A 115,343-nucleotide genomic window follows, 5' to 3' on the forward strand; every position below is an offset into this window, starting at 1 on the left:
GATATCCGGTAAGACCATTATCAGCGTGATCCACTACGAACCCTGCCTCTGTAAGCCCTTTGCTGAGATATTCACCTGTTTTAATTTCGTCTTCGACGATCAATATTTTCATCTTGCTCCCCGTCTGGCTGCTAATGTCATTCTATTGCGCACACGATCGTAATCAACGAATTACCGTAAAAATGACAACATTGTCATTATTCTGTCACCCGACAAACAGAGTGCATTCTGTAAAGTAACCCTGGTAATACTCTGAACTTCATTTGAACCATTTACCAGGTCTGCCTGGACGAGAAGCAATATGTTCAAATTAAAACTACTCAGCATCAGCACAATCTTCATTCTGGCTGGTTGTGTCTCTCTGGCGCCTGAATATCAGCGTCCGGCAGCACCGGTACCCCAGCAGTTTTCACTGTCCCGTAACAGCCTGACGCCAGCGGTGAATGGCTATCAGGATACGGGCTGGCGTAACTTTTTTGTCGATCCCCAGGTCACCCGGCTGATTACTGAAGCCCTGACTAATAACCGTGATTTGAGAATGGCTGCACTGAAGGTTGAAGAGGCCCGGGCCCAGTTCAACGTCACGGATGCAGATCGTTATCCCCAGCTGAATGCCTCATCCGGGATCACATACAGCGGTGGTCTGAAAGGTGACAAGCCGACCACACAGGAGTACGACGCAGGTCTGGAGTTCAGTTATGAGCTCGATTTTTTCGGCAAACTTAAGAACATGAGTGATGCTGATCGCCAGAACTACTTTGCCAGCGAAGAAGCCCGTCGGGCCGTACACATCCTGCTGGTATCCAACGTTTCACAAAGCTATTTCAGCCAGCAACTGGCGTACGAACAACTTCGTATTGCGCGGGAAACGCTGAAAAATTATCAACAGTCCTATGCTTTCGTTGAGCAGCAGCTCGTGACCGGGAGTACGAACGTTCTGGCACTTGAACAGGCGCGAGGACAAATCGAAAGTACCCGCGCCGAAATAGCCAAACGAGAAGGCGATCTGGCTCAGGCAAACAATGCCCTGCAACTGGTGCTGGGAACGTACCGCGCACTTCCGTCAGAAAAAGGGATGAAAGGCGGGGAGATAGCCCCAGTAAAATTGCCACCAAATCTGTCTTCACAAATTTTGCTGCAGCGACCGGATATTATGGAAGCGGAATATCAGCTGAAAGCGGCTGATGCCAATATTGGCGCAGCGCGAGCGGCCTTTTTCCCCTCAATTACCCTGACCAGTGGTCTTTCCGCAAGCAGTACGGAGCTGTCCAGCCTGTTTACGTCAGGAAGTGGAATGTGGAATTTTATCCCTAAAATTGAAATTCCTATATTTAATGCTGGCAGGAATAAAGCCAATCTGAAGCTGGCTGAAATTCGCCAGCAACAGTCGGTGGTTAATTACGAACAAAAAATTCAGTCAGCCTTTAAGGATGTTTCCGACACGCTTGCGCTGCGCGACAGCCTTAGCCAGCAACTTGAGTCACAGCAGCGTTATCTTGATTCACTTCAGATAACTCTCCAGCGTGCCAGAGGATTATATTCCAGTGGTGCTGTCAGTTACATTGAAGTGCTGGATGCAGAGCGTTCTCTCTTCGCTACGCAGCAAACCATTCTCGATCTTACCTATTCCCGGCAGGTTAACGAAATTAATCTGTTTACCGCACTGGGTGGCGGTTGGGTAGAGTAAATTTATTTCATTAATCAGGAAATTTAAAATGCGTAATTCACTTAAAGCCGTTTTATTTGGTGCCTTCTCTGTCATGTTTTCTGCCGGTCTTCATGCTGAAACACATCAGCATGGCGATATGAATACTGCCAGTGATGCTTCGGTACAGCAAGTTATCAAGGGCACCGGTGTCGTTAAAGACATTGATATGAATACTAAGAAAATCACCATTTCGCATGAAGCAATTCCAGCGGTGGGCTGGCCTGCAATGACCATGCGCTTTACTTTTGTTAATGCAGACGATGCTATTAATGCCCTGAAAACAGGCAACCATGTCGATTTCTCGTTTATTCAGCAGGGCAATATCTCCTTACTCAAAAGCATTAACGTGACGCAGTCCTGATTGGCTGTCCGGAGCGATTACATCCTGTGCGCCTGTACATTCACATAGGTATATGTGTGAGTTAACCGTCAGGCGCATATGCCAGGTGTTTTGATTTTTTAGCGGAAAATTGTATGGCTTCTTTAAAGATAAAATATGCTGCAATAATTATCAGCAGCCTCATAGCAGGGGGGCTGATATCGGTTACTGCCTGGCAGTATGTAAACTCAGCACAAAAGACAGAAAAAACAGAACAAAAGGCACCGGAACGAAAGGTGCTTTTCTGGTATGACCCAATGAAACCGGATACCAAATTTGATAAACCCGGAAAATCGCCCTTTATGGATATGGACCTGGTGCCAAAATATGCTGATGACAGTGGCGATAAAAGCAGTGGCGGGATCCGTATCGACCCAACCCAGGTTCAGAATCTGGGATTAAAAACGCAAAAAGTCACGCGAGGAATGCTGAATTATTCTCAGACAATCCCGGCTAATGTCAGCTATAACGAGTATCAGTTTGTTATTGTGCAGGCGCGTTCTGACGGGTTTGTCGAAAAAGTCTACCCCATGACGATTGGCGATCATGTGAAGAAGGGGACGCCACTTATCGATATTACCATTCCGGACTGGGTGGAAGCACAGAGTGAATTCCTTCTGTTATCCAGCACCGGTGGTACGTCAACCCAGATAAAAGGGGTTCTGGAGCGACTTCGTCTGGCTGGTATGCCGGAAGAGGATATTCAAAGGCTGCGTTCAACCCGCACAATCCAGACCCGTTTTACCATTAAAGCACCTATTGATGGTGTCATTACTGCGTTTGACCTGCGCACCGGCATGAATATTTCGAAAGATAAAGTAGTGGCTCAGATTCAGGGGATGGACCCGGTCTGGATCAGCGCTGCAGTGCCAGAATCTATCGCATATCTGCTGAAAGATACGTCGCAGTTTGAAATTTCGGTACCGGCTTATCCGGATAAAACATTCCATGTCGAAAAATGGAACATTCTTCCCAGCGTGGATCAGACAACCCGTACGCTTCAGGTCCGTCTCCAGGTTTCTAATAAGGATGAGTTTCTCAAGCCGGGCATGAATGCCTATCTGAAACTGAATACCAAGAGCCAGGAGATGCTGCTGATACCAAGCCAGGCCGTTATCGATACCGGCAAAGAACAGCGCGTGATTACTGTTGATGATGAAGGCAAGTTTGTGCCGAAACAGATCCACGTTCTGCATGAATCACAGCAACAGTCCGGCATCGGTTCCGGCCTGAATGAAGGCGATACCGTGGTGGTCAGTGGCCTGTTCCTCATTGACTCCGAAGCCAATATTACGGGCGCGCTGGAACGTATGCGCCACCCTGAAAAAACAGAAAGCAGTATGCCAGCAATGTCTGACCAGCCTGTAAATATGCATTCAGGGCACTGAGGAGACGACGATGATTGAATGGATTATCCGGCGCTCTGTCGCCAACCGTTTCCTGGTCATGATGGGGGCCCTGTTTCTCAGCATCTGGGGTACATGGACGATTATTAACACGCCGGTCGATGCCTTGCCTGACCTGTCAGATGTGCAGGTCATTATCAAAACCAGCTATCCCGGCCAGGCCCCGCAGATTGTAGAAAACCAGGTCACCTATCCACTTACCACCACCATGCTGTCCGTACCTGGCGCAAAAACCGTGCGTGGTTTTTCACAGTTCGGGGATTCGTATGTGTATGTCATTTTTGAAGACGGCACCGATCTGTACTGGGCCCGTTCCCGCGTGCTGGAATATCTGAATCAGGTTCAGGGAAAACTGCCTGCCGGTGTGAGTTCTGAAATCGGTCCTGATGCCACGGGTGTGGGCTGGATTTTTGAATATGCCCTTGTCGATCGCAACGGAAAACACGACCTTTCAGAACTGCGCTCTCTGCAGGACTGGTTCCTGAAATTTGAGCTGAAAACCATCCCGAACGTGGCTGAGGTCGCTTCGGTTGGCGGCGTGGTGAAACAGTACCAGATTCAGGTCAATCCGGTAAAACTGTCCCAGTACGGTATCAGCCTGCCCGAAGTGAAACAGGCACTTGAATCGTCTAACCAGGAGGCCGGTGGCTCATCCGTTGAAATGGCCGAAGCGGAGTATATGGTCCGTGCCAGCGGTTATCTTCAGAGCATTGATGATTTTAATAACATCGTCCTGAAAACAGGTGAGAACGGCGTGCCGGTTTATCTGCGGGATGTTGCCCGCGTGCAGACCGGGCCCGAAATGAGGCGTGGTATTGCCGAGCTGAACGGCCAGGGAGAAGTCGCTGGCGGCGTGGTGATCCTGCGGTCGGGTAAAAATGCGCGCGACGTTATCACGGCAGTGAGGGATAAACTGGAGACGCTGAAGGCCAGCCTGCCGGAAGGCGTTGAAATCGTGACCACCTACGATCGCAGCCAGTTAATCGACCGGGCGATTGATAACCTCAGTTACAAGCTTCTTGAAGAGTTTATCGTTGTTGCTGTCGTTTGCGCACTGTTCCTCTGGCATGTCCGTTCTGCCCTGGTGGCGATTATTTCTCTGCCACTTGGCCTGTGTATCGCCTTTATCGTCATGCACTTCCAGGGACTGAACGCCAATATCATGTCGCTGGGAGGGATAGCGATTGCCGTCGGTGCGATGGTGGATGCCGCCATTGTGATGATTGAAAATGCGCACAAACGGCTTGAGGAGTGGGATCATCAGCATCCGGGTGAGCAGATTGACAACGCCACCCGCTGGAAGGTGATTACCGACGCCTCCGTGGAAGTGGGACCCGCGTTGTTCATTAGCCTGCTGATCATCACCCTGTCCTTTATTCCTATCTTTACCCTGGAAGGGCAGGAAGGTCGTCTGTTTGGCCCGCTGGCATTCACGAAAACGTACTCCATGGCGGGAGCGGCCGCACTGGCCATCATCGTCATTCCTATTCTGATGGGATTCTGGATCCGGGGGAAAATTCCTGCCGAGACAAGTAACCCCCTGAACCGGGTGCTGATCAAAGCGTATCATCCTTTGCTGCTGCGGGTCCTCCACTGGCCAAAAACAACCCTGCTGGTTGCGGCCTTGTCCATTTTCACGGTTATCTGGCCACTGAGTCAGGTGGGCGGTGAGTTTCTGCCGAAGATTAACGAGGGCGATCTGCTGTATATGCCGTCGACCCTGCCGGGTGTCTCTCCGGCAGAAGCTGCAGCGCTCCTGCAGACAACAGACAAGTTAATCAAAAGCGTTCCTGAAGTGGCTTCTGTATTTGGCAAGACCGGTAAAGCAGAGACCGCAACGGATTCCGCGCCGCTCGAAATGGTGGAAACCACGATCCAGCTCAAACCTGAGGATCAGTGGCGTCCCGGCATGACAATTGACAAGATTATTGATGAACTCGACAGGACCGTCCGTTTACCGGGTCTGGCAAACCTCTGGGTGCCGCCTATCCGTAACCGTATTGATATGCTCTCAACCGGGATCAAAAGCCCGATAGGTATCAAAGTGTCCGGGACTGTTCTGTCCGATATCGACGCGACGGCGCAGAGTATCGAGGCGGTCGCCAAAACCGTGCCTGGCGTGGTGTCTGTCCTGGCTGAGCGACTTGAGGGCGGGCGCTACATCGATATCGATATCAACCGGGAGAAAGCTTCCCGGTACGGGATGACTGTGGGCGACGTCCAGCTGTTCGTCTCTTCAGCAATCGGTGGGGCTATGGTGGGTGAGACGGTTGAAGGCGTGGCCCGGTACCCTATTAACATTCGCTATCCGCAGGATTACCGTAACAGTCCGCAGGCGTTGAGAGAGATGCCAATCCTGACCCCAATGAAGCAGCAAATTACGCTGGGCGATGTTGCCGATATTAAGGTCGTTTCCGGACCAACCATGCTGAAAACCGAAAATGCCCGGCCAGCCAGCTGGATTTATGTTGATGCCCGCGGCAGGGACATGGTGTCGGTGGTGAACGATATTAAGACGGCCATCAGTGAGAAAGTGAAACTGAGACCGGGGACCAGTGTGGCATTCTCAGGACAGTTTGAATTACTCGAGCACGCCAATAAGAAATTAAAACTGATGGTACCGATGACGGTGATGATCATCTTCATCCTGTTATATCTGGCATTCCGCCGGGCTGATGAGGCCTTACTTATTCTGATGAGCCTGCCGTTTGCCCTGGTTGGCGGGATATGGTTCCTGTACTGGCAGGGCTTCCATATGTCAGTGGCGACCGGAACCGGGTTTATCGCCCTGGCCGGGGTGGCAGCAGAGTTTGGCGTGGTCATGCTGATGTATCTGCGTCATGCCATTGAAGCGCACCCGGAATTGTCCCGTAAAGAGACGTTCACACCGGAAGGCCTTGATGAAGCCCTCTATCATGGTGCCGTACTGCGTGTCCGGCCGAAAGCCATGACCGTGGCGGTGATCATTGCGGGTCTGCTGCCAATACTCTGGGGAACCGGTGCAGGTTCAGAAGTCATGAGCCGTATCGCGGCACCCATGATTGGTGGGATGATCACGGCTCCGCTGCTGTCCCTGTTCATTATTCCTGCCGCCTACAAATTAATCTGGCTGCGCAGACATAAAAAAAGCGTGTCCTGAACCTGAAAGGGCACCCCCTGTGGGTGTCCTTCTTTACTGATTCACCCTGACGTCAGGGTTTATATCGATAATATACAGAGGTGAGTATGAAAAAAGTGGTTCTGATGGCGCTGGCTCTCGGCCTTTCACTGCCCGCGATGGCGAGTGAAAAAGTGATTGATATGTACAAATCTGAAAACTGTGGCTGTTGTTCCCTGTGGGGCAAAGCGATGGAAAAAGACGGGTTTGAAGTACGAACTCACGTCATGAATGATCAGGCGCTGTCAGCCCTGAAAGAAAAGCATGCTATTCCTGCAGGACTACGAAGTTGTCATACCGCGGTTGCCGGTAATTTGATCATTGAAGGCCATGTGCCTGCGACAACGATACATAAGGCAATGCAGTCTGGTTCGGGTATATACGGTCTCGCCACCCCCGGTATGCCAGCAGGAAGTCCTGGAATGGAGATGGGAGCCCGAAAAGAGGCTTACGATGTTATCGCATTCTCACCGGATGGAAGTAAAAAAGTCTTCCAGCGAATCGAATAGTCAGCGGAACGGCTGATAACGGGACGCCGGTAGCAGGCACTCCTGTGCCGGCGATATTCGTGGTAATCGCATCCATGACATACCCTGAAGACAGAAGATGCTTCGGTATGCATAAGGAGAGTTACTGTGAAAAATGACAATGCAGTGCAACACAACAACCAGACTGCTTCTGAGCAGACATTATCCCCGGACGAGGGCCACGTATTGCATAAGGTGAGAGATCCCGTGTGCGGGATGGCCATCCTGCCCGACAGGGCGCACAGCAGCATTCGATACCAGGACCACCAACTTTATTTCTGCTCCGCCAGCTGTGAGAGTAAATTTAAAGCCCATCCCGATCGTTATCTTACCGAAGATGCCAGTGAACATTCCCATCACCATCACCACGATCATCACGAAGTCAGCCCTGATCAGATAAAACAGCCTCACAACCAGGCGGAAAAAGAGAATTCTGAAGGTGTGTGGACATGTCCGATGCACCCGGAGATACGCCGCAGTGGTCCCGGAAGCTGTCCTGTCTGTGGAATGGCACTGGAGCCGCTCGTAGCTACGGCATCCACGGGGCCGAGTGATGAACTTCACGACATGACAAGACGCTTCTGGCTGGGGTTGTTGCTGGCGTTTCCGGTTCTGGTACTCGAAATGGGATCTCATCTGTTTCCCGACTTGAGGAATACAGTACCGCCACAGTACAACACATGGCTGCAGTTGCTTCTGGCCTCCCCTGTCGTGTTGTGGTGTGGCTGGCCATTCTTCGCCCGGGCCGGAATGTCGTTACGTAACCGCTCCCTGAATATGTTTACCCTTGTTGCAATGGGGACCGGCGTAGCCTGGGTTTACAGCGTCATTGCAACCGTCTTCCCCTCCTGGTTTCCTGCATCGTTCAGAAACATGGATGGCCTGGTGGCCGTTTATTTTGAAGCCGCAGCAGTTATTACGGTGCTTGTTCTGCTGGGACAGGTTCTTGAGCTGCGGGCACGGGAACAAACCTCAGGCGCCATTACTGCGCTTCTGAACCTTGCCCCCAAAACCGCCAGACGGCTGGATCATGACGGTCATGAAACGGATATTAATGCGGAAGATGTCCTGCCTGGCGATAAGCTCCGCATCAGACCTGGAGAGAGTATTCCGGTCGACGGTATCGTGATCGAAGGCAAAACAACCGTTGATGAATCGATGGTGACCGGGGAGTCTATGCCGGTTACCAAAACGAAGGGTGACCCTGTCATTGGGGGGACGATTAATCAGACAGGTAGTCTTATCATCCGTGCAGAGAAAGTCGGTGATGAAACGATGCTCTCACGAATTGTTCAGATGGTCGCTGATGCACAGCGTTCGCGTGCCCCCATCCAGAGAATGGCAGACAGCGTTTCAGGCTGGTTTGTTCCTCTGGTGATACTTATCGCGGTTGTTGCTTTCTTGATCTGGTCTGTCTGGGGGCCCGAGCCCAGGATGGCGCACGGTCTCATTGCGGCTGTGTCGGTCCTGATTATTGCCTGTCCCTGCGCGCTGGGACTGGCCACGCCGATGTCGATAATGGTGGGGGTGGGCAAAGGCGCCCAGGCCGGGGTGTTAATCAGGAATGCCGAAGCCCTTGAGCGTCTTGAAAAAGTGGACACGCTGGTTGTCGACAAAACAGGCACGCTCACGGAAGGTTCGCCTACGGTGACAGGGATTATCAGTCTCAGTCCGGGTGGGGAAATATCTCTTTTACGTGTAACAGCTGCAGTGGAAAAAGGTTCGCAGCATCCGTTGGGTATGGCTGTTGTCAGAGCCGCGCATGAAAAGGGGATCGTGATACCTGCCGTCAGTAATTTCAATGCCCCGTCGGGGAAAGGTGTCTCAGGCGATGTCGAAGGTCAACGGGTTGTTATTGGTAATGAACTGGCTATGCAGGAAAACAGTATCGTTATTGATAATCAAAAGGCCGTTGCGGATACGTTGCGGATGGAAGGCGCTACCGTTATCTATGTGGCCACAGACGGGGACCTTGCAGGCCTGATAGCTATCTCGGATCCCGTGAAAACAACCACGCCGGATGCGCTTAAAGCTTTGCGTCAGGCGGGGATCCGCATCGTTATGCTCACCGGGGATAACCAGCTTACTGCTGAAGCAGTCGCACGGAAACTGGGAATAGATGAGGTTGAAGCCGGAATTCTGCCGGATGGCAAAAAAGCAGTGATAACCCGACTGAAAGAGTCTGGCCATGTGGTTGCGATGGCCGGAGACGGTGTGAATGATGCCCCGGCGCTGGCAGCGGCTGACGTGGGTATAGCCATGGGAACGGGTACAGATGTGGCAATTGAAAGTGCCGGAGTCACCCTTCTCAAAGGCGACTTGATGATACTGAACAGGGCCCGTCATCTGTCAGAGATCACCATGAAAAATATCCGTCAGAATCTGTTTTTTGCATTTATCTACAACGCACTTGGCGTGCCTGTGGCTGCAGGTCTGCTTTATCCTGTGTATGGAATACTGCTGTCGCCAGTTATTGCGGCGGCGGCCATGGCTCTTTCCTCCGTCAGCGTCATTGTGAATGCGTTGCGTCTGAAAAGTGTCAGGCTCGGGAAATAACACTGAGTGAAGGGGCTGTTACGAACAGAAGGAGTCCAGTATGAAAAGTACCACCTATGCGCTTATTGCTGTCGCCGCGATCGCGGCATTTGCCCTCCTGCGCGAACACTGGTCACATGTGGCAGGTTACTGGCCATATCTGTTATTGCTGGTCTGCCCGCTAATGCATCTTTTCCACGGCCACGGAGGGCATGGAGATCATCAACATCAAGGAAGTGAAAACGATAAAAAAAATTAATCCGGCAGACGGGGCCGCGTCGCGGCCCCGTTATCAGTCCAGGTATCGTTCGTAGTCTCTGGCATGCGCAAAGGCATGCTGTTCAAGTTTGTTATCAGCGGGTGCCGCTGCCCGGAACGCCAGTGAGTTAACAGGATTGTTATTGATGACCAGCTCGTAATGCAGATGAGGACCGGATGAACGTCCGCTGTTACCGGATAACGCAATAGCGTCTCCCCGGGTAACCCTGGCCCCTTTAGTAACGAGTATTTTATTGAGGTGGAGATAGCGAGTTTTAACACCGGCTTTTCCCGTTACTTCAACAAAATATCCCATGGTACTGTTGTATTCGGCCCGGGTGATTTTTCCGTCGATGACGCTGACTATTTTCGTGTTCATGGGCATGGAATAATCAATGCCATTATGGGGACTCACTTTTCCCGATACCGGGTTAAGTCTTGCAGGATTGAAAGGCGAACTGAGTCTTGCTGTGGCCGGTAACGGATAATCGAGACTGCCTTTCCCGGAAGTATCGGAAAGGTTATAGAACTTTTTATCTGATATACGATACGCCGTGTAATTAAATGAACCGGACGTAAATTTATAGGCCACGACACGTGATTTTCCCGCTTTCTTTTGCAGTACGAGTTTTAATGATTCATTTTTTTTCAAATGCCGCAGATTAAACCGGGAAGGCAAGGAGCGCTGAAGAGTAGCGATCTCGTTCGATTCCAGCCCCGAGCGGGTGGCTGAAAGGTAGGCATTTTCTTTTACGACATCGGTAGAATACATTTACTGGAATTCGCCGTTAGCATGAACACTGCGGCGTATGCTAGGGGTTTTCAGGAGGCGTGTCATCTGTCAGTTAATCGGGAGCACCGTTGATGGTCGTCATTTTTGTAACATATCTTGTTTCCCGTTTGCTCCTGAAGCTCTGGGAACTGTATGACCAGCCCGACGGTGATGATTAACGGGACTGAAACAGGTTACGGCAGAGCAATATGGGGTCCGCTTGGAAAACGGAATCTATGGTCACTCCCGTTTTTGCAACACCGATTTTGACGACAAGTTGGCTTGCTTGAATCTATCCGGCGTCTGAATGGGATTTTATTCCCGCGCCTTGATGAGTTCCGCGCCTGATGAACCTCCAGAAAATATACGGCTTCAATGAGCCTTTCCGTTTTACAGGTTCCTCAACAGGCCGGTGGGCCGTTAGTATCATCAATATCAGTATTCGCAAAACCAGATCAGTAATTCTTTAAACCGGTGTATTTCTGCCGTTATGCTACATAAGTTTGCTGTCGTGCCGTTAGGGCCCAGGCTATTCTGGCCAGCTTGTTTGCCAGAGCACAAGTGACGACAAAGTTGCTTTTCCGGCACAGTAAATCCCTGACCCAATCGGCCAATTTGCCAGACTGGTGTTCCAGTTTTTGTATGAATACCCTGGCACATTGAACCAACAAAGTTCGGATCTTTTTATTACCTCGCTTACTAATTCCCAGCAATGTCGTCCTACCTCCCGTGCTGTACTGCCGAGGTACAAGCCCTGTTGCCGCCGCAAAGTCACGGCTGCTGGCGTACTGCTTCCCGTCGCCAATCTCAGTTGAAATAGTACTCGCTGTCAGTGTTCCGACGCAGGGAATGCTCAGCAAGCGCTGTCCAACCTCATCTTCGTCCAACTTTCGTTTCAACTGGGATTCCAAATCTTTAATCTGCTCAACAAGATAGTGATAATGCTGTTGTAATTTCAGCAATAACTGGCTGAGGTAAAGAGGCAAACTATTATCCTCAAGAATGGTACTCAGTCGGCTAATAACGGCAGCTCCTCGGGGAACGCTAATGCCAAATTCCAGCAGAAAAGCATGCATTTGATTGGTTGTTTTTACCTTATCCTGAACCAGGGATTCACGGACACGATGCAGAGCCCGCATTGCCTGCTGAGATTCCGTTCTGGGCTGCACAAAACGCATAGACGGACGCGATGCAGCTTCACAAATAGCTTCGGCGTCGACAAAGTCGTTTTTATTGCTTTTAACGAACGGGCGGACAAATTGTGGTGATATCAGCTTTGGGGAATGCCCCAACTCTTCCAACTTGCGTGCCATAAAGTGAGAACCGCCACAGGCTTCCATTGCGATGGTTGTAGCGGGGCATGTCGCCAAAAATTCGATCAACTTTGGCCGGGTAAATTTTTTACGGTAAACAGCCTTCCCGCGACGATCCTGGCAATGAATATGGAAAGAGTTTTTACCCAGATCGATACCAATGAGCGCAATGTTTTCCATGATAGTTCTCCGAATGAAAGCCTGTCCTCAGCATAGTACCGGGAAGGAGGGAGTGACCATCTCATTAAATATCCTACGCTAAGCCTGTTTTTTGTACAGACTACTATCCACTGAGCGTAATGAGCGGTATTTACCCTGTCCCAGCTTGAGATTTGTTCGCCAGACGTAATCCCCACTCAGATTTATGTGCTCCCATCCCAACGGGGACAGATGAGCAATAAGCTGTTCATTTAGTGGGAGTCCTTTTCGCTTCAGAGCATCAATAGCTCTTTCTATATATACCGTATTCCACAGCGAGATCGCCGAAGTCAGCAATGTCAGACCGCTGGCTCGGTAGCTTTGATTTTCCAGTCCCCGATCTCTGATTTCCCCCAGTCGGTGCATAAAGACAGCCCGCGCCAGGGCATTGCGGGCCTCACCTTTATTCAACCCTGCCTGTACTCGGCGACGTAGGGAAGGATCCCGGAACCAGTCCAGCATAAACAATGATCTTTCGATGCGGCCAATCTCCCTAAGCGCCTTTGCCAGACCATTCTGTTTCGGGTAGCTGGCCAGCTTTTTCATCATCAGTGAGGCTTTGTTGAATAAATCGAACTTTTGCTGAGTTGAAGGATCAGATCACGTATCTTCCCGACAACGCAGACCGTTCCGTGGCAAAGCAAAAGTTCAAAATCACCAACTGGCCCACCTACAATAAAGCCCTCATCAACCGTGGCTCCATAACTTTCTGGCTGGATGATGAAGCTATTCAGGCCTGGTATGAGTCAGCAACACCTTCTTCACGAGGCAGACCTCAGCGCTATTCTGACCTTGCCATCACGACTGTGCTGGTCATTAAACGCGTATTCAGGCTGACCCTGCGGGCTGCGCAGGGCTTTATTGATTCCATTTTTTCTCTGATGAACGTTCCGCTACGCTGCCCGGATTACAGCTGTGTCAGCAGGCGGGCAAAGTCGGTTAATGTCAGTTTCAAAACGCCCACCCGGGGTGAAATCGCACACCTGGTAATTGATTCCACCGGGCTGAAGGTCTTCGGTGAAGGCGAGTGGAAAGTCAAAAAGCATGGCCAGGAACGCCGCCGTATCTGGCGTAAGCTGCATCTCGCCGTTGACAGTAAAACACATGAAATCATCTGCGCTGACCTGTCGCTGAACAACGTTACGGACTCAGAGGCCTTCCCCGGGTTAATCCGGCAAACCCACCGGAAAATCAGGTCAGCCGCCGCCGATGGCGCTTACGATACCCGGCTATGTCACGATGAACTGCGGCGTAAGAAAATCAGCGCGCTTATCCCTCCCCGAAAAGGTGCGGGTTACTGGCCCGGTGAATATGCAGACCGTAACCGTGCAGTGGCTAATCAGCGAATGACCGGGAGTAATGCGCGGTGGAAATGGACAACAGATTACAATCGTCGCTCGATAGCGGAAACGGCGATGTACCGGGTAAAACAGCTGTTCGGGGGTTCACTGACGCTGCGTGACTACGATGGTCAGGTTGCGGAGGCTATGGCCCTGGTACGAGCGCTGAACAAAATGACGAAAGCAGGTATGCCTGAAAGCGTGCGTATTGCCTGAAAACACAACCCGCTACGGGGGAGACTTACCCGAAATCTGATTTATTCAACAAAGCCGTGGTCAAGTCATTTTGGCCACATAGTTATAGCTATTCCAGTAACGTTTCTCCGATTCATTTGGCGTTAAACCACCATTGTACGAATGCGGCCTCAGTCGGCTGTAATAGCCATGAATATAATCACCTATCTTCTGCTTTGCTTCCGGTAATGCTGTCAACCTGTTGATGACTATTTTAATCTGTAGTCATTCAATCCTTGTAACATCAGGATGATCCTGGTGTCAGTGAAAATACGAAATCAACACGTTGGTATCATTACCCACCTGTGAACTGACGTCGGCATTTTGAATCTCACTTCGGCGTGCCCCCTCCGAATGGCGCAAAACATTTCGTGGTATGGCATGATAGCACCCGAAGAGAGTCAATTCAGGGTGGTAAATGTGAAACCAGTAACGCTATACGATGTCGCAGAGTATGCCGGTGTCTCTTATCAGACCGTTTCCCGCGTGGTGAACCAGGCCAGCCACGTCTCTGCGAAAACGCGGGAAAAGGTGGAAGCGGCGATGGCGCAGCTGAACTACATTCCCAACCGCGTGGCACAACAACTGGCGGGGAAACAGTCGTTGCTGATTGGCGTTGCCACCTCCAGTCTGGCCCTGCACGCGCCGTCGCAAATTGTCGCGGCGATTAAATCTCGCGCCGATCAACTGGGTGCCAGCGTGGTGGTGTCGATGATAGAACGAAGCGGCGTCGAAGCCTGTAAAGCGGCGGTGCACAATCTTCTCGCGCAACGCGTCAGTGGGCTGATCATTAACTATCCGCTGGATGACCAGGATGCCATTGCTGTGGAAGCTGCCTGCGCTAATGTTCCGGCGTTATTTCTTGATGTCTCTGACCAGACTCCCATCAACAGTATTATTTTCTCCCATGAAGACGGTACGCGACTGGGCGTGGAGCATCTGGTCGCATTGGGTCACCCGCAAATCGCGCTGTTAGCGGGCCCATTAAGTTCTGTCTCGGCGCGTCTGCGTCTGGCGGGCTGGCATAAATATCTCACTCGCAATCAAATTCAGCCGATAGCGGAACGGGAAGGCGACTGGAGTGCCATGTCCGGTTTTCAACAAACCATGCAAATGCTAAATGAGGGCATCGTTCCCACTGCGATGCTGGTTGCCAACGATCAGATGGCGCTGGGCGCAATGCGCGCCATTACCGAGTCCGGGTTGCGCGTTGGTGCGGATATCTCGGTAGTGGGATACGACGATACCGAAGACAGCTCGTGTTATATCCCGCCGTTAACCACCATCAAACAGGATTTTCGCCTGCTGGGGCAAACCAGCGTGGACCGCTTGCTGCAACTCTCTCAGGGCCAGGCGGTGAAGGGCAATCAGCTTTTGCCCGTCTCTCTGGTGAAAAGAAAAACCACCCTGGCGCCCAAGACGCAAACCGCCTCTCCCCGCGCGTTGGCCGATTCATTAATGCAGCTGGCACGACAAGTTTCCCGACTGGAAAGCGGGCAGTGAGCGCAACGCAATTAATGTGAGTCAGCTCACTCATTAGGCACCCCAGGCTTTACACTTTATGCGTCCGACTCGTATGTTGTGTGAAATTGTTAGCGGATAACAATTTCACACAGGATACAGCTATGACTATGATTACGGATTCACTGGCCGTCGTATTACAACGTCGTGACTGGGAAAACCCTGGCGTTACCCAACTTAATCGCCTTGCAGCACATCCCCCTTTCGCCAGCTGGCGTAATAGCGAAGAGGCCCGCACCAATCTCCCTTCCCAACAGTTGCGCAGCCTGAATGGTGAGTGGCAATTTGTCTGGTTTCCGGCACCAGAAGCGGTTCCGGAAAGCTGGCTGGAGTGCGATCTTCCTGTCGCCGATACTGTCGTCGTCCCCTCAAACTGGCAGATGCACGGTTACGACGCGCCCATCTACACCAACGTGACCTATCCCATTACGGTCAATCCGCCATTTGTTCCCACGGAGAATCCGACTGGTTGTTACTCGCTCACATTTAATGTTGATGAAAGCTGGCTACAGGAAGGCCAGACGCGAATTATTTTTGATGGCGTTAACTCGGCGTTTCATCTGTGGTGCAACGGGCGCTGGGTCGGTTACGGCCAGGACAGCCGTTTGCCGTCTGAATTTGACCTGAGCACATTTTTACGCGCCGGAGAAAACCGCCTCGCGGTGATGGTGCTGCGCTGGAGTGACGGCAGTTATCTGGAAGATCAGGATATGTGGCGGATGAGCGGCATTTTCCGTGACGTCTCGTTGCTGCATAAACCGAGCACGCAAATCAGCGATTTCCATGTAGCCACTCACTTTAATGATGATTTCAGCCGCGCTGTACTGGAGGCAGACGTTCAGATGTACGGCGAGCTGCGCGATGAGCTGCGGGTGACGGTTTCTTTGTGGCAGGGTGAAACGCAGGTCGCCAGCGGCACCGCGCCTTTCGGCGGTGAAATTATCGATGAGCGTGGTGGTTATGCCGATCACGTCACCCTACGTCTGAACGTCGAAAACCCGAAACTGTGGAGCGCCGAAATCCCGAATCTCTATCGTGCGGTGGTTGAACTGCACACCGCCGACGGCACGCTGATTGAAGCAGAAGCCTGCGATGTCGGTTTCCGCGAGGTGCGGATTGAAAATGGTCTGCTGCTGCTGAACGGCAAGCTGTTGCTGATTCGCGGCGTTAACCGTCACGAGCATCATCCTCTGCATGGTCAGGTCATGGATGAGCAGACGATGGTGCAGGATATCCTGCTGATGAAGCAGAACAACTTTAACGCCGTGCGCTGTTCGCATTATCCGAACCATCCGCTGTGGTACACGCTGTGCGACCACTACGGCCTGTATGTGGTGGATGAAGCCAACATTGAAACCCACGGCATGGTGCCAATGAATCGTCTGACCGATGATCCGCGCTGGCTACCCGCGATGAGCGAACGCGTAACGCGAATGGTGCAGCGCGATCGTAATCACCCGAGTGTGATCATCTGGTCGCTGGGGAATGAATCAGGCCACGGCGCTAATCACGACGCACTCTATCGCTGGATCAAATCTGTCGATCCTTCCCGCCCGGTACAGTATGAAGGCGGCGGAGCCGACACCTTCGCAACCGATATTATTTGCCCGATGTACGCGCGCGTGGATGAAGACCAGCCCTTCCCGGCTGTGCCGAAATGGTCCATCAAAAAATGGCTTTCGTTGCCTGGAGAGACGCGCCCGCTGATCCTTTGCGAATACGCCCACGCGATGGGTAACAGTCTTGGCGGCTTCGCTAAATACTGGCAGGCGTTTCGTCAGTACCCCCGTTTACAGGGCGGCTTCGTCTGGGACTGGGTGGATCAGTCGCTGATTAAATATGATGAAAATGGCAATCCGTGGTCGGCTTACGGCGGTGATTTTGGCGATACGCCGAATGATCGCCAGTTCTGCATGAACGGTCTGGTCTTTGCCGACCGCACGCCGCATCCGGCGCTGACGGAAGCAAAACACCAGCAGCAGTTTTTCCAGTTCAGTTTACCCGGGCGAACCATCGAAGTGACCAGCGAATACCTGTTCCGTCATAGCGATAACGAGCTCCTGCACTGGATGGTGGCGCTGGATGGCAAGCCGCTGGCAAGCGGTGAAGTGCCTCTGGATGTCGCTCCACAAGGTAAACAGTTGATTGAACTGCCTGGACTACCGCAGCCGAAGAGCGCCGGACAACTCTGGCTAACGGTTCACGTAGTGCAACCGAACGCGACCACATGGTCAGCAGCCGGACACATCAGCGCCTGGCAGCAGTGGCGTCTGGCGGAAAACCTCAGCGTGACACTCCCCTCCGCGCCCCACGCCATCCCGCAACTGACCACCAGCGAAACGGATTTTTGCATCGAGCTGGATAATAAGCGTTGGCAATTTAACCGCCAGTCAGGCTTTCTTTCACAGATGTGGATTGGCGATAAAAAACAACTGCTGACGCCGCTGCGCGATCAGTTCACCCGCGCACCGCTGGATAACGACGGCGTAAGTGAAGCGACCCGCATTGACCCTAACGCCTGGGTCGAACGCTGGAAGGCGGCGGGCCATTACCAGGCCGAAGCAGCGTTGTTGCAGTGCACGGCAGATACGCTTGCCGACGCGGTGCTGATTACCACGGTCCACGCGTGGCAGCATCAGGGGAAAACCTTATTTATCAGCCGGAAAACCTACCGGATTGATGGAAGTGGTCAAATGGCGATTACCGTTGATGTTGAAGTGGCGAGCAATACGCCACATCCGGCGCGGATTGGCCTGACCTGCCAGCTGGCGCAGGTAGCAGAGCGGGTAAACTGGCTCGGATTAGGGCCGCAAGAAAACTATCCCGACCGCCTTACTGCGGCCTGTTTTGACCGCTGGGATCTGCCATTGTCAGACATGTATACCCCGTACGTCTTCCCGAGCGAAAACGGTCTGCGCTGCGGGACGCGCGAATTGAATTATGGCCCACACCAGTGGCGCGGCGACTTCCAGTTCAACATCAGCCGCTACAGTCAACAGCAACTGATGGAAACCAGCCATCGCCATCTGCTGCACGCGGAAGAAGGCACATGGCTGAATATCGACGGTTTCCATATGGGGATTGGTGGCGACGACTCCTGGAGCCCGTCAGTGTCGGCGGAATTCCAGCTTAGCGCCGGTAGCTACCATTACCAGTTGCTCTGGTGTCAAAAATAATAATAACCGGGCAGGCCATGTCTGCCCGTATTTCGCGTAAGGAAATCCATTATGTACTATTTAAAAAACACAAACTTTTGGATGTTCGGTTTATTCTTTTTCTTTTACTTTTTTATCATGGGAGCCTACTTCCCGTTTTTCCCGATTTGGCTACATGACATCAACCATATCAGCAAAAGTGATACGGGTATTATTTTTGCCGCTATTTCTCTGTTCTCGCTATTATTCCAACCGCTGTTTGGTCTGCTTTCTGACAAACTCGGGCTGCGCAAATACCTGCTGTGGATTATTACCGGCATGTTAGTGATGTTTGCGCCGTTCTTTATTTTTATCTTCGGGCCACTGTTACAATACAACATTTTAGTAGGATCGATTGTTGGTGGTATTTATCTAGGCTTTTGTTTTAACGCCGGTGCGCCAGCAGTAGAGGCATTTATCGAGAAAGTCAGCCGTCGCAGTAATTTCGAATTTGGTCGCGCGCGGATGTTTGGCTGTGTTGGCTGGGCGCTGTGTGCCTCGATTGTCGGCATCATGTTCACCATCAATAATCAGTTTGTTTTCTGGCTGGGTTCTGGCTGTGCACTCCTCCTCGCCGTTTTACTCTTTTTCGCCAAAACGGATGCGCCCTCTTCTGCCACGGTTGCCAATGCGGTAGGTGCCAACCATTCGGCATTTAGCCTTAAGCTGGCGCTGGAACTGTTCAGACAGCCAAAACTGTGGTTTTTGTCACTGTATGTTATTGGCGTTTCCTGCACCTACGATGTTTTTGACCAACAGTTTGCTAATTTCTTTACTTCGTTCTTTGCTACCGGTGAACAGGGTACGCGGGTATTTGGCTACGTAACGACAATGGGCGAATTACTTAACGCCTCGATTATGTTTTTTGCGCCACTGATCATTAATCGCATCGGTGGGAAAAACGCCCTGCTGCTGGCTGGCACTATTATGTCAGTACGTATTATTGGCTCATCGTTCGCTACCTCAGCACTGGAAGTGGTTATTCTGAAAACGCTGCATATGTTTGAAGTACCGTTCCTGCTGGTGGGCAGCTTTAAATATATTACCAGCCAGTTTGAAGTGCGTTTTTCAGCGACGATTTATCTGGTCTGTTTCTGCTTCTTTAAGCAACTGGCGATGATTTTTATGTCTATTCTGGCGGGCAATATGTATGAAAGCATCGGTTTCCAGGGCGCTTACCTGGTGCTGGGTCTGGTGGCGCTGGGCTTCACCTTAATTTCCGTGTTCACGCTTAGCGGCCCCGGCCCACTTTCCCTGCTGCGTCGCCAGGTGAATGAAGTCTCTTAAGAAATTAATGTCGGATACGGCGCGAGCGCCTTATCCGACCAACTTATCAGGACGGAATGTTAAAAATGAACATGTCGATGACAGAAAAAATAAAAGCAGGCAAGCTATTTACCGATATGTGCGAAGGCTTACCTGAAAAAAGACTTCGTGGGAAAACATTAATGTATGAGTTCAATCACTCGCATCCATCAGAAGTTGAAAAAAGGGTAATGACTCCAACTTATTGATAGTGTTTTATGTTCAGATAATGCCCGATGACTTTGTCATGCAGCTCCACCGATTTTGAGAGCGACAGCGACTTCCGTCCCAGCCGTGCCAGGTGCTGCCTCAGATTCAGGTTATGCCGCTCAATTCGCTGCGTATATCGCTTGCTGATTACGTGCAGCTTTCCCTTCAGGCGGGATTCATACAGCGGCCAGCCATCCGTCATCCATATCACCACGTCAAAGGGTGACAGCAGGCTCATAAGACGCCCCAGCGTCGCCATAGTGCGTTCACCGAATACGTGCGCAAACCGTATTCCGGAGCCTGTCATACGCGTAAAACAGCCAGCGCTGGCGCGATTTAGCCCCGACATAGCCCCACTGTTCGTCCATTTCCGCGCAGACGATGACGTCACTGCCCGGCTGTATGCGCGAGGTTACCGACTGCGGCCTGAGTTTTTTAAGTGACGTAAAATCGTGTTGAGGCCAACGCCCATAATGCGGGCGGTTGCCCGGCATCCAACACCATTCATGGCCATATCAATGATTTTCTGGTGCGTACCGGGTTGAGAAGCGGTGTAAGTGAACTGCAGTTGCCATGTTTTACGGCAGTGAGAGCAGAGATAGCGCTGATGTCCGGCGGTGCTTTTGCCGTTACGCACCACCCCGTCAGTAGCTGAACAGGAGGGACAGCTGATAGAAACAGAAGCCACTGGAGCACCTCAAAAACACCATCATACACTAAATCAGTAAGTTGGCAGCATCACCCATTTTTGTGCATTACGTCGCATGTATATTCCTCGTTAAAATACAGTCGGGGCTGAATAAAGGTGAGGCTCGCAATGCCCTTGCGCGAGCGGTCTTTATGCATCGGCTGGGTGAAATCAGAGATCGGGGGCTGGAGAATCAGAGCTATCGAGCCAGCGGTCTGACGTTGCTGACTGCGGCGATCTCACTGTGGAATACGGTATATATAGAAAGAGCGATAGATTCTTTGAGACGAAAAGGGATCCCGATTAATGAGCAACTGATTACCCATCTGTCACCACTGGGATGGGAACATATCAACCTGAGCGGGGATTACGTCTGGAGAACGAACCTCAAACTGGGACAGGGTAAATACCGCGCATTACGCTCAGTGAATAGTAATATGTACAAAAAACAGGCTTAGCGTAGGATAATTAATGAGATGGTCACTCCCTCCTTCCCGGTACTATGCTGAGGACAGGCTTTCATTCGGAGAACTATCATGGAAAACATTGCGCTCATTGGTATCGATCTGGGTAAAAACTCTTTCCATATTCATTGCCAGGATCGTCGCGGGAAGGCTGTTTACCGTAAAAAATTTACCCGGCCAAAGTTGATCGAATTTTTGGCGACATGCCCCGCTACAACCATCGCAATGGAAGCCTGTGGCGGTTCTCACTTTATGGCACGCAAGTTGGAAGAGTTGGGGCATTCCCCAAAGCTGATATCACCACAATTTGTCCGCCCGTTCGTTAAAAGCAATAAAAACGACTTTGTCGACGCCGAAGCTATTTGTGAAGCTGCATCGCGTCCGTCTATGCGTTTTGTGCAGCCCAGAACGGAATCTCAGCAGGCAATGCGGGCTCTGCATCGTGTCCGTGAATCCCTGGTTCAGGATAAGGTAAAAACAACCAATCAAATGCATGCTTTTCTGCTGGAATTTGGCATTAGCGTTCCCCGAGGAGCTGCCGTTATTAGCCGACTGAGTACCATTCTTGAGGATAATAGTTTGCCTCTTTACCTCAGCCAGTTATTGCTGAAATTACAACAGCATTATCACTATCTTGTTGAGCAGATTAAAGATTTGGAATCCCAGTTGAAACGAAAGTTGGACGAAGATGAGGTTGGACAGCGCTTGCTGAGCATTCCCTGCGTCGGAACACTGACAGCGAGTACTATTTCAACTGAGATTGGCGACGGGAAGCAGTACGCCAGCAGCCGTGACTTTGCGGCGGCAACAGGGCTTGTACCTCGGCAGTACAGCACGGGAGGTAGGACGACATTGCTGGGAATTAGTAAGCGAGGTAATAAAAAGATCCGAACTTTGTTGGTTCAATGTGCCAGGGTATTCATACAAAAACTGGAACACCAGTCTGGCAAATTGGCCGATTGGGTCAGGGATTTACTGTGCCGGAAAAGCAACTTTGTCGTCACTTGTGCTCTGGCAAACAAGCTGGCCAGAATAGCCTGGGCCCTAACGGCACGACAGCAAACTTATGTAGCATAACGGCAGAAATACACCGGTTTAAAGAATTACTGATCTGGTTTTGCGAATACTGATATTGATGATACTAACGGCCCACCGGCCTGTTGAGGAACCTGTAAAACGGAAAGGCTCATTGAAGCCGTATATTTTCTGGAGGTTCATCAGGCGCGGAACTCATCAAGGCGCGGGAATAAAATCCCATTCAGACGCCGGATAGATTCAAGCAAGCCAACTTGTCGTCAAAATCGGTGTTGCAAAAACGGGAGTGACCATAGATTCGTTTTCCAAGCGGACCCCAATATGGGGCTCATGTCCTGCTACGTAACCCGTCAGTAAAGCCCTGCTGCGCACCTGACGCTAAGCACTAACCCGCCTGCAGTTACCTGGAGGAATACAGGCCGCGAAGCTTTCTTGCCTGCGTCTGATGTGCTTCCGCACCGGCATTATTGACCTGCTCATGCACGAGAGCGGCTTTTTCTCCGGCATTCAGTTCGTTAAAAGAAGAAGACGAGGTCTTTGAATTTGCATCACTGCCGGACAGCATTTTTTTATGTTCCTCAATCATTTTCTGATGCGCATAGGACGCGCTGTTGTTCATAAATGAATGAGCAACAATGGCCCTTTCATGTTCATTCATTTCAGAGAATGAGGGCGTGTTGTTTTTATTAACCCTGTCCGGTAAGTTTTCATGCGTCGAGTAATTCACATGACTGACGGCTGAGGCATTATTAACAAATCGATGTGCTTCATGGGCAATATCACTGGACTGAGCAAAAGCTGCCCCACAAAATAAAGCTGTAAACGCAGTGGTCGTGATTAATATATTCATGTGTAATTACCTTCTGAGGTACATAAAAGATGTCCTTATGATCATATATAAAAATAATCAACCTGTGGGGAAGATGACGTAAATGTAATACAGCTATGTACATTACACGATTGTAATGAATTTGTTTCTTAAGGTGTGCTAGATTCATTTCATTGTAAGTGGATGAACCAGTAATTTAATTTAAATCGGTTCTCGAATTCTGTCAGTAACCATACTTTAAATAAGGGAATGCGCATGCTGTTGAAAACGTCTCGACGAACTTTCCTGAAGGGGTTAACCCTCTCTGGCGTAGCCGGAAGTCTTGGCGTATGGAGTTTCAATGCGCGTTCCAGTCTGAGCCTGCCAGTTGCCGCATCCCTGCAGGGTACTCAGTTTGACCTGACCATTGGTGAAACGGCCGTCAATATCACGGGCAGTGAGCGTCAGGCCAAAACAATCAATGGAGGCCTGCCGGGGCCCGTTCTTCGCTGGAAAGAAGGTGACACCATTACCCTGAAGGTCAAAAACCGTCTTAATGAACAGACGTCCATTCACTGGCACGGCATTATTCTTCCGGCCAATATGGATGGTGTTCCGGGGCTGAGTTTTATGGGCATAGAGCCTGATGATACCTACGTTTACACCTTTAAGGTTAAGCAGAACGGGACTTACTGGTACCACAGCCATTCCGGTCTGCAGGAACAGGAGGGGGTATACGGTGCCATTATCATCGATGCCAGGGAGCCAGAACCGTTTGCTTACGATCGTGAGCATGTGGTCATGTTGTCTGACTGGACCGATGAAAATCCTCACAGCCTGCTGAAAAAATTAAAAAAACAGTCGGATTACTACAATTTCAATAAACCAACCGTTGGCTCTTTTTTCCGCGACGTGAATACCAGGGGGCTGTCAGCCACCATTGCCGATCGGAAAATGTGGGCTGAAATGAAAATGAATCCGACTGACCTCGCGGATGTCAGTGGCTACACCTACACCTATCTCATGAACGGGCAGGCCCCGCTGAAAAACTGGACCGGACTGTTCCGTCCCGGTGAAAAGATACGCTTACGGTTTATCAACGGATCGGCAATGACCTATTTCGATATCCGTATCCCCGGGCTGAAAATGACGGTCGTGGCTGCAGATGGCCAGTATGTAAACCCGGTTACCGTTGACGAATTCAGGATTGCCGTTGCCGAAACCTATGATGTCATTGTGGAGCCTCAGGGTGAGGCCTATACCATCTTCGCACAATCCATGGACAGGACCGGTTACGCTCGAGGGACACTGGCCACGAGAGAGGGGTTAAGTGCTGCCGTTCCCCCCCTCGATCCCCGTCCTCTGTTGACCATGGAAGATATGGGTATGGGGGGAATGGGACATGATATGGCAGGAATGGACCACAGCCAGATGGGAGGCATGGATAACAGCGGAGAGATGATGTCTATGGACGGTGCTGACCTTCCGGATAGCGGGACATCCTCCGCGCCCATGGATCACAGCAGCATGGCCGGTATGGATCATTCCCGGATGGCCGGAATGCCGGGTATGCAAAGTCATCCTGCGTCAGAAACGGATAACCCACTGGTTGATATGCAGGCGATGAGCGTCTCTCCGAAATTAAATGATCCGGGTATTGGTCTTCGAAATAACGGAAGAAAGGTTCTCACGTACGCGGATTTGAAAAGCCGCTTTGAGGATCCTGACGGACGTGAACCTGGCCGTACCATAGAACTGCATTTAACCGGCCACATGGAAAAGTTTGCCTGGTCATTTAACGGAATCAAGTTTTCAGATGCCGCACCGGTGCTGCTGAAATACGGTGAGCGGCTCAGGATCACGCTGATCAACGATACCATGATGACTCACCCCATTCACCTGCATGGTATGTGGAGCGATCTGGAAGATGAAAACGGTAATTTCATGGTTCGTAAACACACAATAGATGTTCCCCCTGGTACAAAACGCAGTTACAGAGTGACAGCAGATGCGCTTGGCCGCTGGGCGTATCACTGCCATTTGCTCTATCACATGGAAATGGGAATGTTTCGTGAAGTCCGGGTGGAGGAATGATGCGAATGAAGAGAAATTTGAAGGCCATACCTGTTCTGGTCGCCGGTTTGTTTACCTCACAGCTTTCTATTGCGGCGGGCTCCGTCTCTGCAGATCCCCACGCCGGGCACGACATGTCTGCCATGCAGATGCCAGCAGATGAGAATTTCACTGAGATGACGTCAATGGAGCCCATTGTAACTGAGAGCAGAACGCCAATTCCGCCTGTTACCGATGCCGACCGGAAGGCTGCATTCGGCAATTTACAGGGGCATGCGATTCACGACAGTGCGATTAATTATCTGGTTCTGCTGGATCAACTGGAATGGCAACGGTCGGATAACACCAACAATTTCAGCTGGAGTGTTAACAGCTGGATTGGAGGCGACACAGATCGGATTTGGCTAAAGAGTGAAGGTGAACGAAGCAATGGGGAAACGGAGGCGGCTGAAGCGCAGTTACTCTGGGGACATGCGGTTGGCCCATGGTGGGATTTGGTTGCGGGTGTCAGGCAGGATTTCAGACCTGCTTCTGCCCGGACCTGGGCTGCTGTCGGTTTTCAGGGGCTGGCACTCTATAATTTTGAGTCTGAAATTACGGGTTTTGTCAGTAATGGCGGAAAAGCAGCCCTTCGTCTGGGAGGAGAATACGACGTTTTACTGACTAACCGGCTCATACTCCAGCCATCCTATGAGGTGAATTTCTACAGTCAGGATGATGAATCGCGGGGTCGCGGCAGGGGACTGACTGACACAGAGCTGGGGCTCCGGCTGCGCTATGAAATACGCCGTGAGTTTGCACCCTATATAGGCGTTTCCTGGAATCAACTTTACGGAAAAACATCCGATATGGCGAAAAGAGAAGGTGAGAAAGACCATCAGGTAGTATTCCTGGCGGGAGCCAGAATCTGGTTTTAACGCACTGATATAAAACACTCAACTAAACAGGTAAATAAAATGTCGATTTTAAATAAAGCCATTCTTACAGGTGGCCTCGTTATGGGCGTTGCTTTCTCTGCTATGGCCCATCCGGAATTAAAAAGCTCTGTGCCACAGGCTGATTCAGCCGTAGCGGCCCCGGAAAAGATTCAGCTTAATTTCTCGGAAAATCTGACCGTGAAATTCTCAGGTGCAAAATTAACGATGACGGGTATGAAAGGCATGTCATCACATTCTCCGATGCCGGTCGCGGCAAAAGTGGCGCCAGGCGCTGACCCTAAATCGATGGTCATTATTCCGCGAGAGCCTTTACCCGCTGGCACTTATCGTGTTGACTGGCGCGCGGTTTCTTCAGATACGCACCCTATTACCGGTAATTACACCTTTACAGTGAAGTAATATTATGAACGACCTGATTATGATTGTTATTCGTTTTCTTCTTTATCTGGATTTGATGGTAATATTTGGATTGCCATTTTTTCAGATATATGGAATAAGCGGTGTCAGACATGAAACCTATAACCTGACTAATTTCAGGTCGTTTATAACCTTTGCTGTTGTTACAGGCATCATTCTTACTGGCATTAATATGCTCCTGGTATCTAATGCCATGAGTGGAGTAACTGACCTCAGAGAATTATCCATCCATGTTATCGAGATGGTGATAGAAGAAACTGATGTGGGTATTAGCTGGATTGTCAGGCTCTGTGCCCTGTTTACCACACTCGGTGCTTTGTTCCTTTACACTAATAAGAGAGTATTGTCCTGCCTGCTGATGACGATGAGTGGGGGCGTGGCGCTGGCTACACTTGCCTGGGGAGGACACGCCGTTATGCATGACGGTCTGCATTACTATCTCCATTTACTGAGCGATCTGACCCATCTCGGCGCTGCAGGTGCCTGGACAGGTGCTCTGGTTGCATTTGCTATCCTGCTGATGCGCAGAAACGAGCATAATGCACAGAGCGTCATTGTGATATCTGACTCCCTGGCAAAATTTGCCACGGCAGGAACGGTGATTGTTGTAGCCCTGATCCTGAGTGCGCTGGTCAACTATCTGTATATTGCTGAGGGTAACTTAACTCCCTTATTCAACAGTTCCTGGGGGAGGATATTGCTTGCCAAGACGGCTCTGTTTGTTCTGATGCTTCTTCTGGCTGCAGCAAACCGGTTTCACCTGGGTCCCCGGCTTGAAGTTATGGTCAGGGAAGGGAATTATGGTCGCAGCGTTGCCCTGATGCGAAACAGCATCCTGACAGAATTCGTTGTTGCGATTATCATTCTGGGCGCCGTAGCGTGGCTCGGAATGCTTGCTCCGTCTCAGGTCAGCTAGGGGACAGCCAAAGCTCATGCGTGAGATTTTTACTTTCATATCAGCGAGTTGACCATGCAGCGTATTTTAATCGTTGAAGACGAACAAAAAACAGGTCGTTACCTGCAGCAGGGACTGGTTGAGGAAGGCTATCAGGCCGATCTCTTTAATAATGGCCGCGATGGTCTCGGGGCCGCGTCGAAGGGACAGTATGATTTGATAATACTGGACGTGATGCTGCCTTTCCTCGACGGGTGGCAAATCATCAGCGCACTGAGGGAGTCCGGGCACGAAGAACCGGTCCTGTTTTTAACCGCAAAGGACAACGTGCGGGACAAAGTGAAAGGACTGGAGCTTGGCGCAGATGACTACCTGATTAAGCCCTTTGATTTTACGGAGCTGGTTGCACGTGTAAGAACCCTACTGCGCCGGGCACGCTCGCAGGCCGCAACAGTCTGCACCATCGCCGATATGACCGTTGATATGGTGCGCCGGACCGTGATCCGTTCGGGGAAGAAGATCCATCTCACCGGTAAAGAATACGTTCTGCTTGAGTTGCTGCTGCAACGCACCGGAGAAGTGTTACCCAGGAGTCTTATCTCGTCCCTGGTCTGGAACATGAATTTTGACAGTGATACGAATGTGATTGATGTCGCCGTGAGACGTCTGAGAAGTAAAATTGATGATGACTTTGAGCCAAAACTGATCCATACCGTTCGCGGTGCCGGATATGTCCTGGAGATCAGAGAAGAGTGAGGTTCAAAATTTCCCTGACCACACGCCTGAGCCTGATTTTTTCTGCGGTGATGCTTACGGTATGGTGGTTATCAAGTTTTATCCTGATTAGCACCCTTAATGGCTATTTCGATAATCAGGACCGCGATTTTCTGACAGGTAAACTTCAGCTCACCGAAGAGTTTCTTAAAACAGAGACGTTCCGGAACAAAACGGATATTAAGTCATTATCAGAAAAAATAAACGATGCGATGGTAGGGCACAATGGTTTATTCATTTCTATAAAAAACATGGAAAATGAAAAAATTGTTGAACTCTATGCCAAAAATTCTGTTGTTCCAGCGGTCCTGCTTAATAAGTCGGGTGATATTCTCGACTATATGATCCAGACGGAAGAAAATAACACCGTGTACCGCAGTATCTCGCGGCGGGTTGCCGTGACGCCGGAACAGGGTAAAAGCAAACATGTCATCATTACGGTTGCCACGGATACTGGGTATCACACCCTGTTTATGGACAAACTCAGTACCTGGCTGTTCTGGTTCAATATCGGTCTGGTCTTTATTTCTGTTTTTCTGGGCTGGCTGACCACACGTATTGGTCTGAAACCGTTACGGGAAATGACCAGTCTGGCTTCCTCCATGACTGTACACAGCCTGGATCAGCGTCTAAATCCCGATCTGGCTCCGCCGGAAATCTCTGAGACCATGCAGGAGTTCAATAATATGTTTGATCGCCTGGAGGGGGCATTCCGGAAACTGTCAGATTTCTCGTCTGACATCGCGCATGAGCTGCGCACACCAGTCAGTAATCTGATGATGCAGACGCAGTTTGCACTGGCTAAGGAAAGGGATGTTTCGCATTACCGCGAAATTTTATTCGCTAACCTGGAAGAACTGAAAAGGTTGTCACGAATGACCAGTGACATGCTTTTTCTGGCACGTTCAGAGCATGGTCTGCTGCGGCTGGATAAACATGATGTGGATCTGGCAGCCGAACTGAATGAATTACGTGAGTTGTTCGAGCCCCTGGCAGACGAAACAGGAAAGACAATCACGGTTGAAGGAGAGGGCGTTGTTACCGGAGACAGCGATATGCTCCGACGTGCTTTCAGTAACCTGCTTTCCAATGCAATCAAGTATTCTCCCGATAACACCTGTACAGCGATACACCTTGAGCGTGACAGTGACTGTGTGAACGTGATGATTACGAATACGATGTCCGGCCAGGTTCCCGCTAATCTGGAACGTTTGTTTGACCGGTTCTATCGCGCAGACTCATCAAGGTTCTACAACACGGAAGGCGCGGGGCTGGGATTATCAATTACAAGGTCGATCATTCATGCTCACGGCGGCGAGCTGTCAGCAGAACAGCAGGGGCGGGAAATTGTGTTCAGTGTGCGTCTGTTAATGGATTAATACCGTTATTCAGGAGAAACCCGGAAGGTGACAAAAATGTCATCGTTCAGTCACGCGATAAACAGAGTCGGTTTTTTATAATCAGCCATAAATCAGGACAGCGTGATAATTCAATCGCCCGGTTCCTGGCGTGATGATCAACCAGCCCTGAGATCAAATGCTTTCTCTGTTATAAGCATTGATTGTTCGGGTATGAAAACACCGGAGACCCAACCATGAAAAAGATCCTTGTATCCTTTATTGCCATGATGGCTGTCGCTTCATCTGCCTGGGCTGCAGAGACAATGAACATGCATGACCAGGTAAATAATGCCCAGGCGCCTGCCCATCAGATGCAATCATCCGCTGAAAAAAGTGCAGTTCAGGGGGAGAGCATGAAAATGATGGATATGAGCGGTCACGATCAGGCCGCAATGTCCCATGAAATGATGCAAAACGGCAATTCTGCTGCCCATCAGGACATGGCTGAAATGCATAAAAAAATGATGAAATCCAAGCCAGCAGCTTCTAACGAAACAGCAAAATCATTTTCCGAAATGAACGAGCATGAGAAAGCCGCTGTTATGCATGAGAAGGCGAATAATGGTCAGTCTTCCGTTATTCATCAGCAGCAGGCTGAAAAGCATCGCAGCCAGATCACCCAGAATTAACCCGCAGCTCCACTTGTTAGACCCTCATTTGACGCCGAAGTCACTGGCTTATGCTCCCGTCCGGGAGCGTTTTTTTCCCATTGGACTGCCCCCACGACCGTAGCCACAGATATTCAGGTTTACTTCTGCGATCCTCAATCTCCCTGGCAACGCGGCTCAAATGAAAATACAAACAGATTACTCAGACAGTATTTTCCAAAAGGAACTGACTTATCAGTTCACAGCCAGCAAAGACTAAACAGTGTTGCCAGGCAGCTCAACGAGAGGCCAAGAAAAACGCTAGACTATGAATCACCCGCAGAGCGTTTTAACCAATGTGTTGCATCCACCTGTTGAACTCACAGCTCAAAGCGGACTTGTAAGCACAGGGGGGAGGATAGGGATTATGAATGGCATTCATTAATTTCTGGAATTGCCTACGAAGCAATTCCCCTCTTCCATAGATGCCTCAAGAGGTATTAACACTGACTACAGCCAAAAGAACGCTCTTGACGGCTGTAGGATTTGGTTCTCTCTTTAGCGAAGTAACTCAAGCGAAACGTCAGTTGATCATATACCTCGCTGTAACCGTGGGAGTTAATATCCAGGTAATAAAGTGGGTTATCGGGAAAGCGGGCTAGCGTCCAGTGCTCTGGGCGGTGACTAAGCTGCAAAGCACTCAACCAGGCCTCTCGTATCAGAGACGCCAGGCCCGTCCCGCCTTCTTTGTAACTTCCCAGTCCATTGAACGTATCGTTATTCACGAACAACACCATGTGGTAATGCGATTTCTGATTAATCTCACCCACCTCCCGAACCCAGGCATCGCGAAGGTGGCATGGATATGTTCGTGTGCCCTGTTTCAACTTACTTCTGTAGCGTGCAGCAATCTTCGCATCGAGGGATTCAATGAAGCGAGATATCAGGCCCTGTCGGTTAATGAGCATATTGTCAGGAAGACGCAGGTCTACCCGTACCGCCATTGTGCGTGCGTGTTCTGCAGTCGCGTTATCGATAACGCGTAGAATACGTTGCAGGTAAGTGGTGTTGAATGGTGCGTGTCGTCTATCGAGACAGATATTGTCAAACATATAATTTCCTTGGGTAATGAATTACGGGCAGGGCAAAGCCTTACCCGTAATAGGCAGTTAAAGGGATTAAGGATTTAAAGGGGGGTAAGACCAGCCATTAAGGCTATCGTGTATGAGTAGCCGTATACGGGTGTGGCATTGAGATGATATTGTTTATATATCAGTTGGTTAATTAATATTACCAACCCGTCATGGATTATGAATTACGAATCCACCAGCACCAGGGGCCGGATGATGGAAAGTGATTGATTTTTACTCCGAAGTTATATGCCCCCATATAATAGCTTTCTGGTGTACCAATCAATCCCATGATTGCCTGGTACGTATCACTAAATTCGTATCTCCCGACTGTATATCCCTTTTCTGCATTGAGGGCAGCGTTTCTCACCACCATACGACAGGCCGCACATGGTACATTGCCATTGTGTGGTCGTGATGACCGGTGGGAGTTGTGCCAGAAGGCGCTGTAGCTTAGCCACTGCTGAAGGCTTTCCATTGACGGGGGCCAGATAGGGGCATTGCAGCAGTGCTTCTGGTTGTCCCTGAAGTATGTCGTGTTCGAACCAGGGCGGTGACGTTATGGTGGGTGGATGGAAAATCAACGGGCACTGGCAGTGATGGCAGAACCACTCGTCATCGCCTGAATTCAGTTGGCTGACAGCGAAAATCTCACCGGTTTTACGCTGTGCGATATAGCATTTTGGTATCAGCATTATCCGTCCCTCACATCGGCTGGGTGGCACGAATGTAACCGTCAGTCAGCGTCTTCAGTCCCCGGTATGCCCGCTGTTTTACTGCCAACCATTGCGTCAGCGTGTCAGGCTGTGGCAGATGCAGCGCATACCATTCCTCCATATCCTTACCTGTTGCCAGCTCACACCAGCACAGCAGGGTCAGCGCCTGGCGCATACCGGGCTGTACATTAAGCCGGAATAACATCTGTAACTGGTTTGCCAGCCGACTTTTCCCCAGTCGATAACATTCGCTAAGCAGCACACCGGGCAGAAGGGCATAATCGGTGTGTTTAGTCAGACCGGGGGCGGAAGTACATGATCCCAGTCGGCCGGTGCGGGTGACCGGCAGCAGACACTGTGGAATGACGACTTCTGTTACGCTACTGCCTGGCATCGGGCAGGCGGTTATCGCCAGCCTGTGCCACTGCGAGATGTGCTGCTGGCATAAACCGTGGAACAGACTGACGCGGGTAAAATCATCCAGCCAGGCCTGGTAATGGTTGAGTAAGGGTGAATTGTTCATTTCTGATATTCCTTAAATGAGTAACTGACATGCAGCCGTAAAACTCCGCAAGAGGCGGATACGAGATGACGCACTGGTTTTGGGTTAACGAACGGGAAGGGGTTTAGCGCTGAGGACGGGATGCATCAATACGGGCCTGCAGCCAGGCTTCGACTTCGCTTTGCAACCAGCGTGAACTTCGACCCAGTTTGATGGGTTTTGGAAAGAGGCCATCCTTGATGAGTCGGTAAATCCATTTATCACTGACCCCCAGCAGGCGGGTGATAAAAGCCATATCGACGAACTGGTCTTCAGACAGGGAAGGTTTACTGGTCATGATTTGATTCTCCGGTAGCTGAATGGGTACCGGAGTCGGGTGATTAAACGTTGCTGCCCGCTCCGGCATAGCAACCGGTGCTGCTGTAAAAAACTAACTAAACTTCCTCGGTCTGCCCTGCCTGGCTGGCGAAGGAATTTCGTTGTATCCCCAGATTGGTAATCCGTATTTCTGGTCTTCTTTTGCCAGATAGCTGGCTATACGTCTCAGGCTGTTTATGGCATCGTTATTGTGATATTCCACAACGTTGTTAATGTTGTCCCGATGATATGCATTTGGTTTGCATCGCTGAGATTTGCCTTCACCATGGGTAATCTCTAGCCACAGTTCTTCTGCCCGTAAAATGAACGGGAATGACTTTTGATGTTCCTGACCATTAAGATAAAAAATCGCATGAGCATGAACTGCCCCTTCTGATGTCCATTCCAGCACCCAGAAACAACCACAGAGTTGAGGCATTTGCATTACAGCCAGGGTTAAATCCCGGAGGTCATCCTGTATCTCAAATGAAGAATTACGAATGAATCGGTTGGTACCTCGCTGATAATCAAAATCCATTCTAAACGCCAGTATTTTAGAGTGACGCATCAGAATCTGATTAAGATGGTGATTGATCATATTCAGGAGGAAATCATCGGGAGTGATTTTTTTAAAGTGTGGGTAATGTCTTTTCATTGTGTTATTCCTTTGGGTGAGTTCAAAGGAACAGCAGGAACTGTTTTTTTGTAATGTAACCGGGGATGTTACCTACCTGGCAGATCCAGTTCATTACTATCAGCAATGCGCTATCCTCTGGTGGGATAGTTGTTATATGCTGAGATCTACTTCCCTATAATACCAATTAACCTTAATTATCAAAAATACGTTTAAGAACTAGAAGACTGCTACGACTTATAACCGGGATGCGAAGAATTTAACTTTATAGAAAGGGGACTTAGCTCGTTAAAGTATGACTGGTGCTCTTATGTTAAGCGGATGCCGGGAACCATATTGACGAGGGGGGTTATTCCGCAAGCAGTGTGAAGTGCCACGGTAGCAGTTTGATGATCCAGCTTACCGACCAAATCAAGCACATGCTGAAGGCGGAACTCTGGCTCTACATCATTCAATTTGCACGTCCCTGCCAGACTATAGCGAGAGCAATATTTGAGCTCCCACATCAACATCGCCAACACGATTCGCTGATGGCTCCATTTAACCAGAGCCTCCATATCGGAAGGTTATTCCACAGGTGACGCCGAGTGTTTCCGGTGAAACGGCGGGCAATGGTGGTTACGTCACTACCCTGTATACGTATACCTCTGTCAGCTGAAAATACCCACCTCTCTGTCAACAGAGAAGTACAGTGGTTGACTACCGTTAAATAATCGAAGCAAAGCATGATGTATCACGGCGATGACCAGTGACCACGAGGTGCTGCTCAACTCTGCATAGGTACCGGTGCAGTTGTAAAAAGCAGCGGCGATCATTTGTGACTTCGTGTTTTACCTGCGAGTTGATGAAGCCGTTTCGTTAAATGTCAGATTCAGTGACCTGTAGCCTGCGCTACCTGAGAAAGATGATGACTTGTAATGTTTCTTCTGCCTGACAAAATAGATGCTTGCATTGACATGGTATTATCCTGTTGGTTTATCACATGACATGCTTGTAACTCATTGATTTTTTATTTTTAACATCTGAATTTACCCTACGTTTTTACTACGTTTTTGTTTTGTTTTTTATTTAACTTTAAATCAATTATTAGTCATTATTTCTATTGTTTTTTTACGGTTTTAATACGTAAGATAATCAAAATCAATCACAGCAATTGGTGAAAAAATGAACGAAGACAGGAAGGGTTACGCTGAAGAAAGCCGCGCATGGGAAAAAGAGCGTGTCGAAAAAGAGTACATCAGGCTAGATAAGCAATTTTCAGAAAAGCACTCGTGGTTAAAAAACAAGCTAAAATGGCTAAATAAAGAACCCCGGGCAGCATTTTTTTATTTTTTTTATCTGGCTCTATATGGCGAAAACACCATAGATAAGTGCGCTCAAAAGGTAGCTAAAAGCTTTGTTGATCCATTTTCAGCAGAGGCACTCGGTACAGTTAAATTTGACCTGACCATAAGTGAAAAACCATCAGTCCATCAGGGGGATGGGGTGGCCTCATTAGGAGTGATGACATCGGACTTCAATCTTGATGTTCCCGAAAATAAACCAGACGCAGAGACATCAGAACCACAAAACAGCTTGTTGTTGTTAGCCTCCGATAAGCAAGAAACTCTGGAGGGTGATTTAGATGAACTTATCAGGATACTTCAACCTTCTACGTTAAAAAATAAACCCGCCAATGGTGTTTTCTTCCCAAACTTTGTTGCACATGTAAAGGGTGTCGAAAATATTATTAGATTCGTTACAAATACATTTTTATATTTAGATGCAAAGAATATCGCCAGTTTGACAACAAAAATAAATGATGCATGGTCTAAAGTTTACGCAGATTTTCCAGAAGTTTTTTCATGGATGGACATTAAAAATGAGGAGCAATGTGTGTGGGTATGGGAAACAATGAAAAACAAAGGTGTTTCGCCCCCACTTAATCCTCTTAATAATTACCAGCGTTGGTATTTTATCTGCGCAACTTTTGATTTCTGGAATGGCTGGACGAATGCGCAGCTTGAAGAGTTGAAGAGGAGTCGTAAAAAAGTAAGTCAGCAATTTCTTGTGTTAACGGAGTCACCTACTGCTCCCCAGAAACACAAAGCAGTATTGATGGATGAGCTTGAAAAAGCCTGGGGTCAGCAACTTCGAAGGAAGAAATCTAAAACTGGCGTCGATGCTTTAAAATTACCTACTAAATCAAAAAAACAGCTTTTCAAATTGTCGAATCATTATGGTGTATCGGAAACGGAAATTATGGTGAATCTTCTTGAGCATAAATATTCTGAAATTATAAAGAGTGATAAAGGTTGAAATTTTAGATGCACACATGTTTCATGGGTGTTGTATTTATTTTAACTAAATAACGCCCTCTCATTCCAAATAATCTCAGACAGATATTATCGGCATGACCATCCCCCTAAACCCACGAGAATTGCTGTGTTCCTCGCGGGTTTTCTTTTATCTGTCAGAGGTGACTTCATGAATGAACACGATGGCCTGCAGGGTGTCACGCAGTCTGTTGCTACGCTACCCGATACAGTCAGAAAACACATTCTGGCGCATATCAGCAAGCTGATAAATTACGAGCCGGTGATTGGTGTGATGGGTAAAACCGGAGCGGGTAAATCATCGTTGTGTAATGCGCTGTTTGCCGGAGAAATGTCCCCGGTCAGTGATGTGTCGGCCTGTACCCGTGAGCCCCTGCGCTGCCGGTTGCAAGTCGGGCGGCACAGCATGGTGCTAATAGACCTGCCGGGTGTCGGTGAAAGTGAGGTCCGCGACCGGGAATATCGGGCGCTGTACCGGCGTCAGTTGCCGCAACTGGACCTGGTGTTGTGGGTGATTAAAGCCGATGACCGGGCGTTGTCGGTGGATGAGCGTTTTTACCGCGAGGTTATTGGCACTCACCGGCATAAGGTATTGTTTGTGGTAAACCAGGTCGACAAGCTGGAGCCCTGCCAGCAATGGAATGCTACCAGCGGCTCTCCATCCTCTCACCAGAAAATCAATCTCAGTCTCAAGCTCAGTGATATCCGCCAGTTATTTACACCATCACATCCGTTACGCGCCGTGTCAGCACGAACGGGATGGGGGCTCGGGTCACTGGTGGAAACAATGATGCGCAGCCTGCCAGCCCGTGCCAGTAGCCCGCTTAGCGCTCAGCTGCATGATAAGTTGCGCAGCGAGCCTGTAAAGTCGCAGGCCCGGGACCGTTTTGGTGAAGCTGCAGGTGAGGTTGTTGATGCAGTTGCTTCGCTGCCTTTTGTGCCGGAGCCGGTGAAATCGCTTATTCTCAGTGTGCGCGATATGGTAGTGAGCACGGTTCGCGCCGTCTGGGATTTCTTCTTCTGAGAGTTTAACCCTTTTCTGTTCCAGTACTTCCAGAGCCCTGTCGCCACTGTGCGACAGGGCTTTCTTTTATCTGTTTTCTGAATCAACAAGGAGTCTGCTTATGACCCGTCTGGCTTCGCGCTTTGGCGCAGCAAACCTTATTCGTCGTGATCGTCCGCTAACCCGTGAAGAGCTGTATCGCGTGGTACCCAGTGTGTTCAGTGAGGACAAACACGAGTCACGTAGTGAAAAATACACCTACATACCCACCATATCCCTGCTGGACAGTCTGCAGCGCGAAGGCTTTCAGCCCTTCTTTGCCTGCCAGACCCGAGTGCGTGACCCAGGGCGTCGTGAGCATACAAAGCATATGCTGCGCCTGCGTCGGGAGGGGCAAATTATCGGCAAACAGGTGCCGGAAATTATTCTGCTCAACTCCCATGATGGCACCAGCTCGTATCAGATGTTGCCGGGATTATTCCGTGCGGTATGTCAGAACGGCCTCGTCTGCGGTGAGTCGTTTGGCGAGGTACGGGTGCCGCACAAAGGAGATGTGGTGAGTCAGGTGATTGAGGGGGCTTATGAAGTACTGGGGATCTTTGACCGTGTGGAAGAAAAACGTGATGCCATGCAGTCGCTGATGCTGCCCCCGCCGGCACAACAGGCTCTGGCACAGGCTGCACTGACGTACCGCTTCGGTGAGGACCACCAGCCGGTGACAGCACCTCAGATACTCTCCCCACGCCGCTGGCAGGATGAGAGCAATGATCTGTGGACCACATACCAGCGTATTCAGGAGAACCTGATTAAGGGCGGGCTCAGTGGACGGAGTGCGAAAGGCGGACGAACGCATACCCGTGCGGTGCGCGGTATTGACGGTGATGTGAAGCTCAACCGGGCTCTCTGGGTGATGGCGGAAGCGATGCTGAGTGGGTTTCAGTCCTGAGCTTGTTATCAATATGTTAGGAAGGGACACTCCTTGTCCGTTTTACCTCCATTGGATTGAGTGTTTTATCACCGCATTCCACGGAGTACCGCGTCGGGCCTGCCTCCGGTGGCAGATAAAAAATAGTTCATTCCATGTCCATACCCTGTCCGCCCCCCTCTTTAGAATCATTTCATATTCAGTCAGTTAATTATTACGGAGATCCGAGATGACACAGGCAGAGCGCCGTCATGACCGGCTGGCTGTCAGGCTGTCACTGATAATCAGCCGCCTGGTTGCCGGTGAAACGCTGAACATGGCGCGGCTGGCTGCAGAGTTTGGTGTGTCAGTCCGTACCCTGCGACGGGATTTTCGCGAACGGCTCATGTACCTCGACCTTGAGTATCGACGGGGGCAATGTCGCCTGCGCAGCACCGGCGGGGGCGTACAGGGCGAGCTGGATGCGCTGACCTTTGCTCACCGGTCCGGACTGGCCGATATCTTTCCGGGGCTGGACCGGCGTCTGGCGGGCATGCTGCTCACAGCAGGAGGGATGCCCTGTCTGGTGTGGCAGCCACCACAGTCTGTGTCACCCGCCATCTCACTGGTGTTCTACCGTCTCGTCAGTGCCATTACCGCCTGCCAGCGGGTACTGTTGCTGGCTGAGGGAGAGCGCTGTGACGGACTGGCCCCGTACCGCCTGATATCACTCGACGGCTGCTGGTACCTCACCGGTGAACTTAACGGGCATATCACCGTGCATCCTCTGACGGCCATTCATGCAGTAACGGTCCTCAATACCACTTTTATCCCGAAAAAACGTCTCAGCCAGCTAACCACACAGGCGGGCTTTATCCGGGCTCTTCCGCACTTCAGTTTCATCCATGAAGTTTTGTCACAGGTTGCTGATAACGGGGAATCGGGATGGACTTCATTTTAATAACCTCTGTTAAGAAGGAAAAGCTATGACCTGGCATTACGAAAAAAATGGCATACGTCACGACAATGTGACCGAAGACGACATCACTGGCCTGATTGTGCGCGGTGAACTGACGGCAACCACGCTGGTGTGGCGACAGGGTATGACGGATTGGCAACCGGTCTCCGCCACCCCGCTGGCTTCGGCGCTGCTCCACAGCACCACACCACCAGCACTGCCGGGGAGCCGCATTCCGGGCGGAGTGGTATGGACGCTGGCATTTGCGCCTTTTATTGGTTATGCGCTCGAGCTTTGGACGGCAGGGCTGAACGGGATGGCGTTTGAGGAAGCGTATGAGGCCGTCTCGGGTGGGCAGTACTGGTTTATCACGCTGTTGCTCAATATCGCTCTAGGGTATCTCGATGAACGCCGTCTGCGTAAGGCCGGAGTGGATACCACCACGTTCGGCAAACTGGCCTGGCTGGTACCGTTCTATCTGTGGCGGCGGGCGAAAACCCTCGGTCAGAAACCGGCTTACTTCTGGGTATGGCTGGCAATGCTGGTTCTGGCCGTTATGGCCTGAATCCTGCTCAGACAACAACATGCCTATATGATGCAATAAAAGGATATCACGATGAAAAAAAGACTCACTACTCTGGCTGTCACAGGGCTCCTGCTGCTCACGACCAGCGCACATGCCTACGATGTCACCGGTCGTCTCACCAACTGGTACGACATGAAGAAAAGCGGCTGGACCTCTGCGAATGGCTATGATGATGTGAAAATGCTCAATGCGCTTGGGTTGAAGGCTGACATCATTGGTTATTATCCGTGGACGAATACATTTTTGCTGCGCCAGGCCTATAACACCCCTCTGTATCTAGCTGACAAAAAAACAAAAACCGTCCGTTACCTGAACCTGAAAACGGCTAGCGGATATGCTTCTGATCTTGATGTGGTGTACCAGGGTGAGGATAACGGTAAAGGGTGTTACTTCAGTATCGTCGATACACAGGTGCAGCTTGAGATGGTTAATAAAAAGGCGGAGCCCCGTGTATTGATGGTGCTGCCTGAAAGCTGCACAAATAAACAACAACTGGCTGCCATTAAGGCCAGGCAGACAGAAAAGGATCGCCAACTGCAACAGTGGGCCTCTCAGCAAAGCCTAAAAGAACTGTGCCGCCGTACCGGTAACTGCTGAGCATCTGATTAAAGACGTTTTAAATCACACCAGATGCCCTGCAAATATATCGGGTGTCATCTGGCACCCATTAATTCAGGAAGAATGCCATGTTAAGTATTATCACTTCAGCCATATCCGCCCTCATTCTGTTGCTCGCCACCTTCAGTGCCAGTGCCGCTCAGCTTCCGGCAAACCTGATGGATAAAGACAATCCCGGCCAGGAGTACTGGTGCCAGGGAAACGACATCAACACCTCCATGTGCTCACTGACCGGTGTCAGCGACGACCATAAATTTGCCCTGATTCAGGACCTGCCGGGCCCGGCCTGTGAAGACTTAAGCTTCGGGGTTATCGACCTGGTGCACCAGACCGGTGTCAACATTCCTTACGACGGTGGTGACTGCAAGGGCGATGTGCAGGCCGGGTTTGTGCGCGGCACGAAAGATAATGCCCTGTATGTGAAGATTGTCCGGGGCAGCAAAACCTTACGGCTGTATAAGGTGCAAACCGGTTACTGACAATCCCCCTACACATGCAAACTCCCACAGCCCCTGACGCATCTGCGTCAGGGGCTTTTGTTTTTAAGGTACATCGAATGCCTGAATCTCACATGCTGCCACCGGGACCTTTTACCCGACAGCAGGCCGAAGCAGTTACCCGCCGGTATCGCAACATCGGCATTGAAGACGACCAGGGTAGTCACTTCCGCCTGGTGGTTCGCGACGCCGAAGGCCGGATGGTCTGGCGGGCATGGAACTTTGAACCGGATGCCGGTGAAGGGCTTAACCGTTATATCCGCAGGTCAGGTATCCGCACTGACATTTTCACCCGCTGACCCCGAATCATTTACCACCAATATTTAACCTTCCTGAACCCACTTTATTACCCCATGCGCCAGCCATCGTCGCTGGCATTTTTTATTAATGGAGATATACCCATGACTACAGCGACACAAAACAACCTCGCATCTGCTAACGAATCCGAATTTGAACTGACCGTAACGCAGCTACCTGACGAACAGCGTATCTGCTTCTGGCCGCAGCACTTTGGCACCATTCCACAATGGACAACGCTGGAACCGCATATTTTCGCCTGGATGGGCCGCTTCTGTGCGGATTACAGCGGTGGTATCTGGTCCTTTTACACCCTCAGCAATGGCGGCGCGTTTATGGCCCCTGATGCTGACAGTGACGATAAATGGCATCTGTTCAACAGCATGAACGGCAATGGTGCAGATATGAGTGCAGACGCTGCCGGTATCGCGGTCTGCCTGATTGAATACAGCCACCATGCCTGCCGTACAGAGTGTGACGCAATGACCGCGCACTATTACCGCCTGCGGGACTACGCCCTGCAGCATCCAGAAGCCCACGCCATTCTGCGCATCATTGACTGACCGGAGGAACAACGAATGAAACAGCTTTCCTTTTTACCCGGCGAGATGACGCCACAGGACCGGCATCTCATTCAGCGGGCGCTGAGGATTCTTGACCGGCATCTGCATGAGCCCGGGGTGGCCTTCACCTCCACTCACGCCGTCCGGGAGTGGCTGCGACTGCATATGGCCGCGCTTGAGCGGGAAGAGTTCCGGGTATTGTATCTGGACAACCAGAATCAACTGATTGCCCATGAGACGCTCTTTACCGGCACGATTAACCGCACCGAGGTGCATCCCCGGGAAGTAGTCAAACGTGCACTGCACTTCAATGCGGCGGCGGTGATACTGGCGCATAACCATCCTTCCGGCGAGACGACGCCCAGCCTAGCCGACAAAACCCTCACGCAGCGGCTGGTGCAGGTACTTCAGCTGGTGGATATCCGTGTCCCTGACCACCTGATTGTCGGCGGCAGGCAAATTTATTCGTTCGCTGAACACGGTCTGCTGTGAGGTATGACATGAAAATTATCAGTAAACGCCGGGCAATGACGATATACCGCCAGCATCCGGCCTCACGCATTTTTCGATACTGCAGTGGAAAATATCAGTGGCACGGTAGCGTCTGCCATTACACCGGCAGGGACGTGCCGGATATCTCAGGTGTCCTGGCGGTATACGCCGAACGTCGCCAGGACCGCAACGGGCCGTATGCCTGCCTGATGAGTATTACCCTGAACTGACAATAACGGAGGTTATCAATGAGCAACATCACATGGGGCCTGCAGCGGGATATTACGCCACGCCTGGGAGCCCGTCTGGTACAGGAGGGGAACCGGCTGCATTATTTAGCTGACCGGGCCAGCATCACCGGCCAGTTCAGTGACGCAGAATGCCGGAAGCTGGATGTGGCATTTCCGTACTTTATCCGCCAGATGGAATCCATGCTGACTACCGGTGAACTGAATCCTCGCCACACCCACTGCGTCACTCTGTACCGCAACGGTTTCACCTGCGAAGCCGATACCCTTGGCAGTTGCGGCTACGTATATATCGCCATTTATCCCACTCAGCGCTAATAACTTCCACGAGAGCAAACATGAAATCTCAACCTGCAACAACTCAGCGGGCGGCGAAGCCCTGCCTGTCACCCGTGGATGTCTGGCAAATGTTACTGACACGTCTGCTGGAACAGCACTATGGTCTCACCCTCAACGACACACCATTCAGTGAGGAACGTGTTATACAGGAACATATCGATGCCGGTATCACGCTGGCTGATGCCATTAACTTTCTAGTGGAAAAGTACGAACTGGTTCGTATCGATCGCAGAGGGTTTAGCTGGCAAGAACAAACGCCATATCTCACGATTATTGATATCATGAGGGCCCGCCGGGATCTGGGTTTATTAAATCGTAATTAGTCTGATACTAACGGTGTCGCTGCTTTCGAGTATGCCTGCCATTTGCTATCATCTCGCTTCCTGCTGATTTATCGACAAAGGTAATTACTTGAATTCAAAGCCTCTGTGCTTTGGGGGTATCTTTGGGGGTATAAGTTAAGATATAACTTGAAAACTCTATGTTTTTCAAGTTATTGATTGGCTTGTTCTAATCCCTTCGCCCGCTCCAGAATCTCCCCAGGTGGAACCGTTCGAAAAAACTCCGGTTCTTTCAGCATGTTACGCAGTAGTGCTTACTAACATGCTGAGGCGTTCTACCATAGTTCACTACTTTGAGACTTGTCACGAATGGTTACTCGGTGAGATGAGAGTGTAGCCAATCGTCGGCGGTGGTTTCAAGTTCTTACCGCGATAGCCCAACAATGAACGCAAAGCCTACACCAGGCAGCGACGGATCGCACTTCTCATAACCTTACAGTGAAGCGCATTTTTTGCCGATGCTCCCCCATGCCACACGTCGTGATGACGTTGCAGGGAATAAACAGGTTTATGGTGGTGATGCTCCGGTAGCTACAGATCCGGCTCTGCCAGCGGTTCGGCCTCGCTCCTTCGGGTACATGGTCATCCTGATAAGCTTCACTGTCTGACATAACCCTGATGAAGTCGCCTAACGGCTCCGCACGTTGTCTTACCACCAACGGGCATTATGGCTTCTATTCTCTAAAATCTGTGAGTTGGGCATTTTCTGCACCCTGGTTAACCTAAGATTAATCTGAATAAATCAAGGGTGAGTATGGTTACCGGGAACAGACAGATTCAAGAGGAATCACCTGAAGAAGAGTTGGATCGCTTGCTGGACGAGCTTGCACTCACACAGGAACAACGGGAGTTTATCGAATCTATGCGGCAAGAGGACGGGGATAAAACCAACGGGGAGTAATACCCTAAAGAAAAAGGGGCATTGCGCCCCCGTCAAGAAATTGGTTAGGCTTCTTGAGCACATTCGCTTTGATACTGTCGCCAGTACATTTGCGCAAAGTCCATAAACTTCGAGAAATCAGCCTTACTTAGTTCTTTGTTGGCTTGGATAATGTTGCATACAGCAATGTGCTCTTTCGCTGCTTCGTCCTTGTCGGCAATGTCTTTAAAACGTAGCGCTATTGCACTTTTCACCTCAAGGATCGCATCTAACCGTTTCTCAGATAGCCGTGGGTGTTTTTCCTGCAACTCTTCTTGATAGAGTTCAATGTCTTGCTTGATTGAATAAGAATTGTATGTCGCCATTTTATCTCCTCGTTCGTTATGGTTATTTCAAAGCCCGTAGCCACATCATAAGCAAATGAAGCTGGCTTCCTGTCATGGCAGGGATTCGGACGGTTCTACCGTTGCTTGCGTTGCACAGCGCGAGCGCTAACGCCATAATGTGATGATTCGGCATTTCCTGATCTCCGTTGGGATTGTTGGATACGGCGGGGGCTGTCTTCCGGCAAGTTGCCAGCCTTCGCCACTTCTTCATTTACAGCTTTTCTAAGGTTTGTTGGTAACAAGTGCCGTTGTAGCGTCGTTCCTGCAAGTTTCACTATCTGCGTATACACGCGCACGGTGGCCCCATTCCAGATAAAGCTAATGATCGGCTCTTCCTCCTTTTTCACTCTTCTGAATCCTCTGTATTGAAGGTTTTCGCATACGGACATTTCCCCTTTGTTACGTAAGTGAACAGATAATTGCTGTTCTGATACGTGCATAGCGTTTTCCCGTTCTCCGTCTTTTCCTCCTGTGGGTTGGTCATCGTAATTTGTCCTGCATTCGCCAGGGCTGGCGAGAGCGCCAGCGTCAGCACCAGTAAGCGTTTCATGTTGATCACTCCCAAATGTTTGCAAGGGCAGCGCCCACGCTCTTAACGTCAATCTTCAAATAGTTCATGGTCACTTTAGGATCTGAATGGTTCAGCGCTTTCATGGCTAAAGCCAAATTCCCGTTAGACTTCTCCCACACCTGTGTGGCAGAAAACTTGCGAAAAGAATGGCAGCCTACCGTTCCTTTAATCCCGACATTCTCCGCAGCCTGTTTGATCTCACGGTTCACTTGTTCACGGCTTACAGGGGATTTTCCTGATGCACGGTTGCTGTGCGATGTGAAAACGTATTCGTCTTTCGGGAATGCCTGGCGGCGACGTTCTACGATCTCCCACACCTTCGCAGGGACGATGATTTCCTTCTTCTTGCCCGTCTTACTCTCCAGCACTTCCAGCGTGCTTCCCTCCTTGAACTGGCTGAACTTCAAATTCACCGTATCCCCGACACGTAAGCATAAAGAGGCCATAGTGATCGCTACGTCTGCGAATAGCTGTTTGTTATGACTTTCAAGCCAGCTAATCAGCTTAAACGCCTCTGCCTGGGTGATTATCTTCGTGGTCGCCATCTGCTTATCTCCATCAATCTTGAAACTGTGAAATAAGATTATGATCATTTTCAGTAAGTTACAACCATTCAATCTCACATTTTTATTGAAGGTGGTGGAAGGTTGCGCCATTTCCAGCACTACTGAATGCAAAGAAGTACGGCCTCCTGTTTAAAATTCGCACAAATATAGAATATCCTTAACAAAATCAAACGGTTGGCAAGTCTAAATAGATGTTTGAACGTTGCCAAATCCTGGCGAGGCTATGCACATTTTATGCAGATTCATTGCATACAATAGAGAGGGAGGAGGACGGTTAAATAATTTATTTTAATTAAATCAATGAATTAGGCGTTCTATCTCACATTACTATAAAACCTTGAGGTAGAGGCATTGCACGGTAGATGATAGCTGTTCTCATTTGTGGCGTTGTGATCTGAGTTGATGATAATTATTATCAACAAAGGTGATTTTGGTATGGAAAATCGAATTGTTACATTATAACAAAAGTCGTTAAGCACATTGCACCTATCATGAAAGTGCTCTTAGTTGACAATGATTGCTGTGAGCCGCACGGTGCAAGGCTTTACAAAAATTGAGGTAATGTACATCGATAGTTAGAAAGTGATTTACAGAGCGTGAGAGGTGGATTATTTAGATTGGCTTAATCCTGGATTAAGTAGGGCTTTACTGTCCATTTTGATTGGAATTACTGCGGGTTGTTGCATGGACGATTCGGAGTGAGCAGGGTGATGATTAATCGTTGGGGAGTGACGTTTTGTCACTTTCAGCGTGAGAACATACGGGAAAAACCCTGCTATGTGACGGAGTGTCACACATACGAATCATCCTGTCTGTGACGTAATGTCACATCAACAAGCTACTTCTGTGACGCAGCGTCACACATGAGGCACGTTATCTGTGACGTAACGTCACTCTATAAGACTAACTAACTATAATACTAAGATCTATAAGACTATGTTTGTGGATTTGACCTTTTGCGCTGGTCGCAAAGATCATTTGCCTGGCGTCAATCGCCGTCACTCAAGGGGAAATGTCCTGGTACGCCGTTTGGTGGCTTCCCGGACACCCCCGTTCCTGCTCACGACGCAGCAAAGCGTTACTCTTTACCTTCTGGACTCGTGCAAACTTCGTTTCTGACGAGAGTCAGGCACGAACGATTATTTGCCATCGGCAAGAGATCGCTTTCGCCGTGGGCGAATACCATTGCGCTGTGCGCGGAATTACCATCTGACCAACCAACTACCGTTGATTGTCCATCTGATAAGCTGACTAACTTCAACCATCCATTCATGAACTAACGTTCACCCATGCAAGGTTTCAGTAAGTCAGTGGCTAAGGCTTCACTGTTCGCTGATGGCTCCAGTTCATCCAGCCTCAATCCAATACCAACACCTACTATCCTGATAACTACCGTTATCCCTCTGTAGTTGTGCTATTGGTTTCGGGAGTAAGTGACAGAGGTGCGCCATACGTCACCAGAACGCACAGGAAGCCCGTAGAGCGATTTTAATAGGGTGGTTGGTGCATTGGTAGCCTGAATGCGTTATAACGCCGCAGAGAGCGTTACAGACTGTTTTGTGTGTTTATTATGGCTGTCGTCTTTGGTGGCAGGTTCTATCATAAATTTCGATTGACAGCAACCCCAGGTTTTTGGTGAAAAGCATGTAATGCGCTTGACTTTTTCGAAGTTATTGAAAAATATCTTGACAGCAAGTGTGCTTTTAGTGTATTATTAAAGGTATGTGATAATCATTATCATCTACCTCATCTAACAACATTCCATACGCATGAATTGCAGCCTCCACCAGGTTTTTTGGTGCGGGGGCTTTTTTGCGTCTGGAGAAAACCAAACAGGAGCAAACAACATGCGTTACTTCAATGTTGACCAAATCTACGCGGATTTGATCACAGGCCGAACAACACGAACACTTGTTTACAGTTCACTTGTCCGAGCACGTAAGCGAGAACAGCCAGATAGAGTGGAGATGTTCGAAGAAGCGATCCGACGCTTTGATGAATGGCGAGCAACGCCAAACTTCACCCCAGTGACCAGCTAACCCAGAAGGAGAACAAGAATGATCGAGAAGAAAACCAAACTACCACCGTCCACATCGTTAATGATACCGGATGAGACATTTCAGATTCTGTTCAGAGAAGCGAAGCGCCGAAAAATGAGCGTAAGCGCACTCCTTCTTGAAGAATGCCAAAGTCTGGCGGTCAAATACTCGAAAGCTGGCGCGTAATAACAGCGTTCCAGCGTTAACACCCAATCCACGAATGAGAAGCGGAGAAAACTAAATGAAGAGCATTCGTAATTTACTGAGCATACATAGGAGCAAACAACAATGGCAAAAACCCTCGCCCAGATTAAGGCAGATTACCAGTACACAGATAAAAAAAATGGTGAAGTAAAAGATCGTTCAATCAACACCCCGCATTATTTCCGAGACATTCCGAGAATTTATTCTCCCAATCTCCAGGATGGTTACATGGACTTTTGCCCAAAGGCGCAAAAGCTGTACTGCTATTTTCAGGGATGGGAAAATTCAGGGAATTTCTGTTACGAAAGTCAGGAAGAACTTGGAAAGGTGATCGATTTATCCAGGGAGCGAACCTGCAAACTGATTAAGAAATTGACAGATGCAGGGCTAATCACGAAAGAGAAAAATCCTGGTTATCGTTCCAAAGTTTACCGGACGTTTCCGATCACTGATGCTCACATTACCCCACCAGAAGCGCCGACAGCGCAGCCTGTAGCAGCGTCTGACGAAGTGCCAGCCCCTGAGCCAGTGAAGGCCGCAGAGGAGCATTCAGTTCCTGATTTTGATGATCTTCCGTTTGTCTGGGATGCTCCACAGTATCAACCAACACCAACGATCCCCACTCAGCAGGACAAGCCAGACCTTCCCTGGGGCGGTGTAGCTATCTGCAAACCGAATGGAGATCCCATTGATGCCGCTTTGAAATGGGCGCTAACAGAGACAATGGGCGATGAGGAAGCAGCCTACCGACTTATTTCCCAGACAGCGACCAAACATCTTGGACGTGAGATTATTTTAACCGTACCAACGAATGAAACCTTCGACGAATTCGAAGATCTACCATTTTAACCAGGAGGATTATGATCCAATACTTAGTGAAATACGGTGTTGACCGTATTCAAATTAACGACGCTGGAAAGCGCGTATTAGAAACCCTTCAATACTTTTACAAATCTAAACCGACAAAAATCCAACTTGGTGACATTATCGAACGATCTGGATGTTCGCAAGGCGGCGTGATGTTCTGGCTTCACGCTTTAAAATCATTCGGTGTTATCGATTTTAAAGAAGCTGGCTATTTCGACGTAACAGTTAAATCTATGATCTCGGATTATGAGATCATTTATTCAAATGACTAAATAACAATACGAGAAACTTTTATGATCATCGCTATCTATTGGCTATTTGCATTTTACGCAGCATGGAGCATAACGAGGAAACACGGAAGTTTCCCTCTAAGAGGAATGAATGGGACGAAAAAAACGAAACCCGATTAAACGGATAGAACAAGCGACACGCGCCAGTAAACGTAAATACAGCCATAAGCTAAAAGATTATTCAAGAGAATCTATTTCTGGCGAGATGGTAACTACGATTATAGAACACCCTCCAACGGTTCCAACCGGATCAGAGTTTGAACTATTGCAGGATGTTCTTTCGTCAACGGACAACATTTATTACAAACCACGCCGCCGCCGTGAATACATCATTGACAGTAGCCAGCTTAAACCCTGGCAAATTATCGGATTTGAGCATTACGCCGATTATGTCGGGTATTCACAAACTAACGGCCTGAGTGGTCACACTGCCGATTTGGACTTTTTATTTAATGACGATAAGGAAAATTATAATGACTAACGACACAATTCAATCTCTAATCCTTAGTTTCGAAGATAACTATCATCTCCCGCTACTACAGGAAGTGAATAAAACATACATTACAGCAACGCCTGAGAGCCTCCTGAACGCTGTCAGACATACAGAGCAAACCATTACAGCCCTTGAGCATCTTCAAGCCTCTGTAGCTCGTTTAGTGGAACGTGACGGTAGCACCATTACCGCTGATCAGGCGTGGCGTGTAGCTAATGACCTTGAGGAGCTTGCTTGCTCCCTACAATACATCACCGCCGAACTTGCGGAGCTGGCAATAGACATTGCCGAGAAATTTGCTGTAAGTGAATTTGAATAAAAATGTAGTTAAAGTGAATAAAATGGCGATCTGGGTATTGACAAATTAACAGAAATGTTATAGAATAAGAAGTAGGGATAGTATTCGAATCACTTCCCCTCCTGAATGCCGTTTCCCATAGCGGCACTCTCTTTTGAATGCTTTTTTTGAAAGTGTTGGTTCTTTCTTCTTCTTTTTTGTTTAGTTCCGAAGGAATGCGCGGGATGTAATGTCTCGTTGTGTTGGCATTACATGCAATCACCCGCGCATCTCCGACCTTTTCAAAAAGAGCATTCGCTCTTTATCCCTCATTCATTCCGTTAGGATGAATGTAGTCAGACTTAACTACCTTGAATTGTGAGAGGTTCAGGAAATTACGTTAAGGCTGGCAAATCTTCTATTAATACACTCCCGAAAGTGTCAGCTAATAGATAATGAATTAAGATCTGTTATTGCCAGCGTGAAGGGCTTCACGTTTAACAGATGCAAAGTACCCCCGATCTTTTTAAATCTCCTAAGATACTAAAACGGGGGTCTTTTTATTAGATTGTATTCTTAACTTCATTTCTCCTGAAAAAATGACGTTAATAATGCTTTCTAGCAAGGGCATTCTCTCCAGGGGCTAAATGCCCCTTTTTAATCTTCTGCGCTTTATGCGTAACGAAATAGTTAATACAACAAAGGAAACGGTAATGCTTCTCATGAATTATGACCGTGTGATCACTCACAAAGGCACTTCCCTTATTCTCTCTGAAAAGATGATTAAGCAAGCGGCTGATTTTCTCAATGTGGACGTTGAGACTATTCGAGAGGCTACAGAGAAATTCTGGCCTACAGCCACGATCACAAAATCAAATACCCCTCACCCACCATCAGGGCTTGAGGCACGATTAAAACTAATAGCAAAAGGAAAATAACCAATGCAATTTGGAACATTTCAAACTCTGAACGGGAATAACAGCCACGCCCGTTATAAAATTATCGCCCATGCTTCTGATGCAATTATGCAGGATAAGCTAATCCGTGTGGAATCCGGTATTCCTGCCGATCTCATTGTTGGCGACCTCGTGAACGATACAGGCGCGAAAGCTGCCACCCCTGGTGACATTGCGTATGTTGTCGTAGAACCTGCAACCGCTGGCGATAAAGCGTTTATTGTAGCTTCTCCAGAGCATACTATTTTAGCCCTGGTTGGCGTTGAATTTGGAAGCCTGGATAAATCTCTGGCTCAAGCGCAATTAGTAACTCTTGGCTTTACTTTCACTGACTACTCTACCGTAGCCCTACGCACAACCTAATCAAGGGAAGGTGCGAATAAGCAGGTCATTTCTTCCCAAGCTGACTCGCTGATTAAAATTTCGCGGATCTGGGCCGATTTTTTTCCCGCAAACACATCGAATCAGCCTATTTAGGCTATTTTTTCCACCATTTCTGGCGTTATTTCCGGTTTTTACTGAGATCTCTCCCACTGACGTATCATTTGGTCCACCCGAAACAGGTTGGCCAGGGTGAATAACATCGCCAGTTGGTTATCGTTTTTCAGCAGCCCTTTGTATCTGGCTTTCACGAAGCCGAACTGCCGCTTGATGATGCGAAACGGGTGCTCCACCCTGGCACGGATGCTGGCTTTCATGTATTCGATGTTGATGGCCGTTTTGTTCTTGCGCGGATGCTGCTTCAAGGTTTTTACCCTGCCGGGACGCTCGGCGATCAGCCAGTCCACATCCACCTCGGCCAGCTCCTCGCGCTGTGGCGCTCCTTGGTAGCCGGCATCGGCTGAGACAAATTGCTCCTCTCCATGAAGCAGATTACCCAGCTGATTGAGGTCATGCTCGTTGGCCGCGGTGGTGACTAGGCTGTGGGTCAGGCCACTCTTGGCATCGACACCAATGTGGGCCTTCATGCCAAAGTGCCACTGATTGCCTTTCTTGGTCTGATGCATCTCCGGATCGCGTTGCTGCTCTTTGTTCTTGGTAGAGCTGGGTGCCTCAATGATGGTGGCATCCACCAAAGTGCCTTGGGTCATCATGACGCCTGCTTCGGCCAGCCAGCGATTGATGGTCTTGAACAATTGACGGGCCAGTTGATGCTGCTCGAGCAGGTGGCGGAAATTCATGATGGTGGTGCGATCCGGCAGGGCGCTATCCAGGGATAATCGGGCAAACAGGCGCATGGAGGCGATTTCGTACAGGGCATCTTCCATGGCACCGTCGCTCAGGTTGTACCAATGCTGCATGCAGTGAATACGCAGCATGGTCTCCAGCGGATAGGGCCGTCGGCCATTGCCCGCCTTGGGATAAAACGGCTCGATGACAGCGGTCATATTCTGCCATGGCAGAATCTGCTCCATGCGGGAGAGGAAAATCTCTTTTCGGGTCTGACGGCGCTTAGTGCTGAATTCACTATCGGCGAAGGTGAGTTGATGGCTCATGATGTCCCTCTGGGATGCGCTCCGGATGAATATGATGATCTCATATCAGGAACTTGTTCGCACCTTCCCAAGGATAATAATAAGAATGGCTTATTCAGATTTATTTTCTGGCAACATGTATGACTTTGCCAGCCCGTTTACATTCTCTACTCAACTAAACCAGATTGTAACTAATCTTGGGTTATTTAAAATTGAGAATCACGACGTTAACTCTATTGCACTTGAGAAAATCACTGATGTGAAAAATCTTGTTGCACCTGAAAAGATGCCTTATGCACAAAGCGATTGGAATAGTGCAGAACGTCCAGAATTTACCAATTCTCTTTACCAGCTTAAATACACAAATTCTCTGAATAGTGTTTCAAGCCGTGATCTGGAGCAGTTTAAAGCAAGAGGCGTGGTAGACACTGCGGATCAAATTACCCTCGCTATTTCTGATTTCAGCGACGCACAGTATGCACAGGTGAGTAACACGGTAGAGGTTGACCTTGTAGAGGCGCTGTTAGGGCTTCGTGTGGAGTCACAATACGCCGGACAGGGCAATTTAGATTTCCTTGCTGGCGAAGCTAAAACCACATACACGATGGACATTAGCGCAGACGCTAACGTATTCCAGCAACTAAGTGAGATCGGACGCATTCAGAATGTGAAACTTGGATCAGGGCTGGCACAGGCTAAACAAGGGGCGGTGATCCTGGCATCCGGCAAAGCAGCCGTAGCGCTACACTATCACCCGTCCGTGAAAGACTTCATGGTGTATACACTGCCTCTGGAGTCCGGTGATAACTTCTACACCCGCACTAAAGGCGCTAACCCTGCTTTCGAAACCTGGACGCTGAACGGTGTAACTGTGATCGATGTGACGGGCTACTCACTGATCACCGACAAAATCGGGGTTGATGGCTTCGTTAGTTTGCCAACCATGAAACCTGAGTCAAATGCCTACGTCCTGCATAGCGGTGTGGGCGTTCGCCATGCGACACAAGGCAAAGGCGCGGATCTGTATCACCAGTATGTAATTGTTGATCAGCGTTGGGGCTTCCCAGAAGTGGCTACAGAGTGTAGCTATCTGCCGATTGTTAATGTTCCACAAGCGATCATTTTCGGTACTGTTTCAGAATAATGAGCGTAGACGGTAGTTCTTCCCGTCTTAAATAAAGAAGAACTTTTGAATAGGGCGTGTGAACGTTGGGAACTATGAGAGCGCAAATCTCCCCAGTGTTCCCGCCCTTTTTTATTTCCAACGTGAGGAAAGAGTATGCAATTAATTTTAAAATCTAACAAAGGGCTGCATGTTCAATTATCGGCCTCTGATGCCGAAGGGCTATTAAATGTTGCTGCAATGTGCAGATTATTAGATGTTGACTATAACGGCGTGAGACAACGTATTTTTCGTGGTGAAACTGTAGAGCAAGCGATTCACCATTTCTTAGATCAGAAAGGCGGTGAATAATCATGCTTGAAATTAATACAAGCGTATTAAAAAATACGGTGACATTCAGTGTTGACCGTAATTCAATGAAGACAGCCCTTGATGCTTTTGACCAGATTCAGCAGAAAGCAAAAGGTATTAAAGATCCCACAATAAACATGAAGAGATTCAGCCAGGGGCTAAAGTCTGCTGAAAGAGAATTAGATAAGCTAAATAAGAAAGTCTCTAAGCCACGTAATAACGATGAAAGAGAAAAGGCAAGAGCAGCTAAGGCGCAAGCCCGTGTGGAGGCTCAGGCAGCGAAAGAGGCCGCGAGAAATGCACAGCGCCGTGAACGTGCAGAGCTAAAACTCCTGGATACAGCCAGCAGCTTTAAATCAATGCAACACCTTACCAACGTAGAATTAGCCCAGGCGGCATTACAGGCCAGCAAAATTACCCGTAGTTATGCTGATGGAACGATCAGCCTACAACGCCAAAACAGCGAGATTAAGCGCTTACAGCAGAATTACAGACGTATCAACGCAGAGCGTAGGGCAGCAGCAAAGGCGGGAGGGGCTAACGCTCTTGGTGGCGGTGGTAAGGCGACAGGGGCAATCTCTGGCTCTCTCATGGGCTTAGGCACTGGTGCGCTTGCTGGCGCTAGTATCGGTGCGGCTGCGTATGGTGCTTATTCATGGGGTAAAGAGGCTGTTACAGCCCAGGAAGAGCGTAGCGAGATTGTACAGCGTGCCAGATTAGGAAATGTAGATTACAACGCGCTACAAGCCCAAAGCCAATACGCTACCGCTAACGGCATTGATTCGGGAATGGGTATTCAAGGCCAGCGTAAGCTATTGGACAACTACAAAGACATCCAGGACCGCATCGGTCAAACTCTCAATGAGGCTAAATACGATAAGAAGTCGGGACAGTGGAAAGGTGGCGATCAGGGGATTCTGTCAGCGGTGAACACTGCCGGATTCACTTTGAAAGATTTGCAGTCCTACCAAAAGAACCCGATGGGCTTCGTCTCTGCCTATACCAATACGTTAGAGAAGCAGGGCAAATCACCAGAGCAAATCCTCGCATCGTTGGAACAGTTAGGTGATGACCTGGGCCTATACCATAAAGCGTTTATGAATGGTGGTAAGGCACTCACTGATCAGGTGGACGTGCTCAAGCGTAACGGGCAATGGTTGAACCAGGAACAGCAAGATCAGCTTGTGGCCTACCGCAAATTCAATCAGGAAATGGACATTCTCAACGATAGCCAGAAGTTGGCATTCTTCGAAGGTTTCATGGAGTCTCTCGACCCTGCGACGGTTAAAGAGTTTAAGGAAGCGATGCAGGAAGCGTTACCCTTCTTCAAAGGCTTAGGCAAGGCGGCGGGTGATGTTGTAGATGGCTTAATGAAGATGACCAACTGGATCACTGGTAAGCTAAATCTCCTGAACGGTGACAACACCACTAAAGAGGCGGTGAGCCAGCATTACGGCACAACGTCAGCACCTGTACAGCCTGGAAGTAACCCTGTGGCTAACGCCTACGGAGCCAGCCAGCCTAAAGCAGACGGTCATGAGCCTAATGTATTCGACACAATGCGTGAATGGTGGAATGGCACATCCAATAATAAAGACGTGAGCAGCTACGCACAGAGCGCTAACGGTGATTATTCTCCTGTTTCGATGTTGAAACAATCCGCAGCGACTACAGCGACACCGCAAGCTAATAATACAGTGGTTCAACCTGTGGTATTACAAAATAATCTACCGGAAGGAATGATCTCTCTCACTATTGCCCCTGATCCGACATTCGGAAACATGCTAAATGCGAGCGTAGATCAGCGTATTAATCAGAACAATCAGCGTATGGTGCTGGCTGTTTCATCTGGACAAGGGACGGGGGGCTAATTGCCCCTCTTCGTAAGGAACGAAATAAAATGGCAACACCAGGAAGTTTAACAATCGGGGGAGATTCTTCCCGAATCAATTCAACTCAGAACAGTAATAACAGCAGCGCTACCCGTAATAAAGGTGAAAACGGATTCACTATTCTTGCTTCTGTTTATAATCCAGCTTCTGATAGCTACATTCAGAACTATCAGGCAATTGTGTTTGATGCTGTTCCGAGTATTGGAATCAAACGCCAGGCAGAAGTGACAAGCTATCCCGTTGAGAGCGGCGCAGAAGTGAGTGATCACGTTCAGATTAAGAATAATACATTCAAGCTATCGGGGGTTATTACCGAAACTCCGGTAAGGCTTGAGAAAGATTTATTATACAGTGCTGGCGTTAATGGTACTCGTATTTCTCAGGCTATCCAGTATCTTGATAAAATCTTTGATAGTCGTCAACCTATTACATTAGTGACAGAGCACAAAGTGTATGAGAATGTCATTCTCTCTGGCATCAGTTACGATTATAAATCTGAATTTGCTATGCAATTCGATCTTGAATTTGAACAAGTCAGGCTTGTTAGCACTGCTACAGTTAATGTAATTGCAACTAAGACGCAGGGGAATAAATCTATTGGTGGTACGGTAAAACAGAAGGTAGTAAACAATGCACCTAAGAAAAGCGAAGGTGATACGGTTACTACGGAATTTAAGAAATAAACAAGGGCATTTTGCCCTTTTACAAGGAAGATGATTCAAGCTATACCAAGGAATCTACGTTCTCAAATGGGATGGATTTAAAAAGATAACCCTGTAACCCCCAAATGCCTACTTCACGCAAGATTTCCATACTTTTTCTATCCTCAATGCCTTCAATAATAATTTTGTCGCAGTATTTTTTAATTAATACAATTAATTCGTAGAAGGTTGGTTTTTTCACCTGCTCATTAAAGAAAATGCGATCTATTTTTACTACTTCAAAGTAACCTTCTAACAAACTAACTACATTCGAATTACCTGCCCCAAGGTCATCGAGCCACAGCCCATTCACACCCTGGCTCAGCGACTTTAACAAGGGGGTTTTTAATCCTTTATCTAAACCTAGGAAATTCTCAGAAAGCTCAAGTTTGATGAATGGCATCGATTCGAAAGTTTGTCTAAGTATGTAGTCATGACGTATCAGAAAAGCCATTTGCTGATCAATGTTCAGTGTACAAAATAGATTCTTTCGTTCGAACCACATTTGCATACTGGCAATGTTTCCGCATTGTTCGTATAGGAAAACCCGTTTCCTATCTAAATCCCAAGATGAAATTACGAACTCAGGATGAAGGGGGCGTCCATCTGGGGAAATGAAGCGAGTGAGAAGCTCAACGCCCAACAACTTTTCGTCAATGCTTACTATAGGTTCAGCAATGAATGTAGTATCCATAACAAACACCTTAAATTTCTACATAGGTTCATTCATAATGTGGTCTTTGTAACAAAAAATCAATAATGGTTTCTGTTATTTAGGTGTGTAACCTACTGAATTTGGTGGGTTTTTTTTGGGGTTTTAGTGTTATGGCTTTGATGCTTTTTTGTTACTGTTTTAATCTTGCTTTGTTCGTAAAGCAAGAATTAGCGTGTATTATTCATAAACAATAGCTTATTAATCTAATCAATTTGTTTATAAATAAGGGGCTTACGCCCCTTTTTCCGTTTCAGGGAAGATGATCTCTGGATAATCCACCATTTCCACATAGTCGGACAATTCTTTCATGGAACACCCCGCGCTGTATGTCTTGAATGCTTCTGTGGCTGCGGCTTGGGAAGAGTGCCCCGTGATGTAGCCTATACGCTGTTCGGGTACTCCGGCACGGTCAAGACACGTGATAAAATGCCCCCTCAAACTGTGAAAGCATTGGCGATCTGTAGCCATAGGCACTACGCGACGCCGTAAGCGGGTGAATGCCTGGGAATAGAACGGCCCCTTTTTCCCGTCTTTGCGTTCAATCTTGTTAGCCTGTGGTAACAGGTAATCTCCAGTGTTCAAACTCAGATAATAATCCACCATACCGATCAGAAAAGCGTGGATCGGTATGTGCCTAACCCCTGCTTTCGTTTTCGATTTGCTAATGAAGAAAGTCTGTATCCCTTCCACTATAACAACATCTGATTTTTTCAAGCTGGCGATTTCGTCCAGCCTTGCACCAGAGAACAAACCGATCAGAATGACGGCTCGTAGTTCTTCGTCTGCTTCGTTGAGCAGGGTAGATAGTTGATGCCATTCAAACGGCTGGTAGCTCTCAATAGTGCGCCGTGCTTCGAGGTTCATGCCGTGAAACGGATTAAGCGGCGCTACAGCGTCGTAGCGACGTTTGGCAAACTCATAGAGGCTTCCCAGTGACGTTAACCAGTTTTGCAGCGTCTGCCCTGCTACGTCGCGTTTCTGCTGTTCTTCGATGAAATCCGTAACCAGCCGCCGTCCTATCTGATCCAAACTGATATCAACTTTCCCGATACTCTGGAGAAAAACCTCCACGGCTCGCGCCGATTTGCTCAGTGTGGACAGTGAACGCCGATCCCGGTAAGCAGTGGCGTATTCGTCACGTAATAGGCACAGGTGAGGAATAGAACTGGCTCGCTCCTCAATCAGGGGTTTGTTTTTATTCTTGCGGATCTGTGAGTGCAGGGAAGTGATCGCAAGCTGGATGCGCCTGTCCTCTGTATCTGGCTTGAATTGTTCTTTCAGGTTGTTCCACTCTACCAGCATGTGATTGCGGAAGTGTCGAGCCTTGTAAATGTCTCTTGTACCAGTGCTTTTCCGGTAGAGGCGCTTCCCGCCGAACATGTGGCGCATGTAAGCAGGAACGTAGATTTGAAACTGCCAAACACCGTCCGGTGAAAGATAAAGATACTCCTGGCCCTTGATTGTCATGAGATTGATCCTCTAAAATCTCGCAATCAAGTATCAATAATAGTTACTATGTTGATTCTATGACCGTCGCGTTATGGAAAAATGAAACAGAGTTTCGATTCCCTTCGCCCGCTCCAAAATTCTCTCCCTGTAGTTAATCCTTAAAAACGTTAGATAGCGACACCGGAATCCGGTGGTAGCGTGCTGTTACCTTCACCCAGATTACGTTGTAGCAATACCGTGTCGAGCCATAGCCCATGTTTGAAGCCAATGTTTTTCAGTGTGCCGATTTGCGTAAATCCGGCTTGCTGATGGACTTTTAACGATCCCTGATTATTGCTGTCGCCGACGATGGCAATCAGTTGCCGATAACCCTGTGCTTCAGCCCAGCCAATCACATGACGCAGTAAGGCTTTTCCTACACCCTGACGCTGAGCCGTTGGAGCAATATAAATCGAATCCTCAAGGGTATAGCGGTAGGCATAGCGTTCACGGTAGCGGGTGAGGTAGCAATACCCCATGACCTTATCTTCCTGCAGCGCGACGACCCACGGTAGCCCGAGGCTGCGGATTTTTTCCAGACGAGCAAGCATCTCGTGTGCATCCGGCGGGTCGGTTTCAAAGCTGCCGGTACCGTGAAGAACATGATGTGCATAGATATCGCGTATGGCGGGGATGTGCTTTTCTTCTGCGTTAACGATTTTCATTGACCGGCTCCCATTGGCGTCTTTGCCCAGGGAAGGTGCGAATAAGCAGGTCATTTCTTCCCAAGCTGACTCGCTGATTAAAATTTCGCGGATCTGGGCCGATTTTTTTCCCGCAAACACATCGAATCAGCCTATTTAGGCTATTTTTTCCACCATTTCTGGCGTTATTTCCGGTTTTTACTGAGATCTCTCCCACTGACGTATCATTTGGTCCACCCGAAACAGGTTGGCCAGGGTGAATAACATCGCCAGTTGGTTATCGTTTTTCAGCAGCCCTTTGTATCTGGCTTTCACGAAGCCGAACTGCCGCTTGATGATGCGAAACGGGTGCTCCACCCTGGCACGGATGCTGGCTTTCATGTATTCGATGTTGATGGCCGTTTTGTTCTTGCGCGGATGCTGCTTCAAGGTTTTTACCCTGCCGGGACGCTCGGCGATCAGCCAGTCCACATCCACCTCGGCCAGCTCCTCGCGCTGTGGCGCTCCTTGGTAGCCGGCATCGGCTGAGACAAATTGCTCCTCTCCATGAAGCAGATTACCCAGCTGATTGAGGTCATGCTCGTTGGCCGCGGTGGTGACTAGGCTGTGGGTCAGGCCACTCTTGGCATCGACACCAATGTGGGCCTTCATGCCAAAGTGCCACTGATTGCCTTTCTTGGTCTGATGCATCTCCGGATCGCGTTGCTGCTCTTTGTTCTTGGTAGAGCTGGGTGCCTCAATGATGGTGGCATCCACCAAAGTGCCTTGGGTCATCATGACGCCTGCTTCGGCCAGCCAGCGATTGATGGTCTTGAACAATTGACGGGCCAGTTGATGCTGCTCGAGCAGGTGGCGGAAATTCATGATGGTGGTGCGATCCGGCAGGGCGCTATCCAGGGATAATCGGGCAAACAGGCGCATGGAGGCGATTTCGTACAGGGCATCTTCCATGGCACCGTCGCTCAGGTTGTACCAATGCTGCATGCAGTGAATACGCAGCATGGTCTCCAGCGGATAGGGCCGTCGGCCATTGCCCGCCTTGGGATAAAACGGCTCGATGACAGCGGTCATATTCTGCCATGGCAGAATCTGCTCCATGCGGGAGAGGAAAATCTCTTTTCGGGTCTGACGGCGCTTAGTGCTGAATTCACTATCGGCGAAGGTGAGTTGATGGCTCATGATGTCCCTCTGGGATGCGCTCCGGATGAATATGATGATCTCATATCAGGAACTTGTTCGCACCTTCCCTAACGCCAAATCAGGTTGCCGACTGGTTGCAAGTTTCTGGTTGGGTCGATAACAACGATAAAACAACCATTGAAATCTGGCAGCGGTATCGTGGGCAGATGGATGTGCCTGCGCGCGGCAAAGTCGCCGCTGCACGTGCGTACCGTAACCAGAAAAACTGGAATGATTCATTGGCGGTGTGGGAAAGCGTTTTACAGGAAGAGCCTGATAACGTGGATGTACGCACCGGCTGGATAATGACGTTGGCAGATGCGCGCTACAACCAACAAGCCCTTACTGAAGCGAATAAATGGGCGCAGGCGCATCCGGGCGCAGACTCCGACGCACTGCTTGCCTATGTGTATCATTCTCAGGGGAAAAACTGGGATGCACTGTTGGTTGCCAGCCAGGCGGATGATGTTGATCCAGGCAACAAAAATGCAAAATCCACGCTGCTATCTGCGCTCTCGGCGAACCGTGTTTCCGGACCCGCTTTAAATATGGCGGAGGTCGTTCCCACGGCTGATCCAGTGAAGCGCCGTCTTGAGCTTGATGCGGCGGCTGAAATGGTACGCTCCTCTTATACGTCCGCACGTAATGAAGAAGAACGTTTTATCGTGGCCGATAAAGCGCTGGCCCGTTATGACCAACTGTTGGCGGCCTGGAAAGATGAGCCGTCTGCGCAGAATGATGTCCGTCGGGCGAGAATTGACCGTATGGGTGCCTTGTTGGTGCGTAAGCGTACTGCCGAAGTGATTGATGAGTATGAGTCCCTTTCTGCAAGCGGCGAAGTACCAAACTATGCAAAACGCTGGGTGGCATCAGCATGGTTAAGCGAACGTCAGCCGGAAAAAACCGAAGCGATGCTGGCGAGCATTTACTACCCGAATGGACCTATCCCGGTGACGCCACTCAGTCCTGAGGATCAACAAGATCTGTTCTACGCGCACATTGATAATGAAAACTTCGATGCTGCCAAAAAACAAGTTGATGATTTGATCAAAGAGAGTCCGTATCTACGGCGTATCTATGGCTCGCCAACGCCGCAGCCTAACGATAACTGGCTGCTCGGACAGTCGCTACTGACGCAATATCATATCGCTGCCAATGAACTGCCAGAGGCAGAAAAGCTCGCAGAGCATCTGGCACGAACAGGCTCTGGTAACCAGGGATTGCGCATATCTTATGCCTCTGTGCTTGAAGCGCGTGGATTGCCGCATGCGGCGGAGAAAGAGCTTAAGCTGGCGGAAGTCATTGAGCCAAGCAACCTGGAGCTGGAACGTCAGCAGGCTTACGTTGCACTGGATCTTCAGGAGTGGAAACAGGCAGATGAACTGACGGATGACGTTATTGCCCGTAGCCCGGATGATGAAGCGACGCTGCGCCTCGCGCGTATTCGTGATGTCCACAAAATGTCGGAAGTGCGCATTAGCGGTACGCAGGGGATCTCGTCCGATAGCCCGGTCAGCGGTAAGAATGACTTCAACATCAACACGGCTATTTACAGTCCGCCAATTAATGACAACTGGCGACTGTTTACCGGATTCAACTTTGCTACCGGTGAATTTGAGGAAGGGAAGGGCATCAGCCGCGATCTGGCGGCGGGTGCAGAATGGACTTCCCGCGATTACTGGGCGGAAATGGAAGTGTCAGGCCGAAATTATGGCGATGGTCAGAAGATTGGCGGGCGTCTATCCGGCTGGCATGACTTTAATGACAACTGGCGCGTTGGTGGGTCGGCCGAACGCCTCTCTCGCAATACCCCGTTGCGCGCGCTGCGTAGTGGCGTGTATGCCAACGGCGGCGATATGTTTGTTCGCTGGTATCAAAACGAACGACGTGAATATCAACTGTCGTTTGCCGCATCACATTTCTCGGACGGTAACGATCGCATCGAATATGGACTCAGCGGAAAAGAGCGCATGTGGACCACGCCGCGCTTCACGCTGGACTTTACGCCGGGTATCGGCGGGAGCACCAACACCAAAGAGAATGTGCCGTATTACAACCCGAAGAGTGATTTTTCCGTTGTCCCTGGCCTGAGCGCGGAGCAGGTTCTTTACCGCCACTATGATACCGTCTGGACGCAGCAAGGCCTGGCAGGCGTAGGTGGCTACTGGCAGCAAGGTGAAGATGCAGGTGCTATTGTCCAGGTGGGATACGGCCAACGGCTTAAATGGAACAACGTCGTAGATGGCGGGGTGATGCTGATTTGGGATAAACGCCCCTATGACGGTAAACGTGAGCGGAATATCTCCCTCGCTTTCGATTTAAATGTCAGGTTTTAAGGATTGTTCATGCTGAAAAGATGCCTGTGGCTTAGCGCATTAATCGCTGGCTGGTTGATGATTACCGCGTGCAGCAGCGCGCACAATACAACGCCTCGCTATGTTCCTCCCGCAGAGAGAACGCCGCTGACGGCGGATCATCCGTGGCCGAAAAATAGCTTTCTGGTGCTCGGCTACCATGATGTGGAGGATGGTGCAGCCGACCAGCGCTACCTCTCTGTGCGTACCAGCGCGTTGAGCGACCAAATGGCTTGGCTGCGTGATAATGGCTATCAGCCGATCAGCGTGCAGCAAATTCTGGACGCCCATGACGGTAAAATTGTACTGCCGGAAAAAGCGGTATTACTCACCTTTGACGACGGATATAGCAGTTTTTATACCCGCGTCTGGCCATTGCTGAAAGCCTATAACTGGCCTGCGCTCTGGGCGCCTGTAGGCAGTTGGGTTGATGCGCCAGCCAACAAAAAAGTCGATTTTGGCGGCTTAATGACCGCGCGAGACAAATTCGCCACCTGGAAAATGGTCGAAGAAATGGGCAAGTCGCCGTTGGTAGAAGTCGGTGCGCACACCTGGAACTCGCACTTTGGCGCTGAGGCCAACCCGCAGGGGAGTAAAGAGCCCGCTGTGGCGAACCGCCTGTATGATAAGAAAACCGGCACTTACGAAACGGACGAACAGTACACGCGACGTATAAACACGGATATCTCTCTGATCACTAACAAGATCAAAGCGGTGACCGGCAAATCGCCGCGCGCGTGGGTATGGCCTTACGGCGCAGCCAACGGTACAACGTTAAACCTGGCCAAAGAGCATGGCTATAAGATGGCCTTTACGCTTAATGAAGGGTTGGCGAATGCCGCGTTTCTCGATGATATTCCGCGCGTGCTAATTTCTGATAACCCATCCCTTAAGCGCTTTGCCAGTCAGGTCGCTCAGGTCCGTGAACCACAGACGATGCGCGTGATGCATGTCGATCTGGATTACGTGTATGACAAAGACCCTGCTCAGCAGAAGCGAAATATCGATAAGCTGATCCAGCGCGTTTATGACATGCGTATTTCTCATGTCTTCCTGCAGGCGTACGCCGATCCGCAGGGCGACGGGAATATTCGCGAACTCTATTTCCCCAACCGCTGGCTGCCGATGCGTGCCGATCTGTTTAACTATATCTCCTGGCAGTTACAAACGCGGGCAGGGGTGACGGTGTATGCCTGGATGCCGGTTCTGGCTTTCGATCTCGACGCGTCCATTCCACGCGTAACCGCATGGGATCCGAAAACGGGACGCACTGCTATCAATCACGAGAACTATGTTCGTCTCTCGCCCTGGGACAGCGAAGCGCGCAAACGCATCACTGAAATCTATGAAGACCTGGCGAAGCACGCCAGCTTCAAAGGTATTTTGTTCCATGACGATGCTTTCCTGACGGATTTTGAAGATGCGTCACCGGAGGCGTTAGCCGCCTACCGTGCCGCAGGGCTTCCGGGCAGTATCGAGCAAATACGTAATAATCCTCAGGCGTTCGAGCGCTGGACTCGCCTGAAAAGTAAGATGCTGATTGACTTCACCAAACAACTGACCCGGACGGTGCGTAATATTCGCGGTCCACAGGTGCAAACTGCGCGCAATATTTACGCCATGCCGGTACTGGAGCCTGAAAGTGAAGCCTGGTTTGCACAAAACCTGAATGATTTCCTCAATACCTATGACTGGACGGCGCCGATGGCGATGCCATTCATGGAACAGATCCCGGCCAATGATGCCAACGCATGGCTTGACCGACTGGTGAATGCCGTTGCACAAACCCCTGGGGCGCTGGATAAAACCGTGTTTGAACTGCAGGCACGAGACTGGCGTAAATCCGGGGATCAGGCTGAAATCAGCGGAAAACAAATAGCCGAATGGATGCGCCAGCTGAAATTAAGCGGTGCAGGTAACTACGGCTATTACCCGGATGATTTCATCAGCGACAAACCTGAGATGTCAGAGATTCGCTCGACGTTCTCCTCATACTGGTATCCGCAAAAATGACCGATCGCATTATTGCTTTCCTGATACTTTGCCTGATGTTCAGCCTGCCGTTTGGTGTGGCTGTCATCTTTACAGGTGAAGTGATGTTGAACTTCGTCTTCTTCTGGCCTTTATTCATGTCTGGCTTATGGATAAGCGGCGGAGTCTATTTCTGGTTTTACCGTGAACGTCACTGGAAATGGGGAGATGACACTCCACCACCGACATTGCAGGGGAATCCACTGGTTTCCATTCTGATCCCCTGTTTTAACGAAGGGATCAATGCGCGTGAAACCATTGAGGCAGCACTGGCCCAGCGATATAAGAATATCGAAGTGATCGCCATCAACGATGGTTCGACGGATGACACTCACGACGTGCTGGAACAACTGGCAGTGGAATACCCCAGCCTGCGGGTGATTCATCTGGCTGAAAACCAGGGCAAAGCGCTGGCGCTCAAGACCGGTGCGGCCGCGGCGCGCAGCGATTATCTGGTGTGTATTGATGGCGATGCGTTACTGGAACGCGATGCCGTCGCTTATATGGTGGCTCCGCTGATCCAGTTCCCGCGCGTTGGTGCGGTGACGGGGAACCCGCGAATTCGAACCCGCTCTACGTTAATCGGTCGTGTGCAGGTCGGTGAGTTCACTTCCATTATCGGCTTGATTAAGCGTACTCAGCGAGTCTATGGGCAGATCTTTAGTGTCTCAGGTGTGGTTGCGGCGTTTCGTCGTCGCGCGCTGGCCGAGGTCGGTTACTGGAGCCCGGACATGATCACCGAAGATATCGATATCAGCTGGAAGCTGCAATTGCGCCACTGGTCGGTATTCTTTGAGCCGCGCGCACTGTGCTGGATCCTGATGCCTGAAACCTTAAGAGGGCTGTGGAAGCAGCGTTTGCGCTGGGCGCAGGGTGGTGCAGAGGTGTTTATCGTTAACATGCGTCGTCTGTGGTCGTGGGAGTTCCGCCGCATGTGGCCGCTGTTTCTTGAGTTCTGTTTTTCTACCGCCTGGGCATTTGCCTATGCGATCAGTATCGTGCTGTTCCTGTTAGGACTGATGATCCCGATGCCGGACTCGCTGTATGTACAGCATCTGTTCCCACCGGCCTTTACCGGGCTTATCCTCGGCGTGGTGTGCTTGCTGCAGTTTGCGGTGAGCCTGATGATTGAACGACGCTATGAAAAAAATATTGGCGCTTCATTGTTCTGGATTATCTGGTTCCCGGTGGTGTACTGGATGCTAAGCCTGTTCACCACGCTGGTGTCATTCCCGAAAGTGATGCTCAAACGCAAACGTGGCAGAGCGCGTTGGGTGAGTCCTGATCGCGGTATTGGGAGGATCGAATCATGAACCAGCCACTGATCTTCACGGAGCGGCGTTTGCTGCCGCGCATCATCGATGTGTTGTTGACGGCCATCGCATGGGTTGGATTTATCTATTTGATCTATAAAGGGCTGATCACAGCCCTGGCGCATTCACCGTATATGGGGGTGCGACCCTTTTTCACCACGCTGGATACGGTCACGTTTTATATCCTTGTCGCCCTGGTCAACGGCCTGGTGTTGATTGGCTGGGCGAAGTACAACCAGTTTCGTTTTCGGGTCGAACGCCGCAGTCGCAGACCCGGGCTTGAAGACCATGAGCTGGCAGAAAGTTTGCGTATTACCCGGGAGCTGGTTACGGAACTGAACAAGGCGAGGGTGCTGACGGTCCACCATCATGAGAATGGCGAAATCAGTCATATCGATGTGGACAGGGATATTGCCGATAACCGCCTCCCGCCGCCGACGCCTGCGATGTTGGAGTATTTGCCGCCAGAGCCGCAGCCGTCGATACAGAAAAAGCCTGAATGATATTTCTGCTTTCAGCCGCTTCCTTCAGCCTCGCATAGGTCTATGATTAGACCCAGACAATAAAAAAATGCGAGGCAATGTCGTGGATAAGGAACTACTGGATGCAGGTTACCGGGCCTATACTGGCGAGAAGATTGACGTCTACTTCAACACGGCGATGTGTCAGCATTCGGGCAATTGCGTGCGGGGAAGCGCGAAGCTGTTTAACCTGAAACGTAAACCGTGGATTATTCCGGATGAAGTGGACGTTGCCACGGTCATCAAGGTCATCGATACCTGTCCGAGCGGTGCTCTGAAATATCGCCAAAAATGAGTGAGGGAAGCATGGAAATTCTTGCAGGCCACAACAAATTTTATGTCAACGATGCCGAAGGCAATCAGGTTGCCGAGATTGTCTTTGTGCCGACGGGCGAGCATCTGAGTATCATTGAACATACCGATGTTGACCCCAGTCTGAAAGGTCAGGGCGTCGGCAAACTGCTGGTGGCGAAAGTGGTAGAGAAGATGCGCGCTGAAAACCGCAAAGTGATTCCGCTGTGCCCGTTTGCCAAACATGAATTTGATAAAACCCGCGAGTACGACGATATCCGCGCCTGATTATCTTATATGCACCGGAAGGTATAACAGCCATCCGGTGCATCACGCCCGATGCAGTAAATCCTGATAAATCCCCGTCAGTATCCCTTGTGGGCCAAACTCTTTTTTAATCCACTGAGTGACACGACCGGTTGCCGAATGCTGGGTTGCCAAAAGCATTCGTGAATCCTGACGTGGGTTGTGGATCTGCCGTGTCACCAGCAACGACTTTTCCATCGCCTCGCGCACCATATAGTCTGGCAGAAAACCGATGCCCTCCCCCAGGATCTGGCACTGGCACTTGGTATTAAAATCGGGAACCAGAATCGACTCTTGACCGTGTAACAGCCAACCGACTTTTTTGTTGATGGTGTGTGCGGTGTCTTCCACCATGATGTTCGGGTACAGGCGCAGTTGGCTCTCAGAGATGGGTTCAGGCATAAACGCCAGCGGATGATCCGGGGCAATCGCGAACGACCAACGGATCGCGCCGATCTCGGTGTAATCAATTCCGCCGCCGTCCAGTAATGTATCGGGCGCGCCAATCGCGATATTGGCCAAGTTATTGATGATCGAATCCCAGACGCCGTTATACACCTCTGTAGTGACGGTTATCTGGCAGGTTGGAAACTGTTTCTTGAGTACCTGCAGCAGCCTCGCCGTATGTTGAGGGGTATACAACAGCTGGTTAATGCAGATGCGCACCCGAGCCTCAATTCCCTGAGCGATGGTATCAATGCTGCGCTTGATGGCGTGGAAATCGTTGAGCAGGTCGGTCGCCTTGCGAAACAGATAGCGTCCGGACTCGGTCAGCTCAATGCTGCGAGTACTGCGGGTAAACAGCACCACGTCGAGACCCATTTCCATGCGCTTAATGGTGTAACTAATTGCCGATGTGGTTAAGCCAAGCTCCTCCGCTGCCTTGCTGAAACTGCTATAGCGGGCAGCCATCGTAAATGCCAGTAGGTTTTCCTCGGTAAATATTGAATTCATCTTTCTCCCCTCCGGCGACAATGCGCATCCGCAACACGATGATTGTTGAATGTATTTGTAATCCTTATACAGAGCAATCAGTTTTGAACAGAATTTAACACTAGTTTTACATTTGATTTGAAGGCAATCACACTTCTGTATTTTAATTGCAGGCCGCTATCCGTGCAGCATACCGCCTGATTTTCCGGACTACTGATTAGTGGCTAAAAGGGCCCCAGCCATAAGGGAAAGATTGCACTACAGCACGTTTTGTCCTCATTGTTAAAATTGATTCAATAATCGATGCACTAACGATGAATGAAATTTAAGCGGATGTTATTCTCTGCACTCTGTTGCTATTCTCAGGTTATCGGATATTTAAAAAGTCTAAAAAACTGCAGGAGAGCGATTATGTCAGAGAAAGAACTCATTACTGAATTTCTGCTGGCGGCAGAACAGGGCAATGCCGATGGATTAAAATCCTGTCTGGCAAAAAATGTGAATATTAACGCCACCAACCGCCAGGGGCGTACTGCCATTATTATTGCCAGCCTGAATAAACATTATGACTGTGTTTCTTTATTGATTGCTGCGGGTGCCGATATTAATAAACAAGATCAAACTTGTTTTAACCCCTTCCTGATTAGCTGCCTGACTAATGATTTAACGCTGTTGCGTACGGTATTACCGGCTGACCCCGACCTCAATTGCCTGAGCCGTTTTGGCGGCGTTGGTATTACACCTGCCAGCGAAAAAGGTCATGTCGAGATCGTGCGCGAACTACTGCTGCGTACCGATATCAATGTCAACCATACTAATTTTGTTGGCTGGACGCCGCTCCTGGAAGCCATCGTGCTAAATGACGGCGGTGCGAAGCAGCAGGAGATCGTTAAGCTGCTGCTCGACCATGGCGCAAACCCGCACATGACGGATAAATACGGTAAAACCCCGCTGGAACTGGCGCGAGAGAAAGGGTACCACGAAATTGCCGAGCTGCTGATTGCGGCCGGAGCCTGACACAGGAGCGCCATTATCGCTACGCCATCACGGCGATGCGTACGGGCGCTAACCGCAGACAGCGCGTTTCTCACTTTCCGGGGAACGGGACGGGTTGAACAGGTTTTTTCCCACGCGGTAAACCTGTTGATACCCGAACAGCAGCGGTTGCTGACGTTACTGAGTGAAGATTGTGATAACGCACCTAACAGCTGTCGGTTGGCGCTGACGCATTGTGAAGACCTGTTTCACCCCGGTGAGCGGGTCAATTTTAGCGGGTCGGGAATAGTTGTTGGCAATGATAAATGGATAGAAACCGCCGGTTGCCAGCTGTGGCGAATACCACGGTGGACATCTGATGCAGCAAGCCTTGCCGCAGTCGGCTGGCAGCACTGGGAAGAGGTTATCCGCCAACAGCTAAGAAGCGACGACACATTATTTCTGTACCGGGGTGACAATCCGTTTTATCAGGAAATCACCCGTCAATTACTCAACCGCCGACAAACATTACTGACGGCGTTGCGTACAGGAGAAAATATTACTACGGCGGTCAGCCATTTAATTGGTTTGGGGATAGGGCTGACGCCCTCATCGGATGATTATTTAGTAGGCTTAAGCACCATTTTATTTATTCCCGGACATCCGCTGAGGAAATATAGAGATGATTTTTTAGCGGCATTGCAACGTGCAGGAAATAATACAACGCTACTTAGCAAAATAACGCTAGAGGAAGCATTTAATCAGCGTTATCGGGAAAGCATCGGACGGCTGCTGAACCAATTTATTACTGAGCAACAACTCGTTTCTACGCAATATATTACTGACATTAAAAATATCGGTTCAAGTTCTGGCTGCGACATGCTGTATGGCATGGCGGATGCCTGCGCCCTGAGCCACAGGTCCGGAGGGAATTATGTCGATCAGGATAGTTGTTAAAAAGAACACGTATTTTGATTCTGTCTCACTGATGTCTATCTCCACGCGCGCAAATAAGCTCGATGGCGTTGAGCAGGCGTTTGTGGCTATGGCGACAGAGATGAATAAGGGCGTGCTGAAGAATCTCGGCCTGCTGACGCCTGAGCTGGAAGAGGCGAAAAGTGGCGATCTGATGATTGTCATTAAAGGCGCCAGCGAGGCGGCGAACGACCAAACGCTGGTGGCGATTGACGATCTGTTTACGCATAAAGAGCAGGGTGGCCAGCATGAAGCGCGCTATGCCACGCTTGCCAGCGCGAAGAAGCATGTTCCTGAGAGCAATCTGGCGGTGATCTCGGTCAATGGCCTGTTTGCCGCGCGTGAAGCGCGCCAGGCGCTGCAAAATAACCTCAATGTGATGCTGTTCTCTGACAACGTCTCTCTTGAGGACGAGCTGGCGCTTAAGCAGCTGGCGCATGAAAAAGGACTGTTGATGATGGGGCCAGATTGCGGAACCGCCATCATTAACGGCGCGGCGCTGTGTTTTGGCAACGCGGTGCGTCGCGGCAACATCGGAATTATTGGTGCCTCCGGTACCGGCAGCCAGGAGCTGAGCGTACGCATTCACGAATTTGGCGGCGGAATTTCCCAGTTGATTGGCACAGGTGGACGCGATCTTAGCGAAAAGATTGGTGGCCTGATGATGCTTGACGCGATTGGCATGCTGGAGGCCGATCCGCAAACTGAGATCATCGCACTTATCTCCAAACCGCCTGCGCCAGCGGTGGCGCGCAAGGTGCTGGAACGTGCGCGCGCCTGTCATAAGCCCGTGGTGGTGTGTTTCCTCGGACGTGAAGCCGCGCCTGCGGATGAAAAAGGCCTGCAGTTTGCCCGCGGTACTAAAGAGGCGGCGTTGAAAGCGGTACTGCTGACCGGCGTGAAAAAAGAGAGTCTGGATCTGCATCCGCTCAACTGGCCGCTGATTGAAGAGGTTCGCGCCCGTCTGACCCCGCAACAAAAGTACATCCGTGGCTTGTTCTGTGGCGGCACGTTGTGCGATGAGGCGATGTTTGCTGCCATGGAAAAACATGCCGAAGTTTACAGCAACATTCATCCGGATCCGGCATTCCGCCTGAAAGATCTCAACCGCAGCGTGGCGCATACCTTCCTCGATTTCGGTGATGACGATTTTACCAACGGCAAACCGCACCCGATGATCGATCCCACCAACCGCATTAGTCGTCTGTTACAGGAAGCGCGCGATCCTGAAGTTGGCGTGATCGTGATGGACTTCGTCCTTGGATTTGGATCGCATGAAGATCCGGTTGGCGTGATGCTCGATGCGATCGTTGAAGCCAAAGCGATCGCCGCCGCAGACGGTCGTCCGCTTGAGATCCTCGGCTATGTGCTGGGAACCGATCTTGATACGCCGTCGCTGGAAAAACAGTGTCAGATGCTGACCGACGCCGGGGTTATCTGGGCGAGCAGTAGCACCAACACCGGATTGCTGGCGCGTGAATTTATCTGTAAAGGGGAGGAAGCCTGATGAGCCAGACACTGTTTAACCAGCCGCTGAACGTGATTAACGTTGGTATCGCAATGTTCAGCGATGACCTGAAAAAGCAGAACGTACCGGTGACCCAGCTCGACTGGACGCCGCCGGGCCAGGGCAACATGCAGGTGGTAGCGGCACTGGACGACATTGCCGATTCACCGCTGGCAGACAAAATCGCGGCCGCTAACCAGCAGGCGCTGGAACGCATTATCCAGTCGCATCCGGTGCTGATTGGCTATGACCAGGCGATCAACGTCGTGCCGGGCATGACCCGTAACACCATCCTGCACGCCGGGCCGCCAATCCGCTGGGAAAAAATGTGCGGCGCAATGAAGGGGGCGGTAACCGGGGCGCTGGTCTTTGAAGGGCTGGCGAAAGATCTGGATGAAGCCGCCGAACTGGCCGCCTCGGGTGAAATCATCTTCTCTCCGTGCCACGAGCATGACTGTGTCGGCTCGATGGCGGGCGTGACATCGGCATCGATGTTTATGCACATCGTCGAGAACAAAACCTATGGCAACCGCGCATATACCAATATGAGCGAGCAGATGGCGAAGATCCTGCGCATGGGCGCGAACGATCAGAGCGTTATCGATCGTTTGAACTGGATGCGCGATGTGCTGGGACCGATGCTGCGCGACGCTATGAAACTGGCGGGCGAAATCGATCTGCGCCTGATGCTGGCGCAGGCATTGCACATGGGTGATGAGTGCCATAACCGCAACAACGCCGGGACGGCGCTGCTGATTCAGGCGCTGACGCCGTGGATTATTCAGACCGGCTATCCGGTTGAGCAGCAACGTGAGGTGTTCGAGTTCGTCCTCAGTAGTGATTACTTCTCCGGACCGACCTGGATGGCGATGTGTAAAGCCGCAATGGACGCTGCACACGGTATTGAATACAGCACCGTGGTGACGACGATGGCGCGCAATGGCGTTGAGTTCGGTCTGCGCATTAGTGGCTTACCGGGCCAGTGGTTTACCGGTCCGGCGCAGCAGGTGATTGGGCCGATGTTTGCGGGCTATAAGCCGGAAGATTCCGGACGTGATATCGGCGATAGCGCGATCACCGAAACCTACGGCATTGGCGGTTTCGCGATGGCGACGGCACCGGCCATCGTAGCGCTGGTGGGCGGTACGGTCGAAGAGGCCGTTGATTTCTCTCGCCAGATGCGAGAAATCACTCTCGGCGAAAACCCCAACGTCACCATTCCGCTGCTTGGTTTTATGGGCGTACCGACTGCTATTGATATTACGCGCGTAGGCAGCACCGGCATTCTGCCGGTGATCAACACCGCTATTGCGCACAAAGACGCGGGGATCGGCATGATCGGCGCCGGAATAGTTCACCCGCCGTTCGCCTGTTTTGAAAAGGCGATCCTCAACTGGCGCGACCGCTACTGCCAATAACAATAACCGGGGCTAACGCGGTTAGCCCCACAGTAGCGAAGCGAAAAACGTTGCTTACCTGCAGGGCCGGGCGATCTCCGCGATCGCAAATGATGCTTAACCTGTTAAGGATATTCCATGAACAGCATAAAACTAGAATGGAAACGTGGTGACTGGGCGGCTTACTTTGGGCTGATGACCAACAACCTGACTAACCTGCTGACAATGATGGGGCTGCTCATTTTTGTCGTCGGGATCCCTACCGAAATTGTCTACGGTCGTATTGCGCCTGCCTTTGGTCTGGCGGTGCTGGTGGCCAGCGTCTGCTACGCCTGGTTTGGCCTGCAGATGGCAAAGCACACCGGGCGTAACGACGTAACGGCGCTGCCGTCCGGACCGAGTGCACCGTCAATCTTCACCGTGACCTTCCTGGTGCTGATGCCGGTTTATCAGCAAACCAAAGATGCCAACTTCGCTATCCAGATAGCCCTGGTGTGGTGCTTTGTCGAAGCGTTGATCCTGGTCGGCGGCTCCTTCCTGGGCGAGACCATCCGCAAGATGATCCCGCGTACGGTACTGCTTTCTTGTCTGTCCGGCCTGGGGCTGTTGCTGCTGGCGATGAACCCGATGCTGCAGGCATTCGAAGCGCCGACGGTTTCTTTCATCGTCCTGTTGCTGATCTTCATTAACTGGTTCGGTAAGAAGCCGATTTTTGCCCGTATTCCTACCGGTTTGCTGCTGCTGATTGCCGGTACGGCCCTGGCGTGGATCTCCGGTTTACAAAGCCCGGAAGCCATTAAAGCGTCGATGTCTTCCTTTGGCTTCAACCCGCCGGAAATTCATGTCGACAGCTTCTTGCAAGGTTTGCCGCACGCACTGCCGTATCTGGCTTCTGCAGTTCCTCTGGGCCTGGCGAACTACATTTTTGACCTTGAGAACATTGAAAGTGCGCACGCGGCGGGGGATGAGTACAACACCCGTAAGGTCATGATGGCGAACGGCTTTGCCTCCATGCTCGGCTGCATGCTGGGTAACCCGTTCCCGGTGACCGTATATGTTGGGCATGCGGGCTGGAAAGCGATGGGCGCCAGTATCGGCTATACCCTCGCTTCAGGCATCACCATGTTCCTGGTGCCGCTGTTTGGGTTGGGCGCGTTTATGCTCGCCATTATTCCGATGACCGCGATAGTGCCGATTCTGGTGTTTATCGGCGTGGTGACCGCCAACCAGGTGGTGCGAGAAACGCCCAAAGTCGAGGTTCCCGTTATCTTCATCTGTCTGTTCCCGTGGATCGCCAACTGGGCATTGACCATCGTCAACAGCGTGATGGGTGCAGCCGGAACATCCGCGGGGAAACTGGGTAGTGACTTGCTGCACAGCAAAGGTGTCTATTACGACGGACTGGTGCATCTGGGAAGCGGCGCACCGCTGGCCAGCATGCTATGGGGCTGCGTCGCTATCTTCGCCATTATGAACAAGCCGCTACGCGGGGCGATTGCCGCAGCCTTTGGCGCACTGTTATCACTGTTTGGCGTGATCCACTCCCCGGCGGTTGGCTTTGCGGAAGGCAGCTCGATGATGTTTGTTGTGGCCTACCTGATGATGAGTGGCATGTTTGTCCTCAAGCATGTTCTTGATAGCCGTGAAGCGGTGACTGCGCCTGAGCAGGAACCGACGAAAACGACCTGAATTGCCTGCAAGCGGAAGATAACACTATGAAAGAACTTGTGGTCGTTGCCATTGGCGGCAACAGCATTATCAAAGATAACGCCAGCCAGTCGATTGAACACCAGGCTGAAGCGGTGAAAGCGGTAGCGGATACGGTGCTGGAGATGCTGGCATCGGACTACAACATTGTGCTGACGCACGGTAACGGGCCACAGGTAGGGCTGGATCTGCGGCGTGCGGAAATCGCGCACGAGCGTGAAGGGCTGCCGCTTACCCCGCTGGCAAACTGCGTTGCCGATACGCAGGGCGGTATCGGTTACCTGATCCAACAGGCGCTGAATAACCGTCTGGCGCGGCGCGGTGAGCAGAAGGCAGTTACGGTAGTAACGCAGGTGGAGGTCGACAAAAACGATCCGGGCTTCGCTAATCCGACCAAGCCCATTGGGGCGTTCTTTAGCGAAGCGCAGCGTGATGAACTGCAGCGGGTCAATCCGGGCTGGCGCTTTGTTGAGGATTCGGGGCGCGGCTACCGTCGGGTAGTCGCCTCTCCACAACCGAAGCGCATTGTCGAGGCGGAGGCGATCAAAACGCTGACCCAGCAAGGCTTTGTGGTTATTGGCGCGGGCGGCGGCGGGATCCCGGTGGTGCGTAGTGATCAAGGGGATTACCAGAGCGTGGACGCAGTGATTGATAAAGATCTCTCCACGGCGCTACTGGCGCAAGAGATCCGCGCCGACATTTTGGTGATCACCACCGGCGTCGAGCAGGTCTGTATTCATTTTGGCAAACCCAACCAGCAGGCGCTGGATACGGTGGATGTTGCAACGATGACCCGTTACATGCAGGAGGGTCATTTCCCACCTGGCAGCATGTTACCCAAGATCGTTGCCAGCCTGGCGTTTCTGGAGCGTGGCGGTAAACGAGTGATCATCACCACGCCGGAATGCCTGCCTGCCGCACTGCGCGGCGAAACGGGCACCCATATTGTCCATTCCTGAGAGGAGACGTGAATGAAGGAAAGTAACAGCCGCCGTGAATTTTTAAGCCAGAGCGGAAAAATGGTGACCGCTGCCGCGCTGTTTGGCGCGGTCGCTCCGGTCGCGTATGCTGCTAATCCTGTCGGGAACACCTGCGGGTCGAAGAGCACAATGACGATTAACGATAAACACTATTATCTGGATAACGTCCTGCTGGAAGCGGGCTTTGATTACGAAAATTCGGTGGTGGTACACACCCGTACTGCGCTGCAAACCGTTGAAATCAAAGACGGAAAAATCGTTGCGCTGCGCGAGAATAAGCAGCATCCGGATGCGACGCTGCCTCACTATGATGCGGGTGGAAAGCTGATGCTGCCCGCCATGCGCGACATGCACATCCATCTGGATAAAACCTTTTACGGCGGTCCCTGGCGTTCGCTGAACCGTCCGGCTGGCACCACTATTCAGGATATGATCCGCCTGGAACAAAAGTTGCTGCCTGAACTCCAGCCTTATACGCAGGAGCGCGCGGAAAAGCTGATCGATCTGCTGCAATCAAAAGGCACTTCGATCGCCCGCAGCCACTGCAACATAGAACCGGTTTCCGGGCTGAAAAATCTCGAAAACCTGCAGGCGGTACTGGCGCGTCGTCAGCCGGGTTTTGCCTGTGAAATCGTGGCATTTCCGCAGCATGGCCTGCTGTTATCAAAATCTGAACCGCTGATGCGTGAAGCGATGCAGGCGGGAGCGCATTACGTCGGCGGTCTGGACCCAACCAGCGTCGATGGGGCGATGGAAAAATCCCTCGACACCATGTTCCAGATTGCGCTGGATTACGATAAAGGAGTAGATATCCATCTGCATGAAACCAGCCCGGCGGGTGTGGCGGCGGTGAATTACATGGTGGAAACGGTGGAGAAAACGCCGCAGCTAAAGGGCAAACTGACCATCAGCCACGCGTTTGCGCTGGCAACGCTGAACGAGCAGCAGGTTGACGCGCTGGCGACCCGTATGGCGGCGCAGCAGATTACCATTGCCTCGACGGTGCCGATCGGTACCTTGCACATGCCGCTCAAGCAGCTGCGCGATAAAGGCGTGGAAGTGATTACCGGCACCGACAGCGTGATTGACCACTGGTCGCCGTACGGGCTGGGAGACATGCTGGAGAAGGCGAATCTGTACGCCCAGCTCTATATTCGCCCCAACGAACTGAACCTGTCGCGGGCGTTGTTCCTCGCCACCGGCGATGTGTTGCCGCTTAACGATAAAGGCGAGCGCGTCTGGCCGAAAGCGCAGGATGAAGCCAGCTTTGTGCTGGTGGATGCCTCCTGTTCGGCGGAAGCGGTCGCGCGAATTTCCCCACGCACCGCGACCTTCCATAAAGGGCAACTGGTGTGGGGGAATGTCGCAAGCTAGCCTGGTTTTACGCGCAGCGGCAAGCGCTGCTGCGCTCTCTTAGTGTTAACCGACGATCCCCATATAGCCGTGAATCCCCATATATAAGCCGACCATCGCAATGAGCACACTGGAAAAATAGGGTGCTTTGCGGGCCATCGTGTTAAATCCGCTCCAGCGTTTGGCCGCCTGCTGCACGCTGATTGCCGCTCCCACGCCCACCGTTACCAGCGTCAGCGCCAGTCCGAGGCTGAAGCACAGCACCATAGTCGCGCCCAGTGTGAAGGCTTTGAGCTGGATGCAAATCAGCAGCACCGTAATGGCGGCAGGGCAGGGGATTAACCCGCCGGTCAAACCAAATAGTAATATTTGGCCGTTGGTGACCTCTTTGCCCGCAAAGCGGCGCTGAATATCGGTGGCATGCGCCCGTTCGTGGGCATCCTGATACTCTTTCGAGCCTTCGGTGAGTCCTGCCAGTGCGGCATGGTCGTGATCATGCTCGTGTTCGTGATGATGATGGTGATGATCGTCATCGTGGTCATGATGATGGTCGTCATGATCATGGTGGTGGTGATGCTCGTGATTGTGGTCGTGATGCGTCTGGGCCAGCCAGTTCTGCTCTCCCTGCCAGGTTCGCCAGAACATCCAGAATGCGGTCCCGAGAATAATAATCGCCGAGACAAACTGCAGCCAGGGCTCAACGGCCTGGGCAGTAAACGCTTTGCTGATATACATCCCGCCGAGCGCAATCAGCCATACCACGGCGGTATGCGACAGCGTTGCTGCCAGCCCCAGCATCATCGCCTGTTTGATGGTCCCCTTAATGGCAATAATAAAGGCCGCCATCATCGTCTTGGAATGCCCCGGCTCCAGGCCGTGTAACACACCCAATAGAATCGCGCTGGGAATGAAAAACCAGGCGTTACCTTGCTGAAGAAGCGTAGAAAACTCACCCATGAGAATGATTCTTAGTTGTTTAATTTCGCCTGATTCTACTCCCCCCCAGTATCAAATACTACCCCCCAGTAGAATGTCGATGGTATTGTCCCTACAGCCAGACGTTAAAAAGGTAAAGTTATGTCACATACGATCCGCGACAAACAAAAGCTGAAAGCCCGAACCAGCAAGATTCAGGGGCAGGTAGCGGCGTTGAAAACCATGCTGGATGAACCGCATGAATGCGCGGCAGTATTGCAGCAAATAGCGGCGATCCGCGGGGCAGTAAACGGATTAATGCGTGAAGTGATTAAAGGTCATCTGACCGAGCACATTGTGCATCAGGGCGATGAAATTAAGCGCGAAGAGGATTTGGATGTGGTCCTGAAAGTGCTGGATTCGTACATCAAATAAGTCAGTTTAACGGCTCATCCGCTTACTGGAATGAGCCGCTAAACAACACGTTCTAGCCAAAAAACATCACAGATACGCACAGCAGACCGACAATCAGGGTGATCAGGTTACCCACTGAACGGTACGGCTTCAGCGCCGGGATCAGATAGGTAGACAATGTCGGCATGATAAACAGAATCATGGCAATCAGCGGGCCGCTTATCGCGTAAATCATTGAAATAGCATTAGGATTAATGCAGCAGATGATAAACGTGATAGCCGAGACAAGCATGATGGACAGAGCGCGGTTAAAGGCCCGGCTTTTCTTCACACCCACCTGATGCAACGACGTTTTTACTACCTCCGTTGCCCCTTCAATCACGCCAAAGTAGGTGCCGAGGAACGATTTTGACATCGCGACAACGGCAACGATGATCCCGGAAATCGACAGCCATGCCGGTGCGTTTGGCATCATCGACAGCGCGGAAAGAATCGTCACGCCTTCATTTTTCGCGTCTTCGATATAGTTTGTCGGAATCGAAAGCAAGCAGCTGAAGACGAAAAACAGTACGCTCAGGCAGATGATGACGTAGGCTACCTTCATGATTTTTTTGCATTTACCCATGGCCTGCTCGCCGTATTTCTCTCGTCTGTCGATGGCGAACGTAGAGATAATTGGCGTATGGCTAAAAGCGAAAACCATCACGGGAATAGATATCCAAACCTGATGAAGCGTGTGCTGATCGAAAGACATCTGGCCGGTGAGTAGCGTTGGCTGCCAGCTTCCGGTCAGGTAGAGCGAAAGGAACAAAAAGTACGCGATGAGCGGGAACACCAAAAAGCCCATGACCCGAATAGTGGCTTGCCGGCCCATCAGAAAAATCAGGTTCAGCACCAGCACCACGCCAAGGCTGACCAACATGCGGATCCGCAGATCGATAGTGATATGTTTTGCCAGCTGTTCAGTGAGTGAATTGGTTATCGCTACGGCGTAGATCAGCACCACCACAAAGAAGGCAATAAAATAGAGGGTGGTGATCAGGCTGCCAATCTTCTTGCCGTAGTAGTGGGTAACCGCGCCAGTGATCCCTTCACCAGCCGACGTTTTTGAGGACAGGATAAACTGACACAGCGCCTTGTGCGGCCAGTAGGTTAAAGGCCAGGCGACGAGTGCGGTGATAAACAATACCACCGCGCCTGCAGAACCCAGCTGTATGGGTAGGAATAGGGTTCCTGCGCCGACGGCAGTCCCATATAGTGCGAAGCTCCAGAGAGTCTCTTCTTTTGACCAAAATTTCGACATTATTTGAACGTATCAACTATAAAATAAACAAAAAGAAGCGCAATTTACCACAAATGGCAGGGGCTGGGGGAGGTGTGAACAAGCGGGCGAGTGAATGGGACAATAGCCGGAACCGAGAAGATTCCGACTATTATTTTAATTATCAGGCAGTAACGCGCTGCTGGCGGCGCTTCATAACGCGCTCGCGTAACGTGTCATAAGCCCAGTTATAGAACATGGTGTACGGCAGGAAGAACAGGAAGAAACCTATTTCCAGCGTGAATGCCTGAACCAGGCTGACGTTCAGCACATACGCCACGATGCTCACCCCGATCACAATAAAACCGCTCTCGAAGCCTAAGGCGTGAAATGCTCGCACTTTCGCCGTACGTTTTACCAGGTGTGACGGCCACAAACGGTCAAACAGGGCGTTATAAATGATATTCCAGATCATCGCTGTGGTGGCGAGAAGAATGGTCAGTCCGCCCATTTCCAGCACCGAGCGCTGCATCAACCATGCGGTGGTTGGTGCGAGGATCGCGGTGGCAATGCCTTCAAAGCAGACGGCATGAAAAATACGCTCCACTAACGAGCGGCGTTGGACAGTATCGTGTTGCATAACCTAAAACCTTCTTTGATGCCCGGATAACGGAATGGTGGCAATTTTATCGTTTTATGTGATATCTAAAAGATAGTATCCATCGATAAAGTAGATAGTTCATGCGTTATTCTCCTGAAGCATTAACGGCATTTGTGGAGACCGTTTCCTGCGGTTCATTTTCTGCGGCGGCCCGGCGGCTGCGTAAAAGCCAGTCCACTATCAGTACGGCCATTGCGCATCTGGAAGCCGATCTTGGTTTTGCGCTGTTTGACCGCTCATCCCGCCAGCCAACGCTGACCGAGGAAGGTAAGCGGGTGTTGGGCTATGTGCAGGCTATTCTGACGGCCAGCGAACGTCTCGATGAGGCGGCGATCTCGCTGTCGGGTGAAACTGAGGCGCGTCTGACCTTTGTGCTGTCTGACACGCTGCATCCGGATGTGCTGGAAGAGTTGATGGTGCAGTTTGATCGCAAGTTTCCCCATACCGAGTTTGAATGCCTGATTGGTGAAGATGAAGACGTGATCGATCTGCTGCAAAAAGGACGTGCTCAGGTGGGGTTGATCGAGGCGCGGGAAGATTACCCGACCGACATGGGCGTTACGCGTCTGCCGATGCAAACCTGGATGGGATTATACGTTGCAGCGTCGCATCCGCTCGCGGCTCAAGAAAAACTGCAGTGGGAGCAGCTACACACCTGGCGCGAGCTGCGTTTGAATACCTATCTGGAAAGCGGCACCAACGTGGCGCGCGGCCCCGTCTGGTCTGCTCCTAACTATCTGTTATTGCTAAGTATGGCTGTTCAGGGATTCGGCTGGTGCGCGCTCCCTTGTGCGCTGGTGGAGGAGTTTGCGGCAGAAAAACCACTGGTGCAATTAAAGATGCCTGGCTGGCCAAAGGCTATCTCTATCGATCTGTTGTGGAATAAGAAATCACCGCCTGGTGTGGCAGGAAGCTGGTTGCGTGACCATTTACAGCAGAGTGGCGTTCAAATGACCAATAAGTGATACGAATTTCCTTTGTGATAAAAATCACCGTTTTTAAACAACCTTGATAACTATTTTTAACAATCGTCTACTATTGCGGTGTTATTTTGCGCTGAGGTAGTGATGAAAGAGGTTGTGATCGTCGGGGCATTAAGGACACCGATTGGCTGCTTCCAGGGGACGCTGGCGCGCCACTCTGCCGTTGAGTTAGGCAGCATGGTGGTCAAGGCGTTACTGGAACGCACGGGCGTGGACGTTCACGCTGTGGATGAAGTGATCCTCGGACAGGTGCTTACCGCAGGTGCCGGGCAGAACCCTGCGCGTCAGTCTGCCATCAATGGTGGGCTACCCAATACCGTTTCCGCCATCACCATTAACGATGTCTGTGGCTCGGGTCTGAAAGCGCTGCATCTGGCGACTCAGGCTATCCAGTGTGGCGAAGCCGACATTGTGATTGCGGGCGGGCAAGAGAATATGAGCCGTGCACCGCATGTCCTTACCGATAGCCGCACTGGCGCACAGCTGGGGAACAGCCAACTGGTCGACAGCCTGGTACATGACGGTCTGTGGGATGCCTTCAACGATTATCACATGGGAGTTACCGCGGAAAACCTGGCGCGAGAATACGGAATCAGCCGCGAATTGCAGGATGCCTACGCGCTGCACTCGCAGCACAAAGCGCGGATGGCAATTGATGCCGGACGCTTTAAAGATGAAATAGTGCCGGTGGTAACACAGCGTAATGGGCAATCGTTCGTGGTGGACACCGACGAACAACCGCGTACCGATGCCAGCGCCGAGGGGCTGGCGCGTCTGGATCCTACCTTTGACAGACTCGGTTCGGTAACGGCGGGTAACGCGTCATCCATCAACGACGGTGCCGCTGCGGTGATGATGATGAGCGAGGCCAAGGCGCAGGAACTTAACTTACCTGTGTTGGCCCGTATTCGCGCCTTTGCCAGCGTCGGAGTCGACCCTGCGCTCATGGGGATTGCGCCAGTGTATGCAACGCGCCGCTGCCTTGAGCGCGTGGGCTGGCAACTGGCTGATGTTGATCTTATCGAAGCTAATGAAGCCTTCGCCGCGCAGGCATTATCCGTTGGGAAAATGCTGGAGTGGGATGAACGGCGGGTGAATGTGAACGGCGGGGCCATTGCGCTCGGCCATCCGATTGGCGCTTCTGGCTGTCGTATTCTGGTTTCGCTGGTACATGAAATGGTGAAACGTCGGGCGCACAAGGGCCTGGCAACGCTGTGTATTGGTGGTGGTCAGGGGGTGGCGCTCGCTATCGAACGAGACTAATCCCCGTCATACTTCAAGCTGCATGTGCGTTGGCTTTACTCGCTCACCCCAGTCACGTACTTATGTACGCTCCGGGGAATTCGCTGCGTCGCCGCGTGATTCGGCCTTACGGCCTCACCCCTTCGGGGCCAGCGCAAGCGCTGTTCAAAACGGCCGGGAAGTTTTGTCCTGCAACTCGAATTTTTTAGGGTATATATTTTTCTTCTCGAACAGTTTTCTGCCGTGTTATCTCTTCCTCTATAAAAAAGCCCTCCAGCAGGAGGGCAAGGCCAGTTACAGAAACATACACTCTAAACCCTGCCAACATATCAAAACGTTGTTTCATTTCATGTGATTGATAGCGCACTTTGTTAGAAAAGGTGTGTGAATGACGTATGAGCCTGGCTGTATTTTCAATATCTTATCCCTGCCACTAATGATCTACTTTTTTGTGTTTTTATCTATCTAATTGTTTTAAATGATTTTATTGAAACAAATTTTGCGATTTATATGCGCTAGCGTGATCGCACTTACACTTTTGATAATAAGATGCAGAAAAAGTGAAACATCGTTTTAGTTATAATTGAAAACACATTCAGGGAGGGATATCATGAGCGCATAAGATAAAACGGAACAGCGTTTTGCTATTCGTTTAAGCATTCACGGTCAATTTATCACTGGAGGTAAATGTGGACGTAAGACAAAGTATCCATAGTGCGCATGCGAAAACCCTGGACACTCAGGGGCTGCGTAATGAGTTTTTGGTCGAAGAAGTGTTTGTCGCAGATGAATACACCATGGTCTACAGCCACATCGACCGCATCATTGTTGGCGGCATTATGCCAGTGGCCAAAACCGTCTCTGTGGGTGGCGAAGTCGGCAAACAGCTGGGCGTAACCTATTTCCTCGAACGTCGTGAGCTGGGTGTGATCAATATCGGCGGCCCGGGCACGATTACCGTTGACGGCCAGTGCTATGAAATTGGTCATCGCGACGCGCTGTACGTCGGAAAAGGGGCAAAAGAAGTGGTATTCGCCAGTATTGATACGGCGAAACCGGCGAAGTTTTACTACAACTGCGCGCCGGCACACACGACTTACCCAACTAAGAAAGTCACGCCTGCAGACGTTGCGCCAGTGACGTTGGGCGATAACCTCACCAGTAACCGTCGTACCATCAACAAATACTTTGTGCCGGATGTTCTGGAAACCTGCCAGTTGAGCATGGGTCTGACTGAACTGGCACCGGGTAACCTGTGGAACACCATGCCGTGTCATACCCATGAACGTCGTATGGAAGTCTATTTCTACTTCAATATGGAAGAAGATACCTGCGTCTTCCACATGATGGGTCAGCCTCAGGAAACGCGTCATATTGTGATGCACAACGAGCAGGCGGTGATTTCTCCAAGCTGGTCTATTCACTCCGGTGTCGGCACAAAAGCTTATACGTTCATTTGGGGCATGGTCGGCGAAAACCAGGTCTTTGATGATATGGACCATGTTGCAGTAAAAGATCTGCGCTAGTTGCGGGCGACAGCCGTGCCTGCTGCGGCGGGCATTATAAAAAATTAAGGATTTACAATGATTTTGAATGCATTCTCTCTTGAAGGTAAAGTCGCCGTTGTGACCGGTTGTGACACAGGTTTGGGTCAGGGTATGGCGCTGGGCCTGGCTGAAGCGGGCTGCGATATCGTCGGTATCAATATTGTTGAACCGACAGAAACCATCGAACGCGTGACCGCACTGGGCCGCCGTTTTTTAAGCCTGACCGCCGATCTGCGTCAAATCGATGGTATTCCGGCGCTGCTGGAGCGCGCAGTGGCAGAATTCGGCCATATCGATATTCTGGTCAACAACGCGGGTCTTATCCGTCGTGACGATGCGATCGATTTCAGCGAAAAAGACTGGGATGACGTGATGAACCTGAACATTAAGAGCGTGTTCTTTATGTCTCAGGCCGCGGCGAAGCATTTTATCGCTCAGGGTAACGGCGGCAAAATTATCAACATCGCCTCTATGCTTTCCTTCCAGGGCGGGATCCGCGTGCCGTCTTACACCGCGTCTAAAAGCGGCGTAATGGGTGTTACCCGTCTGATGGCGAACGAGTGGGCAAAACATAACATCAACGTCAACGCGATTGCACCGGGTTACATGGCGACGAATAACACTCAACAGCTGCGTGCTGATGAGCAACGTAGCGCAGAGATCCTCGATCGTATCCCGGCGGGTCGTTGGGGTCTGCCGAGCGATCTGATGGGGCCTGTCGTGTTCCTGGCGTCCAGCGCATCTGACTATATCAACGGCTATACCGTTGCAGTAGATGGCGGCTGGCTGGCACGTTAATTCGCTTTCCTGAACCGTCAAACCCTGCCCTCTGGCAGGGTTTTTTTATATTCGGATCATTAAAATCCATATTGTGGTTATAAATTATTCCATATTAAATTTCATACGTATAAATTTATTGTTTTTAATATTCTTTAATATCAATGAATTAAATTTATTTGAGTGATTGTCGGTAAATTTTAAAATTGGAATATCCATCACATAACCATGTGGTGTAGCTATTTAATCCATGTTTTTGCCGTTTCCCGCCTGACGCTTCCTGCAAGGGATCCCTTACTTTCAATGGCATGGTTACTCTGTATCTGGCAGGAAAAAATGGTCTCAATAAATAATGATGCTGCTTTAGCGCCGCGCCCAGTGCGCGATACGCGACGTATGAATATGTTTGTTTCTATCTCTGCGGCTGTCGCAGGGTTGTTATTCGGCCTGGATATTGGCGTGATTGCTGGCGCGTTGCCTTTTATCACCGATCACTTTGTGTTGACCAGCCGCCTGCAGGAGTGGGTGGTAAGTAGCATGATGCTGGGTGCGGCAATTGGTGCGCTGTTTAACGGTTGGTTGTCATTCCGCCTGGGGCGCAAATACAGCCTGATGGCGGGCGCGATCCTTTTCGTCGTCGGATCTCTGGGCTCGGCGTTTGCCTCCAGCGTAGAAATGCTCATTTTTGCTCGCGTGGTGCTGGGCGTAGCGGTGGGGATCGCGTCTTACACCGCACCGCTCTATCTCTCTGAAATGGCCAGTGAAAATGTGCGTGGCAAGATGATCAGTATGTATCAGCTGATGGTGACGCTGGGCATCGTTTTGGCCTTTTTGTCCGATACCGCGTTCAGCTACAGCGGTAACTGGCGCGCTATGCTTGGCGTGCTGGCGCTTCCGGCTGTATTGCTGATTATTCTGGTTGTTTTCTTGCCCAACAGCCCGCGCTGGCTGGCGGAGAAAGGTCGCCACATCGAAGCTGAAGAAGTACTGCGCATGTTGCGCGATACGTCAGAAAAAGCCCGCGATGAGCTGAACGAAATCCGTGAAAGCCTGAAGCTGAAGCAGGGTGGTTGGGCGCTGTTTAAAATTAACCGTAACGTGCGTCGCGCGGTTTTCCTCGGAATGTTACTGCAGGCGATGCAGCAGTTCACTGGGATGAACATCATCATGTACTACGCGCCGCGCATTTTTAAAATGGCAGGTTTTACTACCACAGAGCAGCAGATGATTGCCACGCTGGTAGTTGGCTTAACGTTTATGTTCGCCACCTTTATTGCCGTCTTCACGGTCGACAAAGCAGGACGTAAACCGGCGCTGAAAATTGGTTTCAGCGTAATGGCTATCGGGACGCTGGTGCTTGGTTATTGCCTGATGCAGTTTGATAACGGCACGGCTTCCAGTGGGCTATCCTGGCTGTCAGTTGGCATGACGATGATGTGTATTGCAGGCTATGCGATGAGCGCCGCACCGGTGGTGTGGATCCTGTGTTCGGAAATTCAGCCACTGAAATGCCGTGATTTTGGTATTACCTGCTCCACCACCACCAACTGGGTGTCGAACATGATCATTGGCGCAACGTTCCTGACGCTGCTCGACAGCATTGGCGCCGCCGGTACGTTCTGGCTCTATACTGCGCTGAACGTCGTGTTTATTGGCATCACGTTCTGGCTGATTCCAGAAACCAAAAACGTCACGCTGGAGCATATCGAACGTAAGCTGATGGCAGGCGAGAAGTTAAGAGATATTGGGGTGTAAGTCAGACAAGCATGCCGGATAGCGGTTCAGCCTTATCCGGCCTGCGAGTGGAGTCTCTTATAGGCCGGGAAAGCGTCAACGCGACCCGGTTTTTTTATTTAGCGCCTTACCCGTGCAGAAAATCTTCGCGAATTGGGGTAAAGGTATCCAGCAGCGTTCCCGGTTTTAAGCAGACGCAGCCATGCATAATGTTGGGCTGTTTATACAGGGTATCGCCCGCCCTAACGATATGCTTTTCTTCGCCGATGGTAAATTCAAACTCACCGGACAACACGTAAGTCAGCTGCTCGTGCGGATGATTGTGCATCGGGCCGATTGCGCCTTGCTCGAAGTTCACCTCAACCGCCATCATGTTACCGTCGTGAGCAAGAATACGCCGGGTAACGCCATTGCCCAGATCGTCAAGCGTGGTCTCTTTATGAAAAATAAACATCCGGCCTTCCTGTAATTAATTAAAACAATGTTTCATTAAAGCTATATCAGAAAATTAAAAAAAGAAATGCACGCCAACAGATGTGGAAAGTTGATCACATCTTTGGTTCACTGGAGAGACAACAACGAGTCAGGGGAAATGATGAAAACGATCGGTCTGTTAGGCGGTATGAGCTGGGAATCTACCATTCCTTATTATCGACTCATTAATGAAGGGGTAAAACAGCGTCTGGGTGGTCTGCATTCGGCACAGATTCTGTTGCACAGCGTGGATTTTCACGAGATTGAAGTCTGCCAGTCAAGCGGTGACTGGCAGCGAGCCGGTGAGATCCTCGCGCAGGCCGCCACAGGGCTACAGCAAGCCGGGGCGCAAGGAATTGTTTTGTGTACCAATACCATGCACAAAGTTGCAGAGGCGATTGAAAGCGCCTGTGATGTGCCGTTTCTGCATATTGCTGACGCGACGGGGCGGGCGATACAAAAGCAGCAGATGAACAACGTGGCGCTACTGGGTACGCGTTACACCATGGAGCAGGATTTTTACCGCGGGCGTTTACAGACTGAATTCGGCATTAGCACGTTGATCCCTGAAGCTGATGATCGTCAGAAAATAAACCAGATTATTTTCGATGAGCTGTGTCTCGGTGAATTCAGCGAGGCTTCCCGCGATTATTACCTGGGCGTCATCGACCAACTGGCGAAACAGGGGGCGCAAGGGGTGATCTTTGGCTGTACCGAGATTGGTCTGCTGGTTCCCACCGAGCTAAGCCCACTACCGGTTTTCGACACCGCGGCAATCCATGCGCAAGATGCGGTGGCGTTTATGCTTTCGGCTGTGGATGCAAAATAGCCTCCAGCGGGTCAATAAGCCTCGGTAGATGGGCCTGCAGATGCGCCGTAAAAGCATCAACCAGTGCCGAGGCGGGGCGATGAAGCGGGTGAATCAGGCTGACTGTAAAGGGTACCGAAATACTGAAGCGGCGGATAACGACTCCGCTGCTGGCGTAATCCAGCGCGGTAAGTGGGTTCACCACCGAGATCCCCACGCCTGCCCGTACCATTGCACAAATTGAAGCGGCGCTATGGGTTTCAATCACCATGCGGCGCTTCACCTGGTGCTCATTAAACAGGGTATCCAGTAGCTGACGGTAGCTGTCGGTGCGCGACAGGCTGATGTAGTTTTCTCCCTGAAAATCCTGCGGCGTTAACACCGCTTTCTTAGTCAGCGGATGGCCCTGCGGCAGCACGCACACTTCATCCAGCGCCAGCAATTCGGTGCGTTTCGTTCCGGCAGGCGTATGCAGCGTTTCCGTTAACCCCAGATCGTGGCGCTGCGCCGACAGCCACTCTTCCAGCAGCGGTGACTCCTGCGGCACTATCTGAATATTGACCTGTGGATAGCGTGCGAGGAATGGCTGCAGCAGCGGCGGTAAAAAAGACTGTGAGAATACCGGCAGGCAAACAATCGACAATTCGCCCTGACGAAACTCGCGCAGGCTTTCGGCGGCGCTCACAATTCTGTCCAGGCCATACCACGAACGTTGCACCTCTTCAAACAGACGTAACCCTTGCACGGTTGGGTGCAGTCGGCCACGCGTACGTTCAAACAGCGTTAATCCCAGCACTTTCTCGAATCGGGCCAGTTCCCGGCTGACGGTGGGCTGCGAGGTATGTAGCATGCGCGCGGCTTCTGTCAGATTGCCTGCCGTCATGATGGCGTGAAAAATTTCGATGTGTCGCAGGTTAACGGCGGGCATGGGCAATCCTCAAATGAATCAATCCATATCATTTTTGCATAGACTCACGATAAAACGATATTTTTTATTCTTTTCGGGCTGTGGCGTAATCATAAAAAAGCCAATACCGGAGCACACCATGCCACGCCCACTCAATAGTACTGACACTGACCTGACCGCCGACAACCTGCTGCGCCTGCCTGCCGAATTCGGCTGCCCGGTGTGGGTCTATGATGCGCAGATTATCCGCGGGCAGATTGCCAAATTGAGTCAGTTTGACGTGGTGCGTTTCGCCCAAAAGGCATGTTCGAATATTCATATTTTGCGCCTGATGCGCGAGCAGGGCGTGAAGGTTGATTCAGTCTCGCTTGGCGAAATTGAACGTGCGTTGGCGGCAGGCTTCGTACCGGGGAAAGATGAAATCGTCTTTACCGCCGATATGATTGATGAAGCGACGCTCGCGCGGGTGCATGAATTGCGCATTCCGGTAAATGCCGGGTCGGTGGATATGCTGGAACAACTGGGCCAGGTCTCGCCGGGCCATCGCGTGTGGCTACGCGTAAACCCTGGCTTTGGGCATGGGCACAGTCAGAAAACCAATACCGGCGGCGAAAACAGCAAGCACGGGATCTGGTATAGCGATCTTCCCGCGGCGCTGGAGGTGATTCAGCGCTATAAGCTGAAGCTGGTGGGGATTCATATGCATATCGGCTCCGGCGTGGACTATGCGCATCTGGAGCAGGTGTGCGGTGCGATGGTGCGCCAGGTGGTTGAATTTGGCCAGGATCTGGAGGCGATCTCCGCGGGTGGCGGTTTATCAATCCCGTATCGCGAAGGCGAAGAGGCGATCGATACCGATCACTACTTTGGATTGTGGAACGCTGCGCGTGAACAGATTGCTAAACACTTGGGTCACCCGGTCGCGCTTGAGATAGAGCCGGGTCGTTTTCTGGTCGCGGAAGCTGGCGTGTTAGTGGCGCAGGTACGTAGCGTAAAAGAAATGGGCAGCCGTCACTTTGTGCTGATCGATGCGGGCTTCAACGATCTAATGCGCCCGGCCATGTACGGTAGCTATCACCATATCTCAGCGCTGTCAGGAGATGGTCGCTCTCTGGAGCACACACCGCAACGGGAAACCGTGGTAGCCGGGCCGCTGTGCGAATCTGGCGACGTGTTTACCCAGCAGGAAGGCGGAAATGTGGAAACCCGTCTGTTGCCTGCGGTGGTGCCGGGCGATTATCTGGTGCTGCATGATACCGGGGCGTACGGCGCGTCAATGTCGTCAAACTACAATAGCCGTCCGCTGCTGCCGGAAGTTTTGTTCGATAACGGCGTGGCGCGGCTGATTCGCCGTCGCCAGACCATTGATGAGCTGTTAGCGCTGGAATTAATCTGATTACAGCGTTGTGAAATGCCGGATGACGCTACGCTTATCCGGCCTACGAGATTAACTGCGGGGCCTGTAGGCCGGATAAGGCGCTTGCGCCGCCATCCGGCATTTGATTACTTAAAGTATGGCCCGAGCGTTACTGAGTCACGTAGTACCAGTTTGCCGGTAAACGGTGGGATTGGCTCGACGCTCTCGCCGTTGGCCAGCCGAATAGCCTGGTCGATTGCCGTGGTTATCATGGTATCAATCGGTAGATAAACGGTAGACAGCCCCGGCTCCAGCCATTTGGCGCTGGGCGCATCATCAAAACCAAACAGTGAGACGTCCGTTGGGATCCTTAGCCCGGCTTGATGTAACGCTTTTGATGCGCCTAATGCCATGTCATCGTTACAGGCGAACAGGGCGCTAAATTTTACCCCTTCCTCCAGCAGTTCACGGCAGGCCTCATAGCCTCGCGTCATCGTGGAGTCGCCGTATTTGACCTTATCGGGATCCCAGGGAATACCGTTTTTTTCCAGCGCCTTACGATACCCCATCAGGCGGGATTTACCGGTAGGCGTATGGCCTGGCACAGTGATACAAGCAATATCGCTATGGCCCTGGGAGATCAGGTAATTGACCGCCTGATAGGCCGCGTCTTCCTGTTCAAAGAAAATTGCGCGATCGCGGGCCTGGCTGACATCACGGTTGATGACCAGCAAGGGCATAGCAATGCTGTTCATCAACGACATAATCGCCTTTTCACTCATATAGCGGGTATAGAGAATAATGGCGTCGCACTGCCTGTCCGCCAGCATTTGCACGGCTTCCTGCTCACGCTCTGGTGTGTCGTGGCCGTCGGTGACGATCAACTGCTTGCCGTGAGATTCCGTCTGGCGTGAAGCCTGTTGCAGCAGGCGGCCAAAGTAGAATCCATCAAATGTGGAAACTACCAGACCAATGCTGTTGCTGGTGCGGTTTGCCAAAGAGCGCGCTAAAAAATTAGGCCGATAATCAAGTGCCTGCATGGCCTTAAACACTTTCTGGCGCGTGCTCTCTTTTACCTGACCCGTGCCATTCAGTACGCGCGAAACGGTCGCTTTTGAGACGCCTGCGTGTCGTGAAACGTCCAACATCGTAGTCATAACGCTATCCTGGTTATTCGTTTGACGATGAATTCCCCGGCTCTGTCAGCGTCGAAACGGAATGGCGACGCACCAGAGTTGGGTTAAAAACGTGGGTAATTTCAGGCACGGGACGCTTCTCCGCCAGCGCGAGCGCCAGTTCGGCAGCCTGGGTTGCCATCGTCACGATCGGGTAGCGCACCGTGGTCAGACGCGGGCGCACGTAGCGGGAAACCAGCACATCATCAAAACCAATCAGCGAGATTTCTCCCGGCACATCAATGCCGTTATCATTCAATACGCCCATGGCACCAGCCGCCATTGAGTCGTTGTAGCAGGCTACCGCAGTGAAGTTTTTGCCACGGCCAAGTAACTCGGTCATGGCCTGCTCACCGCCACTTTCATCCGGTTCACCAAACGTTACCAGTCGATCGCTGACAGGAATATTGCTCTCTGCCAGCGCGTCGTAATAGCCTTGCAGACGATCTTCCGCATCTGAAATCGTGTGATTGGAGCACAGATAGCCAATGCGTGTATGGCCCTGCTGAATGAGGTGTCGGGTTGCGAGCCATGCGCCGAAACGGTCATCAAGGGCAACGCAGCGTTGTTCGAATCCCGGCAGAATTCGGTTAATCAATACCATGCCGGGGATTTGCTTCATGAGTGATGCTAGCTCAGCATCCGGGATAATTTTTGCGTGGACAACAAGGGCTGCGCAGCGGTGGCGAATGAGCTGTTCAATCGCCTGTCGTTCCTTCTGTTCGTTATGGTAGCCGTTACCAATCAGTAAAAAATTACCGGTGTTATACGCCACCTGCTCGACAGCTTTAACCATTGCCCCAAAAAATGGATCGGACACATCACCTACCACCAGACCGATGGTTTCAGTGGATTGTTGTGCCAGCGCACGCGCATTGGCGTTGGGGTGGTAGCTGAGTGATTCCATTGCACTCGTTACGGCCAGGCGCGATGCTTCGCTGGCTTTAGGGGAATCATTAATCACTCGAGAAACGGTGGCGACTGATACACCAGCTAGTCGGGCTACATCCTTTATGGTCGCCATGATAGTACCTGTTGTGGGTAAACGCTTACATTCCGTCAGTGTTACGGAAAATGGCTGGCTGTTCAAGCAGATTGCCCGTCAGAACGTCGCAAATGTGAGCGCACACGAGCGAAGTAAGACAGAAAATAGAAAATGCTAATTTTTGCTTACACTTTGCGATGTGCTGTTGCGATTGTTCGCTGGTGAGGGAACTGAGCAGATTGCTAGAGTTGAGATCCCAGAGGTATTGATAGGTGAAATCAACTTTCGGGTTGATCACTAGAATTACACCAGCCTGCGCAGATGCGCAGGTTTTTTTTTACCTTCAGCCTATCTGTAACAGTAACCGATAATTTACACAACTCGTTGCATTTGGGTTCATTCCTTTGCGTTTTCGCACTGGCGTATCTGGCTGCTGACGACCACAATCAAGATCCCAGAGGTATTGATTGGTGAGATTATTCGGTACGCACTTCGTACCTGTCTCTTGCACCAACCTGCGCGGATGCGCAGGTTTTTTTTCGGATTGTATTTACCAGTTACCTGTCGCGCCCATTCCCCAACTCGTATACTCTCCCACCATTGATGTTTATATAATTAATGGCACAGGGAGTTGAGATGCTATTTGGCTTTTTTCGTAATCTGTTTCGCGTGCTTTTCCGCGTTCGCGTCACGGGCGATGTCAGCGCGCTACAGGGAGAACGCGTTCTAATCACTCCCAACCATGTCTCATTTATAGACGGCATCCTGTTGGCGCTCTTTTTACCGATTCGTCCCGTCTTCGCTGTTTACACCTCGATCAGCCAGCAATGGTATATGCGCTGGCTAACCCCGTTGATTGATTTCGTACCGTTAGATCCATCCAAACCGATGTCGATTAAACATCTGGTTCGTCTGGTCGAACAGGGCCGTCCGGTGGTTATTTTCCCGGAAGGACGTATTTCGACGTCCGGTTCGTTAATGAAAATTTATGACGGCGCGGGGTTTGTTGCCGCAAAGTCTGGGGCGACGGTCGTTCCTGTGCGCATTGAAGGCGCGGAGCTTTCCCGCTTTAGCCGCCTGAAAGGTTTGGTTAAACAGCGATTCTTCCCGCGCATCCGCTTACATATCCTACCGCCGACACAACTGCCGATGCCGGAAGCACCGCGTGCTCGCGATCGCCGCAAAATTGCCGGAGAGATACTGCATCAAATTATGATGGAAGCACGCATGGCGGTTCGTCCGCGTGAAACGCTATACGAGTCGCTGCTGGCGGCGAAATACCGTTTTGGCGCAGGCAAAAACTGCATTGAAGATGTTAACTTTACCCCGGACAGCTACCGCAAGCTGCTGACAAAGACGCTCTTTGTGGCCCGTATTCTGGAAAAATACAGCGTCGAAGGTGAAAAAATCGGCCTGATGCTGCCAAACGCGGGGATCAGCGCGGCGGTTATTTTTGGCGCCATTGCGCGTCGACGCATTCCGGCCATGATGAACTACACCGCGGGCGTGAAAGGATTAACCAGCGCCATTACTGCGTCTGAAATCAAAACGATCTTCACATCCCGACAGTTTCTCGATAAAGGCAAACTCTGGCATTTACCGGAACAACTCACCCAGGTGCGTTGGGTTTATCTGGAAGACTTAAAAGCTGATGTGACCTTTAGCGATAAGCTGTGGATTTTCTCACATCTGCTGGCACCGCATCTGGCGCAGGTGAAGCAGCAGCCGGAAGACGCTGCGGTGATCCTCTTTACTTCTGGCTCAGAAGGCCATCCGAAAGGTGTGGTTCACAGTCATAAAAGCATTCTGGCGAACGTTGAGCAGATCAAAACGATTGCCGATTTCACCGCCGATGACCGTTTTATGTCGGCGCTGCCGCTGTTCCACTCCTTTGGCCTGACGGTGGGATTATTCACGCCGCTACTGACTGGCGCAGAAGTGTTTCTTTATCCCAGCCCGCTGCATTACCGCATTGTGCCAGAGCTGGTATACGACCGGAACTGCACCGTGTTGTTTGGTACTTCAACGTTCCTCGGCAACTATGCGCGTTTTGCGCATCCGTACGATTTCCACCGCCTGCGCTATGTGGTGGCGGGAGCGGAAAAACTTCAGGACAGCACAAAGCAGCTGTGGCAGGAGAAATTTGGCCTGCGCGTTCTTGAAGGCTATGGCGTGACGGAATGTGCGCCGGTTGTGTCGATTAACGTACCAATGGCGGCAAAATCGGGAACGGTAGGGCGCATCTTGCCTGGTATGGATGCTCGACTGTTGGCCGTTCCGGGAATTGAGGACGGTGGGCGTTTACAGCTGAAAGGTCCTAATATTATGAGCGGCTATTTGCGCGTCGAAAAACCTGGCGTGCTGGAAGTGCCGACAGCAGAGAATGCGCAAGGTGAGATTGAGCGCGGCTGGTATGACACCGGAGACATCGTGCGCTTTGATGAAAACGGCTTTGTACAGATTCAGGGGCGCGCTAAGCGTTTCGCTAAAATTGCCGGAGAGATGGTTTCGCTGGAAATGGTTGAGCAACTGGCGTTGGCGGTATCCGCAGACAAAATGCACGCCACGGCGATCAAGAGTGATGCCAGCAAAGGTGAGGCGCTGGTGCTGTTCACTACCGACAGCGAGCTGACACGTGAAAAACTACAGCAGTATGCGCGGGCGCACGGTGTACCTGAACTCGCCGTACCGCGTGATATTCGCCATCTGAAGCAACTCCCCTTACTCGGCAGCGGTAAGCCGGATTTTGTTACGCTGAAAAGCTGGGTCGATGAGCCGGAAAAACAACATGAGTGAGTCAGTGCACACTAACACTTCAATCTGGTCCAAAGGGATGATGTCCGTTATCGCCGCGCAGTTTCTGTCGGCGTTTGGCGATAATGCGTTGCTGTTTGCTACGCTGGCGTTGCTGAAAGAACAATTCTATCCGGACTGGAGTCAGCCAATCCTGCAAATGGTGTTTGTGGGCGCTTACATTCTGTTTGCTCCCTTTGTGGGACAGGTGGCGGATAGCTTTGCCAAAGGCAGAGTGATGATGTTCGCGAACGCTCTGAAACTGCTGGGCGCGGCGAGTATTTGCTTCGGCATTAATCCGTTTCTTGGGTATACGCTGGTGGGGATCGGCGCGGCGGCATATTCACCGGCCAAGTACGGCATTCTCGGTGAACTGACTACCGGCGACAAACTGGTGAAGGCTAACGGCCTGATGGAAGCCTCCACCATTGCCGCGATTTTGCTCGGTTCTGTCGCCGGCGGCGTTCTGGCCGACTGGCACGTGATTGCCGCGCTTTCTGCCTGTGCCCTGGCCTATGCTGGCGCGGTGGTGGCTAACCTGTATATCCCGAAACTGGCCGCGGCTCGTCCTGGCCAGTCCTGGCATCTGGGGAAAATGACGCGCAGTTTCTTCTGTGCTGCTTCATCGTTGTGGCGCAACGGTGAAACACGCTTCTCGTTGGTGGGAACCAGCCTTTTTTGGGGCGCGGGTGTTACGCTGCGTTTTCTGCTGGTGCTGTGGGTCCCGGTGGCGCTCGGCATCACCGATAACGCCACGCCGACCTACCTCAATGCCATGGTAGCGATCGGGATTGTGGTCGGTGCGGGTGCGGCAGCGAAGCTGGTAACGCTGGAAACCGTTTCGCGCTGTATGCCTGCGGGGATCCTGATTGGCGTCGTGGTGCTGATTTTCTCTCTTCAACATTCGCTGCTTCCGGCCTACGCATTGCTGATGCTTATCGGCGTGTCGGGTGGCTTCTTTGTGGTACCGCTGAATGCGTTGCTGCAGGAACGGGGTAAGAAAAGCGTCGGCGCGGGTAATGCGATAGCGGTGCAAAACCTGGGCGAAAACAGCGCGATGCTGTTGATGCTCGGTATTTACTCACTGGCGGTGCTGGTGGGGATCCCGGCTGTTGCGATTGGTATTGGATTTGGTGCGCTGTTTGCGCTGGCGATTGCGGCGCTGTGGATTTGGCAGCGCCGCCATTAGTCTGTTGTATGCTGATGCCGGATGGCGGCGTTGCTTTATCCGGCCTACAGGATGCTCACTTTGTAGGCCTGATAAGCGTAGCGCCATCAGGCGCTAACTGTTACGGTGCAGGATAGGTATACACCTGATGCACCGCTTCAATCTCCGCCAGTATTTCTTCGCTCAACTCCAGATGCAGACTTTCAACGTTGGTTTTTAGCTGCTCCATCGTCGTGGCGCCCAGCAAAGTGCTGGCGACAAACGGCTGACGACGCACGAATGCCAGCGCCATTTGCGCAGGATCCAGATTATGGCGTTTCGCGATATCCACATAGGCCGCAACGGCTTTCTGCGTCTGCTCGCCGCTGTAGCGCGTGAAACGACTAAACAACGTATTGCGTGCACCGGCAGGTTTCGCGCCGTTCAGGTATTTCCCGGTTAACGTACCGAAGCCCAGGCAAGAGTAAGCCAGCAGCTCAACGCCTTCATACTGGCTCACTTCAGCCAGTCCAACCTCAAAGCTGCGGTTCAGCAGGCTGTAGGGGTTCTGGATGGTGGCGATGCGTGGCAGATCGTGTTTGTCCGCCAGGTGTAGATAGCGCATCACGCCAAACGCGGTTTCATTAGAAACGCCGATGTAGCGAATTTTCCCGGCGCGCTGAAACTCGGCCAGTGCGTCCAGCGTATCGAGAAGGGAAATGACCGGCGCGGAGTCTGTCCAGCTGTAGCCTAACTTACCAAAACAGTTGGTCGGGCGCTGCGGCCAGTGAACCTGATACAGATCCAGATAATCAGTTTTCAGTCTTTTCAGGCTGTCGTGCAGCGCTTCACGGATATTTTTACGGTCCAGCGCCTGATTCGGTCGAATGCCGCTGTCGTTGTTACGTGATGGTCCGCTGACCTTAGACGCAACGATCAGCTTTTCGCGGCTGCCGTGTTTGGCGAGCCAGTTACCTACGTAGGTTTCGGTGAGACCCTGGGTTTCAGGACGCGGCGGTACCGGATACATCTCGGCAACGTCGATCAAATTAATGCCCTGTGCTACGGCATAATCGAGCTGTGCATGTGCGTCGGCTTCGCTGTTTTGTTCACCAAACGTCATTGTGCCCAGCCCCAGTGTACTGACTTCCAGCGAGCTGTGGGGTATACGGTGATATTGCATAGCCGTTTCCTTTTTATAATCACGACATAAGGATTATAAAAATGGCTGAGGGAAGAGAAAAAGGGAAGTAAAATTGTTAAGGCCAGCGCGCTGCTGACCTCAACCATCAGCGTTCAATGATTTGAGACACATCATCGCGGTTAATCTGCATCGCATTGCCCTGCTGGTCGTGATAGCTCACCAGACCGGTATCATCGTCAATTTCTGGTTTTCCATCGGTCAGGATCATTCGACCATCTTTTGTCGCCATTACATAATCGCTGCTGCATCCGGAAACGGCAAAAGCCAGTCCTACGGCGGAAATCAAAACTGCCCATTTTTTCATCTGCTTATCCTCACATGGCCTGCGTCTGACAATAGTTTAGTAATAACGCGAAGTTGTGCAGGGTGAAAGCAGTAAAATCTTAAACTGTGAGAAGGGGTAGGTGTGGCTGGCATTCGCTCCCCTTGCGGGGAGCGATGGATTTCATCAGAGCGGATTTTTTTTATTACGCCACAGGTTCAGGGTCTCTACCGCGATAGAGAAGAACATGGCGAAATAGATATATCCTTTCGGAACGTGGACGTCGAAACTTTCCAGAATCAGCGTAAAACCGACCAGAATCAGAAACGAGAGCGCCAGCATTTTTACCGAAGGGTGGCGATCGACAAACTCACCAATCGGGCGAGCAGCAAACATCATCACGCCTACGGCAATCACCACCGCCGCCATCATGATAAACAGATGATCGGACAAACCAACCGCAGTAATCACGGAATCCAGACTGAAGATAATGTCTAACAACATGATCTGTACAATCGCGCCCAGGAAAGAAGATACGCGGGTTTTTAACCCCTCTTCCTCACCTTCAATGGATTCGTGGATCTCTTTACTGGCTTTCCAGATCAGGAACAATCCCCCCAGCAGAAGGATCAGGTCGCGTGCTGATATCGCCTCGCCAAACAGCTCGAATAACGGGTTTGTCAGCCGCGTTACCCAGGCGATAGAAGCCAGCAGTGCCAGACGCATGATCATCGCCGCCGCCAGCCCAATACGTCGGGCATGATTGCGTTGCGCTGTCGGGAGTTTGGCTACAACCAGAGAAAGGAAAATAATATTGTCGATCCCAAGAACGATCTCCAGCAGCGTCAGCGTACCGAGCGCAAGCCAGGCGTTAGGATCGGTTATCCATGCAAATAACATCGAACAAAGTCCTGCCAAAAAAAAGAAGCGGTAATTATAGGCCCGTAACGCGGCGGGTGAAAGGCCGGACGGTGCCTATTGCGCCTGGAACAAGAAATGTCGCTCAAGCAATGCGCGGGTGAAGTTCTTTTTCAGGTAAAAGCCGCGTGGCAGGGTCAGGATGGGTTCGCCGTTGGCGCCAATGGCCTCGGTAAGCGCGCGGGCGTTGGCGGCTTTAGGACGCAGTTGCAGTACTTCCCCATGGCGAGCGGTGATGCGTTCGACATGTCCTAACACAATCATGTCCATTAACTCTTCCCAGTCCAGACGCAATTGCCGGTCTTCTTCTTCATTCGGGCTCCACAGCAGGGGAGAGCCGACGCGGCGCTCAGCCAGAGCAATGCTGCGTTCGCCTTCTACCGGGATCCACAGAACACGTTTGAGTTTGTGCCGTACATGGCTGGTTTCCCAGGTGACACCGGTATTGCCGGTTAACGGCGCCACACACACAAAGGTGGTTTCCAGCGGTCTGCCAAGACTGTCCACAGGGATCGTTTTCAGCTCCACGCCCAGCGCCGCAAAATCCTGCTCTGGTTTACTGCCCGCGCTGGCACCGAGCCAGATTTCCAGCAGGACGCCAATCCAGCCTTTATCGCGCTTAAGATCCTTCGGCGTAACGATTCCCGCCATTGCCGCTAATTCTCCTAACGCGTAGCCCGAAAGCTGCCGTGCCTGGCTCAGCAACTGGGCTTCAGATTCAGGGGGAGAAAGTAACGGACGGAGTTCTGGCATCGGGTTAACCCTTAGGTGAAAAAATGAGCAATGATTTTATACCGTGTGGACAGAGTTTATCTTTTTCCACATGCTTTATTCAATTCTATGATTTATATTGGTTTTTAGATTCACGTTCGCAGAGTTGCGCAACAGCGAAGCGGGTTTTCCAATTCTGGTCACTGACAATGAACAGGATCTTACACCATGTTATCCACAGAAAGATGGGATAACTGTGAAAAACCCCCACTACTGTTTCAATTTACAGCCTTGACGTGCGACGAAAATCGAATTTTCACACAAATTGTGCCTAACTTATTGGCATAATCTGTGGATAAAACCAACGCTGGTCGATCTTTCATCAGCGTGAAGATTGTATGCGTGATGCACATCACATTTCTGTGTGTTTATCTGCGTGGATCGGTTTTAACTTTATGAATGTATAAGAGTATTTTTGATATGTGACGAATGTCTTATTCGGACTGTTCTGGGTTTTCCCATAGTAATTCCGTACTTCTTCACAACTATATCCACAGAAAAGGTGAATAAAATCGCCTTGCTTGCCCTTCTTCTGTTTATAACTCGGCCTTTAACTGTGAGTTATTCAATTGTTATTAGAATATCGCACCCTTAACAGAGTGGTTTACCGCCCCTCAGGAGTGTGAAACAATCGTTTGTATATAAGGTTTATGTTGAGGTAGTCCGGTGATTGATGACGATGGCTACCGCCCGAATGTAGGGATAGTAATTTGTAACCGCCAGGGGCAGGTCATGTGGGCCCGGCGATTTGGTCAGCACTCCTGGCAATTCCCACAAGGTGGGATCAATGCAGGAGAGACAGCAGAGCAGGCGATGTACCGGGAACTCTTTGAAGAAGTGGGTCTCAGTCGTAAAGATGTACGGATCCTTGCTTCTACTCGTAACTGGTTGCGTTACAAGTTACCGAAACGTTTGGTGCGTTGGGACACAAAGCCGGTTTGTATCGGCCAGAAACAAAAATGGTTTCTTCTGCAATTGGTCAGCAGCGATGCTGAAATCAATATGCAAACCAGCAGTACACCTGAGTTCGACGGCTGGCGCTGGGTGAGTTACTGGTATCCGGTTCGACAGGTGGTGTCATTTAAACGCGATGTCTATCGCAGGGTGATGAAAGAATTCGCAAGTGTTGTCATGGCGCTTCAGGAGAGCACTCCTAAACCGCAAAGCGCACCTGCGTACAGACGTAAAAGAGGTTAAGCTACGCAAATTATGCTCACCCGCCTGCGCGAAATAGTCGAAAAGGTGGCCAGTGCTCCGCGTCTGAACGAAGCGCTGAATATACTGGTTACCGACATCTGTCTTGCGATGGATACAGAGGTCTGTTCGGTTTATCTGGCCGATCACGATCGACGTTGTTATTACCTCATGGCGACCCGGGGACTAAAAAAACCACGTGGTCGCACTGTCGCACTCGCGTTTGATGAAGGTATCGTTGGCCTGGTTGGCAGGCTGGCGGAACCTATCAACCTCGCCGATGCGCAAAAACATCCCAGCTTTAAATACATTCCTTCGGTAAAAGAAGAGCGTTTTCGTGCATTCTTAGGCGTACCGATCATTCAGCGTCGCCAGCTTTTAGGTGTGCTGGTGGTGCAGCAGCGTGAACTGCGTCAGTACGATGAAAGTGAAGAGTCTTTCCTCGTCACGCTCGCCACGCAAATGGCGGCCATACTTTCGCAGTCGCAGCTAAACGCGCTGTTCGGCCAGTACCGTCAAACGCGCATCCGTGCGCTGCCTGCCGCTCCCGGTGTGGCAATAGCCGAAGGTTGGCAGGATGCGACGCTGCCGTTGATGGAACAGGTCTACCAGGCTTCAACGCTGGATCCTGTGCTTGAACGCGAGCGACTGACCGGTGCGCTGGAAGAGGCGGCGAACGAATTCCGCCGCTACAGCAAGCGTTTTACCGCTGGGGCGCAGAAAGAAACGGCGGCGATCTTTGATCTTTACTCGCACTTGCTTTCCGATACCCGTCTGCGCCGCGAGCTGTTTGCGGAAGTGGATAACGGTTCGGTGGCCGAGTGGGCGGTTAAAACGATCATTGAAAAGTTTGCCGAACAGTTCGCCGCGCTGAGCGATAACTACCTCAAAGAGCGGGCCGGAGATTTACGCGCGCTGGGCCAGCGTCTGCTGTTCCACCTTGATGACTCTATCCAGGGGCCGAATGCCTGGCCGGAACGCTTTGTGCTGGTGGCGGATGAACTTTCAGCAACCACGCTGGCGGAGCTTCCTCAGGACCGGTTAGTTGGCGTGGTTGTCCGGGACGGCGCAGCCAACTCTCATGCGGCAATTATGGTGCGTGCGCTGGGTATCCCTACCGTTATGGGGGCCGATATCCAGCCGTCGGTGCTGCATCGCCGTACGCTGGTGGTGGACGGTTATCGCGGTGAACTGCTGGTCGATCCGGAACCGGTATTGATCCAGGAATACCAGCGTCTTATCAGTGAAGAAATTGAGCTGAGCCGCCTGGCGGAAGACGACGTCAACCAGCCAGCACAGTTGAAAAGCGGCGAGCGCGTGAAGGTGATGCTCAATGCGGGCCTCAGCCCAGAACATGAAGAAAAGCTGGGTAGCCGAATCGACGGCATTGGCCTGTATCGCACCGAAATTCCGTTCATGCTGCAAAGCGGTTTTCCTTCGGAAGAAGAACAGGTTGCGCAGTACCAGGGTATGCTGCAAATGTTTAACGACAAGCCGGTGACCCTGCGTACGCTGGATGTCGGCGCCGATAAACAGCTGCCCTACATGCCGATCAGTGAAGAGAACCCGTGCCTTGGTTGGCGAGGGATCCGCATAACGCTCGATCAGCCGGAGATCTTTTTGATCCAGGTTCGCGCTATGCTGCGTGCGAATGCGGCAACCGGAAACTTGAGCATTTTGCTGCCGATGGTAACCAGCATCGATGAAGTGGACGAAGCGCGACGTTTGATTGAACGCGCCGGACGCGAAGTGGAGGAGATGATCGGTTACGAGATCCCGAAACCGCGCATTGGCATCATGCTGGAAGTTCCGTCGATGGTGTTCATGCTGCCGCATCTGACAAACCGGATAGACTTTATCTCGGTTGGAACCAACGACCTTACCCAGTACATACTGGCCGTCGATCGTAACAACACACGGGTAGCCAGCATTTATGACAGCCTGCATCCGGGGATGTTGCGTGCGCTGGCGATGATTGCGCAGGAAGCCGAAAGAAGCGGTATCGATTTGCGCCTGTGTGGTGAAATGGCGGGCGACCCGATGTGTGTGGCTATTCTGATCGGTCTCGGTTTCCGTCATTTGTCGATGAACGGTCGTTCTGTCGCTCGCGTAAAATATCTGCTGCGCCATATCGATTTTGATGAGGCGCAAACGCTGGCGCAGCGCAGCCTGGAGGCACAGATGGCAACAGAAGTACGCCATCAGGTAGCGGCCTTCATGGAGCGTCGTGGCATGGGGGGCTTGATTCGCGGGGGATTGTAGGTCTGACAAGCGTAGCGCTATCAGGTATTACGGGGGATAGAGATTACCTATACAGATCTTTTACATCTTCCCGGCATCCGCTTCTAACCCCTTGTGCTATCATTCGCACCTTTGGAGCGCCTGCATTATGCAGGCGCGCTTATCAATTGCTGTCTGACTTCAGCGAAATAACAAGAACTTGTGGTGACAGATGACCAGTAGCTATCTGCATTTTCCGGATTTCGATCCGGTCATTTTCTCAATCGGACCCGTCGCGCTTCACTGGTACGGCTTAATGTATTTGGTGGGGTTTATTTTCGCGATGTGGCTGGCGACGCGCCGCGCGAATCGTCCGGGCAGTGGCTGGACCAAAAATGAAGTAGAAAACTTACTGTATGCGGGCTTCCTCGGGGTTTTCCTCGGTGGGCGTATTGGTTACGTACTGTTCTATAACTTCCCGTTATTCCTCGATAATCCCCTGTATCTGTTCCGCGTCTGGGACGGCGGTATGTCCTTCCACGGTGGACTTATCGGTGTGATCCTGGTGATGATTATCTTCGCCAAACGCACTAAGCGTTCGTTCTTCCAGGTTTCTGATTTCATTGCCCCGCTGATTCCGTTTGGCTTGGGTGCAGGGCGTCTGGGCAACTTTATCAACGGTGAGCTGTGGGGACGCGTTGACCCGAACTTCAAGTACGCCATGCTGTTCCCGGGCTCCCGTACCGAAGATATTTTACTGCTGCAAACTAACCCGCAATGGCAGTCTATTTTTGATACCTACGGCTCGCTGCCACGCCACGCCTCACAGCTTTATGAGATGGCGTTGGAAGGCGTTGTGCTGTTTATCATTCTGAACTTGTACATTCGCAAACCGCGCCCGATGGGTTCGGTGTCCGGTCTGTTCCTGATTGGTTATGGCGCGTTTCGTATTATTGTTGAATTCTTCCGCCAGCCGGATGCGCAGTTTACCGGCACCTGGGTACAGTACATCAGCATGGGGCAGATCCTCTCTATCCCGATGATTGTCGCAGGCATTATTATGATGGTTTGGGCGTACCGCCGCAGCCCACAGCAACACGTTTCCTGAGGAACCATGAAACAGTATTTAGAACTGATGCAAAAAGTGCTGGATGAAGGCACACAGAAAAACGACCGTACCGGAACCGGAACGCTTTCCATTTTTGGTCATCAGATGCGTTTTAATCTGCAGGAAGGGTTCCCGCTGGTTACGACTAAACGCTGCCATTTACGCTCGATCATTCATGAGCTGCTGTGGTTCTTGCAGGGCGATACTAACGTTGCCTACCTGCATGAAAACAACGTCTCAATCTGGGACGAATGGGCGGATGAAAACGGTAATTTAGGCCCGGTTTACGGCAAACAATGGCGCGCGTGGCCTACGCCAGATGGTCGCCATATCGACCAGATCACCACCGTGCTAAACCAGCTGAAAAATGATCCGGACTCTCGCCGCATTATCGTTTCCGCATGGAACGTCGGTGAGCTGGATAAAATGGCGCTGGCACCGTGCCATGCGTTCTTCCAGTTCTACGTGGCGGATGGCAAGCTCTCCTGCCAGCTGTATCAGCGTTCGTGCGATGTGTTCCTCGGCCTGCCGTTTAACATTGCCAGCTACGCTTTGCTGGTACACATGATGGCGCAGCAGTGCGATCTGGAAGTGGGTGATTTTGTCTGGACCGGCGGCGACACGCACCTGTACAGCAACCATATGGATCAAACTCATCTGCAGCTTAGCCGTGAACCGCGCGCGCTGCCGAAACTGGTTATCAAACGTAAGCCTGAATCAATCTTTGACTATCGCTTCGAAGACTTCGAAATTGAAGGCTACGATCCGCACCCGGGTATTAAAGCACCGGTAGCTATCTAACCTGTTTCATGCTGTCACAACCGACGCCCATGTGCGTCGGTTTTTTTTTGTCTCAAATCGCGTTCTTCGGCGTGGATTCCTGAAATATTGCAACGGCCTGTAACGCGCTAAATATTCCCCATAGCTCGCCGTAGAAACCGAATTTCCCGCTCGTTATTCATTTTCCTCACGCCATACTGGCGATATGAAAAAACAACAAGGTTACACGCTTCTCGAAACCCTGATTGCGATGCTGATTGTCGCGGCGCTTGGTGCATCTGGGCTGTATGGTTGGCAGCGCTGGCAGCAGCAACAGCGGCTGTGGCAGACCGCCTGCCAGGTGCGGGACTACCTGCTGCAACTGCGTGAAGATGCTAACTGGCGTAACCTCGATCACGTGATAAGCGTGATTCGGGATGGCACATCATGGTGTTTTGTCAGCTCTGCGGCTTCGCAAACCACGTGTCGACCCGCTTCGTCTTTGGTTTTTACACCGCTCTGGGACGACGTCGAAATGGCAGAGATAACACCTTCACTGGCCTTTTTTGGACTGCGCAATACGGCATGGGCCGGACATATACGCCTGAAAAATGCGACTGGGGAATGGCGCGTGGTGGTGTCTGGCTGGGGGCGAATCAGGCTTTGCGAGCGCGATGAGGCCAGATTATGTCAGTAAACGAACGGGGATTTTCACTGCTGGAGATGCTCATTGCCATGGCGATTAGCAGTATTTTATTGCTTAGCTCAGCACGATTTTTACCGGCACTACAGCGAGAGATTCTGCGTAACACGCGCCAGTTAATACTGGAAGATGAAATATGGCAGCGGGGCTACACCGTGGCGAAGCATCTTCAGCGGGCGGGGTATTGCCGGGGAAACTGTGTCGGTGAGGGGCTGGTGATATCGGCTAAGGGAGACTGTGTCATTGCCCGATGGGATGCCAACAGCAATGGCGTTTGGGAAAACAGTCCCGTGAAAGAGGCTGATTCTATTGGGTTTCGTTTACAGGACAAGGTGTTGGAAACCGTGCGTGGAGCCACCGGCTGCACTGGCAAAGGATGGGAGAAAATGACCGATCCGGCCACGATGCAGATTGAGGCATTCCAGGTTGAAAGGCTGAATTTCAGCGGATATTCCCCGCTTCTTACGCTGCGTTTGCGTGGAGTGAGCAATGACCAACCACAAAAAGTTGTTGAAGCGGTCTACAGCGTTACGGGATTCAACCTGTGAACCGTGAGAGAGGCGTATCCTCTCTGGCAATGGTCCTGTTGCTGCTGGTGCTCGGTAGTCTGCTGCTGCAAGGCGTTAGCAGACAGGAGGCCAGTTTTGCTGCGCGTGTGGCCACACAAAGTCAGGCGCTGCAGCGTCAGGCGGTAGTGCAATCCGCGATGGAATGGGGGCGTATGCAGCCCTGGCGCTTACAACCCCCCGTACAGTGTCGGCGCGTTCCCACGCAGGATGCCGCGGTTTGCCTGCGCCGGCTTACCAATAATTATGTGCTGCTTATTGCCCACTATGAAGGGATATCGTTATGGCGTCAGGGGGTGGTTATTGATGGCAACATAGAATTCTCGGCGCGTGGCTGGAGCGATTTTTGTCCGCTAAAGGAGCAGACGTTATGCCAGATCCCCTGAACAGACAGCGTGGCTTTAGTCTGCCGGAAGTGATGCTGGCAATGGTACTGATGATCATGATTGTGACCGCGTTGTCAGGATACCAGCGGGTACTAATGAACAGCTTTATCATCAGAAACCAATATCAGCAACTCTGGCGCCACGCCTGGCAGCAAACCCAGCTGTACCCGTTTTCATCGCCTGTGAACTGGCAGGTTAACCGAATGCAGACAACGAGAGCGGGATGTGTCAGCATCAACGTTATAATTTCTTCACCCCTCGGCAGGCAGGGTCAGATGACGCGTCTGCATTGCCCGAATCGTCAGTAGTCAGGAGTCGCTATGTTAAGGGTCTACCACTCCAACCGTCTGGATGTGCTGGAAGCGTTAATGGAATTTATCGTTGAGCGCGAGCGGCTGGACGACCCCTTTGAACCTGAGATGATCCTGGTTCAAAGTACCGGTATGGCGCAGTGGCTACAAATGACTCTTGCACAGAAGTTTAGTATTGCCGCCAATATCGATTTTCCGCTGCCCGCGAGTTTTATCTGGGATATGTTTGTGCGCGTGCTGCCGGATATCCCGAAAGAGAGTGCGTTCAGCAAACAGAGCATGAGCTGGAAGTTGATGACGCTGTTGCCACAATTGCTGGATAGCGATGACTTCGCATTGCTACGCCACTATCTGACGGACGACACTGATAAACGTAAGCTTTTTCAGCTTTCCTCGCGCGCGGCTGACCTTTTCGATCAGTATTTAGTCTACCGCCCTGACTGGTTGACCCAGTGGGAAGCGGGGCGACAGGTTGAGGGACTTGGCGAGTCTCAGGCCTGGCAGGCACCGTTGTGGAAAGCGCTGGTGGAATACACCGCGGAATTGGGCCAACCGCGCTGGCATCGTGCCAATTTATACCAACGATTTATTCAGACGTTGGAAAACGCGTCCGAGTGCCCACAGGGACTGCCTTCTCGGGTCTTTATTTGCGGTATTTCGGCGCTGCCGCCGGTTTATTTGCAGGCATTGCAGGCGCTGGGTAAGCACATTGATATTCATCTGCTATTTACCAACCCTTGTCGCTACTATTGGGGCGACATTAAAGATCCTGCCTGGCTGGCGAAGCTGATGGCTCGTCAGCGTCGGCACAGCTTTGAAGAACGGCATCTGCCGCTGTTTCGTGATAATCAGAAAGCCGAAGGATTATTTAACAGCGATGGCGAACAGGATGTGGGCAACCCGATGCTGGCCTCGTGGGGCAAGCTGGGGCGTGATTACATTTATTTGCTTTCGGAGCTGGAAAACAGTCAGGAACTGGATGCGTTTGTCGATATTACGCCTGACAACCTTTTGCATAATATTCAATCGGATATTCTGGAACTTGAAAGTAATGCCGTGGCGGGCGTTACGCTGGAAGAATATTCCCGTAGCGACAATAAACGCCGGCTTGAGCTGAACGACACCAGTGTGACTTTCCATGTCTGCCATAGCCCACAGCGCGAGGTGGAAATTCTTCATGACCGGCTGTTGGCCATGCTGGAAGCGGACCCAACGCTGACGCCGCGCGATATTATTGTGATGGTGGCGGACATCGACAGCTACAGCCCATTCATTCAGTCGGTCTTTGGTAGCGCGCCAGCCGAGCGTTACTTACCTTATGCAATATCTGACCGTCGGGCACGCCAGTCTCATCCCGTCTTACAGGCCTTTATCAGCCTGCTGTCGCTGCCGGATAGCCGTTTTGTCTCAGAGGATGTCCTGGCGTTACTGGATGTTCCCGTGCTGGCGGCGCGTTTCAACATTGATGAAGAAGGGTTGCGCTATCTTCGCTTATGGGTCAATGAATCCGGGATTCGTTGGGGAATTGACGACGATAACGTGCGTGAACTGGAACTTCCACCTACAGGTCAGCATACATGGCAATTTGGTTTAACGCGTATGCTGCTCGGCTACGCGATGGAAAGCTCGCAGGGCGAGTGGCAATCGGTATTGCCTTACGATGAGTCCAGCGGCCTGATTGCCGAGCTGGTAGGGCATCTGGCCTCGTTGCTGATGCAGCTTAATCTCTGGCGTAGAGGGTTAGCGCAGGAACGTCCGCTGGAAGAGTGGCTACCCGTTTGTCGGGAAATGCTTAATGATTTCTTCCTACCGGACGCGGACACCGAAGCGGCAATGACGCTGATTGAACAGCAGTGGCAGGCCATTATTACCGAAGGTTTAGGGGCCGAGTACGGCGATGCTATACCGCTCTCTCTGTTGCGTGATGAGCTAGCCCTGCGCCTTGACCAGGAACGCATCAGCCAACGCTTCCTGGCGGGGCCCGTTAACATTTGTACGCTGATGCCGATGCGCTCCATTCCGTTCAAAGTGGTGTGCCTGCTGGGTATGAACGATGGGGTTTATCCGCGTCAACTTGCGCCGCTGGGCTTTGATTTAATGAGCCAAAAACCGATGCGGGGCGATCGCAGTCGTCGAGATGATGACCGCTATCTGTTCCTCGAAGCATTAATTTCGGCACAGCAGACGCTCTACATCAGCTACATTGGCCGCTCTATTCAGGATAACAGCGAGCGCTTCCCGTCGGTGCTGGTACAAGAACTGATGGACTACATCGGGCAAAGCCACTACCTGCCGGGCGATGAATCGTTGACCTGCGATCAAAGCGAGGAAAGGGTAAAAGCGCACATAACCCGTTTGCATACCCGTATGCCCTTTGATGCACAAAACTATTTGCCGGGCGAACAGCAAAGCTATGCCCGGGAATGGCTGCCTGCGGCGAGCCTGTCAGGAAAAGCGCACACGGATTTTGTGCAGCCTCTGCCCTTTGAAATGCCAGAAACGCTAACGCTGGAAACGCTGCAGCGATTTTGGGCACATCCGGTACGCGCCTTTTTCCAGATGCGTTTAAGGGTCAACTTCCGCTCTGAAGAGAGTGAGATCCCGGATACGGAACCTTTCACTCTTGAAGGGTTAACCCGCTACCAGCTTAATCAGCAATTGCTTAATACGCTGGTTGAAGAGAACGATGCTGAACGACTGTTCCGCCGTTTTCGTGCGGCGGGCGCGCTACCCTATGGGCCGTTTGGCGAAATTCTGTGGGATACGCAGCGTCAGGAAATGCAGTCGCTGGCTGAACGCATTATCGCCTGTCGTCAGCCCTGTCAGAGCATGGAAATCGATCTTAACTGTCACGGCGTGCAAATCACCGGTTGGCTGCCGCAGGTGCAAGAGGACGGTTTGTTGCGCTGGCGCCCATCTTTGATAAGCATTGCGCAGGGTGTGCAACTTTGGCTGGAACATCTTGTCTATTGTGCCAGTGGCGGTAGGGGAGAGAGCCGATTGTTCCTGCGTAAAGACGGTGAATGGCGTTTTCCGCCGCTGGATGCAGAACAGGCGCTGCTGTACCTGTCGCAACTCATTGAGGGGTATCGGGAAGGCATGTCGTCACCGTTGCTGGTATTACCCGAAAGCGGTGGTGCATGGATAAAAACCTGTTATGACGCCGCAAATGATGCCATGTTAGATGACGATGCAACGTTGCAAAAAGCGCGCAGTAAGTTTCTGCAAGCCTATGAAGGCAACATGATGGTACGTGGCGAAGGTGATGATATCTGGTATCAGCGTCTTTGGCGTCAACTGGATGCTGATACGCAGGAGGCTATTGTTTTACAGTCTCAGCGCTACCTGTTACCGATTTTTCGCTTTAATCAGTCATGATGGTTGTATAAAAATTGCGCAATTCGATGGCTTCCACTATGATGCGCATTCTGTCACGGACTGATTCTTACAAAGAGAAGATGCTGGCTCGTTCAGCACATAGTCTTGCCCTGTTCAGATCATGTATTTATGCGTGGTTTGTAGTGAACAGGTGAATTCGTTAATGATGAGGTTTGTGAATGCCCCGCAGCACCTGGTTCAGCGCATTACTGTTGTTCGTCGCCCTTTGGGTTCCCGTAAGTCAGGCAGATACCGGTTGGCAGCCTTTAGCTGAAACCATCCGTAAAAGCGATAAAGACACCCGTCAGTATCAGGCCGTGCGCCTTGATAACGGCATGGTTGTGCTGCTGGTATCCGATCCTCAGGCCGTGAAATCCCTTTCTGCACTGGTAGTCCCCGTGGGCTCGCTGGAAGATCCGGACGATCATCAGGGGCTGGCGCACTATCTCGAACACATGTGTCTGATGGGCTCGAAAAAATACCCACAGCCAGACAGCCTGGCTGAATTCCTGAAAATGCACGGCGGTAGCCACAATGCCAGCACTGCGCCTTATCGTACGGCCTTCTATCTTGAAGTCGAAAACGACGCGCTGGTGGGGGCGGTGGATCGCCTGGCGGATGCTATTGCCGATCCATTGCTGGATAAAAAATATGCCGACCGCGAGCGTAACGCGGTTAACTCCGAGCTGACACTGGCGCGTACCCGAGACGGGATGCGTATGGCGCAGGTGAGTGCTGAGACGATCAACCCGGCGCACCCTGGCTCGCGTTTCTCTGGCGGGAATCTCGAGACATTAAGCGATAAACCGGGCAACCCGGTTCTGCAGGCATTACAAAAATTTCATGAAAAGTACTACTCTGCGAACCTGATGAAGGCGGTGATTTATAGCAATAAACCGCTGCCAGAGCTGGCGCGGATAGCGGCTGACACCTTTGGGCGCGTACCGAACAGGAATATCGCAAAGCCTGAGATTACCGTCCCGGTCGTCACTGATGCGCAAAAGGGCATCATCATCCACTATGTTCCGGCAATGCCGCGTAAAGTATTGCGCGTCGAGTTTCGTATCGATAACAACAGCGCGCAGTTCCGCAGTAAAACCGATGAACTGGTGACCTACCTGATTGGCAATCGTAGCCCGGGCACGTTGTCTGACTGGCTGCAAAAGCAGGGCCTGGTTGAAGGTATTCGCGCAGACTCCGATCCGGTGGTCAACGGGAACAGCGGCGTATTAGCCATTTCCGCGACGTTAACCGACAAGGGGCTGGCGAACCGCGATGAAGTTGTCGCGGCAATCTTTAGCTACCTCAATTTGTTACGCGAGAAAGGTGTCGATAAACGCTATTTTGACGAGCTGGCGCACGTGCTGGATCTCGATTTCCGTTATCCCTCCATCACCCGTGATATGGACTACGTGGAATGGCTGGCTGATACCATGATCCGCGTTCCCGTCGAGCATACGCTGGATGCGGTGAATATTGCTGACCAGTACGATGCGAAAGCCGTTGAGCAACGTCTGGCAATGATGACGCCGCAGAATGCGCGTATCTGGTATATCAGCGCGAAAGAGCCGCATAATAAAACCGCTTATTTTGTCGATGCGCCTTACCAGGTGGATAAAATCAGCGACAAAACCTTTGCCGACTGGAAGCAAAAAGCGCAGGGCATTGCGCTGTCGTTACCGGAGTTGAACCCCTACATTCCGGATGATTTCACGCTGATTAAGACGGATAAAAAATACGCTCACCCAGAGCTGATCGTTGATGAGCCGGATTTACGTGTGGTGTATGCCCCGAGCCAGTATTTTGCCAGCGAGCCGAAGGCTGACGTCAGCGTGATCCTGCGTAACCCGAAAGCCATGGACAGCGCCCGCAACCAGGTCTTATTCGCACTTAACGATTACCTGGCAGGGATTGCGCTCGATCAGTTAAGTAACCAGGCATCGGTAGGTGGAATTGGTTTCTCTACCAACGCTAACAATGGGTTGATGCTTAACGCCAACGGCTACACCCAACGTTTGCCGCAGCTTTTTCAGGCGCTGTTGAGCGGCTATTTCAGCTATACCTCAACGGACGAACAGCTGGAACAGGCGAAATCCTGGTATGCCCAGATGATGGATTCCGCAGAAAAGGGTAAAGCTTACGATCAGGCTATTATGCCGGTGCAGATGCTTTCTCAGGTGCCGTACTTCTCCCGCGACGAGCGACGTAAGCTGCTGCCTTCCATCACCCTGAAAGAGGTGATGACCTACCGCGACGCCTTAAAAACCGGTGCGCGACCTGAATTCCTGGTCATTGGCAATATGAGCGAAGCTCAGACGACGAGCATGGCGCGGGATATCCAAAAACAGCTTGGTGCGAACGGATCACAGTGGTGTCGCAACAAAGATGTGGTTGTGGACAAGAAGCAGTCCGTCATCTTTGAAAAAGCAGGCAGCAGCACGGATTCAGCGCTGGCCGCGGTATTTGTACCAACCGGATACGATGAATACGCCAGTTCAGCCTACAGCGCTATGTTAGGTCAGATTGTTCAGCCGTGGTTCTACAATCAGCTGCGTACTGAAGAACAGTTAGGCTACGCCGTATTTGCTTTCCCGATGAGCGTTGGCCGTCAGTGGGGAATGGGGTTCCTGCTGCAAAGCAGTGATAAGCAGCCGTCTTACCTCTGGGAGCGTTATAAAGCGTTCTTCCCGACGGCGGAAGCGAAGCTGCGGGCGATGAAACCTGAAGAGTTCGCGCAAATTCAGCAGGCGATTATTGCGCAAATGCTGCAGGCGCCGCAAACGCTGGGGGCAGAAGCCTCACAGTTAAGCAAAGATTTTGATCGCGGCAATATGCGCTTCGATTCACGTGATAAAATAGTGGCTCAGATTAAACTGCTGACGCCGCAAAAACTTGCCGACTTCTTCCATCAGGCGGTGGTTGAGCCGCAAGGCATGGCGATATTGTCACAGGTTTCCGGCAGTCAGAATGGGAAAGCAGAATATGTGCACCCGGAAGGCTGGAAAGTGTGGCAGACCGTCAGCGCGTTGCAGCAAACCTTACCCCTGATGAGTGATAAGAATGAATGATGCCGCTGAGTCCCTTGATCCACTGCGCTTGCCCCTGACGGGCGAGCGCCTGATTGAAGCCTCTGCGGGCACCGGTAAAACCTTTACCATCGCCGCCCTGTATTTACGTTTACTGCTTGGACTGGGCGGCTCTGCCGCCTTTCCTCGTCCTCTGACCGTCGAAGAACTGCTGGTGGTTACCTTCACTGAGGCGGCTACCGAAGAGTTGCGTGGTCGAATTCGTAGCAATATTCATGAACTGCGAATTGCCTGCCTGCGTGAAACCACCGACAACCCGCTATATGCCCGTTTGTTAGATGAAATTGCCGATAAAAAACAGGCCGCGCAGTGGCTGCTATTGGCTGAAAGACAGATGGATGAAGCGGCGGTGTTTACCATCCACGGCTTTTGTCAGCGTATGCTCAGTCTCAATGCCTTTGAGTCAGGCATGCTGTTCGAACAGCAGCTGATAGAAGATGAATCGCTGCTGCGCTATCAGGCCTGTGCGGACTTCTGGCGTCGGCACTGCTACCCGCTGCCCCGCGACATTGCGCAGGTGGTTTTTGAAACGTGGAAAGGACCGCAAGCGCTGCTGAGAGATATCGATCGCTATCTGCAGGGGGAAGCGCCGGTTATCAAGGCGCCACCGTCTGATGACGAAACGCTGGCCTCCCGGCATGAACAAATTCTCGCGCGCATTAACCAGATCAAGCAGCAATGGCGTGATTCTGTTGATGAGCTGGATGGCCTGATGGAAGCCTCCGGAATTGACCGGCGTAAATTTAATCGCGGTAATCAGGGCAAGTGGATCGAAAAGATCAGCGCGTGGGCGCAGGAAGAAACACAAAGTTACCAGCTTCCTGACGCGCTGGAGAAATTCTCACAGCGTTTTCTGGAAGAGCGAACCAAAGCGGGCGGGATAACCCCTCAGCACCCGCTGTTTGTCGCTATTGATGAACTGCTTAGCGAACCGTTAACTCTCCGCGATCTGGTGATCTCCCGGGCGCTGGCGGAGATCCGCTCGGCAGTTGCCGAGGAAAAACGTCGCCGCGGCGAGCTGGGTTTTGACGATATGCTCAGCCGGCTGGATGCGGCGTTGCGCAGTGAAAGCGGCGATGCGCTGGCGACGGCTATTCGTACTCGTTTTCCGGTCGCCATGATCGATGAATTCCAGGATACCGATCCACAGCAGTACCGTATTTTTCGTCGGATCTGGCAGCATCAGCCGGATACCGCACTGCTGCTAATTGGTGATCCGAAACAGGCAATTTACGCGTTTCGCGGCGCGGATATCTTCACCTATATGAAGGCGCGCAGCGAAGTCAGCGCACACTATACGCTTGATACCAACTGGCGTTCGGCCCCCGGCATGGTCAATAGCGTGAATACGCTTTTCAGCCAGATGGACGACGCCTTTATGTTCCGCGAAATCCCTTTCAGCCCGGTAAAATCCGCAGAAAAAAACCAGGCGTTACGGTTTGTTTTACACGGCGAAACGCAGCCAGCTATGAGTATGTGGCTGATGGAAGGAGAAAGTTGCGGCGTAGGCGATTATCAGAGCTACATGGCCCAGGTGTGCGCCACACAAATTCGCGACTGGCTTAAAGCCGGGCATTCTGGCGCAGCGCAACTGGTCAGTGGCAAAGCATCCAGCCCGGTACGCGCGTCAGATATCAGCGTACTGGTGCGTAGCCGCCAGGAAGCGGCGCTGGTCCGTGATGCGCTGACGCAACTGGCCATTCCCTCTGTCTACCTCTCCAACCGTGACAGCGTATTTGAAACACTGGAAGCGCAGGAGTTGCTATGGGTGCTGCAGGCGGTGATGACGCCGGAACGTGAGAACACGTTGCGTAGCGCGCTGGCGACCTCAATGATGGGGCTGAATGCGCAGGATATTGAAGCGTTAAATACCGATGAGAATGCCTGGGATGCGGTGGTCGAAGAATTCGACGGCTATCGTCAGATCTGGCATAAACGCGGCGTGATGCCGATGCTACGTGCGCTGATGACGGCTCGACAGATTGCAGAGAACCTGCTGGCGACGGCGGGAGGCGAACGTCGACTGACCGACATTTTACATATCAGCGAACTGTTGCAGGAAGCGGGCTCGCAGCTGGAAAGCGAGCATGCGCTGGTGCGCTGGTTGTCCCAGCATATTCTTGAACCCGACAGCAACGCGTCCAGCCAGCAGCTCAGGCTGGAAAGCGACAAGCATCTGGTCAAAATCGTCACCATCCATAAATCGAAAGGGCTGGAGTATCCGCTGGTCTGGCTGCCGTTTATCACCAATTTCCGCGTTCAGGATCAGGCTTTCTACCACGATCGTAGCTCTTTTGAAGCCGTGCTGGATCTCAGCGATGCTGAGGAGAGCGTTGAGCTAGCCGAAGCAGAGCGTCTGGCGGAAGATCTGCGTTTGCTGTATGTCGCGCTAACCCGTTCGGTATGGCATTGCAGCCTTGGCGTTGCGCCGTTGGTACGACGTCGGAGCGATAAAAAAGGGGATACCGATGTGCATCAGAGCGCCCTTGGTCGCCTGTTGCAAAAAGGTGAGCCGATGGATGCCGTGGGTCTGCGTAGCGCGATTGAAGCGCTTTGTAGCAACGATATTGCTTGCCAGACTCCCGCGCAGCCTGACGGTGAACCCTGGCAGGTTGCGCAGGCTGTTAGCAGCGAACTGAGTGCGAAAATACTGCAGCGTAAGCCCGGTGATAGCTGGCGCGTGACCAGTTATTCCGGTTTGCAACAGCGTGGACAGGGTATCGCGCAGGATCTGATCCCAAGACTGGATATCGATGCCGCAGGCGTCGGTGAGGTTATTGAAGAACTAGGACTCACACCGCACCAGTTCCCGCGTGGCGCTTCGCCGGGTACGTTCTTGCATAGCCTGTTTGAAAATCTCGATTTTACGCAACCGGTGGATCCGCATTGGGTCGAGGAGCAACTGGCGTTGGGCGGTTATG

108 protein-coding genes and 7 pseudogenes (2 of these 115 only partly in view) are annotated in these 115,343 nt (G+C 51.3%); 80 read left to right on the forward strand and 35 right to left on the reverse strand.

What is annotated here, in order from left to right:
* A protein-coding gene (gene silR / locus C2U43_RS04670) for a copper/silver response regulator transcription factor SilR (RefSeq protein ID WP_038633715.1) crosses the window boundary here: on the reverse strand, positions 1-112 show its 5' portion. It extends 569 nt beyond the left edge of the window; the window shows 112 of its 681 coding nt (coding positions 1-112); its start codon is at positions 110-112; the stop codon falls past the left edge of the window.
* Positions 113-301: 189 nt separating this feature from the next.
* Here silR and silC point away from each other — a divergent pair, with 189 nt between their 5' ends.
* The 7 genes from silC (at position 302) to C2U43_RS04710 (ending at position 9,971) form a co-directional block, all read left to right on the forward strand.
* The gene (gene silC, locus C2U43_RS04680) at positions 302-1,687 is read left to right on the forward strand and encodes a Cu(+)/Ag(+) efflux RND transporter outer membrane channel SilC (RefSeq protein WP_038633711.1); all 1,386 of its coding nucleotides are present in this window, start codon (positions 302-304) and stop codon (positions 1,685-1,687) included.
* 28 nt (positions 1,688-1,715) lie between these two features.
* Entirely contained in the window at positions 1,716-2,069 is a 354-nt protein-coding gene (gene cusF / locus C2U43_RS04685) for a cation efflux system protein CusF (protein ID WP_001246155.1), read from the forward strand.
* Between the two features lie 113 nt (positions 2,070-2,182).
* Positions 2,183-3,475 (forward strand): Cu(+)/Ag(+) efflux RND transporter periplasmic adaptor subunit SilB, encoded by a 1,293-nt coding sequence (silB, locus tag C2U43_RS04690; RefSeq protein ID WP_049016439.1) that lies wholly within the window; start codon positions 2,183-2,185, stop codon positions 3,473-3,475.
* Positions 3,476-3,485: 10 nt separating this feature from the next.
* The gene (silA, locus tag C2U43_RS04695) at positions 3,486-6,632 is read left to right on the forward strand and encodes a Cu(+)/Ag(+) efflux RND transporter permease subunit SilA (RefSeq protein ID WP_004098958.1); all 3,147 of its coding nucleotides are present in this window, start codon (positions 3,486-3,488) and stop codon (positions 6,630-6,632) included.
* An 86-nt stretch (positions 6,633-6,718) separates the two neighbouring features.
* The gene (locus C2U43_RS04700) at positions 6,719-7,159 is read left to right on the forward strand and encodes a DUF411 domain-containing protein (protein WP_000758228.1); all 441 of its coding nucleotides are present in this window, start codon (positions 6,719-6,721) and stop codon (positions 7,157-7,159) included.
* Positions 7,160-7,285: 126 nt separating this feature from the next.
* Positions 7,286-9,733 (forward strand): Ag(+)-translocating P-type ATPase SilP, encoded by a 2,448-nt coding sequence (gene silP, locus C2U43_RS04705; RefSeq protein ID WP_070559443.1) that lies wholly within the window; start codon positions 7,286-7,288, stop codon positions 9,731-9,733.
* A gap of 40 nt (positions 9,734-9,773) precedes the next feature.
* Positions 9,774-9,971: a DUF2933 domain-containing protein gene (locus C2U43_RS04710; protein ID WP_000843497.1), complete on the forward strand. Its 198-nt coding sequence runs from the start codon at positions 9,774-9,776 to the stop codon at positions 9,969-9,971.
* A 33-nt stretch (positions 9,972-10,004) separates the two neighbouring features.
* On the opposite strand, the gene C2U43_RS04715 is transcribed toward C2U43_RS04710, so the two are convergent.
* From C2U43_RS04715 to C2U43_RS04725, 3 genes and pseudogenes are all read right to left on the reverse strand, one after another.
* Positions 10,005-10,742, reverse strand: coding sequence for a peptidoglycan DD-metalloendopeptidase family protein (locus C2U43_RS04715; RefSeq protein ID WP_004118669.1), 738 nt, complete (start codon positions 10,740-10,742; stop codon positions 10,005-10,007).
* A gap of 488 nt (positions 10,743-11,230) precedes the next feature.
* Positions 11,231-12,235, reverse strand: coding sequence for an IS110-like element IS4321 family transposase (locus C2U43_RS04720; protein WP_000427623.1), 1,005 nt, complete (start codon positions 12,233-12,235; stop codon positions 11,231-11,233).
* Between the two features lie 78 nt (positions 12,236-12,313).
* A pseudogene (locus C2U43_RS04725) lies at positions 12,314-12,811 on the reverse strand (Tn3 family transposase); the annotation flags it as partial.
* A gap of 74 nt (positions 12,812-12,885) precedes the next feature.
* Between C2U43_RS04725 and C2U43_RS04735 the strand changes: the two are divergent.
* Complete coding sequence (locus C2U43_RS04735; protein WP_001118619.1) at positions 12,886-13,809, forward strand: IS5-like element IS903B family transposase; 924 nt, start codon at positions 12,886-12,888, stop codon at positions 13,807-13,809.
* A gap of 60 nt (positions 13,810-13,869) precedes the next feature.
* On the opposite strand, the pseudogene C2U43_RS04740 reads toward C2U43_RS04735, so the two are convergent.
* A pseudogene (locus C2U43_RS04740) lies at positions 13,870-14,010 on the reverse strand (IS3 family transposase); the annotation flags it as partial.
* Between the two features lie 237 nt (positions 14,011-14,247).
* Here C2U43_RS04740 and lacI point away from each other — a divergent pair.
* The 4 genes and pseudogenes from lacI to C2U43_RS04765 all read left to right on the forward strand — a co-directional run.
* Positions 14,248-15,330 carry a DNA-binding transcriptional repressor LacI gene (gene lacI / locus C2U43_RS04745; RefSeq protein ID WP_070559120.1) on the forward strand — a complete coding sequence of 361 codons (1,083 nt, stop codon included), beginning with the start codon at positions 14,248-14,250 and terminating at the stop codon, positions 15,328-15,330.
* Positions 15,331-15,452: 122 nt separating this feature from the next.
* Positions 15,453-18,524: a beta-galactosidase gene (lacZ, locus tag C2U43_RS04755; RefSeq protein ID WP_048998166.1), complete on the forward strand. Its 3,072-nt coding sequence runs from the start codon at positions 15,453-15,455 to the stop codon at positions 18,522-18,524.
* Positions 18,525-18,575: 51 nt separating this feature from the next.
* The gene (lacY, locus tag C2U43_RS04760; protein ID WP_048998165.1) at positions 18,576-19,829 is read left to right on the forward strand and encodes a lactose permease; all 1,254 of its coding nucleotides are present in this window, start codon (positions 18,576-18,578) and stop codon (positions 19,827-19,829) included.
* Between the two features lie 65 nt (positions 19,830-19,894).
* Positions 19,895-20,035: pseudogene (locus tag C2U43_RS04765) on the forward strand (maltose acetyltransferase domain-containing protein); the annotation flags it as partial.
* A 14-nt stretch (positions 20,036-20,049) separates the two neighbouring features.
* On the opposite strand, the pseudogene C2U43_RS30005 reads toward C2U43_RS04765, so the two are convergent.
* Both C2U43_RS30005 and C2U43_RS30010 read right to left on the reverse strand, forming a co-directional pair.
* Positions 20,050-20,551: pseudogene (locus tag C2U43_RS30005) on the reverse strand (IS1 family transposase).
* Positions 20,470-20,745 (reverse strand): IS1-like element transposase, encoded by a 276-nt coding sequence (locus C2U43_RS30010; protein ID WP_000179213.1) that lies wholly within the window; start codon positions 20,743-20,745, stop codon positions 20,470-20,472. The pseudogene C2U43_RS30005 and the gene C2U43_RS30010 overlap by 82 nt, the downstream one beginning before the upstream one ends.
* A gap of 92 nt (positions 20,746-20,837) precedes the next feature.
* Here C2U43_RS30010 and C2U43_RS04780 point away from each other — a divergent pair.
* Together C2U43_RS04780 and C2U43_RS04785 are read left to right on the forward strand one after the other, a co-directional pair.
* Positions 20,838-21,203 (forward strand): annotated as a pseudogene (locus tag C2U43_RS04780) (Tn3 family transposase); the annotation flags it as partial.
* A 78-nt stretch (positions 21,204-21,281) separates the two neighbouring features.
* Entirely contained in the window at positions 21,282-22,286 is a 1,005-nt protein-coding gene (locus tag C2U43_RS04785) for an IS110-like element IS4321 family transposase (RefSeq protein WP_000427623.1), read from the forward strand.
* A gap of 358 nt (positions 22,287-22,644) precedes the next feature.
* Here the strand turns inward: C2U43_RS04785 and C2U43_RS04790 are convergent, their stop codons facing one another.
* Positions 22,645-23,094: a copper resistance protein gene (locus tag C2U43_RS04790; RefSeq protein ID WP_070558757.1), complete on the reverse strand. Its 450-nt coding sequence runs from the start codon at positions 23,092-23,094 to the stop codon at positions 22,645-22,647.
* 234 nt (positions 23,095-23,328) lie between these two features.
* Here C2U43_RS04790 and pcoA point away from each other — a divergent pair, with 234 nt between their 5' ends.
* The 8 genes and pseudogenes from pcoA to C2U43_RS04830 all read left to right on the forward strand — a co-directional run.
* Positions 23,329-25,146, forward strand: a complete 1,818-nt coding sequence (gene pcoA, locus C2U43_RS04795) for a multicopper oxidase PcoA (RefSeq protein ID WP_000925242.1) — start codon at positions 23,329-23,331, stop codon at positions 25,144-25,146.
* A gap of 5 nt (positions 25,147-25,151) precedes the next feature.
* Positions 25,152-26,042 carry a copper resistance outer membrane transporter PcoB gene (pcoB, locus tag C2U43_RS04800; RefSeq protein ID WP_001378118.1) on the forward strand — a complete coding sequence of 297 codons (891 nt, stop codon included), beginning with the start codon at positions 25,152-25,154 and terminating at the stop codon, positions 26,040-26,042.
* 39 nt (positions 26,043-26,081) lie between these two features.
* On the forward strand, positions 26,082-26,462 hold the full coding sequence (gene pcoC, locus C2U43_RS04805) for a copper resistance system metallochaperone PcoC (protein ID WP_000025662.1): 381 nt from the start codon (positions 26,082-26,084) through the stop codon (positions 26,460-26,462).
* Positions 26,463-26,517: 55 nt separating this feature from the next.
* Complete coding sequence (gene pcoD / locus C2U43_RS04810; protein ID WP_306414215.1) at positions 26,518-27,396, forward strand: copper resistance inner membrane protein PcoD; 879 nt, start codon at positions 26,518-26,520, stop codon at positions 27,394-27,396.
* Positions 27,397-27,450: 54 nt separating this feature from the next.
* Complete coding sequence (pcoR, locus tag C2U43_RS04815; protein WP_001188930.1) at positions 27,451-28,131, forward strand: copper response regulator transcription factor PcoR; 681 nt, start codon at positions 27,451-27,453, stop codon at positions 28,129-28,131.
* Positions 28,128-29,528 carry a copper resistance membrane spanning protein PcoS gene (pcoS, locus tag C2U43_RS04820; RefSeq protein ID WP_009654301.1) on the forward strand — a complete coding sequence of 467 codons (1,401 nt, stop codon included), beginning with the start codon at positions 28,128-28,130 and terminating at the stop codon, positions 29,526-29,528. Before pcoR ends, pcoS begins: the two co-directional genes overlap by 4 nt.
* Before the next feature lie 215 nt (positions 29,529-29,743).
* Complete coding sequence (pcoE, locus tag C2U43_RS04825; RefSeq protein WP_038633679.1) at positions 29,744-30,178, forward strand: copper resistance system metallochaperone PcoE; 435 nt, start codon at positions 29,744-29,746, stop codon at positions 30,176-30,178.
* Between the two features lie 84 nt (positions 30,179-30,262).
* Positions 30,263-30,514, forward strand: a pseudogene (locus tag C2U43_RS04830) (IS30 family transposase); the annotation flags it as partial.
* A 122-nt stretch (positions 30,515-30,636) separates the two neighbouring features.
* On the opposite strand, the gene C2U43_RS04835 reads toward C2U43_RS04830, so the two are convergent.
* From C2U43_RS04835 to C2U43_RS04855, 5 genes are all read right to left on the reverse strand, one after another.
* The gene (locus C2U43_RS04835; protein WP_048998200.1) at positions 30,637-31,248 is read right to left on the reverse strand and encodes an inovirus Gp2 family protein; all 612 of its coding nucleotides are present in this window, start codon (positions 31,246-31,248) and stop codon (positions 30,637-30,639) included.
* A 329-nt stretch (positions 31,249-31,577) separates the two neighbouring features.
* Entirely contained in the window at positions 31,578-31,961 is a 384-nt protein-coding gene (locus tag C2U43_RS04840) for a putative zinc ribbon protein (protein WP_071687429.1), read from the reverse strand.
* A 10-nt stretch (positions 31,962-31,971) separates the two neighbouring features.
* Positions 31,972-32,505: a hypothetical protein gene (locus C2U43_RS04845; protein ID WP_048998199.1), complete on the reverse strand. Its 534-nt coding sequence runs from the start codon at positions 32,503-32,505 to the stop codon at positions 31,972-31,974.
* Positions 32,506-32,608: 103 nt separating this feature from the next.
* The gene (locus tag C2U43_RS04850; protein WP_048998198.1) at positions 32,609-32,821 is read right to left on the reverse strand and encodes a helix-turn-helix transcriptional regulator; all 213 of its coding nucleotides are present in this window, start codon (positions 32,819-32,821) and stop codon (positions 32,609-32,611) included.
* A gap of 93 nt (positions 32,822-32,914) precedes the next feature.
* The gene (locus C2U43_RS04855) at positions 32,915-33,496 is read right to left on the reverse strand and encodes an inovirus-type Gp2 protein (protein ID WP_048998197.1); all 582 of its coding nucleotides are present in this window, start codon (positions 33,494-33,496) and stop codon (positions 32,915-32,917) included.
* Positions 33,497-34,639: 1,143 nt separating this feature from the next.
* On the opposite strand from C2U43_RS04855, the gene C2U43_RS04865 reads away from it, so the two are divergent.
* The 13 genes from C2U43_RS04865 to C2U43_RS04925 all read left to right on the forward strand — a co-directional run bounded on the left by C2U43_RS04865 (position 34,640) and on the right by C2U43_RS04925 (position 42,618).
* The gene (locus tag C2U43_RS04865; RefSeq protein WP_048998195.1) at positions 34,640-35,773 is read left to right on the forward strand and encodes a hypothetical protein; all 1,134 of its coding nucleotides are present in this window, start codon (positions 34,640-34,642) and stop codon (positions 35,771-35,773) included.
* A gap of 168 nt (positions 35,774-35,941) precedes the next feature.
* Entirely contained in the window at positions 35,942-36,814 is an 873-nt protein-coding gene (locus C2U43_RS04870) for a GTPase family protein (protein WP_049016519.1), read from the forward strand.
* Between the two features lie 100 nt (positions 36,815-36,914).
* Positions 36,915-37,739: a DUF932 domain-containing protein gene (locus C2U43_RS04875; RefSeq protein ID WP_048998193.1), complete on the forward strand. Its 825-nt coding sequence runs from the start codon at positions 36,915-36,917 to the stop codon at positions 37,737-37,739.
* Positions 37,740-37,947: 208 nt separating this feature from the next.
* On the forward strand, positions 37,948-38,658 hold the full coding sequence (locus tag C2U43_RS04880; RefSeq protein ID WP_048998192.1) for a DeoR family transcriptional regulator: 711 nt from the start codon (positions 37,948-37,950) through the stop codon (positions 38,656-38,658).
* A 25-nt stretch (positions 38,659-38,683) separates the two neighbouring features.
* On the forward strand, positions 38,684-39,220 hold the full coding sequence (locus C2U43_RS04885) for a DUF4339 domain-containing protein (protein WP_048998191.1): 537 nt from the start codon (positions 38,684-38,686) through the stop codon (positions 39,218-39,220).
* A 51-nt stretch (positions 39,221-39,271) separates the two neighbouring features.
* Positions 39,272-39,838, forward strand: coding sequence for a hypothetical protein (locus C2U43_RS04890; protein ID WP_048998190.1), 567 nt, complete (start codon positions 39,272-39,274; stop codon positions 39,836-39,838).
* Positions 39,839-39,927: 89 nt separating this feature from the next.
* The gene (locus tag C2U43_RS04895; protein WP_048998189.1) at positions 39,928-40,338 is read left to right on the forward strand and encodes a hypothetical protein; all 411 of its coding nucleotides are present in this window, start codon (positions 39,928-39,930) and stop codon (positions 40,336-40,338) included.
* A gap of 77 nt (positions 40,339-40,415) precedes the next feature.
* Complete coding sequence (locus C2U43_RS04900; RefSeq protein WP_048998188.1) at positions 40,416-40,655, forward strand: DUF905 domain-containing protein; 240 nt, start codon at positions 40,416-40,418, stop codon at positions 40,653-40,655.
* A 102-nt stretch (positions 40,656-40,757) separates the two neighbouring features.
* Positions 40,758-41,216, forward strand: coding sequence for an antirestriction protein (locus C2U43_RS04905; protein ID WP_049016518.1), 459 nt, complete (start codon positions 40,758-40,760; stop codon positions 41,214-41,216).
* Between the two features lie 15 nt (positions 41,217-41,231).
* The gene (locus tag C2U43_RS04910; RefSeq protein ID WP_049016517.1) at positions 41,232-41,708 is read left to right on the forward strand and encodes a JAB domain-containing protein; all 477 of its coding nucleotides are present in this window, start codon (positions 41,232-41,234) and stop codon (positions 41,706-41,708) included.
* 8 nt (positions 41,709-41,716) lie between these two features.
* A complete protein-coding gene (locus tag C2U43_RS04915; RefSeq protein ID WP_048997881.1) occupies positions 41,717-41,938 on the forward strand; it encodes a DUF987 domain-containing protein in 222 nt (73 codons plus the stop codon).
* Positions 41,939-41,956: 18 nt separating this feature from the next.
* Positions 41,957-42,274 carry a type IV toxin-antitoxin system YeeU family antitoxin gene (locus C2U43_RS04920; RefSeq protein ID WP_048997880.1) on the forward strand — a complete coding sequence of 106 codons (318 nt, stop codon included), beginning with the start codon at positions 41,957-41,959 and terminating at the stop codon, positions 42,272-42,274.
* Between the two features lie 20 nt (positions 42,275-42,294).
* Positions 42,295-42,618: a TA system toxin CbtA family protein gene (locus C2U43_RS04925; protein ID WP_048997879.1), complete on the forward strand. Its 324-nt coding sequence runs from the start codon at positions 42,295-42,297 to the stop codon at positions 42,616-42,618.
* A gap of 963 nt (positions 42,619-43,581) precedes the next feature.
* On the opposite strand, the gene C2U43_RS04930 is transcribed toward C2U43_RS04925, so the two are convergent.
* The 4 genes from C2U43_RS04930 to C2U43_RS04945 form a co-directional block, all read right to left on the reverse strand.
* Entirely contained in the window at positions 43,582-43,881 is a 300-nt protein-coding gene (locus tag C2U43_RS04930; RefSeq protein WP_103284747.1) for a hypothetical protein, read from the reverse strand.
* Positions 43,882-43,976: 95 nt separating this feature from the next.
* Positions 43,977-44,249, reverse strand: a complete 273-nt coding sequence (locus tag C2U43_RS04935; protein ID WP_158654525.1) for a hypothetical protein — start codon at positions 44,247-44,249, stop codon at positions 43,977-43,979.
* Positions 44,246-44,452: a hypothetical protein gene (locus C2U43_RS04940; RefSeq protein WP_071667254.1), complete on the reverse strand. Its 207-nt coding sequence runs from the start codon at positions 44,450-44,452 to the stop codon at positions 44,246-44,248. Before C2U43_RS04940 ends, C2U43_RS04935 begins: the two co-directional genes overlap by 4 nt.
* Positions 44,453-44,457: 5 nt before the next feature.
* A complete protein-coding gene (locus C2U43_RS04945) occupies positions 44,458-45,129 on the reverse strand; it encodes a tyrosine-type recombinase/integrase (RefSeq protein WP_233899571.1) in 672 nt (223 codons plus the stop codon).
* Positions 45,130-47,096: 1,967 nt separating this feature from the next.
* Here C2U43_RS04945 and C2U43_RS29545 point away from each other — a divergent pair.
* From C2U43_RS29545 to C2U43_RS04985, 7 genes are all read left to right on the forward strand, one after another.
* Positions 47,097-47,264 (forward strand): hypothetical protein, encoded by a 168-nt coding sequence (locus tag C2U43_RS29545; RefSeq protein WP_164530024.1) that lies wholly within the window; start codon positions 47,097-47,099, stop codon positions 47,262-47,264.
* A gap of 102 nt (positions 47,265-47,366) precedes the next feature.
* Positions 47,367-48,131 carry a MarR family transcriptional regulator gene (locus C2U43_RS04960; RefSeq protein ID WP_103284748.1) on the forward strand — a complete coding sequence of 255 codons (765 nt, stop codon included), beginning with the start codon at positions 47,367-47,369 and terminating at the stop codon, positions 48,129-48,131.
* 11 nt (positions 48,132-48,142) lie between these two features.
* Positions 48,143-48,421 (forward strand): hypothetical protein, encoded by a 279-nt coding sequence (locus C2U43_RS04965; RefSeq protein ID WP_045890504.1) that lies wholly within the window; start codon positions 48,143-48,145, stop codon positions 48,419-48,421.
* Between the two features lie 109 nt (positions 48,422-48,530).
* The gene (locus tag C2U43_RS04970; RefSeq protein ID WP_103284749.1) at positions 48,531-48,920 is read left to right on the forward strand and encodes a hypothetical protein; all 390 of its coding nucleotides are present in this window, start codon (positions 48,531-48,533) and stop codon (positions 48,918-48,920) included.
* The gene (locus C2U43_RS04975; RefSeq protein ID WP_103284750.1) at positions 48,913-49,251 is read left to right on the forward strand and encodes a hypothetical protein; all 339 of its coding nucleotides are present in this window, start codon (positions 48,913-48,915) and stop codon (positions 49,249-49,251) included. The genes C2U43_RS04970 and C2U43_RS04975 overlap by 8 nt, the downstream gene beginning before the upstream one ends.
* 605 nt (positions 49,252-49,856) lie before the next feature.
* Positions 49,857-50,147: a hypothetical protein gene (locus C2U43_RS04980; protein WP_103284751.1), complete on the forward strand. Its 291-nt coding sequence runs from the start codon at positions 49,857-49,859 to the stop codon at positions 50,145-50,147.
* A gap of 3 nt (positions 50,148-50,150) precedes the next feature.
* On the forward strand, positions 50,151-50,528 hold the full coding sequence (locus C2U43_RS04985; RefSeq protein WP_071667357.1) for a hypothetical protein: 378 nt from the start codon (positions 50,151-50,153) through the stop codon (positions 50,526-50,528).
* A gap of 152 nt (positions 50,529-50,680) precedes the next feature.
* Here the strand turns inward: C2U43_RS04985 and C2U43_RS04995 are convergent, their stop codons facing one another.
* Complete coding sequence (locus tag C2U43_RS04995; RefSeq protein WP_000019450.1) at positions 50,681-51,661, reverse strand: IS5-like element ISKpn26 family transposase; 981 nt, start codon at positions 51,659-51,661, stop codon at positions 50,681-50,683.
* Positions 51,662-51,746: 85 nt separating this feature from the next.
* Between C2U43_RS04995 and C2U43_RS05000 the strand changes: the two genes are divergently transcribed.
* From C2U43_RS05000 to C2U43_RS05015, 4 genes are all read left to right on the forward strand, one after another.
* The gene (locus tag C2U43_RS05000) at positions 51,747-52,784 is read left to right on the forward strand and encodes a major capsid protein E (protein ID WP_103285967.1); all 1,038 of its coding nucleotides are present in this window, start codon (positions 51,747-51,749) and stop codon (positions 52,782-52,784) included.
* Between the two features lie 135 nt (positions 52,785-52,919).
* Positions 52,920-53,114, forward strand: coding sequence for a hypothetical protein (locus C2U43_RS05005; RefSeq protein WP_049120149.1), 195 nt, complete (start codon positions 52,920-52,922; stop codon positions 53,112-53,114).
* A gap of 2 nt (positions 53,115-53,116) precedes the next feature.
* Entirely contained in the window at positions 53,117-54,985 is a 1,869-nt protein-coding gene (locus tag C2U43_RS05010) for a hypothetical protein (RefSeq protein WP_103284752.1), read from the forward strand.
* 29 nt (positions 54,986-55,014) lie between these two features.
* Positions 55,015-55,689, forward strand: coding sequence for a phage baseplate protein (locus C2U43_RS05015; RefSeq protein ID WP_103284753.1), 675 nt, complete (start codon positions 55,015-55,017; stop codon positions 55,687-55,689).
* Between the two features lie 40 nt (positions 55,690-55,729).
* Here C2U43_RS05015 and C2U43_RS05020 read toward each other — a convergent pair whose 3' ends face one another.
* The 5 genes from C2U43_RS05020 to C2U43_RS05040 all read right to left on the reverse strand — a co-directional run bounded on the left by C2U43_RS05020 (position 55,730) and on the right by C2U43_RS05040 (position 59,733).
* On the reverse strand, positions 55,730-56,401 hold the full coding sequence (locus C2U43_RS05020; protein ID WP_103284754.1) for an EAL domain-containing protein: 672 nt from the start codon (positions 56,399-56,401) through the stop codon (positions 55,730-55,732).
* Positions 56,402-56,653: 252 nt separating this feature from the next.
* On the reverse strand, positions 56,654-57,889 hold the full coding sequence (locus C2U43_RS05025) for a tyrosine-type recombinase/integrase (protein ID WP_103284755.1): 1,236 nt from the start codon (positions 57,887-57,889) through the stop codon (positions 56,654-56,656).
* Positions 57,890-58,038: 149 nt separating this feature from the next.
* Complete coding sequence (locus C2U43_RS05030) at positions 58,039-58,575, reverse strand: GNAT family N-acetyltransferase (RefSeq protein WP_103285968.1); 537 nt, start codon at positions 58,573-58,575, stop codon at positions 58,039-58,041.
* On the reverse strand, positions 58,562-58,771 hold the full coding sequence (locus C2U43_RS30015) for a hypothetical protein (RefSeq protein ID WP_327004075.1): 210 nt from the start codon (positions 58,769-58,771) through the stop codon (positions 58,562-58,564). Before C2U43_RS30015 ends, C2U43_RS05030 begins: the two co-directional genes overlap by 14 nt.
* Complete coding sequence (locus C2U43_RS05040; protein WP_000019450.1) at positions 58,753-59,733, reverse strand: IS5-like element ISKpn26 family transposase; 981 nt, start codon at positions 59,731-59,733, stop codon at positions 58,753-58,755. Before C2U43_RS05040 ends, C2U43_RS30015 begins: the two co-directional genes overlap by 19 nt.
* Before the next feature lie 65 nt (positions 59,734-59,798).
* Here C2U43_RS05040 and pgaA point away from each other — a divergent pair.
* From pgaA to C2U43_RS05070, 6 genes and pseudogenes are all read left to right on the forward strand, one after another.
* A pseudogene (gene pgaA / locus C2U43_RS05045) lies at positions 59,799-62,069 on the forward strand (poly-beta-1,6 N-acetyl-D-glucosamine export porin PgaA); the annotation flags it as partial.
* A gap of 9 nt (positions 62,070-62,078) precedes the next feature.
* A complete protein-coding gene (gene pgaB / locus C2U43_RS05050; RefSeq protein ID WP_048215612.1) occupies positions 62,079-64,100 on the forward strand; it encodes a poly-beta-1,6-N-acetyl-D-glucosamine N-deacetylase PgaB in 2,022 nt (673 codons plus the stop codon).
* Positions 64,097-65,431 carry a poly-beta-1,6-N-acetyl-D-glucosamine synthase gene (pgaC, locus tag C2U43_RS05055; protein ID WP_048236716.1) on the forward strand — a complete coding sequence of 445 codons (1,335 nt, stop codon included), beginning with the start codon at positions 64,097-64,099 and terminating at the stop codon, positions 65,429-65,431. Before pgaB ends, pgaC begins: the two co-directional genes overlap by 4 nt.
* The gene (gene pgaD / locus C2U43_RS05060) at positions 65,428-65,934 is read left to right on the forward strand and encodes a poly-beta-1,6-N-acetyl-D-glucosamine biosynthesis protein PgaD (RefSeq protein ID WP_003825542.1); all 507 of its coding nucleotides are present in this window, start codon (positions 65,428-65,430) and stop codon (positions 65,932-65,934) included. The genes pgaC and pgaD overlap by 4 nt, the downstream gene beginning before the upstream one ends.
* 82 nt (positions 65,935-66,016) lie before the next feature.
* A complete protein-coding gene (gene yjdI, locus C2U43_RS05065; RefSeq protein WP_003825544.1) occupies positions 66,017-66,247 on the forward strand; it encodes a 4Fe-4S mono-cluster protein YjdI in 231 nt (76 codons plus the stop codon).
* Positions 66,248-66,258: 11 nt separating this feature from the next.
* Positions 66,259-66,531, forward strand: coding sequence for a GNAT family N-acetyltransferase (locus C2U43_RS05070; protein WP_016157396.1), 273 nt, complete (start codon positions 66,259-66,261; stop codon positions 66,529-66,531).
* 42 nt (positions 66,532-66,573) lie between these two features.
* Here C2U43_RS05070 and C2U43_RS05075 read toward each other — a convergent pair whose 3' ends face one another.
* Positions 66,574-67,503, reverse strand: a complete 930-nt coding sequence (locus tag C2U43_RS05075; RefSeq protein WP_003825551.1) for a LysR substrate-binding domain-containing protein — start codon at positions 67,501-67,503, stop codon at positions 66,574-66,576.
* Positions 67,504-67,893: 390 nt separating this feature from the next.
* On the opposite strand from C2U43_RS05075, the gene C2U43_RS05080 reads away from it, so the two are divergent.
* The 7 genes from C2U43_RS05080 to C2U43_RS05110 all read left to right on the forward strand — a co-directional run bounded on the left by C2U43_RS05080 (position 67,894) and on the right by C2U43_RS05110 (position 76,397).
* Complete coding sequence (locus C2U43_RS05080; RefSeq protein ID WP_103284756.1) at positions 67,894-68,499, forward strand: ankyrin repeat domain-containing protein; 606 nt, start codon at positions 67,894-67,896, stop codon at positions 68,497-68,499.
* 126 nt (positions 68,500-68,625) lie between these two features.
* Entirely contained in the window at positions 68,626-69,414 is a 789-nt protein-coding gene (locus C2U43_RS05085) for a DUF2877 domain-containing protein (protein WP_008785730.1), read from the forward strand.
* Complete coding sequence (fdrA, locus tag C2U43_RS05090) at positions 69,392-70,939, forward strand: acyl-CoA synthetase FdrA (RefSeq protein WP_060683284.1); 1,548 nt, start codon at positions 69,392-69,394, stop codon at positions 70,937-70,939. The genes C2U43_RS05085 and fdrA overlap by 23 nt, the downstream gene beginning before the upstream one ends.
* Entirely contained in the window at positions 70,939-72,357 is a 1,419-nt protein-coding gene (locus tag C2U43_RS05095; RefSeq protein WP_008785728.1) for a DUF1116 domain-containing protein, read from the forward strand. Before fdrA ends, C2U43_RS05095 begins: the two co-directional genes overlap by 1 nt.
* A gap of 117 nt (positions 72,358-72,474) precedes the next feature.
* On the forward strand, positions 72,475-74,025 hold the full coding sequence (locus tag C2U43_RS05100) for a hypothetical protein (protein WP_003825560.1): 1,551 nt from the start codon (positions 72,475-72,477) through the stop codon (positions 74,023-74,025).
* 26 nt (positions 74,026-74,051) lie between these two features.
* On the forward strand, positions 74,052-75,002 hold the full coding sequence (locus C2U43_RS05105; protein ID WP_103284757.1) for a carbamate kinase family protein: 951 nt from the start codon (positions 74,052-74,054) through the stop codon (positions 75,000-75,002).
* 12 nt (positions 75,003-75,014) lie between these two features.
* The gene (locus C2U43_RS05110) at positions 75,015-76,397 is read left to right on the forward strand and encodes an amidohydrolase family protein (protein WP_103284758.1); all 1,383 of its coding nucleotides are present in this window, start codon (positions 75,015-75,017) and stop codon (positions 76,395-76,397) included.
* A gap of 45 nt (positions 76,398-76,442) precedes the next feature.
* Here C2U43_RS05110 and C2U43_RS05115 read toward each other — a convergent pair whose 3' ends face one another.
* Positions 76,443-77,333, reverse strand: coding sequence for a nickel/cobalt efflux protein RcnA (locus C2U43_RS05115; RefSeq protein ID WP_103284759.1), 891 nt, complete (start codon positions 77,331-77,333; stop codon positions 76,443-76,445).
* A gap of 120 nt (positions 77,334-77,453) precedes the next feature.
* Here C2U43_RS05115 and rcnR point away from each other — a divergent pair, with 120 nt between their 5' ends.
* Positions 77,454-77,726 (forward strand): Ni(II)/Co(II)-binding transcriptional repressor RcnR, encoded by a 273-nt coding sequence (rcnR, locus tag C2U43_RS05120; RefSeq protein ID WP_003825567.1) that lies wholly within the window; start codon positions 77,454-77,456, stop codon positions 77,724-77,726.
* A 52-nt stretch (positions 77,727-77,778) separates the two neighbouring features.
* Here the strand turns inward: rcnR and C2U43_RS05125 are convergent, their stop codons facing one another.
* Together C2U43_RS05125 and C2U43_RS05130 are read right to left on the reverse strand one after the other, a co-directional pair.
* Positions 77,779-79,008 (reverse strand): amino acid permease, encoded by a 1,230-nt coding sequence (locus C2U43_RS05125; protein ID WP_008785724.1) that lies wholly within the window; start codon positions 79,006-79,008, stop codon positions 77,779-77,781.
* 142 nt (positions 79,009-79,150) lie between these two features.
* Positions 79,151-79,606, reverse strand: coding sequence for a multidrug/biocide efflux PACE transporter (locus tag C2U43_RS05130; RefSeq protein WP_008785723.1), 456 nt, complete (start codon positions 79,604-79,606; stop codon positions 79,151-79,153).
* A 101-nt stretch (positions 79,607-79,707) separates the two neighbouring features.
* Between C2U43_RS05130 and C2U43_RS05135 the strand changes: the two genes are divergently transcribed.
* The 5 genes from C2U43_RS05135 to araE all read left to right on the forward strand — a co-directional run bounded on the left by C2U43_RS05135 (position 79,708) and on the right by araE (position 85,931).
* The gene (locus C2U43_RS05135) at positions 79,708-80,592 is read left to right on the forward strand and encodes a LysR family transcriptional regulator (RefSeq protein ID WP_008785722.1); all 885 of its coding nucleotides are present in this window, start codon (positions 79,708-79,710) and stop codon (positions 80,590-80,592) included.
* Between the two features lie 102 nt (positions 80,593-80,694).
* Entirely contained in the window at positions 80,695-81,873 is a 1,179-nt protein-coding gene (locus C2U43_RS05140) for an acetyl-CoA C-acetyltransferase (protein ID WP_032944867.1), read from the forward strand.
* 668 nt (positions 81,874-82,541) lie between these two features.
* Positions 82,542-83,378, forward strand: a complete 837-nt coding sequence (gene kduI, locus C2U43_RS05145) for a 5-dehydro-4-deoxy-D-glucuronate isomerase (RefSeq protein ID WP_008785720.1) — start codon at positions 82,542-82,544, stop codon at positions 83,376-83,378.
* A 57-nt stretch (positions 83,379-83,435) separates the two neighbouring features.
* On the forward strand, positions 83,436-84,197 hold the full coding sequence (gene kduD / locus C2U43_RS05150) for a 2-dehydro-3-deoxy-D-gluconate 5-dehydrogenase KduD (protein WP_003033923.1): 762 nt from the start codon (positions 83,436-83,438) through the stop codon (positions 84,195-84,197).
* Positions 84,198-84,512: 315 nt separating this feature from the next.
* Positions 84,513-85,931 (forward strand): arabinose-proton symporter AraE, encoded by a 1,419-nt coding sequence (gene araE, locus C2U43_RS05155; protein ID WP_003033926.1) that lies wholly within the window; start codon positions 84,513-84,515, stop codon positions 85,929-85,931.
* A 106-nt stretch (positions 85,932-86,037) separates the two neighbouring features.
* Here the strand turns inward: araE and C2U43_RS05160 are convergent, their stop codons facing one another.
* Positions 86,038-86,364, reverse strand: a complete 327-nt coding sequence (locus tag C2U43_RS05160; RefSeq protein WP_048225407.1) for a cupin domain-containing protein — start codon at positions 86,362-86,364, stop codon at positions 86,038-86,040.
* Positions 86,365-86,505: 141 nt separating this feature from the next.
* On the opposite strand from C2U43_RS05160, the gene C2U43_RS05165 reads away from it, so the two are divergent.
* Positions 86,506-87,213: an aspartate/glutamate racemase gene (locus C2U43_RS05165; protein WP_032944864.1), complete on the forward strand. Its 708-nt coding sequence runs from the start codon at positions 86,506-86,508 to the stop codon at positions 87,211-87,213.
* On the opposite strand, the gene C2U43_RS05170 is transcribed toward C2U43_RS05165, so the two are convergent.
* Positions 87,185-88,120: a LysR family transcriptional regulator gene (locus tag C2U43_RS05170; protein ID WP_008785717.1), complete on the reverse strand. Its 936-nt coding sequence runs from the start codon at positions 88,118-88,120 to the stop codon at positions 87,185-87,187. The two genes, C2U43_RS05165 and C2U43_RS05170, sit on opposite strands and share 29 nt — an antisense overlap.
* A 118-nt stretch (positions 88,121-88,238) precedes the next feature.
* Here C2U43_RS05170 and lysA point away from each other — a divergent pair, with 118 nt between their 5' ends.
* Positions 88,239-89,495: a diaminopimelate decarboxylase gene (gene lysA / locus C2U43_RS05175; RefSeq protein WP_103284760.1), complete on the forward strand. Its 1,257-nt coding sequence runs from the start codon at positions 88,239-88,241 to the stop codon at positions 89,493-89,495.
* Between the two features lie 107 nt (positions 89,496-89,602).
* Here lysA and C2U43_RS05180 read toward each other — a convergent pair whose 3' ends face one another.
* Both C2U43_RS05180 and galR read right to left on the reverse strand, forming a co-directional pair.
* Positions 89,603-90,613, reverse strand: a complete 1,011-nt coding sequence (locus C2U43_RS05180) for a LacI family DNA-binding transcriptional regulator (RefSeq protein ID WP_008785715.1) — start codon at positions 90,611-90,613, stop codon at positions 89,603-89,605.
* 13 nt (positions 90,614-90,626) lie between these two features.
* Positions 90,627-91,655, reverse strand: a complete 1,029-nt coding sequence (galR, locus tag C2U43_RS05185; protein ID WP_048215625.1) for an HTH-type transcriptional regulator GalR — start codon at positions 91,653-91,655, stop codon at positions 90,627-90,629.
* Between the two features lie 597 nt (positions 91,656-92,252).
* Here galR and aas point away from each other — a divergent pair.
* Together aas and lplT are read left to right on the forward strand one after the other, a co-directional pair.
* On the forward strand, positions 92,253-94,412 hold the full coding sequence (gene aas / locus C2U43_RS05195; protein WP_103284761.1) for a bifunctional acyl-ACP--phospholipid O-acyltransferase/long-chain-fatty-acid--ACP ligase: 2,160 nt from the start codon (positions 92,253-92,255) through the stop codon (positions 94,410-94,412).
* Positions 94,405-95,598, forward strand: coding sequence for a lysophospholipid transporter LplT (lplT, locus tag C2U43_RS05200; protein WP_008785713.1), 1,194 nt, complete (start codon positions 94,405-94,407; stop codon positions 95,596-95,598). Before aas ends, lplT begins: the two co-directional genes overlap by 8 nt.
* A 100-nt stretch (positions 95,599-95,698) precedes the next feature.
* Here lplT and C2U43_RS05205 read toward each other — a convergent pair whose 3' ends face one another.
* From C2U43_RS05205 to mutH, 4 genes are all read right to left on the reverse strand, one after another.
* Positions 95,699-96,739, reverse strand: a complete 1,041-nt coding sequence (locus C2U43_RS05205; protein ID WP_103284762.1) for an NADP(H)-dependent aldo-keto reductase — start codon at positions 96,737-96,739, stop codon at positions 95,699-95,701.
* Positions 96,740-96,845: 106 nt separating this feature from the next.
* Positions 96,846-97,064, reverse strand: a complete 219-nt coding sequence (gene ygdR, locus C2U43_RS05210) for a lipoprotein YgdR (protein ID WP_000758660.1) — start codon at positions 97,062-97,064, stop codon at positions 96,846-96,848.
* Positions 97,065-97,208: 144 nt separating this feature from the next.
* Positions 97,209-97,922: a TerC family protein gene (locus C2U43_RS05215; RefSeq protein ID WP_003033961.1), complete on the reverse strand. Its 714-nt coding sequence runs from the start codon at positions 97,920-97,922 to the stop codon at positions 97,209-97,211.
* 75 nt (positions 97,923-97,997) lie between these two features.
* Positions 97,998-98,693, reverse strand: a complete 696-nt coding sequence (gene mutH, locus C2U43_RS05220) for a DNA mismatch repair endonuclease MutH (protein WP_103284763.1) — start codon at positions 98,691-98,693, stop codon at positions 97,998-98,000.
* Positions 98,694-99,377: 684 nt separating this feature from the next.
* Between mutH and rppH the strand changes: the two genes are divergently transcribed.
* From rppH to recB, 11 genes are all read left to right on the forward strand, one after another.
* Entirely contained in the window at positions 99,378-99,908 is a 531-nt protein-coding gene (gene rppH / locus C2U43_RS05230) for an RNA pyrophosphohydrolase (RefSeq protein ID WP_003825602.1), read from the forward strand.
* A gap of 12 nt (positions 99,909-99,920) precedes the next feature.
* Positions 99,921-102,167 carry a phosphoenolpyruvate--protein phosphotransferase gene (gene ptsP / locus C2U43_RS05235; RefSeq protein WP_003825604.1) on the forward strand — a complete coding sequence of 749 codons (2,247 nt, stop codon included), beginning with the start codon at positions 99,921-99,923 and terminating at the stop codon, positions 102,165-102,167.
* A 190-nt stretch (positions 102,168-102,357) separates the two neighbouring features.
* Positions 102,358-103,233 (forward strand): prolipoprotein diacylglyceryl transferase, encoded by an 876-nt coding sequence (lgt, locus tag C2U43_RS05240; RefSeq protein WP_003825606.1) that lies wholly within the window; start codon positions 102,358-102,360, stop codon positions 103,231-103,233.
* A 6-nt stretch (positions 103,234-103,239) separates the two neighbouring features.
* The gene (gene thyA, locus C2U43_RS05245; protein WP_003033990.1) at positions 103,240-104,034 is read left to right on the forward strand and encodes a thymidylate synthase; all 795 of its coding nucleotides are present in this window, start codon (positions 103,240-103,242) and stop codon (positions 104,032-104,034) included.
* Between the two features lie 184 nt (positions 104,035-104,218).
* Positions 104,219-104,689: a prepilin peptidase-dependent protein gene (locus tag C2U43_RS05250; protein ID WP_103284764.1), complete on the forward strand. Its 471-nt coding sequence runs from the start codon at positions 104,219-104,221 to the stop codon at positions 104,687-104,689.
* The gene (locus tag C2U43_RS05255) at positions 104,680-105,243 is read left to right on the forward strand and encodes a prepilin peptidase-dependent protein (protein WP_103284765.1); all 564 of its coding nucleotides are present in this window, start codon (positions 104,680-104,682) and stop codon (positions 105,241-105,243) included. The genes C2U43_RS05250 and C2U43_RS05255 overlap by 10 nt, the downstream gene beginning before the upstream one ends.
* Complete coding sequence (locus C2U43_RS05260) at positions 105,240-105,647, forward strand: DUF2509 family protein (protein WP_032944853.1); 408 nt, start codon at positions 105,240-105,242, stop codon at positions 105,645-105,647. Before C2U43_RS05255 ends, C2U43_RS05260 begins: the two co-directional genes overlap by 4 nt.
* Positions 105,632-105,955: a prepilin-type N-terminal cleavage/methylation domain-containing protein gene (locus C2U43_RS05265; protein WP_008785708.1), complete on the forward strand. Its 324-nt coding sequence runs from the start codon at positions 105,632-105,634 to the stop codon at positions 105,953-105,955. Before C2U43_RS05260 ends, C2U43_RS05265 begins: the two co-directional genes overlap by 16 nt.
* Before the next feature lie 12 nt (positions 105,956-105,967).
* Positions 105,968-109,336 (forward strand): exodeoxyribonuclease V subunit gamma, encoded by a 3,369-nt coding sequence (gene recC, locus C2U43_RS05270; protein WP_103284766.1) that lies wholly within the window; start codon positions 105,968-105,970, stop codon positions 109,334-109,336.
* Positions 109,337-109,515: 179 nt separating this feature from the next.
* Positions 109,516-112,404 carry a pitrilysin gene (gene ptrA / locus C2U43_RS05275; RefSeq protein WP_103284767.1) on the forward strand — a complete coding sequence of 963 codons (2,889 nt, stop codon included), beginning with the start codon at positions 109,516-109,518 and terminating at the stop codon, positions 112,402-112,404.
* Positions 112,397-115,343, forward strand: partial view of an exodeoxyribonuclease V subunit beta gene (gene recB / locus C2U43_RS05280; RefSeq protein ID WP_103284768.1) — the 5' portion only. It continues 599 nt past the right edge of the window; 2,947 of the gene's 3,546 nt are visible here — the first part of the coding sequence; its start codon is at positions 112,397-112,399; its stop codon lies beyond the right edge, outside the window. The genes ptrA and recB overlap by 8 nt, the downstream gene beginning before the upstream one ends.

This window comes from Citrobacter freundii complex sp. CFNIH9, from assembly GCF_002903305.1.
Taxonomy (GTDB): domain Bacteria; phylum Pseudomonadota; class Gammaproteobacteria; order Enterobacterales; family Enterobacteriaceae; genus Citrobacter; species Citrobacter portucalensis.

What these genes read in the sequence shown, in the direction of transcription:
- C2U43_RS05000 (WP_103285967.1), top strand. Translation starts at nt 51,747, where the DNA reads ATGGCTTATTCAGATTTATTTTCTGGCAACATGTATGACTTTGCCAGC.
- cusF (WP_001246155.1), top strand. Translation starts at nt 1,716, where the DNA reads ATGCGTAATTCACTTAAAGCCGTTTTATTTGGTGCCTTCTCTGTCATG.
- lacY (WP_048998165.1), top strand. Translation starts at nt 18,576, where the DNA reads ATGTACTATTTAAAAAACACAAACTTTTGGATGTTCGGTTTATTCTTT.
- lacZ (WP_048998166.1), top strand. Translation starts at nt 15,453, where the DNA reads ATGACTATGATTACGGATTCACTGGCCGTCGTATTACAACGTCGTGAC.
- pgaD (WP_003825542.1), top strand. Translation starts at nt 65,428, where the DNA reads ATGAACCAGCCACTGATCTTCACGGAGCGGCGTTTGCTGCCGCGCATC.
- pgaC (WP_048236716.1), top strand. Translation starts at nt 64,097, where the DNA reads ATGACCGATCGCATTATTGCTTTCCTGATACTTTGCCTGATGTTCAGC.
- C2U43_RS04965 (WP_045890504.1), top strand. Translation starts at nt 48,143, where the DNA reads ATGATCCAATACTTAGTGAAATACGGTGTTGACCGTATTCAAATTAAC.
- C2U43_RS05070 (WP_016157396.1), top strand. Translation starts at nt 66,259, where the DNA reads ATGGAAATTCTTGCAGGCCACAACAAATTTTATGTCAACGATGCCGAA.
- lgt (WP_003825606.1), top strand. Translation starts at nt 102,358, where the DNA reads ATGACCAGTAGCTATCTGCATTTTCCGGATTTCGATCCGGTCATTTTC.
- silA (WP_004098958.1), top strand. Translation starts at nt 3,486, where the DNA reads ATGATTGAATGGATTATCCGGCGCTCTGTCGCCAACCGTTTCCTGGTC.
- C2U43_RS04850 (WP_048998198.1), bottom strand. Translation starts at nt 32,821, where the DNA reads ATGACCAGTAAACCTTCCCTGTCTGAAGACCAGTTCGTCGATATGGCT.
- C2U43_RS04715 (WP_004118669.1), bottom strand. Translation starts at nt 10,742, where the DNA reads ATGTATTCTACCGATGTCGTAAAAGAAAATGCCTACCTTTCAGCCACC.
- C2U43_RS05005 (WP_049120149.1), top strand. Translation starts at nt 52,920, where the DNA reads ATGCAATTAATTTTAAAATCTAACAAAGGGCTGCATGTTCAATTATCG.
- C2U43_RS04865 (WP_048998195.1), top strand. Translation starts at nt 34,640, where the DNA reads ATGAACGAAGACAGGAAGGGTTACGCTGAAGAAAGCCGCGCATGGGAA.
- pcoA (WP_000925242.1), top strand. Translation starts at nt 23,329, where the DNA reads ATGCTGTTGAAAACGTCTCGACGAACTTTCCTGAAGGGGTTAACCCTC.
- C2U43_RS05100 (WP_003825560.1), top strand. Translation starts at nt 72,475, where the DNA reads ATGAACAGCATAAAACTAGAATGGAAACGTGGTGACTGGGCGGCTTAC.
- C2U43_RS05165 (WP_032944864.1), top strand. Translation starts at nt 86,506, where the DNA reads ATGAAAACGATCGGTCTGTTAGGCGGTATGAGCTGGGAATCTACCATT.
- C2U43_RS04880 (WP_048998192.1), top strand. Translation starts at nt 37,948, where the DNA reads ATGACACAGGCAGAGCGCCGTCATGACCGGCTGGCTGTCAGGCTGTCA.
- C2U43_RS05215 (WP_003033961.1), bottom strand. Translation starts at nt 97,922, where the DNA reads ATGTTATTTGCATGGATAACCGATCCTAACGCCTGGCTTGCGCTCGGT.
- C2U43_RS05105 (WP_103284757.1), top strand. Translation starts at nt 74,052, where the DNA reads ATGAAAGAACTTGTGGTCGTTGCCATTGGCGGCAACAGCATTATCAAA.
- C2U43_RS05015 (WP_103284753.1), top strand. Translation starts at nt 55,015, where the DNA reads ATGGCAACACCAGGAAGTTTAACAATCGGGGGAGATTCTTCCCGAATC.
- pcoB (WP_001378118.1), top strand. Translation starts at nt 25,152, where the DNA reads ATGAAGAGAAATTTGAAGGCCATACCTGTTCTGGTCGCCGGTTTGTTT.
- C2U43_RS05160 (WP_048225407.1), bottom strand. Translation starts at nt 86,364, where the DNA reads ATGTTTATTTTTCATAAAGAGACCACGCTTGACGATCTGGGCAATGGC.
- C2U43_RS05135 (WP_008785722.1), top strand. Translation starts at nt 79,708, where the DNA reads ATGCGTTATTCTCCTGAAGCATTAACGGCATTTGTGGAGACCGTTTCC.
- C2U43_RS04980 (WP_103284751.1), top strand. Translation starts at nt 49,857, where the DNA reads ATGCCCCTTTTTAATCTTCTGCGCTTTATGCGTAACGAAATAGTTAAT.
- C2U43_RS04700 (WP_000758228.1), top strand. Translation starts at nt 6,719, where the DNA reads ATGAAAAAAGTGGTTCTGATGGCGCTGGCTCTCGGCCTTTCACTGCCC.
- C2U43_RS05265 (WP_008785708.1), top strand. Translation starts at nt 105,632, where the DNA reads ATGCCAGATCCCCTGAACAGACAGCGTGGCTTTAGTCTGCCGGAAGTG.
- C2U43_RS04840 (WP_071687429.1), bottom strand. Translation starts at nt 31,961, where the DNA reads ATGCTGATACCAAAATGCTATATCGCACAGCGTAAAACCGGTGAGATT.
- C2U43_RS04960 (WP_103284748.1), top strand. Translation starts at nt 47,367, where the DNA reads ATGGCAAAAACCCTCGCCCAGATTAAGGCAGATTACCAGTACACAGAT.
- araE (WP_003033926.1), top strand. Translation starts at nt 84,513, where the DNA reads ATGGTCTCAATAAATAATGATGCTGCTTTAGCGCCGCGCCCAGTGCGC.
- aas (WP_103284761.1), top strand. Translation starts at nt 92,253, where the DNA reads ATGCTATTTGGCTTTTTTCGTAATCTGTTTCGCGTGCTTTTCCGCGTT.
- C2U43_RS04970 (WP_103284749.1), top strand. Translation starts at nt 48,531, where the DNA reads ATGGGACGAAAAAAACGAAACCCGATTAAACGGATAGAACAAGCGACA.
- C2U43_RS04915 (WP_048997881.1), top strand. Translation starts at nt 41,717, where the DNA reads ATGAAAATTATCAGTAAACGCCGGGCAATGACGATATACCGCCAGCAT.
- C2U43_RS05075 (WP_003825551.1), bottom strand. Translation starts at nt 67,503, where the DNA reads ATGAATTCAATATTTACCGAGGAAAACCTACTGGCATTTACGATGGCT.
- pgaB (WP_048215612.1), top strand. Translation starts at nt 62,079, where the DNA reads ATGCTGAAAAGATGCCTGTGGCTTAGCGCATTAATCGCTGGCTGGTTG.
- C2U43_RS05010 (WP_103284752.1), top strand. Translation starts at nt 53,117, where the DNA reads ATGCTTGAAATTAATACAAGCGTATTAAAAAATACGGTGACATTCAGT.
- C2U43_RS05250 (WP_103284764.1), top strand. Translation starts at nt 104,219, where the DNA reads ATGAAAAAACAACAAGGTTACACGCTTCTCGAAACCCTGATTGCGATG.
- pcoR (WP_001188930.1), top strand. Translation starts at nt 27,451, where the DNA reads ATGCAGCGTATTTTAATCGTTGAAGACGAACAAAAAACAGGTCGTTAC.
- C2U43_RS04790 (WP_070558757.1), bottom strand. Translation starts at nt 23,094, where the DNA reads ATGAATATATTAATCACGACCACTGCGTTTACAGCTTTATTTTGTGGG.
- C2U43_RS05140 (WP_032944867.1), top strand. Translation starts at nt 80,695, where the DNA reads ATGAAAGAGGTTGTGATCGTCGGGGCATTAAGGACACCGATTGGCTGC.
- C2U43_RS04905 (WP_049016518.1), top strand. Translation starts at nt 40,758, where the DNA reads ATGACTACAGCGACACAAAACAACCTCGCATCTGCTAACGAATCCGAA.
- C2U43_RS05115 (WP_103284759.1), bottom strand. Translation starts at nt 77,333, where the DNA reads ATGGGTGAGTTTTCTACGCTTCTTCAGCAAGGTAACGCCTGGTTTTTC.
- thyA (WP_003033990.1), top strand. Translation starts at nt 103,240, where the DNA reads ATGAAACAGTATTTAGAACTGATGCAAAAAGTGCTGGATGAAGGCACA.
- C2U43_RS05125 (WP_008785724.1), bottom strand. Translation starts at nt 79,008, where the DNA reads ATGTCGAAATTTTGGTCAAAAGAAGAGACTCTCTGGAGCTTCGCACTA.
- C2U43_RS04855 (WP_048998197.1), bottom strand. Translation starts at nt 33,496, where the DNA reads ATGAAAAGACATTACCCACACTTTAAAAAAATCACTCCCGATGATTTC.
- C2U43_RS04885 (WP_048998191.1), top strand. Translation starts at nt 38,684, where the DNA reads ATGACCTGGCATTACGAAAAAAATGGCATACGTCACGACAATGTGACC.
- ptrA (WP_103284767.1), top strand. Translation starts at nt 109,516, where the DNA reads ATGCCCCGCAGCACCTGGTTCAGCGCATTACTGTTGTTCGTCGCCCTT.
- C2U43_RS04940 (WP_071667254.1), bottom strand. Translation starts at nt 44,452, where the DNA reads ATGAAACGCTTACTGGTGCTGACGCTGGCGCTCTCGCCAGCCCTGGCG.
- C2U43_RS04875 (WP_048998193.1), top strand. Translation starts at nt 36,915, where the DNA reads ATGACCCGTCTGGCTTCGCGCTTTGGCGCAGCAAACCTTATTCGTCGT.
- C2U43_RS04900 (WP_048998188.1), top strand. Translation starts at nt 40,416, where the DNA reads ATGCCTGAATCTCACATGCTGCCACCGGGACCTTTTACCCGACAGCAG.
- C2U43_RS05025 (WP_103284755.1), bottom strand. Translation starts at nt 57,889, where the DNA reads ATGACAATCAAGGGCCAGGAGTATCTTTATCTTTCACCGGACGGTGTT.
- C2U43_RS05030 (WP_103285968.1), bottom strand. Translation starts at nt 58,575, where the DNA reads ATGAAAATCGTTAACGCAGAAGAAAAGCACATCCCCGCCATACGCGAT.
- pcoC (WP_000025662.1), top strand. Translation starts at nt 26,082, where the DNA reads ATGTCGATTTTAAATAAAGCCATTCTTACAGGTGGCCTCGTTATGGGC.
- C2U43_RS04845 (WP_048998199.1), bottom strand. Translation starts at nt 32,505, where the DNA reads ATGAACAATTCACCCTTACTCAACCATTACCAGGCCTGGCTGGATGAT.
- C2U43_RS05080 (WP_103284756.1), top strand. Translation starts at nt 67,894, where the DNA reads ATGTCAGAGAAAGAACTCATTACTGAATTTCTGCTGGCGGCAGAACAG.
- silB (WP_049016439.1), top strand. Translation starts at nt 2,183, where the DNA reads ATGGCTTCTTTAAAGATAAAATATGCTGCAATAATTATCAGCAGCCTC.
- C2U43_RS04710 (WP_000843497.1), top strand. Translation starts at nt 9,774, where the DNA reads ATGAAAAGTACCACCTATGCGCTTATTGCTGTCGCCGCGATCGCGGCA.
- silC (WP_038633711.1), top strand. Translation starts at nt 302, where the DNA reads ATGTTCAAATTAAAACTACTCAGCATCAGCACAATCTTCATTCTGGCT.
- C2U43_RS05255 (WP_103284765.1), top strand. Translation starts at nt 104,680, where the DNA reads ATGTCAGTAAACGAACGGGGATTTTCACTGCTGGAGATGCTCATTGCC.
- C2U43_RS04910 (WP_049016517.1), top strand. Translation starts at nt 41,232, where the DNA reads ATGAAACAGCTTTCCTTTTTACCCGGCGAGATGACGCCACAGGACCGG.
- pcoD (WP_306414215.1), top strand. Translation starts at nt 26,518, where the DNA reads ATGGTAATATTTGGATTGCCATTTTTTCAGATATATGGAATAAGCGGT.
- C2U43_RS04975 (WP_103284750.1), top strand. Translation starts at nt 48,913, where the DNA reads ATGACTAACGACACAATTCAATCTCTAATCCTTAGTTTCGAAGATAAC.
- C2U43_RS04985 (WP_071667357.1), top strand. Translation starts at nt 50,151, where the DNA reads ATGCAATTTGGAACATTTCAAACTCTGAACGGGAATAACAGCCACGCC.
- C2U43_RS04895 (WP_048998189.1), top strand. Translation starts at nt 39,928, where the DNA reads ATGTTAAGTATTATCACTTCAGCCATATCCGCCCTCATTCTGTTGCTC.
- C2U43_RS04890 (WP_048998190.1), top strand. Translation starts at nt 39,272, where the DNA reads ATGAAAAAAAGACTCACTACTCTGGCTGTCACAGGGCTCCTGCTGCTC.
- kduD (WP_003033923.1), top strand. Translation starts at nt 83,436, where the DNA reads ATGATTTTGAATGCATTCTCTCTTGAAGGTAAAGTCGCCGTTGTGACC.
- lysA (WP_103284760.1), top strand. Translation starts at nt 88,239, where the DNA reads ATGCCACGCCCACTCAATAGTACTGACACTGACCTGACCGCCGACAAC.
- fdrA (WP_060683284.1), top strand. Translation starts at nt 69,392, where the DNA reads ATGTCGATCAGGATAGTTGTTAAAAAGAACACGTATTTTGATTCTGTC.
- C2U43_RS04925 (WP_048997879.1), top strand. Translation starts at nt 42,295, where the DNA reads ATGAAATCTCAACCTGCAACAACTCAGCGGGCGGCGAAGCCCTGCCTG.
- C2U43_RS04870 (WP_049016519.1), top strand. Translation starts at nt 35,942, where the DNA reads ATGAATGAACACGATGGCCTGCAGGGTGTCACGCAGTCTGTTGCTACG.
- ptsP (WP_003825604.1), top strand. Translation starts at nt 99,921, where the DNA reads ATGCTCACCCGCCTGCGCGAAATAGTCGAAAAGGTGGCCAGTGCTCCG.
- C2U43_RS04835 (WP_048998200.1), bottom strand. Translation starts at nt 31,248, where the DNA reads ATGTTTGACAATATCTGTCTCGATAGACGACACGCACCATTCAACACC.
- C2U43_RS05020 (WP_103284754.1), bottom strand. Translation starts at nt 56,401, where the DNA reads ATGGATACTACATTCATTGCTGAACCTATAGTAAGCATTGACGAAAAG.
- C2U43_RS05180 (WP_008785715.1), bottom strand. Translation starts at nt 90,613, where the DNA reads ATGACTACGATGTTGGACGTTTCACGACACGCAGGCGTCTCAAAAGCG.
- C2U43_RS05095 (WP_008785728.1), top strand. Translation starts at nt 70,939, where the DNA reads ATGAGCCAGACACTGTTTAACCAGCCGCTGAACGTGATTAACGTTGGT.
- pcoE (WP_038633679.1), top strand. Translation starts at nt 29,744, where the DNA reads ATGAAAAAGATCCTTGTATCCTTTATTGCCATGATGGCTGTCGCTTCA.
- rcnR (WP_003825567.1), top strand. Translation starts at nt 77,454, where the DNA reads ATGTCACATACGATCCGCGACAAACAAAAGCTGAAAGCCCGAACCAGC.
- lplT (WP_008785713.1), top strand. Translation starts at nt 94,405, where the DNA reads ATGAGTGAGTCAGTGCACACTAACACTTCAATCTGGTCCAAAGGGATG.
- C2U43_RS05040 (WP_000019450.1), bottom strand. Translation starts at nt 59,733, where the DNA reads ATGAGCCATCAACTCACCTTCGCCGATAGTGAATTCAGCACTAAGCGC.
- mutH (WP_103284763.1), bottom strand. Translation starts at nt 98,693, where the DNA reads ATGCCAGAACTCCGTCCGTTACTTTCTCCCCCTGAATCTGAAGCCCAG.
- C2U43_RS04945 (WP_233899571.1), bottom strand. Translation starts at nt 45,129, where the DNA reads ATGGCGCAACCTTCCACCACCTTCAATAAAAATGTGAGATTGAATGGT.
- C2U43_RS05110 (WP_103284758.1), top strand. Translation starts at nt 75,015, where the DNA reads ATGAAGGAAAGTAACAGCCGCCGTGAATTTTTAAGCCAGAGCGGAAAA.
- C2U43_RS05130 (WP_008785723.1), bottom strand. Translation starts at nt 79,606, where the DNA reads ATGCAACACGATACTGTCCAACGCCGCTCGTTAGTGGAGCGTATTTTT.
- C2U43_RS04785 (WP_000427623.1), top strand. Translation starts at nt 21,282, where the DNA reads ATGGAAAACATTGCGCTCATTGGTATCGATCTGGGTAAAAACTCTTTC.
- C2U43_RS04930 (WP_103284747.1), bottom strand. Translation starts at nt 43,881, where the DNA reads ATGGCGACATACAATTCTTATTCAATCAAGCAAGACATTGAACTCTAT.
- C2U43_RS04995 (WP_000019450.1), bottom strand. Translation starts at nt 51,661, where the DNA reads ATGAGCCATCAACTCACCTTCGCCGATAGTGAATTCAGCACTAAGCGC.
- C2U43_RS05170 (WP_008785717.1), bottom strand. Translation starts at nt 88,120, where the DNA reads ATGCCCGCCGTTAACCTGCGACACATCGAAATTTTTCACGCCATCATG.
- C2U43_RS05205 (WP_103284762.1), bottom strand. Translation starts at nt 96,739, where the DNA reads ATGCAATATCACCGTATACCCCACAGCTCGCTGGAAGTCAGTACACTG.
- galR (WP_048215625.1), bottom strand. Translation starts at nt 91,655, where the DNA reads ATGGCGACCATAAAGGATGTAGCCCGACTAGCTGGTGTATCAGTCGCC.
- C2U43_RS04920 (WP_048997880.1), top strand. Translation starts at nt 41,957, where the DNA reads ATGAGCAACATCACATGGGGCCTGCAGCGGGATATTACGCCACGCCTG.
- ygdR (WP_000758660.1), bottom strand. Translation starts at nt 97,064, where the DNA reads ATGAAAAAATGGGCAGTTTTGATTTCCGCCGTAGGACTGGCTTTTGCC.
- C2U43_RS04720 (WP_000427623.1), bottom strand. Translation starts at nt 12,235, where the DNA reads ATGGAAAACATTGCGCTCATTGGTATCGATCTGGGTAAAAACTCTTTC.
- C2U43_RS29545 (WP_164530024.1), top strand. Translation starts at nt 47,097, where the DNA reads ATGATCGAGAAGAAAACCAAACTACCACCGTCCACATCGTTAATGATA.
- recC (WP_103284766.1), top strand. Translation starts at nt 105,968, where the DNA reads ATGTTAAGGGTCTACCACTCCAACCGTCTGGATGTGCTGGAAGCGTTA.